This window comes from Bacillus sp. Marseille-Q1617, assembly GCF_903645295.1.
GTDB lineage: Bacteria > Bacillota > Bacilli > Bacillales > Bacillaceae_B > Rossellomorea.
Genome location: NZ_CAHJXM010000003.1, coordinates 518,728 through 634,070, shown reverse-complemented (window position 1 = coordinate 634,070; position 115,343 = coordinate 518,728). Strand labels below are relative to the sequence as shown.

The following is a 115,343-nucleotide window of genomic DNA, read 5'->3' as shown; positions in this document are numbered from 1 at the left end:
TGGGCGTCACCAATCTGCCTTCAGGGGATGCAATGTCATTTACATGATCCAATTTATATATTCGCTGATTCATCCCGATTTCGTAATGGCAGCCTTTAAGCCCGCACCAGACTTCGGTCAATTTTTGTGCGGCAGCCTTTTCGCAAACAAATCCCGGCACGGTAATTCCTTCCTCACTAAGAAGTTTATTCAATTCTTCTGCAACGGTGCGGTAATCTTTCTCATCCACTTCAAGAACTGTCACCAAATGATGCGGAGGTGTCATAATGAATACACCCTTCACCTGGGATCCCTCCCCCTCTATGCTTATAAGAAGAGGGTTTTTATATTTGTTACCCGTTTTGATACTATTCAACAGTCCAAGTGGCAGATTATTTTCTGCTTCCTTCTTTAAAAGAAACGGATATATACGGCTGTAAAAACCATTTATATCTTTATATTTTGTCAGCTTCCAACTCATTTTCCTCACCCCTTCTTTAGAATTCTATCTTCTTCTATCATTTTCCTTTAAATAAAAGAAGAGAGATTCCTCTAATGGACTTATGGAATCTCTCTTCAAACACTCTAATTTAATAATTTTTGTTTTGTCATCAACGAAACTGTTATATACATGAAAAAGGATATGAGTATCGGGAATACGACGGTGTGCATATCCAGGTAGTTTGGGAGGAAGCTGTGAAATAAGATATATGAAATCAATCCCGACAGCATGGAGGCCAGCGCTCCATAGGCATTTCCAGTCTTCCAGTATAGACCGAGCACAATCGGCCAGATAAACACCGCTTCCAAGCCTCCAAAGGAAAATAGATTCAGCCAGATGATTAACTCTGGTGGACTTAAAGCCATAAGGAATACAGCAATCCCGGTGATGGATGTCACAAGGAAGCTCATTTTTTTCACTTTTTTTTCCCCTGCATCTTTATTTATGAAATTCATATAAAGATCTTTGACGATGGCAGAAGAAACAATCAACAAAAGGGAATCGACTGTAGACATGATGGCAGCCATCGGGGCGGCAAGTACGATGCCTGCAAGCCACGGAGGGAGTACTTCCAAGGCAAGCAGCGGCATGACTTTATCGGCAACCTCCACTCCGGGCATCACCGCACGTGCAAGAACCCCGATTAAATGCATTCCGAGCATAATCGAACCGACTACAATCGTACCGATGATCAGGGCCCTGTGCATGGAGCGTGAATTTTTATAACTCATGGCCCTGACAGCAACTTGAGGAAGACCGATAACCCCAACCCCTACGAGGATCCAAAAGGATGAAATATACCTGGCACTCAACTCTCCATTTGCACCATTCGGGCTTAAGAGATTGGGATTTTCCGCTTTTAGATCCATCATGATATTTTCCATGCCGCCTCCTGCTATGATCGTTGCAATCAGTAAGATGATCGTACCTCCAAGCATTACGACCCCTTGTATCGCATCGGTGACGGCCACAGCCCTGAATCCTCCGATGATGACATAAACAAGCACTGAAACGGCAAATAGAAATAATGCGCTCTTATAGGACAGACCTGTTAGCGATTCTATTAATCTAGCTCCCCCGACCCACTGCGCAATCATCGCGGAAAAAAGGAAGATCATGATGCTTAGAGCGGAAAGAATCGTTATGTAATGATTTCGATATCGGCCCTGCAAGTAATCGACCAACGTCACAGCATTGTATTTACGTGACATGATCGCAAACTTTTTACCGAGTACAAGAAGGACGAAGTAGCCGGTTACGACTTGAGACATTGCAAGAAGCACCCATGATAAACCATATGAATACGCTGCACCGGGACCGCCGATGAAACTGCTTGCACTTCCATATGTAGCAATCATGGTCATAGCCAGAATGAAACCGCCAAGCTGCCTGCTGCCCAGGAAGTAATCCTGTACGAAAGAATCTGCTTTGCCGATCTTCCTTGAGGAATAGACCCCAACAATAAAAATGATGATCAAAAATACAATCATGGGAATCAATGCCATACTATTCATGATAATCCCCCTCATCTCCATCAAAAGGGATATCTGTAAGCATATATCTTACAACCAATACCACTAACATAACCATCAGCAGGAAACCTGCAATACAGCTATAAAAGAACCACGCTGGCATCCCCAGGATCCAGTCATATTCTGTAACAGGACCCCCGCCAAGTCCGAACGCAAAGCCGTACCACCATAAAAAATTTATCACAACAAGCCCAATTCCGATTAAAGCTTCGCGATGAGCGATATGAAACCGTTTATCTTCTTTTTCATTCACTCTCTTATCACTCCTTTATCATTCCGATGTGAACATTCTTTTACAATTTACGACAGGTGACAGTGAATTGCAATAACTTCCCTCTTTTCAGAAGAAAAAAAGAAAATCCCGGAGCTTTGCACTCCGGGATTGTCTTTACGATTTATTAAAGGGGGGTAATCATGAACCATTCTCGAATATAAAAAGAAAGAGGGGGAAACTCTTGTGTTTTCATTGAGAATGATTTTCAATATCATTGTAATTCCTCTCTCTGGTTTTGTCAACAATAAAAGATAACTTTTTACGTTTCATTCGTTTCATGGCTCCTAAGCCTTGACATTTTTTGATTCTTTCTTCTGCCGGCCAGCATTTTAAACATCAGGTAATTCAATGAAAAAACGAATAACGCAGCAATTTCCAAGTTGAAAATATAAACGATCCCATCACCGAACCATAATAAAGGAGTGTTTCCTTCAGGCGGCCCGGACAAAAAGAAATAGTTAGACCCGATTAATTTATTCAAGATGTAAATGGGCACCGCTAAACAATTCAACAGGCCAAAGCCATAAAGTATGGATCTCTTCCGAAGCGGATAATGGTCAAAATAAAATAAATACAGGACCATAAGTGGAATTGCCATGTGATGAATGAAATATTTTATATATCGAAAATGGGGAAAGGAATAAGGATTGTCAGGAGTGATCAGTGCCAAAATGGGAGGAATAAAACCTATATAGAGAAAAAGGTAAAACAACCTGCTGTTACGTTTGAAATACAAATATATGCCTATAAATGTACTGATGCTGCAAAGTTGCAGGGGCAGCGCTGTCTGGATCGCCCATAGCCCATGGTATGCCATCCAAATCTGATAGCTGGTTTCGGAAATACATAAAGTACCCGCAAGTATGGTCCCCAGCCATTTAAAGTCTGTATATCTCGAGAAGCACCATAAGATTCCTGAAGCAAACAGCACAAACAATAATAAGGTCAAAAGATGTTCGCCTGAAAACAATTGAAAGTACATCATCTTTTCGGGTGAGAACATAATGATCCACTCCCTTGTCTTTGCGAATTTTGACTGGATCCCAGCAAAAAAATAAAGTCTTCATCAAAGGAAATATTTGGTGCTAATATGATTGAATTGTGGTAAAATTCTAAATTGAAATCAAAATAGATAGAGAAAGATTGAGGGGGATTTTGGTGAAAGAAAAACTAAAGTCATTCGGTGTGCCTTTGATGATCATCTTACTGCTTTTGGGTGCACTGTTTATCCACCAATTATTGGAGGTCAAGAAACAGCCTCAACCGGAATGGAGCCGTTCGGTTCCGTTGGGATTCACATCTGAAGAACGTCCTCAGGCATTCTTCAACAACGGCAGCCTTTTCTTAACAGATGAAGGAAAAGTGCGGCAGCTTGCATTTGATGATCAGTTCAATATCACTCAGGATTCTGTCCAGAATACGAAAATAACGCGGGGCCACCCTTTCTGGACTGACGGTTCTGTCTTTATTCAAATGAAATCAGGACAATTGGTAGCAACTGAAGACAACAAGGATGTCGTCATTTCAGAGAATGCTGCCGGCTTGAGTACAGCGAGCAATAAAATCTATTACTGGGTGGACAATGAGCTGTTCACATTGAATCCAGCCGATTTATCCAGCAAGAGCCTCCAAGTGTTTTCTAAAAATATAATGGATGTTTATCAAGGAAATAACGGCAGTGCGATTGTTCAGGAACAACTTAATAATAATACAGCTGTTCTACATTATATGGATGAAAATGAGAAAATAGTAGGTGAACCTTTTGCAACGGTCAACATCTCAACGAATCAACATATTGACGGCCTTACCTATGGAGTAGAAAACAATACTCTGACAGTCCTTTATAATGAGGAAATGAGAGCTCAAGGTGTTTTAAGCTATAAAATCATGAAACTGGAATCCTCATTGGACGAAATCGGAAAAGGCGCACTCAAACCTGAAAGCCTTAAGTTTCTTAATACAGATTCAGGTGAGATGCTGCAGGGGCCGCGTTCTGCAAAATTAGTGATGATTGATGGAAAGAATTCCATCCTCTTCACGTCTGAAGGCCATAAAGTCAGTGACCATAACGCAGTGAGCGTATATTTGGCCCCTTTAGAAGATGCATCGAGGTTACAGGCTGAACCGCTGGGAACGACCAAACACTATTCCTATCTTCCGTTTCAGTTGACTCAAAAAAGTATCGCCTGGCTTGACTATGATGGAGATATGTATGAACTGTTTGGTGCGTCGCAGGACCGTGAAGTCATCTCAGCAAGTGTTGAACTCAACCAGCGAAACGTAAAAGAAGCTGTCAATAACAGTATAATGATGATATTCAGCAGTGTGATCACCATCCTGACATCCTTCTATTGGGTGCTCCCTTCATTATTCCTGCTGATCCTTCTTTATATGTTAAAACCGAACATCTTTGAAAAAGAAGGCATTAATTGGGTTGAATATGCTTCGATACTTATTTTCCTGGTCATGCCCCTTACTTTCATGAATAAAGCCTTGAATGGATACTTTTATTTTGCAGCTCCCGAATACCTTACATTTACAGGAAGCGGGTATGTAGGTATCATAGTCATCACCTTGCTGTCCGCTCTGATCTGGAAGATTGGCAGAAATCCGGATTGGGGTACATTTGGCGGAGTATTTTATTTTATGGGCGTATACATCCTTCTTTACGTCACTTCCTTCGGCCCATATATCTTTAACCTATTTTAAAAGGTAAGCATTCAGTATACCGATAAGAAACAAAGACCTGAAACGGGATTCCCCGTTTCAGGTCTTTTCATTCATCAACATATTTCCAATCACTTCGTTTGTAGAAATAGATATAAACGGCTATGCAGAGAGTCAGCCAGCCTCCTCCGGCTGAAAATCCCCCAACGATATCACTCGGATAATGAACCCCTAAATATACCCTGCTGATTCCGATAAAAAGAATCAGCACTGATAAGGCAAGTACGCTCAGCCACTTAAATACAGCCCTGTCCAGTGCACGATATAACATAAACGCCACAGCGCCGTAAAAAATGAAGGAACCCATCGAGTGACCGCTTGGAAAGCTGTACCCCCCCTGCTCGATGAGGGCTTCAATATCAGGCCTGTCCCGTTTGAATATCCATTTTAACAGCCAATTAAAACCCGCTCCCAGGCTGACTGTCAATGTCAAAAATAAAGCGAGAGGATACTTTTTCATGAATACCAATACAATGACGAGTCCAATTGTACTGATACTCAGCCACTTCACTCCACCCATAAACGTAATGGAAGTCATCAATGTAGTCAGTTTGGGAGAAATGAACCCGTGAACCACATTGAAAACTCCATTATCAAATCCCGCAATCTCATTCTCTTTCCACTCTTCCAGAATGGAAACAAAGCCCCATGTAAAGAACCCTAGACAGATTAAAGAAATAATGAAGAATACAGCCTTTTTTAAATGTCTTTCCTCCAATGTGGATCTCCTTCCCTTTCATTTGGATTATTGCGCTTTTTTCTTTGTTGTTGCCTTCTTTTTTGGCGCTTTCTTTTTTGTGGTTTTTTTCTTATCCGGCTTTTCTGCTTTTTCTGGCTTGGTCGAATCAATTGAAGCTTGAAGGGCTGCCATTAAGTCCGTTACATTTTCTTTCGGATCCTTTTCTTTTGCAGTAACGATCTTTTCACCTGTTTGCTTGGATTCAATCAACTGACTCAGCCGCTCACGGTATTCATCATGATAATTCTCCGGCTGAAATTCTGATGTCAGTTGTTCAATGAGCATTGTAGCCGTCTCCAGTTCTTTTTCTGAGATTTCATCGCTCTCAGGTACATTTGGTACATCTTTAGAAGTCCTTACTTCGTCAGGGTAATGAATCGTCTCCATCACTAACGTGTTCTCATAAACCCTTACGACTGATAATTGTTCTTTTGATCTCATCGTAATTTTTGCGATGCCTACTTTACCAGAAGACACTAAGGCTTTTCGCAGAAGTGAATAAGCTTTTTTCCCTCCGTCATTCGGTGAAACAAAGTAGCTTCTGTCATAGAAAATGGGATCGATTTCGTCGATTTTAATAAAATCTAAAATTTCGACCGTTTTTTCTGCATTTGCTTCTTTAATTTGAGCCAGCTCATCTTCTTCCAATACCACAAATTTCCCTTTCGTTACCTCATAACCCTTAACGATGTCATTGTGATCAATTTCTTTATCACAGACCGGGCAGACTTTTTCATATTTGATCGGCGTGTGACATTCCTTATGAAGAGATCGAAGCTTAATATCACGATCTTCGGTGGCTGAGTGCAGCTTGATTGGAATATTTACCAATCCGAAACTTATGGAACCTTTCCATATGGTATGCATTACAATACCCTCCTTTTTGTATACTAAATCCTGTTAACTTTATCTTTTAATTACTTATTAAGCTTCATTCACATAAACAATTGGAAATAATCGCAGGTGATCGAGGCTACACTATACAAAAATAGTCAAGGTGATGTATATGAAACCGATGCTGCCCACTCTTACAGAGGAAATCCCCAAACAAGGAAAATGGAATTATGAAGTTAAATATGATGGGTTCAGGGGAATTTTAAAGATTGATACCATTGAAGGAATATCATTGACCAGCAGGAACAACAAAGATCTCTTAACTCATTTCCCTGAGATTAAAGAATATGCAGCGGAATTATTGGAGGCCGCTTCTCCACCTTCCCTCCCACTTGTGCTGGATGGTGAAATTGTCCTTCTGCGTTCATCATACAGCAGTGAATTTTTCGAACTTCAAATCAGGGGAAGGATGAAGAACAAACAAAAAATCAAAGAAACATCATCTGCAAGACCTGTAAAGTTTTTGGCTTTCGACCTTATACAAAGCGGGAATGAGCTCTGGAGCAGCCAATCATATACTAAGCGCAAAAAGGAATTAGAGGATATATGCTCCACCCTTGATCTACCATTGAAACCTGACCCGGCCAACCCCGCCGTCATTCAAATGATTCCTTTCTTTACCGATTGGAATAAGGTATGGAGTGGTGTGACAAGTGAAGAAGGTGAGGGTGTAGTCGCCAAGCTTTCAGAAAGTAAGTGGGAAGAAGGTAAACGGAGTTCCTCGTGGCTTAAAATAAAGAATTGGAAAAAATGCCTGTGTTTTGTCACGTCAGTCGATGTAAATAACGATTATTTTCATATCGGCGTTTTTGATGAAGAAAAGATTAAAAAAATCGGTTTATTTCATTTTGGCATTTCTCCAAGTGAAAAAAGAACACTAAAAGAAATCATAAAAGAAAATCATTCCCGGAAAGAAGGCAGTCATTATTATATTGAACCGGCAATTTGTGTGGAGGTATTATACTTAAATTGGTATGAAGAGCAATTAAGGGAACCGCATTTTCATGAGTTCAAGTTCGCTTCCCGTCCTGAAGAATGTACGCTGGAACAATTCCTCCAAAATGAAGCCAGTATACCTCAAAGCGTGGAAATCACACATCCTGACAAACCTCTATGGGAAGAACCACGACTTACAAAGTTGGATTATATCAGGTACCTTCGCAGGATATCAGTTTCCATGCTGCCTTTTCTCCACAATCGTCCATTGACCTGTATTCGATATCCCCATGGGATGTTTGGAGAGTCCTTTTATCAGAAGAACGTTCCCGATTATGCGCCCGATTATATTGAAACACATGTACAAGACGGGATCGAATACATTGTTTGCAATGAACTGGAGAGTCTGATGTGGCTTGGAAATCAACTCGCATTGGAATTTCACATACCTTTTCAGAAAACGGAACAGCGTGACGTCAATGAAATCGTATTTGATTTGGATCCCCCAAGCCGGGAACAATTTCCTTTGGCGGTCAAGGCAGCCCTCATCATGAAGGAGTTGTTCGAAGGTTTGAAATTAAAGAGCTTCGTGAAAACATCAGGAAACAAAGGGCTCCAGATCTATATCCCTATTCCAGCCGGATACTCATGGAAGGACACAGGTATATTCACTGAATTCATCGCTCATTACCTTGTATCCAATTATCCCGATGATTTCACGATTGAACGGATGAAAAAAAATAGAAAGGGGCGTCTGTATGTAGATTACATCCAGCACGCTGAAGGGAAAACGATTATTGCACCCTATTCTTTAAGAGGGAACGACAAAGCTCTTGTTGCTGCCCCGCTGTGGTGGAATGAAGTAAACGAAGAATTAACCCCGGAGCAGTTTACGATGGAAGAAGTTTTGAGCCGTTTTTCAAAACTGGGATGTCCATTTAGTCAATTTGAACGGGTAAAGGAGAATCAGCCTTTTCATGAAGTAATCGAATTTCTCAAAGGAAACTCCAAAAAATGAGCCTGAACGATGTCGTCCAGGCTCGTTCCTTTATGCATTTGTAAATACCTGACTGTCCACAACCTTTTTGGCATGATTTTGAAGGAGACCATAGGCAGATTCTTCATTGAAGTCCGTATGGGATGTCACTTCGAATTCCTCAGGATTGGTCAAAGATAAATCCAATTCAGCCTCGAACATATAGGTGGCATTTCCGATTAATTCCATAAAGTACTCACCGTTTTCTTTACGGTTCACCACTACTCGAACCTTACCGCCATTATTATACACATCAATTTTATCACCAAATCCATTCTGGCCAAGCAGACATGTGACCAGACTTGATGCTGACATGGCAGTACCGCATGCATTAGTGAATCCGACCCCCCGTTCAAATGTACGGACATAGATGGAGCCTTTCTCCAAGGTGTGCACAAAACTTACATTCACCCCGTCCGGGAAGAGATTATTCGGTCCATTGACCGTTTCTGAAATCATTTTCTGTTCATTGGAAATGATTGTGTCTGCATCCACAATACTGATTAAATGCGGATTCGGAACAGCTAATACCGTAAAGTGTAAACGATCCGATATTTCAGGAATCTTTTGATCTATTACTTGGGAAAAATTCATATTCATCGGTACTTTATCAAGATCAAAATACACTGGAGAGATTTCCACGTTATAAGTCGGGATATCGTCATAGATAGCAGGTGCTGCAGCGACTCTTAAATCAGCTTTCATCGTTTCAATGACAATCTCTTCTTTATCCAATAATTCACAAACATACCGACCGACACATCTGAGACCATTTCCACACATGGAAGCTTCAGAACCATCTGCATTAAAAACCCTCATTACAGCATCACAGCGCATGCTATCCAGGACAAACAGTATACCATCCGCTCCTAAACCTTTTTGTCTGTCGCATAACGATATGGCAAGGTTTTGTCTTGCTTCTTCTGTAAAACTATAGCGATTTGAAATTTCATCGATCAGTAAAAAGTCATTTCCAGAACCGTGGCATTTAATAAGATTCAGTTTCATCATGAAGACCTCCGTAACTTACAATCTATCAGACTATTATTTATTTTTTGGGTATGATAAACACTGCTGGTGATTTCATCAGAATCTGTTTAGGAATCAATGAGTCACCTTCTAATAAAATCTAATTTTAACTTAAGCTTGCCATAAACCATTTCATTTGGCAATGTGCTATAACCACTCTTTATCAGTTTACTACATTGAATCCAAGATGTGTTCTATGACCCTGTTTTTTACTGAAAATAATTGCGAAAACAGTTACACTTTACTTGTACTGTTTTGGATTGGGAGAATGAGTGAGGTGGGGATACGATGGATGAATTACTATTTCGGTTTCAAGTGAAAGAAGTGAGCGATGCGGGGGATGAATACAACTCACGCGATGTACTTGTCTTTTGCAGGATAATGGACCAGAATAAAGACCTTCTGCAAGAAGGCCTGTTCAGAGTTCGATTTAATTCGGTTGGCATTTATCCTTACCCTGCAGATATTGCAAAACAAGTCACCTCAAGGAAAGTACAACGGCTTTTACTGATGGAATTGAAACGTTATATCAAACCGCAAAGGAAATTCTTAAAACCCGGTTCCTATAAACCGGTATGGTAACCAATCAATGGGTAAGTTCCTGTGTAAGCAGCTCTTCTGCCCATTGACAGGCTTGCTGGTAACTTTCGGATATATCCTGCTCAGTCAGATTTAATGAACTCATTTTCTTGTCGAGATCGACCCAATCAGCCTTTTCGATTGAAATGACCAATTCGAGCATATCCTTCAATTCATTTGATTTACCGATCAATGCATCACAAATTTCATCATTCAACGGTAAATCTTCGAGTATCTGCATCATCGGAACCGATAGGATGGTATCCATCAGGGAAAACATACCGGCCAGAAAATAACTGGATGTATTAACGGGGCCTTTTACTTTCTTCGCTGCAAGCTCACACATTTTGGCTCTCGTCAGACATAAAGTAATCACTTCATTTTCCAATTTTCTCCTGTGTGCTACCTGCTCCCTTACAGCCAGCACGTATATCCACCTTTTGATCTCCATTAATCCGAGTAACACGATTGCTTGCCGGATAGAATGAATTTTATGTTTAGGACGGTATGCCGGTGAATTAATGAGCTTTAAGAGTTTGTAAGAAAGAGATAGATCCTGCTCGATCAAACCACTGATCACATCAATGCTGGGCTCTGACATTTCGAGGCTTTGAATGATCGAATAGTAGGAATGAAAATAGACCGGTACATCGTGGGACGCGATAATCTTCGGCTTACTAAAGAAGTATCCTTGGAAATAATGGTACCCCTTCTGTCTTGCCTCCTTGTACTGCAGCTCGGTCTCGACCTTTTCAGCGATCATCTTATATCCCAATAGATTGGATAATACCTCTATATTTCTTCTCATTTCCTCAGTCGTGGCCTGGAAATCAACTTTAATAAAATCGGCTGTCCTCATAAGCTCTTTACTGAATGGATTCGATTCATTGAAGATAAAATCATCCAAAGCAATCTTATACCCGAGTTTCTTCAATTCAAGGCAGATTTCCACCACACCCCTGCTCGGCTCAACAGACTCAAGAATTTCCACCACGATTTCCCTTGGATTAAAATAAGTAGGGACCCGTAATTTCAGTAGATTTTCAGTGAAGTTTATGAAACAAGGTTTCCCCGAAGATAATGAATCGATTCCTATATTTAGAAAACTATTAATGATGACATCCGCTGTCGCTGTGTCTCCATCTATATCAGGAAACATATTCAGTTGACTTTGTCTGTAAAGAAGCTCGTAGGCTGCCTTTTCCTCATTCACATCAAAAATCGGCTGCCTCGCCACAAATACTTCCATGTTTTCCACCCCTGCCCTCGTCCTGCACGTAACCAATATATGTATTAAAAGTGGTTATTTCGATTTATTTTTCCTTAATATTATCAAGAAATATGTGGAAAGTCTACAAAATATGTATATTAATGGATGTTTTAACAGCATTTTGTCACACGTCAGAATATTCGTGGAACAGTTAGCAGATACTTGGCGATAAAATGCAAAAAAGAGACGACAGCCATGTCGCCTCCTTACTCAGTATTTACATCAATGTATTGAATGAACAAAGAAGTTCATTAAGAATAATCCGGCAATAATGTAAAGCGGTATGGATACTTCTCTTGCTTTACCTGTAGCCATTTTCAAGATCGGATACATGATGAACCCGATTGCTATACCATCTGCAATGCTATAGGTAAACGGAATCATCGCAATGATGAAGATGGCCGGAAATGCTTCCGTCAGATCTCTAAGATCCATATGACGGATATTTTGTATCATCAATCCTCCAATAATGATGAGGATCGGGGCGATCGCATGATCCGGAATCCATTTTAAATACGGAATGAATAAGACAGATCCAAGGAATAATACCCCGGTTGTAAGCGAGGTCAGGCCAGTTCTTCCCCCGGCTGTCATCGCTGCTGCACTTTCAACCGTCGATACAGTTGGACTCGTTCCAAAGAAACCCGAGGTAAATGCGGAAAAAGCATTTGCTTGAAAGGCTTTTGGATACTTTTGAGGCTGTCCGATCATGTCTACATGGCCGTGTATCAGTCCGATGTTCTCAAATACCAGTACCATCGTTACGGAAAACACAGCAATCCAAAAGGGTATTTCCAAAACGGCATCAAATGAAATCTGTCCAAATACCTGACCGTATTCACTCAAGTGAAACGTACTGCCGGAAATAGAAGGTTCAATGCCAAAGATAAACCCTAACATTGTTCCAAATGCGATACTCCATAAAAATTGACCTTTTACGTTGCGAATAAAAAGGAAAATCGTTACCAAAAAGGTGAGCACGGTAGCGAGCACCTTAAGTTCCCCAAAGTCTCCGATCGTAATGAGAGCTGAGTCCCCGCGTTGGATCAGACCGCCCTTTTCAAGACCGATGAACATTAAAAACATACCGAGGCCTACTGTAATCGCCTCTTTCAATGTCTTCGGGATGGCTTCCGATAATACTTTAGAAAGCTTAGTAAACGCAATGATCATGAAGAGTATCCCCGAAACAACTACGACAGCTAAAGCTTCCTGCCACGTCAAACCTGAAGATTTAACCAGAGTGAATGTAAACATCGCATTGATGCCCATCCCCGGAACCAGAAGAATTGGTGCATTCGCCCAAAAGGCCATCACCAAACATCCGACAAAGGAAGCCAGTATGGTTGCCATGACTGCCCCTTCGAATGGAATTCCAGCTTCAGAAAGAATGAGTGCATTTACTGCGATAATGTACACAATCGTAAAATAACCTATCGCTCCGGCCATTATCTCTTGCTTGAACGAGGTATCATGATCCTTTAACTGAAAAATACCTTTACGTTCCTTCATATAATCTTCCTATAAAACTGCCCTCTCCCTACCCGCTCAATCCCCAAAAAGGATGAGCCACAAAATATTATTTTAGCAAAAAGGTGAGGATTTGCCAATAAGAATTATAGAAAGTTTAGTTCGGTTGTTTTTCTCAGATATGAACAGAATGCGTCATACCTCTCAGATTATATTTTTCATCCAAGAATTGAGGGGGAGACGGGCTATGCAGTGTATGGGAAGAGCATTAAATAATATCAGGCTGGGGAGTATCTCCGTCGAGAATCGGCATTTATGAATAAAAGCGAGCTTCTTTTCTTTAAATATGTATATTGTAGAGCTGCTTTATGAAATAGTACCCGCCTGGTGGCAGGTAACAAGAGGGTTAAGCCGCGGTTTGACTGAGAGACAAACGATTTATGATCCTGTTTCAGTGTTTATGATCCTATTTAGAAATTTACGATCTTTTAAGAATGATTCTAATCAAGCACCTCTCCAACATGTAATTCGTTCTGAATTCACCTTGCTCATTTAGAGCGTATGTCACTCTTTTCAAGTCATGCAAAATCTCCGATCAGAATTGCCAGACCACATAGCCTGCTCCTAACTCCCTATTATTAAAAAGCCGGCCCCAATACGGAACCGGCTTTTGGTCACCATTGATTATTTTTCTATTTCCCGCACAAGATTAGCCATTTCAATAGCTGAGACGGCCGCTTCCCATCCTTTGTTTCCTGCTTTCGTGCCTGCACGCTCGATTGCCTGCTCAATCGTATCCGTTGTAAGGACACCGAAGATCACTGGAATGTCTTCCTGCAAAGCAAGACCGGCCACTCCTTTAGCTACCTCGCCACTTACATATTCAAAGTGTGCAGTGGCGCCGCGGATAACCGTTCCAAGAGTGATGACGGCATCATATTTTCCTGAACGAGCAAGCTTTTTAGCAATCATCGGGATTTCAAATGCTCCAGGTACCCAAGTAACCGAGATGTCACTTTCCTCGATTCCATGTCTCTTTAGTGCATCTTCAGCTCCACCAAGCAGCTTAGATGTGATGAATTCATTAAAACGCGATACGACGATCGCTACTTTCAACCCAGTTCCAACTAAATTACCTTCATAAATTGTTTTCATGATTCATTCCTCCATTTGATCGATTATTATAATGTGTGCATCCGGTACTAGAACTTCAATAAATGACCCAGTTTCGAATGCTTAGTCTTTAAATACTTTTCATTTTCAAGCTTTGACGGAACTTGAATGGCTACCCGGTCCACTATTTCCAACCCATACCCATTGATACCGGCAACTTTGCGGGGGTTATTGGTCAATAGCCTTATACGCTGGATGTTCAGATCCCTCAAAATTTGAGCGCCAATGCCATACTCACGCAGGTCTGCTCCGAACCCAAGTTTATGATTTGCTTCGACTGTATCAAGACCTTCTTCTTGAAGCTTGTAAGCCTTCAACTTATTGATCAAGCCTATTCCTCTTCCCTCTTGCCTCATATATAAGAGGACGCCTTGCCCCGCTTCTTCTATCTGTGTCAGTGCAGTGGCAAGCTGAGGACCGCAGTCACACCGGTTCGAACCGAAGACATCCCCGGTCAGGCATTCCGAATGGACCCTGACCAAGACTTCCTCATTTTCTTTCCATTCCCCTTTGACCAGGGCGATATGTTCTTTGCCGGTCAGGTTCTCCGTGTAGGCAACAGCTTTGAACTGGCCAAATTCAGTTGGTAATTCAATCTCAACTTCCCTGGTGACCAGTTTATCTTTTTTCCTGCGATAACGGATCAGATCTTCAATCGTGATGATTTTTAAATCCCACTTCTCAGCCATCTTCATTAACTCAGGACCCCTGGCCATCGTCCCGTCTTCATTCATGATTTCACAAATGACTCCGGCCTGCTCTCCACCTGCAAGGGCAGCGAGATCCACCGCCGCTTCTGTGTGACCTGCCCGTTTTAGTACACCGCCATTTTTAGCAACAAGCGGGAATACATGTCCAGGACGTTTGAAATCTTCCGGAAGGGACGAAGGATTCAGAAGCTCCCGGATGGTTGCCGACCTTTCGAATGCACTGATCCCTGTTGTGGATGAACGATGGTCGATACTGATTGTAAATGCCGTTCCATGTGGATCTGTATTTTCGTCAGTCATCGGTGATAGTTTTAATCGATTGGTTAACTCCTCAGTAATCGGGGCACAAATCAAACCTCTTCCTTCTTTTGCCATAAAATTTATGACTTCCGGCGTGGCATTTTCAGCAAGGGCTACAAAGTCACCTTCATTTTCACGATTTTCATCATCGACTACGATGACAACCTTGCCTTCTTTAAGATCCTCTATTGCTTCTTCGATTGTATGAAACACCTTCCATTCCTCCTCCATTAATCAGCGAAACCATGTTGATTCAAAAATTCATAGCTGATATTACTTGAACTGCTTTTCTTTCGCTGTGCCTGTTCGTAAAATCGATGGAAATACTTAGCCATGACATCACATTCCAGATTGACCATGTCTCCAGTCTTCTTATGGCCGAGAATCGTATCTCCCCTTGTTTGCGGAATGAGTGAAACGGTGATGGAGTCATCACTTAGTCCAAATACTGTCAACGAGGTGCCATCAATCGCTACTGAACCCTTCATAATAAAGAAAGGTGAAAGTTCTTTAGGAATTGAGATTTCAACATAAACAGCATTTTCGACTTGTTCGAGCCTCTTAATCGTCCCGATTCCATCTACATGACCGTTAACAAAGTGGCCACCAAAACGGCCGCCTGCAGCCATAGCCCTTTCCAGGTTTACATGGGAACCGGCCGATAAGGATCTAAGGGTTGTAGCTTCGAATGTTTCAGGCATGACATCCACTTGAAAACGGCTTTCTGTAAAGGAAGTAACCGTCAGGCATACACCGTTCACACTGATGCTGTCTCCGATATGGACATCTTTGAGAACCTTTTTAGCAGTAATGGTGAGGATCATCGATGATGCTGACTTTTTGATTTTGTTGATTTTTCCTATTTCCTCTATTATACCGGTAAACAAATCATCAACCTTCTTTCATCTCGGAGTAGTCTTTAGGGACTGCTGTAATTTTGATATCTTCCCCAACGGAATCGACGGAGATAATTTTCATTTCCAGACCTTCTGAAATGGCAGAAGCTCCGGTTTTGCCAAAGCTTGTAAAAGCACCACTGCCGCCTATGAGCTTTGGAGCCATATACATGATGAGTTCCTGGAAAGCTCTTTCTTTCAGAAAGGAACCGTGTACAGCTGATCCCCCCTCGACATACAGTGACTGAATGGATCTGCTTCCAAGCTCTCTTAATAAATGGTGAAGATCAATTCTGTCCAAGGGAATTGAAATAAGGTCACAGCCTGCTTCTAGATATGGAATTTTATCCTCTTCCTTAACGGACTCATTTGTGATAATGATGGTTTTACTTTCATGATCTTTTACAACATTGGATGTTAATGGTGTTCTTAAATGATTATCTAAAATAATTCGAATGGGGTTTTTTCCACCTTGGGGCAAACGGGTGGTAAGGTGCGGGTTGTCGCGGATAATGGTGTTGACTCCAACTAATATCGCGTCATGCCGGTGACGATCATAGTGGACATCGAGTCTTGATTTTTCAGAAGTGATCCATTTACTGTCTCCTGAAGGAGCTGCCGTTTTACCGTCTAAAGTAATGGCTGTTTTCAATGTTACATACGGTGTCTTATGCTTTATGAAATGAAAGAAATGTTTATTGAGTTCCAGCGCTTCAGATTGACACTCACCTACATGTACTTGTATTCCTGCGTCACGCAGTTGTTCTATCCCTTTACCGGATACCAGTGGATTGGGATCTGTACTTGCAATGAATACCCTCTTTATCCCACTTGAGATAATGAGTTGTGAACAGGGTGGTGTCTTTCCATAGTGTGAACAGGGTTCAAGAGTGACATAGATATCTGCACCCTCCGCTTTCTCGCCTGCTGCTCTGATTGCATGAACTTCTGCATGTCCTTCTCCAGCATTTAAATGAGCGCCCAGACCTACTACTGCTCCATCCCTTACAACCACAGCACCTACTGCCGGGTTTGGGGATGTTTGACCCTGTGTGGCCTTGGCCATATTCAGTGCCAGTTCCATATAATCTGAGTGTTTCAACGCTTCGCCCTCCTCTCTTTATCAAAAATAAAACCCCAAGTAAATTAACTTGGGGAGATTGGCATGACAAATAAACGTATCAAATGAACATTTTCAGAAAACTCATTATAATTAAGAGTCTTTTAGCCATTGATCATAAAATACTGCCGTTCCTTCTCCCATCCAGACTTTCACTGTCGGCTTTGGAGTTTCACCAAATCCACCGTCTGACCTTAATCAAACGGGTCACGGACTGAGAGCTTGCTGCTCATCACCGCCGGTAGGGAATTCCACCCTGCCCCGAAGGAAACCTTATTCGATTATTATTATTCTATCATAGTTTTAGTCAAGAGTTCACGCAAAATACTCTTTCATTTAAAATTCAAATCATTTGGACCAAACCACTCCACTAAAGGACGCTTTTAATCAAGAGATTCTTTGGTTCCGTATCTAAATTCAACAGCAAACTTTTCAAATAGAAAAGAGAATGCCTCCTTCCAGAAGCATTCCCCTCCTTCATATAACCTTTCTGCATTCATCCGCGCATCGAAAGCATGCCTCTGCACAATCCTTGCAATGCCTATGATCGTGTGAATTACACTCTTTTCCACATGCATCGCATATGTCAGCACACAGGGAAAGGATCCCGGGCACAAACTTGCTGCTTTTCTGAATGGCATTTATCGCATAGGAACAAATATCCGCACATTCCCGGTCAAGCTCGATGCACTGCATCATACGCTGCTCCTCTTTTAAGGAAGCATGGTAGCAGATATTGCATGCCTCCAAACATTTTTCTAAAGCATTCAAGCATTCCTTATACGTTGCGTTCATGTCCTCACCTCCAGTACCCTCTTAGGGTTCCCCATCCCTCAAAAAGGATGACTAGGTTGTAAGAAAATAATCAGAATCGACAAGCCATAAAAAAATGAGCAGCCAGTCATCACTCTCCGAATAGGCTTCAAAAAAAGTAATATGGCTGTGATGGCTATCGAACAGGTTTTGAAAGCTTTGTGGAAGGAAGCCTTTTTGTAACGAAATCCGATTTACTCCCTTATAATTCAACACCCAGCGTTTATTTCCCTTATAAAGAAGGACCGTTTCACCTTTTTCTTCATTTGTCCATTCTATGGCAGTCGTGCTCTGGTACTTCAATTTATATTCAGATTTTGTATCTTCATGTGCAATGATAACCCGGCTGCTCCACTTACATAGTGTGAGCGGCATTTTGTCCTTTCGATGAAAGACATAATGTTTAGGATTATTGATTAATGAAGTCCTTTGTATCGAATAGCCGGCCCAGCCATTCGTTTTCAAGTAAAAAAAGCCTTCTTTAGCCTTGACGCCTATCAATGAATGACTTGAAACTGGAATGTGTTCATAAAATAATCGAGTTGCTTTCCTGATTTCTTTTTTGATGCTATGGCTTAGATAGAGATTGGACACCGCAGGTATAAATAATAAAAGTGGGAAGTAATAGAGTGTTTTCACCACAAGCAGCATCCCGACCCCCATCAGGAGATACATGATACCGTGATAAAGCAAAGTATGTTGTTCGTTTCTATAGATCTGATATAGGTTCATGAAATGCTCGTCCTTTCCACGAATCATTATCATATCTATGTTTGGAAGCGAAAAAAAAGACCCTTTACGAAAGGATCTGTGGGAAAACTGAATAAAAAATCAATCAACATCCGAAACCAGTGGCAATTGGGTCTGCACCTGCCCATTCCATGATTTCATTATGCTTGCTCCTCGCATCTTCGTACCCCTGTTTATAAAGATCATCAAGCTTTTCAGGATTCTTTTCAATCCGGCCTACTTTTAAAGGCCGCTGAGGCTGGATGATGAGTACACTTCCTTCTTTCTCTCTTTCCTCGAGCTCTTTCACCGTTTGGTTATAAACAAGATATCGGCGCATCAGGGTTTTGTGCAATTCTGGGTAGTGAGGGTATTTTCTTTTGATAAAGTATGAAAAACGGGATGGCTTCTTGAAATAGCCCCTGTTTCTGGTCAGGACTACAACATTCTTCTTTAACCCGTCATCTTCCGCTTTTTCAATCGGTATCGGGTCGCTTATCCCTCCATCAAGGAGGTGCTTTGTCCCATATTCCACGACCGGTGCAAAGAATGGAAGGGAGCTCGACGCCCTAATAATCGTCAATATATCTTCTCCATAGTCTTTTCTTGAAAAGTAGCGGGGCTGCCCGCTGTGACAATCGGTTGTCCCTATGACAAATTCGGTTTCGCTTGATTGGAAAGCTTTATAATCATAGGGAACCAGCTTATTCGGGATTTCGTCAAAAACATAATCCATACCGAATAACTCCCCGGTCTTCCAATAATTTCTCCAACTCAAATATCTGGGATCCCGGATGAAATCGATATTCACTTTTTTATTTCTCCCGGCCTGCCTCGAAATATAAGATGCGGCATTACAGGCACCTGCCGAAACCCCAACTGCATAAGGGAAGTGTATATCGTTTTCAAGAAAATATTCAAGGACCCCGGCTGTATATATGCCTCTCATCCCTCCGCCTTCAAGGACAAGTCCCGTACGATCCATCTTCATGAGTACTGCCTCCTGACCACTGTTGTATCAACATTGATTTTACTTCTTTTGGATAGAGTTTTTTATCGTAAAGCGCGTTAAGATCAATCCAGCAAGGAAGGTAGACTCCTTCACCTGACCTATATTCTTCCCCTGTCCCCTTGCCCATTGTACCGCTATATTTTCCCGCAAAATAATATCTATGTGTACCATTTTGCTCAAATTGCATTCCCAATTTAAGCTTCTCTACCACGATGCCAATTTCCTCTTTTGCTTCACGTACAGCAGCCTCTTCAAAAGACTCACCTTTTTCCACTCCACCGCCGGGAATGACATAATACACATTCTCACCTTTTATCCTTTGGATGACTGCTACCATATTGTTTTCTATTATGAGAATCCCTGCTCGATTCCGCATCTGGCAATCTCCTTTTGCTCTTATTTTCGTTTCATAAATTAACGTGATTCCAATGCCCGACTTGAATTTCTTATATCTATTACAATTCGACATTTACCTCCCCGAACCCTGTCACCATTGTAGAAAACAAACGTTAAAATAATAAAAAGCTGATGATTTCCAATCAGCTTTTTTGGTTACTTACGTAAGTTCTTTTTTCTTGAATAGATAAGGTGTAATGATCAGTAGAATCAAACATGTCAGAGCAGTGAACAATATAGCGAAGATAAGGTCGCTGCTCCATCCCTCTCCTCTTAAAATTCCTGAAATATAAGAGGAAAGCTGTGAGGGAGCCCACTTCAACTTCTCTGGCAATGACCCGGATACAAAACTCAGGACAATCGAGAAAGCGATCGTAGAAAAAGCAGCCACTCCGGAAACTTTAACAAGCGAGCTAAAAAAAAGCAGCAGAGTCAATAGGAATGTTAGCCACATTCCATAGACGGCCAGTGACGAGAAGAAGACGGCAGCAGGTATATTTTCAAATAATAAATTTATATAATACCAGCTTGAAAGCATTCCCAGGATATATGAAGTCCATATTAGAAGGAGAGCCGCTCCCCATTTTGAGTAGATATAGGCGGTATATGATACCGGTTTGACAAGTACCATCGCTGCGGTCCCGCTTTTCCTCTCCCCTGAAATGATTCCCATGAAGCCAAGGACGATCACCAGGGCCCCTAACAAATTGAACTGGCTGATCGTGGACATAAGCACTCCTTCTGATGACGGAGTAGGGATATCTATGACCGCGCCTTCCGGTAAATCACCTACAGTATTCAAGATATCGGGTAAATAATAGGCTGTTAGAGGTTCCGTTAACCCAAATAATATAAAGACAACCGGCATCCAGAGCCACTTGTAATTACGTGCGGACTCCATCATCTCTTTCTTAAATAATACCCACGCTATTTTCATTTACCTCATCACCTTCATAAAAAGATCCTCTAAACTTTGTTCACTGCTTTCCATTTTCGTAACCGGCCAGTCTCCCTCTGATATAAGTTTGAACAACCGGCTTCGATCCCTTTTTAACTCTTCTACTTCAAAGATCAGTGACCCATTTTCCTCTTTCAACTGTTTTATCCATGTTTTTTCCTGGAGCACTTCTTTAATGCGTGCCGGAATCCCTTCGAAATAAAGTTTTAATGAGGAAGTGTGATGCCTCGCCTTGATCTCAATCAATGAACCTTGTTCGATGATTTCTCCATTATAGAGGAAAAGGACATCATCACAGACCTGTTCTGCATCATTCAAGATGTGTGTTGAAAAAAGAATCGTCGTTTTTTCCTTTAATGTGTCCAGAAGATTGAGCACCTCTCTGCGCCCGAATGGATCAAGTGCAGAAACAGGCTCATCCAAGATGACGAGCTTAGGCTTATGGATCAAAGCCTGGGCAATCCCAAGTCTCTGCTTCATCCCGCCCGAATATTGATGGATTCTCCTGTTTTTCCCTTCAGATAAGTTGACTAGCTCGATTAATTCTTCCGTGCGCTTTTTTGATTGATTTCTTGATAAACCGGTAATCTCACCCGAAAAAATTAAATATTCCATCCCCGTCATCCATTCAAAAAACGAAGGATATTGAGGGAGATATCCAATAATCGAACGAATGTCACCGGAATGTCCAGGTGTATTGATACTGCCGTTTGTCGGGGTAATCAAACCAGCGAGCATGTTCAATGTAGTCGTTTTACCAGCTCCGTTCGGTCCGATCAGAGCTGTACACTTTCCTTTTTTCAAATGAAAAGAAATCTCTTTGACCGCATGCTTTTCTTTATATCTCTTTTCAAGGGAAGTAACTTCCAAGACATTCATCCATTTTGTCTCCTTCCGAAAATAAAATAAATGATGGGACCAATTACATTGACCAATAATACAACCAATAACCAAACCCACTTAGGTCCATTTGTTTGTTTAATCCTAATCAGGTCGATGACAGCAGCCAGCATGAGAATCAATTGAATGAGGATCAGTGGAGCGATCAGCCCCCAGTTAATCGTTTGTAAAACTTCTTGTAATTCCTGCATGTTGTTTCCTCCTTTGAGATTCTATAAATAAGACGCAGGGGTTGAAAAATCGTTCAATATTTTTTATGTGAATTTATGTTTCAATACAAAAGCCTGCTGGTCATTAAAACAGCAGGCTTTCTTAAATTATTCATATAGTTTGTTCATATTGGCGACTTCTTCTTTGACTGTACTCAATAAGGAAGCGGGTGATATCACTTTTGCTTTAGATCCAAAATTCAGTATCCAGTTGACCAATCCACTGCTGATTCGTGCTTTGGTGGATAAGATGAAATAATCACCGTCATGTATTTTAATATCTACATTCTTACCAAATTTATCGATGATGACGTTGATCAATTGATTATGGAATTTGACTTTGATCCACTCTTCATCACCGGCAAACATGTGGAAAGTGGACTGGACGTATTTAGAGACATCAAATGATTCATATGGAAAGGATTCATTAAGAATGGTTACATTTCGAAGACGGTCCACCCGGTAATGACGGATCTCACCAGCCTCGTAATAGTAGGCAATTAGATAATAGAAATCATTCGCCCATGTCAGCGCGTAAGGTTTTACTTTGTACAGGCTGCCATCATGGCTGAGGTTGAAATTCTTATCGATGTCATATCGACCATATTGAAACGCTATGATCCTTCGTTCAGATATCGCCTGATGCAGGTCGTGAATCGCTAATCTGATAAAAGGGCTTTCGCTTTTTATTGATGAATCTACCTGAATTTCATTCTGAAGTTTTTTACCCTGATGGGTGCTGGTCAGCTTTCTGATTTTCCCGATCAGCTGCCTGGTTTCTTGTTTTGTAATGAATTTCGCTGAAACAACGGCGTCGACCAACATACGGAGTTCATACAATTCAAATAGGCGGTACTGATGGCTGTAAAACTTCGGAAGCCCATCCTTTTCCTGATTGATTGTGACGTCAAATGAATGATTGATCAAATGATTGATATCATCCTTTAAAGAATTTTTATTCAGTTTTACGTCGGGTCCGTAAATCTGTTTGAAACGAGTTATGATATCATCCAAACTCAGTTCATGATCTTCATCTGTTTCTTGAGTGAAGATGGTCATTAATCTAAGCAGCCGTTCTTTATTATCAATCCTCGTCATTTTTGTTTCTCCTCCATCATGGCATCTCTCAGTTTATGTATTTGAGAAGTTATTTTTATATAAACTATCAAGTTTACGAGACGATTGTCAATAGAATTCCAGATAAATGAGTAAGAGCTCATAGTTTTGATAAACCATGAGCTCCTCTTATTACAACGTTTTAGTAATGCACTTTTCATCTGGATTGTGGTTCCGTGTGAACGCAGACCGTTCCTTTGCGCTGCAGGCACTTGCTTTCCGCGGGGAGGAAGTCAAGCCTCCTCGACGTTCCGTCTGCGGGGTCTTGACTTTTCCTCTAATTCCCGTCGGAGTCAAGTGCCTTCCGCTCCAATCCACTCAGTGTGGTTAAAGAGTGTGATTGCAATATGATTGATTTGAAAAACTGCCTGTTGATTCATTTTAGACTTCTATATCTGAGTCTGAAGTTATGCCCCACTTTATTCATTATAGGTTAACTTTCTCAACTGCATTTACTGACTTACACACTATCAATTATAAACCCAGTTAACAATATAAATCACAACTTTACAAGCTTATTTGAAAAAGTGAATAACTGTCGGGATGCGATAATGTTCTCCCTCGTATGCTTTGACGGCAGCGATTATTGTAAAGATCAAAGCCAGGAGACCTACGATCGGAGCTATGATGAATCCGATTAGTACGATCATGAGGATGGAACTGACGATTCCATAAATGGTATATGAAATCAAAAAGTTAAGATATTCCTTACCGTGATAATCCACAAATTCCGATTCATCTTTTTTCAGAAGCCAGATGATGATTGGTCCGATAAAAGCGGTAAAAAAGCTTAATACATAAATAAGTGCAGCCATGAATTTTTCATCTTTCGTCGGCATATTTTTCCCCCTCTCACAACTTTAAATAAAACACCTCCCCTATTCATACGTTTTTCAGCCTTTAAAGTTTCATCTTCCCTAAAAATTTATTCCTACCGGTGAACTTTTTCATGAAATGCAGCGAGGATGAATATACGTTAAGTGAGGAGGTTTGTCCGCCGTAATCTATATGAAAGGTTCGATGCACAAAATGGATAAATTTGAAGCTTTTATTCTCGGAATCATTCAGGGGTTAACCGAGTTTCTTCCCATTTCAAGTACAGGTCACTTATTCCTTGGAAGGTTTGCCTTCGGGCTTCAAGAAGCGGGTTTATTTCTTGATACTATGCTTCATGTCGGTACACTCGTTGCCGTGCTTGTTTTTTACCAAAAAGAACTTCTCCACATGATTAAACATCCCTTCAGTAAACTTTCATGGATACTCGTAATCGGTACGATTCCTGCTGTTATCATTGGATTGCTATTTGAGGATTTTTTTGATTCGATTTCCAAAACAGGATCCACAATAGGCTGGGAGTTCCTGGCTACCGGATTGATTATGTTCATGGCGGATGGTGTGAAAAATGGACACAAGAAATTGGAAGATATCAATTATACAGATGCCCTTGTTATCGGAAGCTTTCAGGCTGCCGCTATTTTCCCGGCACTCTCGCGTTCAGGCCTGACCATCGCTGCAGGTCTTTTCAGAAAACTCGATAGAGAAACAGCGGCCTATTTCTCCTTTCTTCTCTCAACACCGGCCATTCTTGGAGGAATTGTCTTTCAAGGAAAAGAAATGATCAGCGGGCACGTAGAAGCGATTTCTTTTTCCAGTATGGCAGTCGGGACTGTTACCGCAGCTGTTTTTGGATACGTTGCGATTGTTTCGATGGTTAATTTCTTAAAAAAACACTCGTTGAAACTATTTTCTTATTATGTGTGGGCTCTGGGGATCTTGATCCTCATCCTTCAATATTCAGGCGCTATGTAGGAGGATACAAATGAATCACGAATGGTTAGTCACGATATTGACAGTATTAACGGATTGGGGTTATGTAGGAATTGCCCTCGCATTGATGATCGAGGTCATTCCAAGCGAACTTGTGTTAAGCTATGCAGGTTTCATGGTCAGTTCCGGGGAGCTTTCCTTTATCGGGGCTTTTCTCGGAGGAGTAATCGGGGGAACTGCCGCTCAGCTCTTTCTATATTGGCTTGGATATTATGGAGGAAGGCCGTTTTTCAAGAAATATGGTAAATATTTATTCATCTCGGAAAAGCATATCGAATCAGCGGAATCATGGTTTGAGAGGTATGGCACGATTGTTGTTTTCACAGCAAGATTCATACCGGTCGTACGCCATGCCATCAGTATTCCAGCCGGAATCAGCCGAATGTCTTTGACTGCCTTCACCCTCTATACGTTTGCCGCCATGCTCCCATGGACGCTTCTATTCATGGTCATCGGGATGGAGCTTGGAACCCATTGGGAACATATTGAGGTCATCGGGGTCAGGTACATAAAGCCATTAAGCATCATTGCAATCTCTGCCACTTGTTTGTTTCTGATGTTTTCTTATTTTCGAAATAAAAAGAAAGCTTGACTTCTTTTTTTCAAAAAAAATGATTAAAATAGGAGTAATAAACTTACGAGTAAAATGAGAGGTTTTACTATGAATTCGATACTTTTAACAAATGCAGCCATCTATCCTGTCACCTCGTCACCTATAGCAAATGGTTCCCTTTTCATTTCAGAAGGAAAAATCAAACAAATTTACAACCACAAGGTCGAGGCCCCGCCTAATATACAAGTGATTGATTGCCGTGGGAAGTATCTTTTTCCAGGGTTCATCGATTCCCACACCCACTTGGGATTATACGATGAGGGTACGGGCTGGGCCGGGAATGATGCGAATGAAACGATTGAGCCGATGACTCCTCATATCCGTGCGTTCGACGGTGTTTATCCACTGGATCCCGGTTTTACTGATGCACTTAAATATGGGGTGACTGCAGTGAATGTGATGCCGGGCAGTGCCAATGTGATCGGCGGGACCACATCTGTCATCAAGACCCACGGCTCCTCCATACGCTCCATGCTGATCAAGGAAACGTCAGGATTGAAACTGGCATTAGGGGAAAACCCCAAGCGCATTCACAGCAATGGCAATAATGACTCGATTACAAGGATGGGAATCATGGGTATGCTGCGCGAAGCATTTTTCTCAGCCAAGTATTGTGATCAGCCTGAAGAATTGAGGGTAGCCCCTCTGGTTTCCGCTTTAAAAAGGGAGATTCCGGTAAGGATACATGCTCATCGTGCAGATGATATCCTTTCAGCCATACGCTTTGCAGAAGAGTTCAACCTGGATCTGCGGATAGAGCACTGTACAGAAGGTCATCTTATTGCCAATGAACTTAAAGGCAAGAAATTAAAGGTCTCCGTCGGTCCGACATTTACGCGCCGCTCAAAAGTAGAGTTGAAAAACAAAAGCTGGATCACCTATCAAAGATTGACCGAAGCCGGCGTGGAAGTTTCGATCACGACCGATCATCCATACACTCCGATCCAGTATCTGAACATGTGTGCAGCGATTGCCGTCCGTGAAGGTCTTGATGAACAGAAAGCATTGGAAGGAATTACGATTCTGCCTGCTAGAAATCTTGGAGTGGAGGCTCGGATCGGTTCTCTCGAAGCAGGGAAAGATGCGGACTTGGTCGTTTGGAGCCACCATCCTTTCCATTTTATGGCCAAGCCTGTTTTAACGTTTGTAAATGGGGAAATCGCCTATCAAAATTTGTAGATATTTGCTAAAAAATTTTAGCGAAATTAATCTTTTTTCCTATTCCCTTTTTTAAAAATTTCATATATGATACAGAAGGATATATATTTCCGATTACATTGTTCTTAAGCGCGATCTATTTATAAATAGAGCGATTGTAATGGAGGGAAGGCAAAAGGTGCGCCACCAGTTTCTTGACTGGTCTTAGTGGGTTCGATTCCCACCCCGAAATTTTTTAGTTAACTTTTAAAAATTTCGAGGGTGGATTCGTACGCATGAAGACTGCCCTCAAGGAGGGTCTACTATGATCAAGAAACGTGATTTACATGAGTGTCATACTCTTTATGACCTGATGGTGCACCCGGATGTCTTCCCTTTTGTGCGTCAAAAAGCAAACTCGTACGAGGAGTTTCTTTTCCTAACAAAGCAAACGATCGAAGCAGAAGAAAGAGGAGAGCTGATCTCCCGTACCATCATTGATGAATGGGGTAACGCCATAGGTACCATCAATTTATTCGATATCCAGGAAAATGCAGGCTTTCTCGGTACCTGGATCGGTAAACCTTTTCATGGCAAAGGGTATAATAAGCCGGCTAAAGACGCATTTTTTCATGAACTTTTTTATGAACTGGGCATGGAAACCATTTTCATGCGGATACGTAAAATCAATACCCGCTCCCTGAAGGCAGCACAAAAATTACCATACGTCGTATGTGCTAATGAAACACGAAAAGCGCTTTATGAACAATTAAATGCTATAGAAGAAGTATATGACCTTTATGAGATACCCAAAGATTTATATACACTTTATTTGTATCAGACTGCAGAGGAACAGGAAGAGCAGGCTATGGAAGCTTAAAACGGTTCAAAATAAGATAAGCCTATCAATCGATTGTCATTTTCGGCAGTCGATTTTTTTATTCATGAATATTGATAATGGTAATGGGTTCAGAGAACCTGAATAATAAAAAATACCGGTTTCTATGAGCTCACTTCACATAGAAACCGGGTTTTTCATTATTTCTTCTTATTCAATTTTTCAAAGTAAAGATTTCTTACCACAAAGGTTTTGTAGTTTTCAAGCTTGCGCTTTTCTACAGGATGATAATTGAATCCCATTTTTTTCAGTTCTTGAATATACCATCCTTTTGAATATTGATAAGCCATCCGATCCTCTCCCCTTCACCGGTTTCTACACTATATGCGGCGAAGGGGATATTCAGTTATTATTTTGACATGGCTGCAAGCTCTTGATACATATCCTGTATCGTATACGCCTTTTGACCATTTCTCATGTTTGAAAGAATCGTCTCCCCGCTTCCTTTCAGCTCATTCACCTTATTCATGAAGCTTTCCTTCGTTAGTTCTTCTTCTTCCAGTTTTATTGCGTACCCATGCTTTACAAAAGAGTCGGCATTCAATATTTGATCCCCCCTGCTTGCTTCTCTTGATAGCGGGATGAGAAGCATAGGCTTCTTCAATGCCAGAAATTCAAAAATGGAGTTTGACCCTGCACGTGAAATGACATAATTGGTCATGGCCAGAAAATGCGGGAGATCCGCTTTGATAAATTCATATTGCCTGTATCCTTTTTGCGTAAATTGATCCTCTATATTTCCTTTACCACAAATATGGATGATTTGAAATTGTGCTAGTAGATCATCAAGGTTCTCTCTTACAGCTTCATTGATCTTTCTTGCCCCGAGACTGCCTCCCATGATCATAAGGACAGGCTTCTCTTCATAAAAACCTGACAGTCTCTTTCCTTCTGAAGCATCACCTTTGAATAATTCCTCACGAATAATCGCCCCGGCACATAGTGATTTCTCCTTGGGAAGCGCCTTTACGGTTTCAGGAAAAGTAGTGAATATTTTGGTAGCGAACGGAACTGCCAATTTGTTGGCTAATCCGGGTGTGACATCCGATTCATGGATCGCAACAGGTACTTTCGCCATTTTCGCCGCCATCACGACAGGGACGGAAACAAATCCGCCTTTGGAAAATATGATATCCGGTTTTGTCTTCCGGATAACGGATAAAGCGTCGAACACACCTTTCATCACCCTGAAAGGATCGGTGAAATTCTTCCAGGAGAAATAACGTCTTAACTTACCGCTGGATATGCTTTCGTAAGGGATGTGAGGGAATTGATCTGTGATGATTTCTTTTTCAATTCCATTTTCAGAGCCTATGTAGGTCACTCTCCAGCCTTCTTTTTCAAAATGAGGAATCAATGCTGTGTTCACTGTAACGTGACCGGCTGATCCGCCGCCCGTAAACAATATATTATGTTTGTTCATGTATATGTACTCCTATCTCGTCTTTTGTCGGTTTCATTTTTAACTATCAATATACACTTTATCAAAAATGCTCCCATGTTAGAACAATGAATTGTTCTTTCCTTTAATTCCCCAATATAAAGTCATTACACTTGGAAATTTCACGTTACTACCTCTCTGCTATTTGTGGTACAGTATGGTAGTGTATTGAATGATACTTCGGTCATTCATTTTATTTTAATCTGAAACAAACGTAAATAAGGAGTCCGACCTATGAAACAGACATATAACATGAAAGGAAAGCTGGGACAGCTTTCCTATATATTAATCCCTATTCTGGTTACTCAGCTTGGGATGTTTGCCATGAATTTCTTCGATACGATCATGTCAGGCCAATTTTCTCCGACTGACTTAGCCGGCGTCGCCATTGGATCTTCACTTTGGGTACCAGTCTTTACTGGACTGAGTGGTATTCTGCTTGCCGTAACCCCGATTGTCGCTCAATTAATCGGCGGGGGAAAAAAGAAGGAAGTGCCCCATACTGTTTTTCAAGGTGTGTATGCGGCCATCTTTTTATCCATCATCGTCATCTTTATTGGAGTGATCGTACTCGATCCCATTCTTAACGGCATGAACCTTGAAGAAAACGTGCACCGGGTGGCGAAAGAATATTTGATTGCATTGTCTATAGGGATGATCCCCTTATTTATCTATAATGTTTTAAGATCATTCATCGATGCTTTGGGTTTAACGAGAGTAACCATGTTCATCACCTTATTATCCCTCCCTATAAACGTGATATTAAATTATGTTTTTATTTTTGGGAAACTGGGTGTTCCTGCATTCGGCGGTGTCGGGGCGGGCTACGCTTCAGCCATTACTTATTGGGTCATCACGATCATTGCATTCTGGGTAATCCACACAAAAAGTCCTTTTCAGGAATTCTTTATCTTTAAGACACTGCAGAAGCCCCATTTCAGTAAATGGAAAGAAATCTTTAAAATCGGTGTACCCATCGGTTTATCGATATTTTTTGAAGTGAGTATCTTTTCTGCTGTTACGCTCTTGATGAGTGAATACAAAACTGCGGTCATTGCCGCCCATCAGGCAGCGCTCAATTTCGCATCATTTTTATATATGATCCCTCTGAGCATCTCAATGGCACTTACGATTGTCGTTGGGTTTGAAGTAGGTGCCAAAAGACTTAAAGATGCCAAAATTTACAGTTGGATGGGTGTTGTCATCGCTCTTATACTGGCTGTATTATACGGTGTGGTTTTATACGTTTTCCGCACTGAAATTTCCTATTTATATACGGATGATCCTTACGTTCTTGAACTGATTGGACATTTCCTGTTATACGCTGTATTCTTCCAGCTTTCTGATGCCATTCAGGCACCTGTGCAGGGAGCTCTCCGCGGATATAAAGATGTGAATATCACCTTTATCATGGCGCTGATTTCTTATTGGATAATCGGACTTCCGCTGGGTTATCTATTAGCCAATTTTACAGATTTCGGTCCCTATGGCTACTGGCTCGGGCTAACTTCTGGTTTGACGGCTGGTGCTCTGACCCTTTCAGGAAGATTGCTTCTTATTCAAAAGAGATTCAGAAAAGACTATTTGAAAGAAATGAACACATAATAAAAGAGATTCGCTCTTACCTGAGCGAATCTCTTTTGTCATTTGTGAAATATTTTCCCCAGGACATCTTTTCCTCCTGTCACCGGGATGACCGTTCCTGTAATAAAATCAGATTCGTCCCTGCAGAGAAACTCTATCACCCTTGCCAAATCTTCTCCTGTCCCTGGGCGGCCGACAGGAGTAGAAGGATCCCTTTTGGTTTTTGCATGTTTAATATCATCTTCTTTCCATTGACCCACTATATCACCGGGACAAACCATGTTGGCCGTGATTCCATTCATGGCTTCTTCGATTGAAATAGTTTTTGTGAATGAGGCAAGCCCGGCCTTTGCAGCGGCAAAAGCCGAACGGTATATCCAGCCCGGGGAGGTTTCCACACGGTCATAACCAAACGTGATGATTCGGCCCCAATTCCTTTCCCTCATTTTAGGAATCATTAATCGGGTTAAATAAAAAACACTGTTTAGATTCCCATTTACTATGTAATTCCATTCTTCAGGCGAATATTCATCAAATGTTTTTCTTTCTTTGACATAAGGTCCGGCATTATGGATCAAAATATCAATTCCGTCACATTTTTCATTTATTTCTCCCGCGACCCTTTCACAATCAGCAGGAATCGACACATCGCCCTTGATTGCAAATACTTCATTCCGGTATGTATCACGCAACTGCTGAACGAAGTCACTTGCATGGGCTTCATCATTTCTATAGTTAATGAATACTTTATATCCGTTCTTTGAAAATTGAATCGCTGTGCGACTGCCAATTCCTTTAGCGCCGCCAGTGATCAGAACTGACTTTTCTTTGTTCACCAAAATCCACTCCACAAAATCTTTATAATACCATACTAAGAATCATTTCAATGAAATGCAAATATAAGCTGCCTGTATATTTAAGCTCATTAAAAACGGTTAATACCCCGCTATTGATTTCCGTGCAATACTTTGCTTTCCGCGGGTAGCCCCTGAGCCTCCCCGTCGCGTCCGCTCCTGCGGGGTCTCCCATTAGCTACTCTTCCCGCAGGAGTCTTCGTCTTGCACTCCAAACAATAGCTAGAACAAGTAAAAAGGAAACACGCTTTACAAGATCATCTTAAAATCCAGACATATTTGTATTCTAATTAAGGTATATTGAGATATTTTTCATTTTTTCTTAGACAGAACACTTCTGCCTAAGCCTCTTATTCTGTGGCTGATTCTAAATGTTTTCCTCTTCATAAGAAAAAACAGCCCCGGATATGGGGCTGCTCAGATCAATCATATCTTATTTTGAAATGAATTGCTGTGTCCAATAGTGGCCATTTTCAACATATCCCACACCGATGTGAGTGTAGTTTGAACTTAAGATGTTTTTACGGTGACCGTCACTGTTCATCCAAGCTTGTACAACTTCTTCCGGAGTAGGCTGACCCATTGCAATGTTTTCACCTGCTGAAGAATATTCTACGCCGAATTGCTTCATCATATCAAATGGAGAGCCGTATGTCGGGCTGTCGTGAGAAAAGTAATTATTTTGTTGCATGTCTTGTGATTTTGCTTTTGCAACTTTACTTAACTCAGCATCTACTTTAAGAGCCGGCAATCCTTGTTTAGCACGCTCTTGGTTTGTAAGTTCAACAACTTTTTGCTCATATTGGCTTAGTTCACCAGTTTCAGCTGCAGGCTCTGCTTGCTGCTTTTGTTCTTGTGCTTGCGGCTGTGCCTGTTGTTCTTGAGGCTGTGCTGGAGCAGGCGCTTCTGCTTCAGGAGCCTTTTGTTCAGGTGCAGGTGCCTCCGCTTTTGGTGCTTGTTGTTCAGGTGCTGGAGCTGGAGCCTCGGCTTTTGGTGCTTCCTGTGGTTGAGGTGCTTGGCCTTTCAAGCAATCTTGAATATTGAAATTCTGACCATTCGCGCCATATTTTGATAGAATATCTTGGATATATTTATTTAAATCTTCTTGATTACCATTTAATTGAAGAGTTTGAACCTTTGTTTTTACTTGCTCTGGACTTGCAGCGTCAGCACTACCTGCTGCTAGTGGAGATGCTAATAATGTTAATGCTGTTGCTGCTGATAACATTTTCTTCTTATTCATAGAGATGAATTCCTCCTTAGTGAATGTGTTGTTTTCTTGCTGCACATTCATCATAACACCCTTTTTTTGTTACATTTACGGGAGGAAATGGTAACCGGCTTGAAATTGTTCATTTTTGAAAATCAATTTATCCAGCAAGCTTGTAATCTATGAAAAATAAAGGGTTTGCTTAATTTACTTACATTTCCGTCAAAAGAATATTTTGACTCATGGAACTAAAATTTACCGCAAATAGAATATTGACACCCTTATAAAACAGGTCTTTTTGTAACGGATATTACAAATCGATGTCATAAATGAGGGTATTTTATCCCATGGAATAGCTTTCTTTGCAAGGTTCGTCTCTTATCACACTTATATAACCCACAACGTCGAACCCTAAACCTTTTAATTGTCTGACTCCCACATTGCACTCGATAGAAGAACTGCCAATCACGACAATCGGTCCTTTGGGGATTTCATGGGAATAACGTTTTAAGTATCCACATGGGATCGCTATTGCTTGATCGCAGTTTGATTTAAATGAATCCTGATAATCCCGAACATCTACGATAATGTGAGAGCGATCCACTTCCTTTTCGCTCAATCTTTTCACACGAACCGGTGCATAGCGATAGTACATCATATATATAAGTACACTAATAGTTATTAACGTAATAAACAGCATACCGTATCATTCCTTTTCAATAATCTATGTTGAATTATATACCTTTATGGGTATAAAGAAAAGGAAAACGTTTTGAAACAAAATAATCTGAATTTAGTGTATTAGATGAACATTCCCTACTTCTTTTCCTTTAGATATTCAAGCAGCTCTACATGTAATTGAAGCAATTCAATCTTTGTATCAGAAGATAAACCGGACTCAATAATTCGCTTGGAGGCAAGTATATACTTGTCGTGGATAGGCTTCCTTGCACGCGGATGGCTGTTTTCGTCTAGCAGCTCCCGCTTAATGGTTTCCTTTAGGATCTCTTCTGCAGACTTATTTTCTGAAAACAACATCCGATTTTTCCATATTGTTTGATATTCTTCGAGCAAAGATTGATATGTATTTGTACACATCATGATCCTCCTTTACATATTTATTATTCAGCTGAGCATACTAGTAAAAAACAAAGAAAGGTGATGGTTATGACTACACCCTATCGTTGTCCAAATTGCCGAACGAATCGAACCAGATTCAATATCATTCAACAAGTTTCGCAAAGTGTGAAATTGGACCCTCAGTCAGGACAAGTCGTCCAGCAGTATGAGGAAGGGAATCTTGATCCTTTTCACCTTGCCTATAATGGTCCGGAACTGAAGGTGCAATGTGCTGCATGTGGACTTGTAGAAGATGAAATGACCTTTAAGAAATTTGGGGAAAGTAATAGTTAAGGTGAAAGGGTTAACCGTATAAAGGTTAGCCCTTTTTTTCTGACAGGGTGATGATAGATCATAAGGCTAAAATCAAATAAATTAAGCTCCGTGACAGATAGACAATTCCAATCGCCAGACCCCATCCAAACATCATGCCTGTTGTCAGGCGCAAAGGATTATTACTCACACGCCACCTCTTCATTTGTGTGTATCCATCAATCAGCATCGGAATCATCAAAAGTCCCCCGACTGCTAAGGTCAAAACAGAAAATAAATAAAACCAGTTTACAATGATGCCGATAAAAATCCCTGTCACGATGCCCATACAGCGGAAACACACAGGAAATTGATGATTGCGAACGACCAAAGAGCGCTCGGGGATCCGGTGACAAGGCATGAAAGAAAGGGTAATGAGCGATTTCATAAAATCCTCCTAAGGAGTACAATCAGGACCACAATCAAACGAATCACAATCCAGGGATTTCTTTCCTGCCCCGGAAGAAGGAAGACAATCAGGCATGTAGAATGGCCAATCCCAACAGTCATTCGTTGATTTTGATTTCTTTCCTTTTTTTCTTTGATAATAGTATACCGTTAAAGCAAATAATAATATGCTGATGATAAGCAGCGATAAAAAGATATATAATTGAAATGTAGTCTCATAGAAAAATAAACCGGATATTCCGGCCAAAAACAAAACCAGTTCCAAACTAAACAGCAGAAATACCATACTCCCACCCCGCGTCTTTATGAATGATCGATTTCTTCAAGTGATCGTATAATATTTGTTTTATGTAATCCTTCACCAATTATGACAAAGTTAGTCTTATATTTCATATCTGCCTGCATGAATAAAGGCATTCCATAAGAATATTGAAACATCATAGGATATTTTTTCCCTTTGAGCGGGATGTACCCTTTCATTCTGTAAATCGTGTCCGGCTGACGTTTAACCCATTCTTCGAATTCTTCACCATCAACCTCGCCTTTAAATGTATATACGACTGCCTGTAGTGAAAGGTGCTGCCCTATTGAGGCTTTGTCAAATTCCCCTATTTCTTTTATTGTTGTCAATGCAAGAATATCAGCCATCGATACTTTGGCGTAATTCGTCAGAAAGACTTTGGCATTAGGGTTCAACTGCTGTAATTCATAGATGAACTTCCCCTGCTCCATTTCGGTCAGCAGATCTATTTTATTTGCGATGATAAATTGAGCATGCCGAATCTGCTCTCTCATCAGGTGCAATACAGACGGACTGAATTGGGACCGGTTCTTCCACTGCTTGCCGTCCACGACTGTAAGGATTCCTTTGAAATCAAATTTATCCGCAAACAAGGGAGAAAGGATCGAATCTACTACCTCTACAGGATGTGCCGCGCCTGTGGTTTCAATGATGAGAACATCAAATTGTTCGTTGACTAATAACCCTTGTAATTGCGCCTCCAGCTTATCTGAGATTGTACAGCAGATACAGCCGTCCAGCAGCTCCCTCATTGCTGTGTCTTCATCCACTGCATCACTGTCGATCGATACACTGCCAAGTTCATTCATTAAAACAGCTGGCTTTTTATATTCCTCCTTTAATGCTTGAAGGAATTGTTTCAATAATGTCGTTTTTCCACTTCCAAGAAAGCCGGATAATATAAAGACTTCTTTTTTCATCTGAATTCCTATCCTCTCTATACTGCAATCTACATCTCTACATTCTATATAAAACCGTAAGCAAATACAATGACCTATCAAACCTTGATTGATTGTTCTAAGGGTGTACCTGAAAGTTATATAATAGAAGAAAGCTGTAGTTTGTTGCTTTTCAACATCCCCATCTCGAACTCAAGAATGAACGAAAACTGATATAAATGTTCCAACACCCTGAATATAACGGAATGGATGGAAAAACAGCGCCGGAGAAAACAAGAGAACCAGCTTGGAATACACTACTTCTTTTAGAAGGGCGGGGATTTTCTTTGTTTTATGAAAAAATTGTACCGTTAAAGCTGCGTGATTTTTTAAAGAATCCTTCCCATGACACGTTAAAAGATCTGCTACTTCATAATACAGGTGAAACTGACTACGTCGATTTCAAATCAGATTGGATCGAAGTTTCCAAGCTTGCCAAGCACGTATTGGCCATTTCCAATTCAGGCGGAGGCTGTATTATAATCGGGGTTATGCAATATGATGATGGGGCCATTGAATTGAAAGGATTATCTGAAGAAGAATTTTTGGATAAAGCTGATGTAGATAATAAACTTCAGCATCTGCTTCCTAAATATTTACGATATAGGACAGAGGATTTTCTCTTTACTGAGAACATTCATCCCCTTTTAAGCATGAAACGATTTCAGGTGCTGATTATAGACTATGATCCCAGGTATGTTCCCTATACTTCTATCGTGACAAGAGGAGAGCTTCGATACGGCGCCATCTATGTCCGCCAAGGGACCAAAACCATCGAAGCAACGAATGATAAACTGGTGGATGTCATTCTGAGGAAAGTACAATCCGGTGGATCAGACAGTGACGAACGTACTCTCCAGGAACACCTGGAACACCTGAAAATCCTTCAATATGAGTATGATCATACCCAAGATGATAAATATAAGAAATATTTACATCAGTTGATCGTAAGAAAAATGAAACGCATTGAAAACTACCTTGAACTCGACTCCTCGGATTTTTTTCCTTCGTGAAGATATGAAGGGCTGAATTACATTAGTGAATAAACTCATTTAATGCATGAAGATTTGCATGTTCATCCATTTCCAACACTTCTCCTGCCCAAGGTTTTGATACGTTTTTGTAACTTCCTTCAACAGGGATACGGATGGTTTCAACAGTCTCTATTGGATGAAACATGAATGATAGTCCGTGTTTCATTACCTGATCAATCGAGAAGGTTGTTTCAACGTTCTTAAAGCTTTCACGTAGTAATTCGACTGCTGTTGAGATGCCTTTTCCAGATTTTATTTGAGCCATGATATTTTTTTGAGCAAGATCCATGATTTCCTGCTGCCTGTCCACCCGTCCGAAATCACTTGATATGTCTCCCCTGAAGCGGACGTATTGCAAGATTTCTTCTCCCTTAAGCAATTGTTTGCCGGGTTCTTTAGCCCACTTCCAATGATTGATCATTCCTTCAGAAATCGTAACCCGGACACCTTCCGGGAAAATGATTCCCATCATATTGATAAAATCTTGAAAATTAAGGTTTACGGTGTGATTTATCTCAAGATCGAAATTTTGCTGCAGCGTTTTCTTTACCAATTCATTACCGCCCCATGAATAGGCATGATTTATTTTACTTTTTCCATATCCGGGTATTTCTACATATGTGTCCCTCATGATGGAAATGAGTTTGATTGTTGTATGATTGGGGATATATTGAGCAATCATCAACACATCCGCTCTTTCGGCTTCCTTCTTTCGTTGATCCGAACCAACCACGAGCACATTGATGGGTTTTTCATTCCCTTTATTACTGAAAGGAAAGATCGAGTCTGGTCTTTCTTGATTTCCCTCTGAACTCTACACACTAGTCTTTTCTTGCATTTCAGTTATTTCTGAAGGTGGAGAGGGTTCATTCATCACTACATATACGGTGAATGTTAACACCAATATCAGCGGTATTGCCGTCCATTTTCTAAACACCATTATCACCTCAAACTTTATTATCATTGTTGGTCATATGGGATTCTTCTATACAAGTAAGTAAGAGGGAAATCAAAAAGATCTCAGGGGAATATCCCTGAGATCTTTTGATAATTTCAAGTATTATTTTAGTACCTCAACTGCTTTTTTAAATTGAGGATCGTTTTCTTTTAATTTCTGACGAAGCTGATCCATTAATTTTACCGTTGTCTCGCCTTTTAGTACACCTGTCGCTTCGAGTTTATTCTTATCCTGAAATTCCTCTACAGCCTTTTTCGTTTTTTCATCGAAATAGCCGTCAACATTTCCTGGGTTCAGTTCCAAGGCATTCAACATCTGTTCAGCCGCTTTTACCGAATCAGACATATCACTTTCTTTTAGTTCTTTATCCGGATTGATGAAAGGGAGCTGAGCGTAGTCAGGCATCTTCACTTCATAGTCAGGGGTGATTCCCTTTTCATGAATCCAATTGCCCTTTGGAGTAAGCCATTTGGCAGTAGTGAATTTCATATTGGAGCCGTCCTCAAAATCTTCTGCAGTTTGAACGGTTCCTTTACCAAAGGTTTTCGTTCCGACCAATGGGATATCGTTGGATTCACTTACGGCAGCAGCTAAGATTTCTGAAGCACTGGCACTGCCTTCATCCACCAGAATAGCAGTTGGTACATTTACTTTTTGTCCGCCTTCAGACACATACTTCTCAACTTCCCCATTATGATCTTCAACCTGGAAGAGTACTTCGCCTTCAGGTACAAATAGGTTGGAGATCTGGATCGCTTGTTCCAGCAGGCCTCCCGGGTTTTGTCTCAGATCCAGTAGGAGCTTTTTCATGCCCTTATCCTGCATTTCATTTAAAGCCTTGACCAATTCTTTATACGTGTTTTCGGAGAAGCTTGTAATCTGTATTTCAGCGACCCCATTGTCCTTCATTTCAGCATAAACCGTTTCAATCGGAATCTCATCTCTTGTGATGGTGACATCCATTGACTTCTCTTGGCCCGGGCGCTGAATCGTCAGGGTCACCTTCGTCCCTTTTTCACCCCGGATTAAAAGGACTGCATCCGTTACCGACATACCCTGAATACTTTCCCCGTCCACTTTCAGGATTGTATCGTTAGGCTGTAAGCCTGCTTTTTCAGCAGGTGACCCTTTGATAGGGGAAACTATCGAGATATATCCATCTTTTTCTTGAATTTCTGCACCGATTCCTTCAAATGATGAAGAAATACTTTCCTGAAATTTTTTGGCTTCATCCTCATTCATATAATCGGAGTAAGGATCCCCGACGCTTTCGAGCATGCCGTTGATTGCTCCATTGACCAATTTTTCCTGCTCCAGGTCCTTATAATATTTTTCATTTAATTTATCGTAAGCCTCATACAGCTTATTGAACTCAGATCGTTCGGTGACGCCGACATTGACTGCTTTCTCATCCCCAAATGCCAATGCAAAGGTTGTAATCCCAGCGGTAGCGAATACAAGAAAAAAGAGGAGCATCACAAATTTGAATTTTTTTATTTTTAGATAGCTTGTTTGATTTTCTTCTTGGGTTGCTGACTGTTCTGTTGATTTATCCTGTTCCAAGGCTTCCACCACTTTCATTGCTATGTATCTAAAGAATTTCGTTAAGGATATCATGAATATCCATTCTGGACAATCAGATAACTTCTTTATTCTATCAGCTTTTACTGCTTAGCGAAAGAATTATCCATCACTATCCTTATGATGTGTCAAAATCGTCGTAAAAAACCCTACAGTACTTATGGCGAACAACGAATATAAAAATGATTCGAGTCCTATAACCGACCAGCCTATCAGCAAGACCAGGCTGTCGATCACGAAAATCAATTTGCCTGCATTAAAACCGAAGCTCTTACTGATCAGCTGGGCCAATAAATCTGTACCGCCTGTCGCTGAATCAGCCCTTAGCATCAGACCGATCCCCACACCGACAAATGCACCGCCCACAAGCGCGCTGAATAAAGGAGGAAGAATGTAAAAATCATACCACTGATAAAAAAAATCAATCATAAATGAAGAAAGCCACAACCCATGTATACTGTTATAAAAAAGGGGCCGATCTTTGAAAAAGACAATCACATACAGCGGGATGCTCAACAGGATGATTGTAAGACCAGGCTTGAACCCGAACCAATAATGAAAAATCAACCCGATCCCGATCATGCCTCCGTCAAGAAAATGATAGGGCACAAAAAACAGATTGATTCCAATACCTATCAGGATACTTCCTATAACCAGAATAAAGAATCCTTTGAACATTATTATTCCCCCAATAAAAACATTTGGACAGCCTCTCTTATTAGGTTTATGAGGGAAGGTGATAAAAAAGTAATTATTTTTAATTCCTCAGCAATCAGTAAGTTTACATAATCAAATTATACGTAACTATATTTAGTGAATGCTTCTCTATATCGGGTCTTATTATCTTCCTGTTTTGTAAAGCTGCAAATAAACCGCTTCCCGAAAGCTCTCAAATGGGCATCTTAATGAAAAGGGCAGGAAGCTTATGATTTGCTTCCTGCCGTCTATCTCATTAGATTTTTTTCACATTTTGAAAATATTCTTCCAAGGTCCAGTCATTCTCGTGAATGACCTTGGCAGCTTCAAGTCCAACGTATCTGAAATGCCAAGGCTCATATTGATACTTGGTTATATCCACTTTATCCTTGGGATATCTGAGGATAAAACCATATTTATAAGCATTTTCCGCCAGCCATTTTCCTTCTTTCGTTTGTCCGAATTCAATATTCACTTGAAAGTCATTACTCTTACTGGAAATGTCCATTGCCAGCCCTGACTGATGCTCGCTTTGTCCAGGAGGCGCTACGGCCATGACGGCTTTTTCTTTACCAAACTGCTCGATTTCACGGTTCAACAGCATTTCTTGATATTCGTATGAACGATAACCTGAAATAGCAGTGAGAAAGATTTGCTGAGACTCTGCTGCTGCAAACATCTGCTCCAATGCCCTTGCAGCTTCTTCACGGATATAGGCTTTTTCCAGTTCCTGATTTCCGAATACAAAAGGAACCTTCGGACGTACTAAATCTTCCGGTTTATACTCTCCAAGCGCAAATTCTTTGTTCACCAGCGCCAGAGTATTGGCAGGATTCTGAATCACCCGCTTGCCGTCCACTACCTTGACATTATTGAAGAATTTCGACTCCAATTGCAGTTCAGGCGGAACCGATTCTTCTGTCGGAACTTGTTGATCGGCGCCTTCATCTGGTGTGTCCGCCGGGGATTCCGTGATACCTTGACTGTTGTTTTCTTCCGTGTTCTCTGTTTCTTCCGTTTGTTTTTTACCTAATAAGTTCTCGGACCATTCTTGTGCTTGCTGACACCCTGCTAAAATAACAAAGGAGCCGGCAATAACCAGGATGACCTTTTTCATACTTTCACCTAGTTTCTCTATATTGTTTCATCCTTCATATTAACATGAATCCTTTAACATGTAATCAGTATTATACTGATGTAATCAGGTTTGACACATAATAAAACTGCTTACTTTTCAGTAAGCAGTTATTGTAAGCGTTATCTTAATAAGCTATTCTTTTATGGCTGCTTCGAGAGCCACTTCTATCATCTCATTGAAAGTCGTTTGACGCTCTTCTGCAGAAGTCTCTTCACCGGTAAGAATATGGTCGCTGACTGTCAATACAGAAAGTGCATTGCGTCCATATTTAGAAGCCAATGTGTAAAGGGCCGAGGTTTCCATTTCAATTGCAAGGATCCCGTATTGAGCCCATTTTTCATGTTCAGCATTGTCGTTATAGAACATATCCGCTGTAAATACATTTCCTACTTTCAAGCTAAGGCCTTTTTCCACCCCGCTGTCATAAGCACGTTTCAAAAGATCAAAGTTTGCTGTAGGCGCATAATCGATTCCATTAAAAGTCAAACGGTTCATCTGCGAATCAGTCGAGGAAGTCATTGCCAGGATGACGTCGCGTACTTTCACATCCTTCTGGATTGCTCCACACGTACCAACGCGGATCAAGTTCTGAACATTGTAGCTCTGCATCAATTCGTTAATGTAAATGGAAATGGATGGAACACCCATGCCAGTCCCCTGCACACTGATTCTTTTGCCTTTATATGTTCCCGTGTATCCAAACATATTACGAACTTCGTTATAACATACAGGGTTCTCCAAAAATGTTTCTGCTATATATTTTGCTCGTAACGGATCTCCAGGAAGTAACACCGTTTCTGCAATTTCATTTTCTTTTGCATTAATATGTACACTCATCTTGCTATTCCTCCTAATAAAGACGTTGAAGTACTATTGTAATCCTTTTTATAAGCATATGCAACGAAACGCAAGTCCACGGATAGGAAGTCATGAACTGGTAAGACTATAGATAGAAGGAGGTATGGTCATGACGAAGGAAAAAATGAGTAAAAAACTTCAGCAGGCTGTTCAGCATGCAAATGAAACAAACCCTTCTACACGCTCCAGAACTCAACCTAACTCTTCAAGAACCGAAAGGCTAAAATCTTAATCGACGAGGAGGGATCCTTTTTGGGCAAAAAGCATAGAAACAGAATCAATTCACCAAAGAAAAACAATCATATTCCTAAAGAAGCATTAGAGGCAGAACACAATGCCCATGCTAAAGAAGACTCGACAGTAAATAGGAAGAACGGGCCCGGTCACAACATCTGATCAAATAAAAAGGAAAGATTCCCTGCTTTAGGAGTCTTTCCTTTTTTAGATTTTAGTGAAGGAGGATGCGATTCACCCTTTTCCATCCATTCGGCTGCAACCGGTAGTAAAAGTGACCCTTTCTGCCTTCGTCGATAAAGATGATATCGCGGGTGGCGATATACCTGCCTTGATAGTCATCGGGCATGAGATCGGGAACATTGAAAATCCTGAATGTTTCGTAAAGTGCCTCTTCATGATTATTCGCTTCTATTGAGATTCGATACACCTTCTGGTAGCCCTTCTCTTGACCGTATTTTGGAGTTTGAAAGACGGTAATATCATATTTGGACCTCAGCATCTTGGGACGTTTGATTTTTTCAAGTAAAAGCATGAGCACCCCTCCGAATAAGTTGTACTCAAAGTATTATACAAAGGCTCTGTCGAATCCTTCATCAAAAAATAGGAACCTTTGTCGAAACCGATTAAACGAATCTGTCGATAGTCTCCTTCAACTTAGAAGGCAGGTGAGGCAGATCCGATGAGCGTATGGTCATTTTCACCATGGATTCATCCATTTCCAGTGCTTCAGCAAGGAAACCGCCCAGCCCTCTTGCTCTTCGATCCACTTCAACCAAAACGTCGGCCTGTTCCTCCGATTGATTAATGAACATCAATTCGATTTCATCCAATGAACGTTGATATTGTCCATTCACAGGAACGAATTCAAACTCCTGGATGAAAGGGTAGCGTCCCCTGTAACGGCGCGGAGCCTGTTCGCACTCTACTTTACGTATCCTGAACCCCAAGTCCTGGACAGATTGAAGAATTGCATTAATCAAGTTGTTCGGAAGAATTTCAATATAATCTTTATCTTTTGGATCTACTGCGTTTTTAATATCCAGTCCTGTTGCGACCCAAACACGTGTATTGCCATACGTAATCGGCGTTTCAAAAGGCAAGGTGAATGAAAATGGGAACTCTTTCTTTTCATTCTCACCGATTGTGAATGGTTCTGAAATTTGAACCTTTTGAATAGGGGCATAATCTGTATACTTCTTATCATCCGACTCACGAATATAAGTAGTGTAAAGAGTCAGATAGATAGAATCAATCGTCTGGGATGTACTTCCCCCTGTGATTTCCACTACACCCTTTGCAGTTTCACCAGCTTGATAGCTTGATTTCTCCAATTTCGTATCGACAGTTGCTGCACCAATTCCAAACGATGCAAACACTTTATTAAAAAATGACATGTCCATTCCTCCGGTTTCAACTATTTTTTTCATACCTTATTTCCATCAATTCCTCACGTGCTTCTTCAGCATTTTCATAAGGCTGCTGTATCCTGAGCAGCTTTTGAATCAGCACTGAGGTTTCGGGCCTGATGTCCAATTCTTCCTCCCAGCTTTTTTCCTTTCGTTCAGTTGGTTCATAAGAAGAATAAAGCAGGAATAACAGAAAATGTCCCAGGGCATATAAATCACTTCTTGCTGTCTTCTCCCTCATATAATCTTTATGATACAGGGGCTCTTTTTCAGACTCCGCCTCTATCTTGCAGGCAAGTCCAAAATCGATAATATTTATTACCCCGTTATCCCACAATATATTCGGAATCCGCAAATCCCTGTGTACATATCCTTTTCGATGGATATCGATGATCAAATTCACTAATTTGATGCCTATTTCTAAAGATTCTTCTTCTGAATAGCTTTTTCCTTCTGCAAAAATTAAATCTTCAAACGTTTTGCCGCGCATCTTCTCCATTATGAAATATGGAGTCCTTTTATGGCAGCCGCTGGCATATACTTCCGGGAATTGGGGATGCTGCAGTTTTCTTAAGATCATGGTTTCGTTATCCATGTACCGTATGTGGTCTGAAAACAGCTTTTTATAAGGACGGATTCTTTTGAGCACCGCTTCTTTTCCTGTTTTCTTATACCTAACCTTATAGGCGGATCCGTAGCTTCCTTTCCCTATACACTCAATGATTTGATGCTTCTGGATTTCCCTGCCCTTCTTCCATTCTATTTCAAAGCTGTCAATCATCCTTCTAAACAAGGTTCGTATCATACCAGAAGCCTAGCTGCTGAAAAAACTTGAAAATAAACTTTTACTCTTGTATTTTTTCTTGTAATGGTGATGACCGTAATGTTTATGTTTTTTGTGCTTACCCCATGAATGACTTGAGCTGTAGTACCGGGGTTTTGAATGAGAACCTAACAGACTTTTCAATATTTTCTTTAGCATACCTGCTACCTCCATACTTAACTTTCTATATCAGCACTACCTCTATATACGGTTAGAGGGCTCCCTTGGTTTCAAAAATGTGATTGAAACAAAAAGGTCCGTCCCTCAGCATTTTTGAAAGTGCTGAGGGACGGACCTTAGATTTTATTTATACGTCCTCTTCCCATTCCTCGTCGATGATGCACTTGGCAATCAGATACTCGAAGGTTATATCTGCCAGTTCTTCCAGTTCATCTTCAGATGGTACATAGCCTCTTTGCACAAGTTCTTTCATGAAGAATTCGGCAATTTCTTCAGTGTCGATAAAGACTTCTATCTCCCGCATTTGATCGCCCCCTTTGATTCTCAATTTATGATGCCGGCAGCTTAGTTATGCCAGCAGAAAAAAAGTTTTCATAAGAGATTTAGGACAAGCATACACTTTACCATTAAGATTTAGAGGAGCGATTGTATGTTGACGTTTATTAAAAAAGGCCAATCCACTTTGAGAGAATTAGAAAACGGAGAAGGGAAAATTGCAGCCTGCATGCAATGGGTACTTCGTACAATATTGATTTCCTTCTTATTGATAAGTGTTCCGCTGTTTTTATATATTATGTGGATTATTCCTTCTCTTTAACGGCAGAGTGTGAATTTGCATGATTTTTTAATTGTTCGAGAACATGCTCCATCTTCTTTTTGTATGTGTTATCATGAAAGAAAAGATAAAGAGCTTTATAGTCATTATAGTAATCGAGCAGCTGGTCTACCCAGCTTATTTTATGTGAGGGTGACGTAAGGAGTTTTGTCTTTGCATCTTTTTTTTGTGGAAACACAAAGCCGTATTTTTTTATAAACGCCTCTGCCTGCTCTTCATCGGCTACTAGAGTGATTTCATCTTCATCTGCCTCCAGCCATTCCCCGTCAGTGATCCTCATTAATTCGTATATTACATCTTCCCATGCGTCGTCTTTATAACGCCAGATTTCTGTTCTGAATCCGACCACTTTAAATAAATCTTCTTCATACCCTTTGACAATGACCAGATCACCAAATAGAAATTTATATTCGATATCGATTTGTTCTTGTTCAAAAATATATCCGTCATACGATTCGAGCAGTTCAAGTGCCTTTTCTTTAAATAATCCTTCACTTTCGTTTACTTCATAAAGGAATTCCCCATCCAGCTTTTTTATATTTGTAATTTTCCCAACTGTCCCGTAGATGGTTACGACCACTGTTTCCCCTACCCTGAATCTAGGCTCTTTTCGATTCTTCATTCTCCCCTCACCCTTAATCGCCTTTTTTATATAATATGCAAAAAACGCTATAACGGGATACAAGAATTCGGTTTCTCCGCTCTGCTTTGAAATCTACACTCTTACCTAAATCTGTCAGAACTGAATTATTTAAAAAAATGGCTCTGTAACACCGCTGATGATTTCCGTGCAAGACTTCGCTTTCCGCGGGTGACCCGTGAGCCTCCTCGTCGCTACGCTGCTGTGGGGTCTCACTTGGCCAGCTGCAGGGCTTAGATAAGCCAAACCGACCAAGAAGGCAAAGAGCGCCTTCCAGGTCGATTCGTCTTATGCCACCCACCTCTGAGCAAAGCCCTTCCGCTTTTCTAATTGGCCACTTCTCCCGCAGGAGTCTTCGTCTTGCACTCCAATCAACAGCTGGAACAGGTTAACACTATAGTAAGCTTTAACAGAGTCAAAAATTAAAAAAGACTGACTTCAGTTGAATGCTTTACTTCAGTCAGTCTTTTATGCTTACTCTTTTTCTTCTATTAGATACTGATCCCACGCCCGATCGAAGATAGACATGCTGTCTAAGTAAGAACCGTTCATTTCAAGGTATGAACTGATCTCATCGTACTTTTCGGATTGTTTTGGGAAGCTGTGGTCATCGTAAGCTGCGTTAGCAAACTGGGTTATATCATCTTTGGCTATCGGCTGCCTGTATTTCATTAAATAATGATAAAATGATTTTCTCATCCAATCACCTATCCTTTACGAACTGTCTTTTATAAAGGATAGCGGATGAAGGTGAATCCGTAAAGGTTACAAAATTCAAAAGCGAAAATAATTCTTCTTCAGGAACCTCGGAATCTTGAGGAGTTCTTCATAGGTGATCACATTTGAAAGCTTTTTGGTTTCGATTAACATCAATTGATCTTCAATTTCATTGATCACGTGTTCCTCCTGATATTCCATTCCACATGCACTGCATTTGATATCGGGAACATCTGATATTGTAATGGCCCTCGTACCGTCCGGCAGCTCCCAATACACATTTCCTTTCCCTTCTGTTACATCTGCTTCACCGCACCATTCGCATTTCAGGTTATTTTCCATCGATTGATTCTTCCTTTTTACCATTGTTCATCTTAGCAAGCATCGCTTTATGTTTCTTCTCTTTAAGCTGGTCCCGTTTGTCCCTGAAGTCCTTCAATGAATTATGTGCAGGATCTTCTTCATATTTCTTTCTCCGTTCCAATCTCTTTAATCCACTCGGAGTCAAAGAAGCGTGAGTATCATTCATCAGCCCGGCAATCCCGATCGTTGTATCTTTAATGTCTTCGTCATGATAAACCTCTTTAAAATAGTCATCCGCTCTCCCAGGTACATATTCTTGGGGTTCAGGGTATGTCGATATCACTCCTTCAAAGTTGCGGACCACCACTTTGGAGGCACTTTGTGAGATAAGGTAATTCGGTTGAAGAGAGATTTTCCCTCCTCCGCCGGGAGCATCCAGCACGAATGTCGGCACTGCATAGCCTGAAGTATGACCTCTTAAGCCTTCCATGATCTCGAGACCCTTGGACACGGGTGCCCTGAAATGTCCGATCCCTTCTGATAAATCACATTGATAAATATAGTAAGGACGCACTCGTATCTTGACAAGGTCATGCATCAATTTCTTCATGATCGGGGTGCTGTCGTTGATCCCGGCCAGGATGACTGCCTGGTTACCTACCGGCACTCCTGCATCTGCCAGCATTTCACAGGCTTTTTTGGACTCTTCTGTTATTTCGATCGACGTATTGAAATGTGTATTCAACCAAACAGGATGATATTTCTTAAGGATGCTGCAAAGGTTTTCTGTGATTCGCTGCGGAAACACTACAGGTGCTCTTGTACCGATCCTGATGATCTCCACATGGGGGATGTCTCTCAGATTCTTTAAAATATACTCCAGTATCTGATCGTTGATCAATAATCCATCGCCGCCTGATAATAATACATCCCTGACAGCCGGCGTCTCACGAACATACTGAATCGCTGCATCCAACTGTTTTTTGGGAACGCCCATGCCGATTTGACCGGAGAAACGTCTTCTTGTACAGTAACGGCAGTACATGGAACATTGATTGGTGACTAGAAACAGTACTCGATCAGGATATCTGTGGGTCAAACCAGGTACAGGGGAATCTTCATCCTCATGTAATGGATCTTCCAAGTCATATTTGGTTTTGTGGATTTCTTTCCCGATCGGCACCGATTGCATTCTGATGGGACACCTTGGATCATCTTCATTCATTAGCCATGCATAATAAGGTGTAATATTCAAAGGGATTGTCTTTGTTGAAATCCTTACCCCTTCTTCCTCTTCAGGGGTAAGATTCACCACTTTTTTCAAGTCATCAAGTGTCCTTATCGTATTGGTCAGCTGCCATAGCCAGTTATTCCATTGTTCATCGGTGACATCTTTCCACAGCTCAATGTCTTTCCAGTGTCTCTTTGGTTTATATAGATTCATTTTCAATTCTTCCACCATCTTTCTTAAAGTTTCACCCTAAGATCTGTATGATGACCGGCCGTTTCCAACAGCCTAGGTTTTTTGCATTATTCCGGTTTACTGGCCCAGATCCTTTTCCCATATATTCATATCTTCCAATTTATCGTAGATGTAACAATTGTTAGCTAGCCTTCCTCTATACTGATATCCCAGTTGATGAAATACAGCGTTCATCCCATAAGACAGGGCCCGTGCGATGGTGTAGGAACAAAATATCCCTTGTGACAATAATTCATCCTCCAGCTTGGAAATCAGGTTCTTCATAAAACCCCCTTTCCTATATTGGGGAAGGGTAGCGCAGTCAGTGATTTCAGCATTTTTATACTGAAAATCTATTTCTGCAGATGCAGCACTGATCACCTGGCCGTTTTCTTTGATGCAAACAAAGATTGTCCCTTTATTCATTGCTTCCCTTATATATCGGGGGTCGTGCAAAGGTACGGGATAAAGTTGAAACACCTCTTTGTATAAATGGGCTAATTTTTCTGCATCACTTGTCTCCGCTAACAGGATGGATTGTTCTATGTCCTTTTTATGTGGATGCTTTCTCAGCTCTTGTACTGCAGCAAGAATGTCATCTTCTTCACTCCAATATTTGCTTGTACGGCGCTCATCCTTTATAAATTTTGACATGAAATGGACACTGTCCCCATTAAAATAACGATTGACCACACCTTCGTGGACAAATCCCAATTCTAATAGAGTTTTGAATTGGTATTCCCTTGCTTTGATGATAAGTTTTTCACACTGAGCAGATTCAACCTCATTTTTCAACCGGGTTAATAGGGATGATAGATTTCCGCGAATATCATCCACTCGAACCCTTTTGTTTACTCCATCCATGAAAATGGAAGCAGCAAGTTTAGGTTGTTTAATCGCTTCATACTTCTGCATAGCAAGCACCCTTTTTTATCAACATATGAATTGGAATAGGAGGTTATGAAACAAACATCCCTAAAAAAAGAACAACCAATCTTTGAACATGGCTGTTCCAGCTTTCCTGATTTATTTTTTCTAATATTTGGTAATAAAGTCTCGGGTTATCCTTCGCTGTTGCACCAATCGATGATAAATAAAATAAGAATTTCCGCAGTCTGAAAAACTCTTTCCAATTCAATATATTCATTGGCGTCATGAGCAACCTCCGTGGTTCCCGGACCAAACACAATCACAGGGATGCCTCCCCCTTGAGAAAGAATTCCGCCGTCTGTTCCCCAGGGAGAAGCCTCAATGACTGGTGCAGTAGTCATCACCTTTTTGAACGATTTCTCCAAATGATTCATAATGGGATGTTGGGGTGATAAGTCACTCGGCTGCCACCTGCCTCCAAACCACTCGATTTCCACTGGATGATCCTTAAACCAGGGATCATCTTCACCCAGTCTGGAAAGACATTGTACAAATTCCTTTTCAACCCGCTCCATCGCCTCCCATGGAGCAACCCCCACTCTCCCCTCGATGACCGCTAAATCCGGTACAGAAGACGGCCATTTTCCGCTTTCGATTTTTCCTATATTGATGGGTAAAGGAATTGGCACTTTATCATATAGGGGATCATCTACCCTCTTGTTTCTCTCTTGCTCCAGATCTTTCAGGGCTGCAATCACACAGTAGCCTTTGTCAATCGCATTAATGCCCTCATATCTGGTACCCCCATGTGCCGCTTTTCCTTTAACCGTAAGCCTGAACCACATAGATCCTTGCTGCTTTGGGAAAATCTTCATATTTGTGGGCTCGGGTATTATGGCCCCATCCGCTTTATAACCTCTGAGCAATGCTGACAGAGTACCGGTGCCACCACTCTCTTCTTCTATTACACTCTGAAAGACGATGTCCCCTTTCAAAGGGATCTCCAAGTCTTGTATCACTTCCATCGCCAAAATAAGTGCTGCTGTTCCTCCTTTCATATCCGTTGAGCCCCTGCCATACAATTTCCCTTCGGTCACAGTACCGCTGTAAGGATCGTACTTCCAGTCATTTCTGTTCCCTTCAGGAACGACGTCGATATGTCCATTTAAAATCAGGCTCTTCCCCCCGCCGGTCCCCTTCAATATGGCTGCCAGGTTTGGATTCCCTTTAAAGTCCGAGCGGTCACAGCGATAGAATGGATGCTCTTTCATTTCTTGTTCTTGAACTTCCCATATATCAAGCTCTAACCCCATCTCCCTGCATTTCTCGATGATAACCGCCTGAGCCTTGAATTCATTCCCTCTCGTGCTATCTTCCTGAACCATTTTTTGCAGCAGTTCCACCGCGCTTTTTCTTTTTTCATCTAACTTCCTTTTGATGAGACGATGGACATCATTCAACTCAGACCCTCTCCTCTCCACCCCTTATTCCGAATAAATCATTTGGGGGCTTGTCATAAAATCAGCTTCTGTGGAATCTCTTATTTCTTCCAATGTGTACGGATGGAAAATTTCAATCAAGGTTAATCTGCCATGATCAATCGAGAACACTCCGCGTTCTGTGATGATCATGGAAACACATTGCTTTGCCGTCAATGGCAATGTGCACTCTTTGACTAATTTACTGCGATGATGTTTATCCAGGTGGGTCATCAACACGATTACTTTCTTCGCTTTGGAAGCTAACTCTGTTGCTCCTCCCATACCTGGAATTTTTTTACCAGGGATGATCCAATTTGCCAGGTCCCCCTTTTCACTTACTTGTAAGGAACCAAGAATCGTCAAATCGATTTTCCCCCTTCGGATCATCGCGAAAGCCGCTGCGCTGTCTGTATAACTTCCCCCGGCGTTTAGGGAAACAGGGAACCCTCCGGCATTGCACAGATTTTCATCCTCCATACCCTTAGAAGGTGCGTGCCCTATACCTACAATTCCATTTTCAGAATGAAAAATGACCCCATACCCTGTTGGGAGGTGGTTGGGCACTAGTGAAGGGATGCCTATCCCAAGATTGACGATCATCCCTTCCTTGACTTCCCGGGCAGCCCGCTTTGCCAATTTATTCTTTATTCCCATATCCATTTCCAGTCGACTCCTTTAGAAAGAACAATATGATCAACAAATACTCCGGAGGTCACCACCTCTTCTGGATCCAGCTCTCCAGTCTCAACGATTTCCTCAGCTTCCACTATGGTGATATCAGAAGCCATGGCCACCAAGGGATTTGTATTTCTTGCACTTTTGTCATATACAAGATTTCCAAAAGGATCAGCTTTTTTGGCGAACACGATTCCTACTTGAGAGGTCAATGCGGATTCAAACATATACGGGTTTCCTTCAACCTCAATTATTTTCTTCCCTTTATTTAAGTAAGGATCATCTATCCCTATCTCAGTTATGATTCCTTTCAACCCAACACCGCCAGCCCTGATCCGTTCAGCAAGAATTCCCTGGGGAGAAAACTCCACTTCAAGCTTCCCTTCACTCATTAAGCTTCCGGCAATCGGGTTCGAACCGATATGAGAGGCTATCACTTTTTTCACTCTGTTATCCGCAACCAGCTGACCGATCCCTATATGGGGAAAACCAGTATCGTTGCCGATGATCGTCAAATCTTTTATCCTCCACTCCAGGATGCTATTAATGATGGTCGGCGGCGAACCGACTCCTCCAAACCCGCCAAACATTAAAGTCATGTTATCCTGGAACAGATGCTCGATCGTCTCATAGCTGCATATTTTATTTAGATGTCCACACATTTTAATCCTCCTTCCAACTCTTTTCGATTATTTGAAAGGTGGAACGCATCCTTTTATATACTTCCTCAAGCTCCCTCTTCGAACTGTTTAATGGGGGAGCGATAATGATAGCTGAACCGCTTCTGCCATCGATCCCTGCTGCCGCAGGGTAGAGAAGGATTCCGTTTTCAACACCAGCCGACACCACAGCAGAAGTAAATGATCCCCCCGGTTTCCTGGTAGTGACTGCGAATTCAATCCCTAGTAATAGGCCCCTGCCCCTTATTTCTCCCACAAATGGAAATTCATTTTTCAATTTATCCAATAAATTTTTTAAGTAAGTGCTTTTACTATCCACACCATCAATGATTTTTTCTGACTCGATGAGTTTCAGGACCGCCAGTGCTGCAGCGGAAGAAAGAGGATTGCCGCTATACGTATGGCCGCTCATGATGATTCTTGTCCCATTTAAGATTGGATCCATTACATTGTCGGATATCAGTGTCGCCGCTATGGGGGCATACCCCGCACTCAATCCTTTGCCAACTGCCACGATATCCGCTTCGACCCCCCATTGTTCAAGAGCTAAAAACGTGCCGGTTCTTCCGCAGCCGGTCATGACTTCATCTGAAATAAATAGAATATCATTTTGTTCGCAGATTTCTTTAACTCGTGAATAATATTCCTTAGGAGGTGTGATAGCCCCCCCTGCCGCTCCGACAATCGGTTCTGAAATGAACGCGGCGATATTGTCTGCACCAATTCTGGTTATCATGATCTCAAGCTGTTCTGCACAAGCCAGGCCGCACGAAGGATAAGTCTTGCCAAACGGACATTCCGAGCAATATGGGGGTTCGATCACCGGCCAATCCCCGATTATTGAATCGAAGCGTTCTCTGCGGATGGGATGACCGGAAGCCGATAAAGCCCCAAACGTGATTCCGTGGTAACTTAGCCACCTTGACAGAATTCTTCTTTTGGAAGGTCTGCCTTTTTCCTGCCAATGCTGCAGGGCGATCTTTATCGCTGTTTCGACTGCTTCAGAACCGCTGTTCACAAAGAAACTCCAGGGATACCCTGTTCGCTCATGAAGAAACGCAGCAAGGTCTTCAGCCGGCTGATTGCTGAATTGTGAACGGTAGACAAACGCCACTTTGCTTCCTTGGTCCACAATCGATTGAATAATTTCCTCCATGCCATGTCCCAAATTTGCAGTGACAGCTCCGGAACACGCGTCTACATATTCCCGCCCTGACTTATCATACAAATAAACACCCTTCCCATAATCAATCATTGGGTAATGGTCACCAATCAAAGGTTTGATTAAATGTGAATGAGGCATATTCTCCCTCCTGAAGACTCAATGTCAAGCTCCCTTTTTCATTCATCCATAGATTCACAAATGAAGGATCCTTACTTACATTTATATGTTTAGATACAGGAATCTTTCTTTGTAATTCAAAAAAACTGTGCAACTGCTCGACTGTTTAGCTTTTGCCAACCAACTATTACCAAAGACCTATTATTCATCCTGGGTTGTATTGAGGATGATTTTATTAATGTTTGCCTTTAGGTAAATAAGTTTGTATTCACTAAATAGGCTAACCTAAAAAAATGCTTTCATATCAAGTTAAAATCACATGGGAGTTTATATCAAACCGTAAAAATACGAACAAAAATAAATAATATTGTTTACTCGTTCGAATAAAGTTAAATTTGATAAAATTCTTAAAAATTCGACATAAAGTCTCTAAATAGACTAGATTAATCAGGATAATATGGGTAAAATAATGGTAAGTTCATCCTTTGATGCTACTTTTTTCACGTCCAGGAGGGGGATGCAGTGATAAAGAAAAAATTAAAATCACCAATCAATTTGCCAAAAGGAAAGAATAAGAAATCCAGCAGGGAAAAGAAAAAGAATGATCGTGGAATGCTTACATATTTTCGTACCATCCGTGGAAAAGTAGTTCTTTCATTCGGATTGCTGACCATTGTCCTATTAATTCTCGCCTCTACTTCTTACTACAATATGATGAAGCTAGAAAGTGAAATTAATACATTGATAGAATACGATATGCAGGTGGATACAAAGGTAAAGGACTTATCTAAAGTATTGAATGACATTGAAATCGGTGAACAGGGATTTGTCATCACCGGTGCAACAGGATTTTTAGCCCCGTACGGTAATGGAAAGAATCAGGTTGAAAACCACTTTAAAGACTTAGAAAGTCTGTTGAAAGATGACCGGGAGCAGCTTGATAAACTGGAGAAAATTGAAAAGCAGTATGAATACTGGATCCAGTTTGTAGACAGGGTAATAGAGACGAGGAAGAATGACGGGCTCGAAAAAGCAGCTGCGTTAGTTGAATCCGGGACCGGAAAGAAATATCTCGATGGAATCCGTTCCTATGTCGATATGATTGTAGTCGATCAGCAAAAAGATCTTAACAAGAGGATAGATTCATTGAATCAACAAGTCACACTGTCTAAGATTGCGACCATCAGTTTATCAGCATTCGCTGTATTATTGGCTGTATTCTTTGGGTTTGTGCTCTCAAAGAATATTAAAACCAATGTAAAGAAAATCAGCCGCTCAATCTTGGAAATCGCCAATGCCGGCGGAGACCTGACGAAACGGATCAATGTAAAATCGAAGGATGAACTCGCTGGACTCGCTTCAGATACCAACCAGCTCATCGAAGGAATTTCTGTATTGGTCAGACAGGTTTCAGAAATGGCGGAAAATGTTTCTGCGAGCTCTCAGCAGCTTCTGGCTTCTGCCGAAGAAACTTCAAGGACCATCACTTCCATAGCAGAGACATCAAGTGAAATTGCAGCTGGGACTGACCAGACAACAATGAAAATGTCAACTTCGTTCGAAAGAATGAACAGCTTGGAAGAAGCTGCCCGTTTTCTGTTCGATCAGGCTGAATTAGTGAAGCAGACGGCAAATGATATGAGGGATGTAGCCGAAAAAGGCGGCAAGTCGGTTCACGCCTCTTCTGCTAAGATGATGAATATAGAAGAGACTATGGCAAACACAACACAAACAGTTGAAGCTCTTGGAAAACGCTCATCACAAATCACCACGATTATCGGCACGATCACTGATATTGCAGAACAAACAAATCTCCTTGCACTGAATGCGGCTATCGAGGCCGCACGTGCCGGGGAACACGGCCGCGGCTTTGCAGTTGTTGCGGATGAAGTCAGAAAACTGGCCGAACAATCACAGCATGCTGCCAAAGGTGTAACTGAAATCGTCCACAGTATTCAGGAAGAAGTCGATGAAATTATTAAACAAAACTCCGAGGGAGTGAAGGAAGTCATTTCAGGGGTCGAAATCACCAATGAAACAAACGCTTCCCTTGAAGATATTTTAAGTCAGACAAATAAAACGACGATCGTTGTCAATGAGATGGTGGACCATATTCAATCCACACTCACGCTTAGTCAGGAAGTAGCCGATGCATTCGCGCAAGTAAATGAAATCGCTGCTGCTACTGCTGCCAATACAGAATCCACTGCAGCAGCATCTGAACAAGGTTCCGCTGCCATGCAGGAAGTCACGGCAAGTGCTTCAGAATTATCACAGCAGGCGGAGAAATTAAAGGAACTTATTTCAAGCTTCAAGATCTAAACTATACAATATAAAAGGTGCCAAAGCATTCAGCTTTGGCACCTTTTTCACCATTTAAATTTATTTACAGTAACATACAGCTCCGATGATGATTAACAAGATAAACAATACAACAATCAATGCAAAGCTATTATAGGCTCCAGCAACAGGATAACCATACCCTGGATAACATTGAGTATGGGTTGGTTCTACAGCACCTTTATACATACAAATCTCTCCTCATTTTTTATTTACAATTCAATGTATGTCAAGAGCCCGGCCACTGTTTGTGCATTTGCCTAATTTGCCCAGAAAAGAATTCTTTTCACAATAAATGCTTTTTACTATACTTAGATTATATGTGTTGAAATTGTTCATGAAGAGGAGAAATAAGAGATGAAGTGGCTTATTAAATCATTATTAAATGGCATATTGACAATCGTCCCGATTGCGTTGGTCATGTATGTTATTTATAAATTGTTTGTCTTTCTGGATGGACTGCTTGGAAATGTATTGAAGCCTTTTTTTAATGAAAATTACATTCCTGGTGTAGGCCTGCTTGCTACCATCATCCTTCTGACCCTGCTGGGCTGGTTATCAACTAAGTTCATTGCAGGCGCCATCATCAGCCTGGTTGATAGGCTGCTTAATAAGATCCCATTTGTTAAGACCATTTATTCAGTCATCAAAGATACCATACATTCTTTCATCGGAGAAAAGAAGTCTTTTTCAAAGGTCGCTCTGGTTACAATGCCTGGCACCAATATGAAGTGCCTTGGGTTCATTACAACCGAGCACCTTGGCGACCTCCATAATGATCTTGTCGGGCATGTTGCCGTATATGTCCCTCAAACCTTCCAGGTAGCTGGAGTAACTTTCCTTATCCCTAAAGAAGAGATCGAGATCCTGGATATAAAATCAGAGGAAGCGATGAAATTCATCTTATCGGGAGGAATGGCATCAAAAAAAGAATAGATATGTAAAAAGGTGAGTCCGGACCGCTTGAAAGCGGTGCAGACTCACCTTTTTATGACTATTGTGCTGAAATTTCTAATACATCCTCTTGGCCTGCCGTTACCGATACAGCATCTTTCTTTACCAACTCACCCATATTGTCTCCATTAGTCAGAATGATGGGAGTCATTGTACTTTTTGCTTTTTCTTTTACCAAATCGAGATCAAACGTAATGAGGGCATCCCCTTTACTTACTTTTGAACCTTCCGAAACGTGTGCTTCGAAGCCTTCCCCATTCATGGAAACTGTTTCAAGTCCGATATGAATTAAAATTTCTGCCCCGTTCTTTGCTTTAATCCCCACAGCATGCTTTGTAGGGAAAAGCTGCATGATTTCCCCATCTACAGGAGAAACCACTCTTCCTTCAGTCGGATCGATTGCAATGCCGTCGCCCATCATTTTTTGAGAAAATACCGGGTCGGGGACTTCCTCCAACGTTTTGACTGTTCCTGTCAATGGTGCTGCTGCAAATACCGTTTTGGGAGCTTCTTCTTTTTTACCAAATAGCTTTTTCAACATAAAATCTTCACCTTCCTATATAAAAATATATACACATATGTACAACTGAATAAACATGCGGTATTTATTTTAGCACATATGTGAAAGTCCTCACAACACTAACAATATATTAAAATAATTTTTTGTATTTACCGTATCCTTCTTCTTCAAGCTTTTCAAAAGGGATGAACCGAAGGGCAGCAGAGTTGATACAATAGCGGAGGTTGGTTGGGCCAGGTCCATCATCGAAGACATGCCCTAAGTGTGAATCACCCTGCTTGCTCCTCACTTCTGTTCGGACCATGAAATGACTGCGGTCCTCTTTTTCTTCAATTTCCACTTCATCAATTGGCTTGGTGAAGCTGGGCCAGCCGCACCCTGCATCATACTTGTCCTTCGAGCTGAATAAAGCTTCGCCTGAAATGATATCAACATATATGCCGTCATTAAATTCATTCCAATATTCGTTTCTAAATGGAGGTTCTGTCCCATTATTCTGAGTCACTTCGTATTGGATAGGTGATAGTTTTTTCTTTAATCCTTCTTTATCCTTCATTCTTCTCCCCCCCAATTTTCTTCTATGAAAGCTGCCCTGCCTGAACCGCGGCTATAGCGGTCATAGTGTACTGGATTCTTCTTATAATAATCCTGATGATATTCTTCAGCCGGATAAAATTCGTTTGCAGGCAGGATGGCTGTGACAATCGGGTTATGGAATTTACCGGATTTTTCGAGCCTCTTTTTTGATTCCTCTGCCAGAACCCGCTGATCTTCATTGTGATAGAAGATGGCTGTCTTATAAGAATGCCCCCTGTCAAAAAACTGGCCGCCTGGATCTGTTGGATCAATCTGCTGCCAATACACTTCAAGTAATTTTTCGTAAGGAAACACTTCATGATCGAATACGATCTGAACCGCTTCGTAATGCCCCGTGGTTTCGGAACATACTTCCCTGTATGTGGGGTTTGGTGTGCTGCCCCCTGTATATCCGGAAGTGACACTCTCAATACCGGGTTGTTCATCAAAGGGTTTCACCATACACCAAAAACACCCTCCCGCAAATGTAGCTTTCTGATACTTGTGCTCATCCGACATTCTCATCAACCTTTCTTAGAGATAGTTAGACTTTTCCCTTTGTAAGAGATTTTAACTCATAATAATAAAAAATAAAAAGATTGCAGTTCGAATATAAAAAGATTGATCCAGAAGGGTCAAGGATCAATCTTTTTACTATCATTTCAGCTTCCGCTGCTTTCCAATGTTTTTCCATTTTTTTCGTTCCAAGGATTCAAGTCTTTTGTTCCCTCTTCTTTCGGTATATGCGATTTCCCTTTGGAGCTTCTGGTATTGACTTAATCGGTTTTGGTCCAGTTCACCGCTGTGGATCGCTTCTTTGATTCTGCAGCCCGGCTCCCCCTCATGTGTGCAATCGTTGAACCTGCATGACCCAGCCAGTTCTTCAATATCATTGAATTGAGTTGACAATCCCTCATTCCCCTGCCAAATCTGGATTTCTCTCATTCCTGGTGTGTCAATGATGGAAGCACCATTTTCCAGGAGAAATAATTCTCTATGGGTCGTCGTATGTCTTCCCTTATCATCGGTTTCCCTGATTTCTTTCGTTTTCTGCACAGCGGCATCAATGAGAAGATTCGTTAGTGTTGACTTTCCTACACCTGATGAACCGACCAGAGCCACTGTTTTTCCCAACCCTAAAAATGGATGTAATTGTTCGATTCCTTCTTTCATAATAGAGCTGATGGTGAGTACTTTTACTCCATATAATTTGCTTTCCACTTCGCTCTTTTTTTCATCAGCATTCATGCATGTGTCAGCTTTCGTTAGTACCACCACAGGATTCGCTCCGCTTTCCCAGCAAAGCAGTAAATAGCGTTCGATCCGTCCTATGTTCAACTCATCATTCAAAGAGGAAAGAATGAATATTGTATCGATATTAGCTGCGATAATCTGTTCCTCGGCTTCCTGTCCTGCTTTCTTCCTTGAAAACTTACTGATTCTGGGTAATACCTTTTCAATGATGCTTCCATCTTCATTAAGCTGTACCCAGTCTCCTACAGCGGGGAGATCCTCCCGCCTTACTGCCTCAAACCGGAACCTTCCGGAAATTTTACACAGTAATTCTTCGGTTTGAGTCATGACCCTGTAGGCACCCTTTTGCTCGGTCACGACCCTTCCAAGCTTTTTAACTTCCATGTTTTCTTCAGTTAAAGATTCCATCATGTTAGTAAATAGTTGCGTTCTGATTGTATTCAATTCAAATCCTCCCTAAAATAAAAAAATCCATTTGCGCTCTGCACGCCAACGGATTTTGGTTTTAGGGTATGCGAAGACCTCTAAACTATTTCCCGAATAAAGCGGAATGCTGACATGCAGAGACTATTTTTGATTTATGCACCTGTTCGTTAATTATTTTCATAAGTCTTTTCATATCACATCACCCGCTTTCATATAAGTTAATAACATTATCTCTTATAGAATTCAACAATTCAAGAAAAATTTTCTATTATTCAGAAGAATTTTTAAAAATAGGTATTTTCACCAATCCACCTCATCTGCATAATCTATTGTGGTGAGAAAGATTAAAGGGGAGAACGTATCATGAGCAAACAACAGGACTATTTAAATAAAGCGGCTTTATATGACATATTGGCTGGATATTATAAATACAGCAACCCTTCCATGCATATCCATTACTATAAAAAACACCTTAAGTATATGAACTTTGCCCTCAAGGAACAGCAGAGAGAGATGAATCTTTCCAGTCAGCCTTCCTATGTAAGGGTACTGCACGCTGTACCTGATGCCCCAAGTGTAGATATTTATATTAATGCAAATCGGGTATTAAGAGATGTCGCCTTCAAAGATATCAGTGATTACCTGACACTGCCGGCAGGTAAGTATCATATTGATATATATCCTGCAGGAAACGGCGTCACCACCCTGATCAGCAAAAAGGTGAAGGTCGAACCAGGAAAAGTTTACACATTTGCGGCAACAGGCACTTCAAATAAATTGCAGTTGCTGCCATTCCTCGATGAACCATCTGTTCCAAGCGGGGAAACAAAGATAAAATTCATCCACCTTTCACCTGACGCTCCAGCAGTCGATATAGGTGTTAAAGGAGGAGACACGGTATTCGCTGACATTTCATACAAACAGGCCTCCGAGTATTTGAATCTGATGCCAATGACGGTTAACCTTGAAGCCAGAATTGCAGGCACAAAAGAAAAGGTACTCGATATACGAAATGTAAAACTGGATGCAAATCAGGTCTATACCATCGTTGCTCTGGGATTAACTGAGGGTGAACCGGAACTCGAAGCCCTGCTATTGAAAGGATAAAAATAAAAGGATGACCGAATCGGTCATCCTTTTATTATCCCAGCTCCTTAGCCGTCCTCGCTTTTCTTATTTTCCAGCTCCGGCGGCTAGCCCCTCGAGGTCACAAGCTAAATGGGCCAAGAAGGCAAAATACACCTTCTCGACCCATTCATCTTATGCTTGTCGTGGCTGAACGAGCCGCCTACGCTTTTCTTATTGAGCCTGATCGACAGGTACTAATAAACGGAACATAATATTATCTTCCTCTAAATCAAATTCCTTCGCTCTCACCTTAATATCACTTTTCAATTTCATATCCTGAAGTGAAACATAAATCAATTCATCATTCGGCTGTATCTTGACCCATTCAGGGAAATTATACGAATCCCTGATGACTTTCAATACATATGATACCGGCAGGTTAAGAGTACCGACTGATATCGATTTTTGCTTTAGAAGGATATCCCCGTTTTCTAAAGCTTTCGGTTCAAACTTCAGTTCGAAATCAATGTCTGAAGTGAATACTGGTACAGATCCGTGTAATTCGACATCATCCCTTAACTTAACATCATATTCAACCGGACCTTTAAGTCCTTCTTCCTCGATATAATGCTCGATGATAAGGTTCAGGTCATCTTTATTTGAGCGTACGTCAAATCCAACTTCCTTATTATTGTTTGCTTTATTTTCAGGCAGTTCATCGTCCTTAGCAGGAGCAAAAACCATTAATAGAATAATGATAAATCCTGCAAGCAAGGCTCCTAATAAGGCAAAAAAAGCTACCTTCCACTTATTCTTCATGACGGCTTCTCCTCTTCTAACTAAATATGGTTAATTGGTCAGTCTTGCAATTGTTTCCCCTTGTGAAAGACTCATAAACATCCGGTCTGCGATTAGCTTATACCCTTCATCATTTGGGTGGAAATAATCTTCGTACAACAGGGTATCTCCACTGTCGATGAATAAATCATCAATTTTAATAAACAGCGTTTTATCATAACTGCTTAATACTTGCTCACTGGCGCTGTTCCAATTAAGGATGATCTGATTGACTTCGTCGATTTCTGAGAACCATGTATTGAATGGATTGTATAGTCCGACAAGCACGATCCCTGCATCTGGATTATAGCTTTTGATCGTACTCAAGATGTCATCAAGTCTCTGTTGATATAAGCGTTTTTCTTCCTGAAAGACATCTAAACTCAAGTGCGAGAGGTTTTCCCTGAAGATCTTCATAACATCGTTTCCACCGATTGTGATCATAACCATATCAGATTCTTCAATCGATTTTTTCACTTTGGCATCTTTTAATCGTTTCAGAAGTTGATCCGTTCGATTACCTCTGACCCCATAATTATGGAATTGAGCGTTATTTATTCCATCCAAGGACTCAAGATGATTCTCCAGGTAAGGTACATAACCACCGGTTTTTGTACTATCCCCTACACCTTGAGTAAGGGAGTCTCCGATTGAAACGATTTTTAGATTTTTCGGTATGAAGTTTTCTGTCGGATTATCTTTATCCCATAAGGAAACTTCCCTCGTTACATGTTCTGCAGCTTCTTCCATTGAACAGCCAGATAAGAGAAGAACAAAAGCAAGCATGAAGTATCCTATTCTTTTCATCAGCTTCACCTCGCTAAAACTATAATTTTATTATATCACGACAGCATATTCGTAAAACCTTTGTTAATAATACATAAACTAATTGTAAACTGCAGATCTTAACACTTTCACAACATCTTTAGGCAGACAGCTGTCCATTTCTTACTTTAGTATATGTAAATAAATGAATATTTGAATCCATATTAAGGAGAATCAAGTAATGTAAAATAAAAAGTTTAAAAACGGCGAAGGGCCAGCCCCCGCCGTTTTATATTAGTCTGTATAGTACATAAATCCAATCGCCCCGATTCCAGTATGGGTACTGATGATAGGGGTAGTCTGTAATATTTCATAATCGTCATATCCGGTTTTTTCTTTTATCTTATTTTTGAGATTTTGAGCAAGCTTCAAACCGTCAATTTCAACCAGCCCGACACCGCGAATCGTCTTACCTTTAACGTCCTCTACGAATTGGGATGATAAATATTTGACCACCTGGGAATGGCTCCGCACCTTTGCCACAGGGGTGTACTCCCCTCCTGCCAAAGAAGCAATCGGCTTGATGTTGAGCAGGGAGCCGATCATTGCCCTCCCCTTGCCGATTCTTCCTCCTTTCACCAGGTTTTCAAGAGTATCCACAACTACGAACAAGTTCGTATTTTTACGGATATCCTCAATGGAATGTAAAATTTCCTCAAGGGATTTTTCCTTCTTAGCAAGCTTGGCGGCTTCGATCACCTGAAAAGCGAGTGCTCTTGAAATGAACCTTGAGTCTACGACGGTTACCTGTGATGAAGACATTTCTGCTGCTGATTGTGCCGAGCGCACTGTTCCGCTCATGTTACCGGTCATGTGGATCGAAAGAATAATCGACCCATCTTTTCCTAGCTCATCATACAATTCAAGAAAAGTTCCTACTGGAGGCTGCGAACTTTTTGGTAATTCCTCAGATGTTTTCATTTTCTCCAAAAAACTTGAAGGGGTTAGATCAATTCTATCTAAATATGTTTCTCCATCAATTGTAACGGACAGAGGAACAACATGTATGTCCAGGTCGCTTATTTCCTTCTCTGTTAGATCTACTGTCGAATCTGTCACTATTTTAATTTTGGTCAACTTTGCCACATCCTTCTACCATATCCCTTGTATTATAACGTTAAAGAGTCAGGATTAAAATAGATTTTATCAATTGAAGCCGTTAATCATTCAGTATATGTATACCCGATTTCCACAAAGAAAAAAAGGACTTTCTAAAGAACGTGCCTGCTCTAGAATGTCCTTGCAACTTCAAGCATTATTTTTTAATTCTTCAGAGTGATAAATTTGTTCATAGTCCGACCATTTCATTGTTTTCTTTAGGTACTCTCTGAAACTGTATACTGATTTCCTGGATGGTTGTTCCAGGATCCTTGTAATGAAAGCATGCAGCTTCAGGTTTACTCTAAAATAGAGCGGGCTGTCTTCCTTTAGCACAGGGACTTCTAAGATTTTGACTTTCCTTCCATACTTTGATTTGAACTCAATGGTTTTTGTCAGCAAAGTATCAATCCTCATTTATACCCGTTTATATCCCTATTATACCTCATTTGAGACGCGTAAAATGTCTAATCTTGCAAAAAATATTTTATTTTTTCACTAAGGTTGTAGAAGATTTTGATGTACAGTCAAATAAGCTTCATTTTCTGAATTTAAGCTGGGTTGATACATTCTTGCACATCATTATTGGGTGAATTCACCAGTTTGGAAACCTGGTAGCTCTTCATTTCTTCCTCAGGAAATGGGATAAGGATCTTTGACGCTTCCTCGAAAGAATAGCTGTCGGTGTTGAGCCATTTTTCTATTGCGTCATCATCCTTCAGTATGACAGGCATTCGGTTATGGACTGGGGTTACAAGGTCATTGGCCTCTGTCGTGAGGATCGTGGAAGTTACCTCTCCATCCCTGCTTCTGTCCCATAGAGCAGCAAAGACAAATGGTTCTTCACTTTTGAGCTGAAAGCGAACGGGGACTTTTCCATCATCCTCTTGCTTCCATTCATAAAATCCATCTGAAAAAATGACCATCCTTCTTTTATGAACCAATGAGCGAAAACTTGGTTTTTCCAATAATGTTTCACTTCTTGCGTTGATAAGCGGCTTCCATTTTTCCGTATTTGCCCAGCCTGGCACGAGGCCCCACAAGGTTTCCCCCGCTTTTCTTTTACCATTGTTCGATATGAGGGAAAACACTTTTTGGGAAGGAGCAATATTATATCTGGGAGAAGCTTCTTCATTGTATTCATCAATTAAGAATTGACTAATCAATTCCTCCAGGGGAGTTGTAAGCGAAAATCTTCCGCACATAGGAACACCTCCAAATCATTTTACTTTATCTTAGAATTGTTTTTATGTTGAGAGGGCTGTTGATGAAAATCATTCCGCTTGTATTTTGTGATTCTTAAAAAGAGGGTAACCTAAAACCCTGACAAAAACAAGAAACGCCCTGCAAAATGGTTGCAGAATCTGGTAAAGAAGATTACGATAAAAACACCAATAAATTTACGGTTCGAATGAAAGGGTGCGTATTCTTGACATATGATTTTGATTATTCCAATTGGAAAGAAGAAATTGCCAATGCCATCACTCATGGGATCGGTTTTATATTAAGCATCCCCGCTCTGGTCATGCTGATCATCTTCTCCATTGACAGGGGATCACCGTGGCATATCGTCAGCTTTTCCATATTTGGGGCATCGATGATCCTTCTCTATTTATTTTCAACTTTGCTGCACAGCTTTAAACCGTCTAAGGTCAAGAACCTGTTCGCCATCCTTGATCACTCAGCGATCTATATTTTGATTGCAGGGACCTATACCCCTTTTATGCTTGTAAGTGTAAGGGGGGCTCTAGGCTGGACCCTTTTTGGAATTGTATGGGGGCTGGCTGTTGTCGGCATTGTATTTAAGTGCTATTTTGTACAGCGGTTCCAGGTGGTCTCAACTCTTTTCTACTTAATCATGGGCTGGCTCGTCATCATCGCGATCAAACCGCTTTATTTCAGTCTGACAGGCGCAGGGTTCTCGCTTTTATTAGCCGGCGGTATCATGTATTCGATCGGAGCCATCTTTTATGTGTGGAACAAACTTCCCTACAATCATGCGATTTGGCATTTATTTGTTCTGGCTGGGAGCGGATGTATGTATTTCTGCATATTGTTATACGTATAACCTCAAAAAAAGGTACCGTAGATGGACGGTACCTTTTTGATTGCAACTTTCATTTATTTACGATCATACGTTAAGAAATAATAATCGTAAGGATTTTTATCATCCGTAGGACCCTTTTCCTTGCTTATCAATTCCCATTCATCTTGGTTAAATGAAGGGAAAAATGTATCTCCCCCGAATTCTTCCTCGATCAGTGTTATATAAAGTCTGTCTGCAATCGGGAACACTTCCTTGAAAATCTCCGCTCCCCCAATCACAAACATTTCCTCAGTTGTACTGCTTTGAATTTCAGAAATCTTTTCCACTGAGTGGATGATCGTACAATCTTTTGCTCTGTATTGCCTGTCTCTTGTGACTATAACATTTTCCCTTCCTGGCAGGGCTCTCCCAATTGATTCGAATGTTTTTCTTCCCATTACAATCGGATTACCCATGGTGACTCGTTTAAAGAATGCTAAGTCAGCAGGCAGATGCCAAGGTAGTTCATTGTTTTTTCCAATCGCTGATTTTGAATCCATTGCCACGATAAAAGAGATCATACACTGCTCGTCCCCTTTCATTCATAATCCTGAATCGATTCCGGGCCATTAACGGAATGCCGTTTTCGTCATTATACCGCAACCGGTGCTTTGATGGACGGGTGAGGGTCGTAGCCTTCCAATTCTATATCTTTCATTTCAAAATCAAAAACCGATTCCACTTCGCTGTTCAACTTCAGTTTAGGGAAAGTTTTTGGTTCACGGTCCAGCTGGGTTGTAACTTGTTCAATATGATTGGTATAAATATGTGCATCGCCTATAGTGTGGATGAAATCGCCCGTTTCAAGCCCGCATTCGTGCGCAATTAAATGCGTCAAGAGGGCATAACTTGCTATATTGAAAGGAATTCCAAGGAAAATATCACCGCTGCGCTGGTATAACTGACAGCTCAACTTTCCATCCGCAACATAAAATTGAAATAAAGTGTGACAAGGCGGCAATCCCATCATAGGAACAAATTCAGGAGACCAGCTCGATAAAATCAATCGTCTGGAATCAGGGTTCCCTTTTATCTGTTCAATCAGTTCTTTTAACTGATCGATCGTCCCCCCCGCAGTCGTTTCCCATTCTCTCCATTGTTTGCCGTAAACAGGACCCAATTCCCCATATTTTTCGGCAAAGCTATCATCATTGAGGATACGCTCTTTAAAATACTCCATTTCTTCTTGATACTGCTTGTTGAATTCATCATCCTGCTGGCTTCTTAGTCCGAAGTCTTTCATGTCAGGTCCTGAGTACTCTTCGCTTTCCACCCAGTTTTTAAACGCCCATTCATTCCATATATTATTATTGTGCTGAAGTAAATAACGAATATTGGTATCACCTTTTATGAACCACAATAATTCACTTGCCACAAGCCTGAAAGGTACCCGTTTCGTTGTCAGCAGAGGAAACCCTTTGGTTAAGTCAAATCTCATTTGATAGCCGAATACCGAAAGGGTGCCTGTCCCGGTCCGATCCTCTTTCTTGAAGCCGTTATCCAGTACATGGCGGCACATATTCAGATATGCATATTCTCCGTGTTTCATCTATATCGCTCCTTCGCTGCTGTTATGTATCTCCTCTATTTTAAGACAATCAATCTTCAATAGCCAATTAAAAAAAGTAAGGACTTTTGGAAAAAACTTAAAACAACCATATAAAACGAACAATTTATGTGTCAGTTCGTATACCGCTAATGATTTCCGTGCAAGACTTCGCTTTCCGCGGGTAGCCCGTAAGCCTCCTCGGCAAGCCTGCGGGGTCTCACATAAGCTACTCTTCCCGCAGGAGTCTTCGTCTTGCACTCCAATCAACCGCTGGAAAAAGCTAAATCTAATTATACATTTGAACAAAAAATCCGAACTAATTAGCCTACTGGAATGCAAATTAATTCGGATTTTCACTTATATCAAAACACTTTTGCCACAGACTCTTTAGATTGTATATACATTGGGCATAGACACTCAGTTCAATGACTTAAAGTATTGATAAGTAGAAGGTGCTTTCCGTTTCAATAGATTCCTAGAGTCTGATTTGAAGTAGTACATGGCAAATGTTTCTGCGAAGTATTCCTCTTGATAATCAATGAAGTATGATTGCCCTGGGAATAAAAGGGCAGCTTCTTTTTTCCAAGCCTGCATGAATGCCATTTCCGAGTAGGGATCATTGATTATATACCTGTCGATGCTGTGGGCAAGTTCATGTAATTCCAAGTTAACGGAATCATGCCCCATCCCCCTCTCACTATGGCCGATTTTCACTAAGACCAGCTTGGATCCCCCGATTCCAGGTACATCATCCCATGTTGTACTTTTATTAGTGTACCCTCTGGGCTTCACACCTTTCAAGTGACTGGTAGAAGAAAAATCAGTTAGTTTTTTATCAAATAAACGGATTTTTATTTCTTGATTTTCGACCGCACTAAGTAAATGTGATGGAATATGATCAAGCCTTCGGATGATGCCTCTTGCTTCGCTTTGGTCAAAGTCACTCTCCGGGAGCAGGACAATATTCTCCAACTGTTCATCTGAATTTAATTGCATACTGGATTTAATAGAAGAATGTTTTAATAGAATTCCGCTGTAGCTTGCCTGTGTTTGCTTCCAGATGATGAAAGAAGCAATGATAAGGAAGAGGAATATGGCTGCACGTTTCATGTCAAAGAACCTCCGTAACGAAAAGTGCCTGTATAACTACTATTCTACCATAATATTATTTTCCTTTTTAGGATAGATTCCTTCCAATTCACATTGAATATGAAGACAGACTCGTTCCGAAATAAAAAAACAAGCACAAAGAAAATATGTGCTTGTTCTATGTATGGTTTATGACACGCTCATCCACTGAGGAGGAGTGTTTTTATCCCAGTAAATGCTTCCAAGGTCATGATGAGTCTGGAAATCATCGTGGATTGTATGATAATGAAAATTGAAGTAATACCCATCTTTAGGCGGATGATCTTTTCTGACGTGAAATCGGATTACATCTTTCCCAGACCTTTTATCGTAGATATGAAAGATCTTCTCCGTTTTTGCATATTGTGGAACTTCTGATATAACAAGGGAGGATAAATCTTCTTCATATTGTAAAGCGGTCTGTTCGATTGCATGTTCCATCTTCGGCAGAATAACGCTTCTGAATTCATCTTCAATCGCCGGTTTAATCTTGGTACCAAATTTCACATATGAATTTTTCTCTGCCTGCTCCTTCATTTGTTCCAAAAATTCTTCTCTTGATAAGACCGTTTCTTCCTGATGTATTTCCTCTTCTGCGCTTTCAACGGAAGAAGGTTTACCGTTGCTTTTGGCGAGTGCATGTCCTTCCTCATTTAAGAACGCTTGTGAGGGAGAAACCAGTCCGAATGTAAGGATCGATATAAGAACAAAAAAAGACTTTTTGAGCCAAATTGCCATAGATAACGTCCTTTCCTATGTATTGCTTCTATTATTATACTATTTATTACGAACAAAAAGTGAAAAAGGTTTCATTTTTTTGTAGGATATAAAAATATTTATGTGGTAGTATATTAATGAGGATATTTCGTAAGGAGGATAACTAAAATGGATACTGGAATTATGATTAATATCGGTTACTTACTTCTATTAGGTTATTTTGTAGTACTAGGATTTACTGACTAATGTAAAAAAGGCAGACAGGCATTGTTGATGGCCTGTCTTTTTTGTTGTTCCATAAAAGCATATTTCAACTTATTAACACTGATTGTTCCATTCCGCTGCAGGCATAAGATTCCCCGGGGAGGAAGTCGAGCCTCCTCGGCATTCCGCCTGCGGGATAGAAAGCGGAGGCCGTTCGTACAGCCCCGACAAGCATAAGATGGATGGGCCGGGAAGACGCTCTTTGCCTTCTTGGACCATTTAGCTTATGACCTCGAGGGGCTAACCGCCGGAGCTGGACAAAAGAAAAGCGGAGGCGGCTCGTTCAGAGGCGACAAGCATAAGACGGGGCAGCCATAAAGGCGTTCTTTGCCTTTCTGGATGGCATGGCTTATGTCTCGTGCCTCAAGCCGCCGGAGCTGGACAAGTCTCCTTTTCCTCTATACCCCTCCCAGTCAAATGCCTTCCGCCCCAATCCACTCTTTAGTACAAACGGAAAAAACTATCCGTAATATAACGGGTTGTGTTTTGGAGTACAAAATTGCAATCTACACCGCAAAATGTGGTAGAAATTGCAGATGCATTTACAGCTAATCTTACCCGACAAAGTGAACAGAAGTGGGACCCCTCGAGCCAGATGAAAGAATCAGTAACACTGGATCATTAAATAAGGGGAGAAATTTCCCTTAATGAAGAAATGGAACTGAAAACAGTTAAAATAAAGGAAAAATTTACTTCTATTTACTTGAAAAATATTAAAATTAGGGATCTGTGCAAGATTAGAGGGAAAATTTCCCCTTATTTAACCTATCCAAGCGAGCTTCAGCAGATTAACGGGAAAATTTCCCCCTATTTATATATCTTTAGTTACTCTATAAAGGCTAAGGTGTCCTATGCATCCAAAAATCCCCAACCCGTTCTTTAGTTTAATAGGGATTTATCTAATTTTCACATCTTTCAACTTTGGAGACTAAACTAACACATTAGCCAGATTATAAAAAACATTGTAATTGAAGCGTTACAGAAAGTTCTGTAACGCTTCAATTTTAGTGCAGTTCCGGTAACAAGTTAATATGCAAATTAGAACCCGAATTCCTTAAAACGTTTGTTATATGCAATAAAAAAAGGGTTGCAAAGTCATGACGATTTGCTTCCCTTTATCCAATGTTTTTTTATAGTCTGAACCTTAAAAAAGAACCCGTTATCCGTAATAAGTTTTTTATAATATTCATCTTATAAAACCTTTTAGCTTAACAAGTGAAAAACTCATTCACAAATCAATGACTCCAAAATGAAATTTGGCAGAAGGTCTTTTTATCACTTCAAATCCGTGTTCGTTAAAAAGTGGTGATTGATAGTGATTTTTCATGACGATTTTTTTTCTGGCTACTCGTTTGGCTTCTTCGATGGATTCTTTTGTAAGCGGGGTATAGGAAGCCCAGTTTCTGATTGGATTTATGCCTGTTGAATCTGTCAGTCCTTCTTCAAACATCGGATCGAAATAGACTATATCCACTGACTTATCACTACATTCCTTTAACCTGTCTTCATAACTTCCCTGCCATACTTCCACTCTTTTCATCGCTTCGTTTAACTCTGCAAGGGGTGACGTCCAATTCTTCAAGCCTGCTGAAATGATAGAAGCAATATACTTATTTGCTTCTATTCCTTTCACTCTACCTTCAGGGCCGACTATATGACTGGCGATAATGCTGTCTGAAGCAAGTCCAAGTGTACAATCCAGGAAACTCATCCCCTCTTTCAGCCCAGCTGCTTCCACCATGGGATCCGTTTCCCCGCGCATTAATCTTTTTATGCGGAATGAGGCTGAATTAGGATGAAAGAAAAAAGGTTCTTCGCCTTTCTGCTTATGAAGCTCTCGGCGCTCTTTGCCGACCATGACACAATCCTGCCCTTGTTTTTCCATATGATAAATGAGTGATTTCTTTCCTCGTTCGATATAGGGAATGTCCAGTTCAATAGCGATTTGCAAGGCCTCATCGATGACATTCTTGTTTGCTCTCCCGCATGTCGTTACAAACATCATGGTTGTCTCCTTTATTGATTCTGCATTATTTTAACCATAATACCATAGAAACAGGGAACCCCATCGAGAGTTCCCTGTGATGATTTATTGTTGTTTTAACAATGATCGTTGAAAGCAGAAGTCAAGTTTGAAATGATATCTGAAATGTCGTGATCCTCTATTTCTTCTCTTGGAATGAAATGTACCACTTTATTTCCTTTTAATAATGCCATTGAAGGTGATGAAGGCTCATACCCTTCAAAATATTCTCTCATTTTCATAGTGGCATCCTTATCCTGGCCTGCAAATACAGTCACAAGGTGGTCGGGAGTCTTATCATTATTCAGAATGGATTGAGTAGCAGCCGGTCTGGCAAGTCCCGCTGCACAGCCGCAGACAGAATTAACGACGACTAAAGTAGTTCCTTCAGCACTTTCCATATACTGATCCACTTCTTCCCCGGTGGTCAGTTCCTTAAAACCTGCTTGGGCAAGCTCTTGTCTCATAGGTTTCACCAATTGTCTCATATACTCTTCATAAGCCATTGACATCTTACATTCCCCCTATAGAAATTTTTTCGTGTCCTGTTAATCCTTTAAACGCGCTTCTGTCATTTGTTTCCAGACGGAGCCTTTTGCTTCTTCTCCGCCTTCTATGCGCTCGATGGCCATTTTCACTTGTAATTTAACCTCGAATTCCGGATCGTTTTCTGCAGTTTTCAAGCCTGGAAGGGCCGATTCATCGCCTTCCTCGTATAGGAACATGGCAGCGCGCCATCTCACCAATTTACTCTTATCTTCCAGCGCTTTCACCATTTGAGGTATGGCCTTCTTGAATCCGAGATCGGATAAACAATCACCAGCTGTACGGCGTACAGATGCCGATTTATCATCAAGTCCTCTATATAACAGGGGCAATACCCGCTCGTCTTCGATCATGCCCAGATATACCACAGCCAGACGGCGGATCGACACTTTTTCATCCTGGAGCGCTAATTCAAGAAGCGGCAGGTCATCCAAAGTCGGGTCATCCATTGCTTCAAGCTTCTGATATCTGGTTTGCCAGTCTGGTGCACGTAAATCCTCCAACGTGATTTTTTGTTTTTCCCGACGGACAGGCTGCGCTTGAGTACGGTTTTCAGTTGCTTGTTGAGCCAAGCTTTCGAGCCTTGAATCCGGATAGGCGGCGGTTAATTCTTCCACAACATCCTTCCCGATATCATCCAGGTCACCGTATCTCACTCCATAGTCTTTCCACTTACGGAGAAGTACAACATTGTCTCCATCCTGCTGGGCAGATGCTAATGCTTTCATAAATGGATCTGGTAATGAAAAACGCTTCTCTTCTTCGCCATCTGTCACTTTCACCTGCATCGGAATCCCTTTAAACATCTGTACAGAGACATTCACTTCACCGAAATGCTCTTCCATCCGGGATTCATTCCCTTCTTGCTCCGTTTCTTCTCCAAATGCTTTTCTGACCTGGGGAAGAAGCTCCTGCCAATCAAACTTCGCATTCCGTTCAACAGCAAGGAAGTCTGCAACATGATAAACCCCTTTAATTCCTTCAATAAGAAGAATATCTTTGATGATCGATGGTGCACCATCAGTCTGATCTTTTTTATAATTATTACTTTTCCCCGCTTCAAGCTCCCTATCTAAGAGAACCTTCATCGTATTCGGGCTGGGGGTAGGTTCAATCGATACAATTCTCACAGTTAATCCCCTTTCTGCCAACACTTGTTTTTTTCATCTTAACACAGTTGGCATTCAGTAAAAAAACAAAGCGGCTTAATCTGCAAATTCTGAGAGATAGCTCCATCTTTCGATCAGAAGTTCGAGCTGTTCGTTTAATTGCTGACTTTCATTCATTAGTTCTTGCGCCCGTTCAAAATTGCTTCCGACCGTTTGGAGTTCTTCCTGGACATTTTCCAGTTTTTCTTCGAGGTCAGAGATTTTGCCTTCAATCTCATCCCATTCACGCTTCTCCATATAGGATAACCTTTTTTTCTCTTTTTCAGGCTGTGATGCAGGCTGTTTTGATACTGTATCCTGTTTCTTCTCTTCTGCCTGCTTACGCGTTTCTAATTCAGCATCCTCCAAGTACTCAGTATACTCTCCGAAATAGAATCCAAAATCGCCTTCACCGTTAAAAATGAGCAATTGATTAGCGGTTTTGTCCAGGAAATACCGGTCATGGGAAACAGTCACTACGACTCCTGAAAAATCATTAATATAATCTTCAAGGACCGTGAGGGTTTCAGTATCCAGGTCGTTGGTGGGTTCATCAAGCAGAAGCACATTCGGTTTTCCCATTAATAACTTCAGAAGAAACAGCCTTCTCTTCTCTCCGCCAGAGAGCTTGCGTATCAGCGTGCCATGGGTACTCATCGGAAAAAGAAACCGCTCCAGCATTGAAGTGACGGATATACGTTCCCCCTTTTCTGTCGTGATGAATTCACCGGCCTCCCGGATATATTCGATCATCCGCATACTTTCATCCAATTCCTCATGACCTTGGGTGTAGTATGCGATTTTGACGGTTTGACCGGTGATCAGTTCCCCTGAATTCAGTTCTTCGATCCCCGAGAGAATGTTAAGGAATGTCGACTTTCCACTGCCATTTTTCCCGACTATCCCAATACGGTCACCCGGCTTGATTAAGTAATTGAAGTCTTGCAGGATCACCTGGCCATCGTAACATTTCGAAGCATCTTTTAATTCAAATACCTGCTTCCCCAGTCGATTGCCACCTATTGCAATATCCACTTGAGCGTTACCCGGGCCTGACGTCATATTCCCCTCCAGGTTTTCAAATCGCTGAATCCTTGCTTTCTGCTTGGTGGTCCGTGCTTTTGCTCCTCTCCTCATCCACTCAAGTTCACGACGATAGAGGTTTTTCTGTTTCTCGGAAATCTGACGTTCGTTTTCCTCCCTTGCCGCTTTCGCTTCAATAAACGAAGCATAGTTCCCTCTATAAGAGAAAAGCCTGCCACCGTCCAACTCAAATGTACGATTTGTAACGCGATCCAGGAAATACCGGTCATGTGTCACCAATAATACTGCACCATTATACTTAGCCAAGAAATCTTCCAGCCATTTTATCGATTGATAATCCAGATGGTTTGTAGGTTCATCGAGTATGAGAAGGTCTGGAGTTTCAATGAGCACACCGGCAAGTGCCACCCTCTTCTTTTGCCCTCCCGATAACTCATTCATTTTTTTGGAGAAATCATATATACCCAATTTTGTAAGAATTGCTTTAGCATTTGCATTGGCTTCCCAAGCATTGTCAATATCCATCTGTTTCTGCGCCTCAAATAATTTCTCCTGCACCGTAACGCTTTCAGGGTCCTGTTCCATTTCAAGCAGGGCCGTTTCATATTCACGCATGGCTCTGATCATTTTTGCCTCTCCGCGAAAAACCTGCCCAATAACACTCAAATCACCATCAATTACCGGCTCCTGCTGCAGATAGGCAATATGATAATCTCCAGGAGTAATGATCTCACCTGAATCATAGTCTTCAATCCCAGCGATCAACTTTAATAGGCTTGACTTCCCCGTGCCGTTTACACCGATCAGACCGACTCTCTCCTTTTCATTTATAGAAAATGAGATACTGTCGAATAACGTTTTCTCTCCGTATGATTTTGACAGATTCTCTGCTGTTAACATTCTCATTCTTGACCATTCCATTCTCTGTTGAATTGCTTCAGGAATCCAAGCATATATACATGCCGTTCTTCTGCAAGGATCTTCCCTGTTTCCGTGCACATCAAGTCTTTCAATTTCAATAATTTCTCATGAAAATGATGGATGCTTGAACTTTTTCCGGTTCTGTATTCACTCAGGGTCATGTCAGACCGTACCGCAATATCAGGGTCATACAATGATTGCCCCTTTTTACCGCCATATGCGAACGTTCTCGCAATTCCGATTGCCCCCATTGCATCCAGCCTGTCAGCGTCCCTGACAATCATTGCTTTAATAGAGGATAACGTCTCCTCGTTTCCGCCTTTATAAGAAATGGAGAAGATGATATCATATAATTCTTTCTTTTCATCTTCATGAAGTGAAAGCAAGGATACGAATCGTTCGAGCTTTCTTTTCCCTTCTTCCTTGGACGAATTAAGCTTTTCATCTGGAACATCATGCAATAAAGCAGCTAACTCAATGATATATGTATCTGTCACATTTTCTTTCTCTGCAATCAACAGGGCATTATTTCTTACTCGCTCAAGGTGAAACCAGTCATGTCCTGTTGCCTCTTCTTTAAATTCTTTCTTCAACGCATTGATCAGTTCTTCTATTTCGACCCGGTCCACTTCATCATCACCTTCCCTACCCATTGTATCAAAAAATGGAGCTGAATGATTGGATCTGTTATGCAGGTCTGCCAGACTATATGAAACAGCTGGAACCAGCTAAACTACAATACCCACTGTAAAAACATTAAAGAGATGATATATAAGATTGACTCTTATACATCATCTCTTCACACTTATGCTTGCCCGATATCCTCTGACCAGCTGATTCCAATAGTGTTTGCCCCTGCGTGTACATCGATGACGGCTCCAAGCGGATATGCTCCGAATTCAATATCCGGGTAGCTCTTTTTTAATTCTTCCATCCATTCGGCAGCCTCCTCGTGATTCAATCCATGTAAGATTGAAACTTTCTTTATTTTCTTTGTCTTTAATGATTCACTCAGCTGTTTACTCATCTTACTCAAGCCTTTATTTATACTTCTAACTTTGTCATACACTTCTAGTTTTCCATCAACTATAGATAGGATTGGTTTGATATTTAATACACTTCCAAGAAAGAAAGAAAGACCGTTCATTCTTCCGCTCTTGTGCAGCTGTTCGAGACTTCCTACCATGACATATACTTCCCTGGTTTTGATCTTTTCCTCTATGGATTTTGTCATTTCTTCAATCGACTTCCCTTTTTCATGAAGGGTTTGACCATATTCAATTAGTTCTGTCAAAGGATACGTCAGCGTCTTGGAATCAATGCAGGTAATAGAAGGAAATGTATCACTTAGCAATTCTGCCGCCTGATATGCCGAAGACATGGTGCCGCTGAAGTGAGAAGAGACGTGGATTGAAAAAATATGATCATATCTGCCTGCAAGCTCTTCATACAATTCCTTGAACGTTCCGATGGAAGGCTGTGACGTTTTCACTTCCACTTTTTCTTCCTTCAACTTTTCAAAGAGGTCTTGCGGAGATAAATCTATTCCATCCTTATACTCCTTTTCCCCAAATAATATATTCATAGGCACTACAAACACATTTTTTTCCTTACATGCTGATAGATCCTCGATATATGCAGTACTATCAGTTACCCATGCGATTCTCATCGATACCGCCCCCTTATTTATATTTCTATTACTGTGAAGAATTTGTTTAGTCCAATACATTCAATGTTTCCACGGAAAAAGAAACCATTTGAAGAATATCATCTACCATCTCTTCTGTAATGACCCTATTAAATCGTAGGACTCCCTGTACCTTTGGGGGTTGAAGGGAGGAGTGCACCTCAATCCACTCCCAGCTCTTATCCGGCCCCCATGCAGTCTCAAGCCCTTCCCGGTTCTCATTCATCCTTTCAGATCCCTTGTATTTCAATTCAATGACTGCCCCTGCCTGATTCTTTGCGGCCAGCCCGTTTCTTTCCGCTAAAAAATGACCCATGTCGGCTCTTAATTCAAGTGAAATTGAACTTGACCGGTGAGGCAGGGAATAGCCGATGATGTATGTTCGTTCATAATGGGCAAAGTCAAATAAATCCTTCCGATCGAGTATGGAAATATCCCCCGATAGATCCAAGTCATACACAGCTCCCTCTACAACTACTTTTAAGTTGTCAAAGGCTGTAGGGTCAAACATCTTTAGCTCCTCCTTCCTTCATTCAGGTATGGTCTATCAGAATAAACCAGTGGCGTGTCCATTTGCATCGACATCCATATTGAGTGCAGCCGGATGTTTTGGCAGCCCCGGCATCGTCATCACTTCCCCTGTCAATGCCACAATGAACCCTGCCCCTATCTTTGGTTTCAATTCCCTGATCGTAATGGTGAAATCCTTTGGTCTTCCCAGCCTGACCGGATCATCTGACAAAGAGTATTGAGTTTTCGCCATGCAAATGGGAAGACTTCCCCATCCATTTTTTTCATATTCATCCAGCTGCTTTTTGGCTTTTACTGTAAAATCCACTCCACTTGCCCCGTATACCTTTTCGGCAATGCATTCAATCTTCTTTTGAAGTGAATCAGACAAATCATATAGAGGGGTGAATTTCTTATCACTATTTTCCATGACCGACAGTACCTTTTGAGCTAAATCCAGTCCGCCTCTGCCGCCTTTTGCCCATACGTCAGCTAATGAGACCGGGACCCCTTCCTCTTCACACCAGGAAATCAGCAAGTTTATCTCCCTTTCGGTATCTGATACAAATCGGTTGATCGCCACCACATACGATACGTTAAATGCATCGAGGGTTTCCATATGCTTTTTTAAATTCGCAAGTCCCTGTTTCAGAGCTTCCTCATTTTCAATCTGCAGATCTTCCTTTCTTTGTCCTCCGTGCATTTTCAATGCACGGATCGTTGCCACCAGAACGACTGCATCAGGAGCAATACTCGCAGCTCGCGACTTGATATTCAGGAATTTTTCCGCTCCAAGATCTGCTCCGAATCCTGATTCGGTCACTACATAATCAGCAAGTTTCAAGGCTGTTTTAGTCGCGATGATGCTGTTGCATCCGTGAGCAATATTTGCAAATGGACCCCCATGGATCAGTGCAGGTGTATGTTCGATTGTTTGCACCAGATTGGGTTTCAGGGCATCCTTAAGTAATAATGTCAATGCTCCTTCCACCTTAAGGTCCTTCACGGTGACCGGCTGTCTATTAAAGTCATAAGCCACTACAATCTGACCCAGCCTGCTTTTTAATTCGCCAAGATCATTGGATAAACATAAAACGGCCATGATTTCAGATGCAACGGTGATATCAAAGCCATCTTCTCTCGGTACACCCTGGACGGGTCCTCCAAGGCCGATCACGATGTTCCTTAACGCCCTGTCATTCATATCCAGGGCCCGTTTCCAAACGATCCTTCTCGGATCGATATGTAATTCATTCCCTTGATGGATATGGTTATCAATCATTGCCGCAAGTGCATTATTAGCCGTCGTAATGCTATGGATGTCCCCCGTGAAGTGAAGGTTAATTTCATCCATTGGAAGGACTTGTGAGAATCCTCCTCCCGTGGCTCCGCCTTTCATTCCCATGACTGGTCCCAAAGAAGGTTCCCTCATGGCAATCATCGCATGTTTATTCAACTGATTCAGTGCATCGGCAAGTCCTACCGTCACAGTTGATTTCCCTTCGCCAGCAGGAGTTGGGTTAATGGAGGTTACCAATATTAACTTTCCATCATCCAGTTTATTCAGGTTATGTATCGCTTCATATGATATTTTCCCTTTATATTTTCCATACAGCTCAATATCCTCTTCAGAAAGTCCGATTCTATGAGCAATTTCAGAGATGAGCAGGAGAGTTGACTCCTGTGCGATTTCCATATCTGTTTTCAATTTCCCGGTTGTCAATGTCATCGTATCCACCTTTTTATTTAAGTCATTACAGTCACTTATACTTATTTTATACGAAAAGAAATCATCCACTCTTCAATGATTCAAGTATTTCTCAAGAAAGTCTGAACATAAATAGAGTCATGAAAGTCAACGCTTGTTTTAGTTCATTTGAAAGTGATGCTGCCAAACTTCCATTTACACCTTTTTTATATATCCATTCTTCATCAATCTTTTTCCAGCCTTTTTCTTCGGACAATCTTTCTAATTCCCATGGCATCATTGTGTTACAGATTGCATTTTCACCATGCAGACGAGGAAAGGCATTCTCTCTAGGATGCGCCGTCGGACCAAGCAGGCCAATACAGATGAATCCATTTTTGGCAGTGACTCTTTCAAGTTCATTCAATGCCTGTAACGGAGATTCTGTCCATTCAATTGAATTGATGGCCATCACTGCATCAAACGCATTATCTTTAAAGGGGGGACGGACAAGATCCCCCTGAACAAATTGTAAATGTTCCTTTTCAAGCTGATTTGCTATTTCGACCATTTTTTCAGAAAAATCCATACCGGTCACTTTAAATCCGTTCTGATGAAGCAGATATGAGCCATAACCATCGCCGCATCCAAGGTCGCCCACTTTTTTGCCTTCATTAACATTTTTCAGAAAAAATGGGATGATTGCTTTTCTGCTGCCGGTTGACCACATTTCGGCGCTTCTTGAATGCCAATTATCTGCATTTATATCCCATCGTGATTTGGCATTTTCATGCCATTCTGATTTACTCATCATTACACCCCTGTATATTTATTCTCTTACTTTATTTCTTATTATAAAGGAAAAACCCTTCTTTTTTACCTATATTATATTTTAAAAAAGGAATCCCTTTTTCTTATGAAATTTGGCATATTTGTCCATACTATTACCGAAAGCCATTGAAGAGGGGGGCAGAAAATGGAGGAAATCACGAAAGTTCAACGTAATTATCATGGGGATATCATCAGTTTTCAAACATCAGCCGGAAGGATCATATCTTATCGAAAAGCTGTGCTGGAAGCTTCAGAGGGACTATTGGATGGTGTTGATCTTCGGGAAAACGAATGGGGAGAATATGAAATCTACTCATCTGATGCATCCAAACAAGGATTCGATGATTACCCGACCATTTTTTGATGCATTGCAGATTGTTATAAGTAATTTTTAATTGAATCAAAAAAGGCTGCACCATTTGGGCAGCCTTTTTTTCATTCACTACGTCCTTGAACATCCCTTAACTCTTCCAGCCTCTTTTCTTCTTCTTCAAAAAACTGTACCAGGTCACCGATCCTGTCGATGGAATCCCAGCTCAGGTGATGTTCAATTCCTTCAACGTCTTCATATATATGTTCTTCCTTTACACCGATCACTCGAAGGAACTGCTCAAGGAGATCATGTCTGTAAACTAAGCGTTTTCCTATTTTATTTCCTTTTGGAGTCAGTACGAGCCCACGATATTTTTCATATACCAGGTAGTCATCTTTATCTAATTTCTGCACCATTTTCGTCACTGAAGAGGGATGAACGGTCAAAGCTTCAGCTATATCAGATACTCTTGCATACCCTTTATTTTCAATTAACAAATAAATCTGTTCTAAATAGTCTTCCATGCTTGGTGTAGGCATTCTGCACCCTCCAAATTCCCATAAATATCAATAAAAGTTTACTATAAGAACAGAATGAATACAACCCGAAGCACTTATTTCACTCTTCAGACAACCTTCTATGATTGAGGAATTTAGATACTAATCCATACTTTGGTGAAAGCATCCATACGATCAGGAATACAATGCCGGCAGCTACTGCCATTGAACCTGAAATGGAAACGTCTAATAGCTTTGCTCCATAATATCCCGCTACACTGTCAAAGATTCCAATAACACCGCTCAAGAGAAGCATTACCTTATATCTGTCTGTTAATAAATATGCTGTAGCCCCTGGTGCAATCAACATGGCAACCACCAGAATCGCTCCCACACTGTCAAAAGCAGAAACGGTCGTAACCGAGACCAGCCCCATCAGGATATAATGTATGGCTAACACCGGAATACCAATGGCGGCAGCCATATTGGGGTCGAAAGATGTTAACTTAAATTCCTTGAATAATAGCAAAATAACTGCAGTATCAATAATTAGAATCGATCCCAGCATCACAACAGATTTTGGTATTGCCCCAAGGAAAGGCAAGGATATGGTGTTCCAAGGGACAAAAGCAATCTCCCCCATCAATGCATGCTCCACATCCAGGTGTACATTTTTAGCAAACAAGGAAATGAGGATGACCCCCAGGGCAAACAGAGAAGTAAATACAACTCCTATGGCAGCATCTTCCTGAATACCGCTCGAATTCAATAGCTGAACGATAAAAGTCGTCAATAGTCCAGCCGCAGCTGCCCCGATCAGCATATTGAAACCATTCATGCTTTGACTTACGATGAAAGCCATGACCAGTCCAAGAAGTACTGTATGGCTGATAGCATCAGCAAGCATCGACATCTTCCTCAGTATTAAGAAACAGCCGATTACACCGCATGATAAGCCTACCAGGCTGCCTGTTAGAAGAATCCATAGTTCATAGCTCATAACCCTGCCCTCCTCTGTCAGCATTCACTTTTATGTTTAAGAAAGGATTTTGACTGTAGATCTCTGACATTTTCGATTGGAGCTTCTTTAATTGGTCCTTTGATAAAACTTCTTCTTCCTGCTCTTCAATCCAGTTAATGTCAAGTGATCCCAGTTCACTGGGGTACATTTCTTTCAGTTCAACAATCTCATCTACAAACCTGAATTGTTCCGCTTTCATAGCACCCCAGTCCGTAATGGAAACTGCACCATCGGTCTTTACGATATAACCGTTTTTCACAAGGTGCTTCATGACACGAGTATATCTGAACATTGAAATATTCGTTTCTTCGTAAAGGGATTTTTCGTAAATCCTTTCTTTTCTCATTGCATAGACTTTCTTCAATACGAAGCGAATTGCTAAGCGTTCATCATTCCTGGCTCTCCTCAGGATAATGGAAATCAACCCTCTCTTAGGTGAAAACAGCAAGGAAAAGATGAAAATGACAGTTGCGGTCAATACGATGAATGGTCCTGTCGATAACCCTTTGCCCATAGTACTGATCAATGTTCCCGCTGCTCCTGATAATCCGCCGACTATGCCAGAAATGAAGACCATCGTACGAAGTGAATCAGTCCAGTATCTGGCTGAAATAGCCGGTGTAATCAGCATGGCAGCCATTAATATGACACCTACAGCCTGAATGCCGATTACCACGGTAATCACTAAAAGGGAGACGAATAAGAAATTCAGGAATCCTACAGGAAGTCCGATTCCCCTTGCAAATTGAGGGTCAAATGTACTTACTTTGAACTCTTTAAATAACAGAGTTGTGATGACAATTAATACTGCTGCTGTCAGACCCATCAGTTGAACATCCCTGCCTACGAGGGAAGCAGCCTGGCCAAAGATGAAATCATCCAAGCCGCTTTGGTTCCCGGTAGGCATTTGGGCTACCTTCGTCAGCATGACGATACCCAATCCGAAAAATACAGACAACACCAGACAGATCGCGGTGTCTTCCTTGATTCTGGTCGTATTGGTAATCAATTGTATGGTATAAGCTGCCAGCAATCCGGTTGAGGCTGCACCAATCAGTAATACGAAGAAGTTCTTTTCACCAATGAACATAAAAGCGAAACATATACCGGGCAGTGCAGCATGGGCTACGGCATCCCCTATCAAACTCTGCTTTCTTAATAGCGCAAAACTTCCTAATACCCCGCTTGCGATCCCCAGCAATAATGTACTCAGTAATACCCATTGTGTGTTTCCATCATGTAAAAGGGATTGCCATAAATGATTCACATTAGTCACCTCTTTTTATGGTTGAATCAGCATTTTATCCTTTTCCAGGAAGGATAGTTTCCCGCCGTAGGTCAGTTGTAAATTATCGACATTGAACACATTCACAGTTGGTCCGTATGCGATTGTCTTTCTGTTGAGAAGGAGGGTCCAGTCAAAGTACTCCGTAACGGTCTGAAGGTCATGGTGAACAACCAGCACAGTCTTCCCCTGCTCCTTCAACTCATTCAGTAAAGAAATGATGGCTTTCTCTGTTGCAGCATCCACCCCTACAAAAGGTTCATCCATAAAATAAACCTCTGCTTCCTGAGCCAGCGCGCGTGCCAGAAATACTCTTTGCTGCTGGCCGCCTGAAAGCTGGCTGATCTGCCTTGATGCAAATTGAGTCATCCCTACTTTATCCAAGCATTCCATGGCATAGGCAACATCTTTTTTTGAAGGTCTTCTAAACCAGCCTACATGCCCATATCTGCCCATCAATACAACATCAAGTGCATTTGTAGGAAAATCCCAGTCTACTGATCCCCTCTGCGGGACATACCCAACCATTTTACTCTTCGGTGAATACGATTTATCAAATATTTTGATGTCTCCGGATGAACGGGGGATCAATCCTAAAATAGCTTTGATCAAGGTGGATTTTCCTGCCCCGTTCGGACCGACGATTCCGATCAGCTTCCCTTTTGGTACTGAAAATTCCACATCCACCAGCACTGGTTTTCTATGATACGCAACGGTCAATCCTTTTATTTCAACTGAATTCATCTTTGATCCTCCTTACATTACTTTAATGCGTCCACAATCGTATCAACATTATGCCGGTACATTCCGATATACGTACCTTCCTCTGTCCCTTCTTTCCCCATGGCATCCGAGAATAATTCCCCGCCGATACTCACTTCATGTCCTTTATCGTTTGCACCTGCTATTACCGCATTGATCGATTTTTCCGAGATGCTTGATTCCACAAATACTGCTTTGATATTTCTATCCACAAGTGTATTTACAAGCGATTGTACATCTGCCAGACCATATTCTGCATCTGTACTTAAACCTTGCAATCCCATGACTTGCAAATCATACTTTGCACCAAAATAGTTGAATGCATCGTGAGCTGTAACCAGAACTCTTTGCTCTTCTGGAATGGTGGACATTTCTTTTTCAGCATATGCTCTGAGCTCATCTAATTCCGCAAAGTACCTTTCAGTATTTTTAATATAGTCCTCTTTGTTTTCAGGATCTTTCTCGATCAATCCGTCACGTACTTGCTCCAATGCTATCTTCCATAAATCAATATCAAACCAGACATGCGGGTCCATCGCTGTATTGTTTGCTGCATCTTTTCTCAGCTTATCCTTAGGGATGCTGTCTGCTATCGCGTATGTGGGTTTTTCCTTATTCATTTTTTCAAATATTTCAAGCATCTTCCCTTCTAAATGAAGACCGCTGTAAAAAATGATATCTGCCTCTTGAAGCTTCCCGATATCAGATTGCTTCGCTTTATATAAGTGAGGGTCGACACCAGGTCCCATTAAACTGTGAACTTCTACGTGGTCTCCTCCAATATTCTTTACAGCGTCCCCGATTTGGCCGATTGTTGTAGTAACCACAATTTTATCGTTCGATTGTTTACCAGCTGTCGTTCCGCATCCAGCAAGGATCAGTCCTCCCATTAGAATAAGGATCATTCCGATAAGCACCATCAATCTTTTGTTCATGTTCAATCTCCTCTCTCATTGTTCATCTCGATTATTTATTTCGCTACCTCTAACCTATTCAGGAAGTTTATATATGTTCACCTTTTTTTACATAAGCAACTTATTTTTAATTAAGTTATAAATTTTCGCTAGTGCAATAAAAGTTTCCTTAGTGCAAATTTTATTTCCTTATTCAATTTCTGTCAACCGATATGAAGAAAATTTTTTGAATTATTCACTATTCTTAAACGTTGGAATGCTTATTTTCTTTGACACAAAATAATTTTTTAAAAATTTACGCAAAATAAATTTTGGGGATGTTGACTCTAAAATCCTCATATTGTATAGTAAAGACATCACTGAAGTGGTTTGATTTTTAGTGCTTAGGCAGTGGGAGTCAACATTTCATGATAAATATTTTCCAGAAGCACAACAGTGCTTGATCGATTTAGGAGGATTAGAAGAATATGCAAAATGGTAAAGTAAAATGGTTCAACAACGAAAAAGGATTCGGCTTTATTGAAGTAGAAGGCGGAGACGATGTATTCGTACATTTCTCAGCAATTCAAGGTGAAGGTTTCAAATCTTTAGAAGAAGGTCAAGAAGTTTCTTTCGAAATTGTTGAAGGTAACCGCGGACCTCAAGCTGCTAACGTAGTTAAATTATAATCAAACCCATATATGAATAAAAAAGCGGACGATGTTAATCGTCCGCTTTTTCTTTTCTTCCCTGATGTTAATGATTCATCACTTTAATTTATCGCCGTAAAACTTAATTTGTTCCCCCACTGTACATTGTTCGATACAAAAACGATGGGCACGGGCTTTGCCGAATTCTTTTCGAAAATATGCTTTAAGCAAGCAGTCGCTGCAATAGGTGTCGATTAGCTCATCCACTTTATCAACTACTTGTCTGCGTTCCATTTCATCACTCCTAAACTTCTTCCATCTTTCGTTTTGTTTGTATTTATAGAATATATTATAAAGGGTTAAATTATTCTAGCCTTTTGTGACTGTGCACTTCTGTACCCAATAGAGCCTGGTTAGCGAGCTTATCCGCTTCCTTGTTATCATTCCGGCCTAAAATATCTGTTGTTATATTCAACTTCAGCTTATCGATGAGAGCTTCTATTCGGTCAAGCCACCTATTTAAACCTTCATCAAAGCACGGCCATTCCCCTTCAAGCTGCTTCAATACCACTTGCGAATCTCCTTTGATGGTACAAGGGGCATGTTTCACACCAATCTCTTCAAGTAGTAGAAGGGCATTATGCAAAGCGGCATACTCCGCTTCGTTATTATTCTCCAGCTCTTCAAGTTTTTCATTTTTACGGATCCTGAAACGCTCATCCCCTTTGTCATAATAAACGACCATCCCGATACCGGAGATTGCATTAGCTTTATCAAATCCGCCATCGAAGTAGACGACGATATTTTCAGGTTCTTTATCTAATTCCTGATTCAACTTGATAAATTCTTTCCTGGTCCAGGAATTTTCCATTTCATCGATGATCTCAAGGTCGATGACCCTTCCCGTTTTCATTAAATCATCAACGTGAATCGACGTTTCCTTCCTTGAAAACCATGTAGATTCAAACCAAATATCGCTGCTGGTTTTACTTGCATACTTGAACTTAAGCTTCATTTTCAACGTGATCACTCTCTCTTTCATCCGGAGTCGTTATTGTTCAACGTTTCTTTTATTTGTATAATGGAGATTATTGTTCTTACGAGGGGGTTTCTCATGTTTAATATTTGGTTTGGTCTCTTGTTTGTCCTCGTCACATTTACACTGTTACTCATTATGTATAGAATGTTCGGACGGACGGGACTATTCGTATGGATAGGCATCTCAACTATCCTGGCCAACCTTCAAGTAGTAAAAACCATTGAGATATTTGGTTTAACCGCTACATTAGGCAACGCCATGTACGGATCGACTTTCCTGGTCACAGATATATTAAATGAGCGTTACGGAAAAAAAGAAGCACAAAAAGCGGTTTGGTTGGGCTTCTTCACTTTGATCATTATGACTATTATTATGCAGCTGGTCCTGGTTTTTCAACCACATCCAGAAGATTTTGCCCAGGAAGCATTATCGACCATTTTCGGTTTGATTCCGAGGATAGCGCTGGGGAGTCTGGCTGCTTATTTGGTAAGTCAATTTGCAGATGTATATATTTTTTCATATTTAAAGAAAAAGTTCCCGACAGACGCGCAGTTCTGGATACGCAACAATGGAAGCACCATGATCAGTCAGCTTCTGGATACCCTTGTATTCACCAGCATTGCTTTCCTGGGTACGTATCCTTTTGATATCTGGCTGGAAATATTCATCACAACATATTTATTAAAATGGCTGATTTCTTTATTGGATACACCCTTTGGATATCTAGCTAAACGATTCCCTAAAGATATAAATTAAAACATTCATAAGGAGAGGTGGCATTGATGCTTGAAGTAAATATAGATGGGGCCAGTGCAGGCAATCCCGGCCCAAGCGGGGCTGGAATCGTTCTCAAACAACACGGGGTGCTGAAACATTTTTCTATACCGCTGGGTGAAATGGACAATCATCTAGCTGAATTCACTGCATGTAAGAAGGCGTTGGAAATCTGCATCGAACATAACGCAGAAACGGTTTGGATACGCAGTGACTCACAAGCTCTTGTGCAAGCCGTCGAAAAAGAGTTTGTAAAGAGTTCCGCTTATAAATCTGTTTTAAAGGAAATATTGGATCTTTCGGAGAAACTCCCCCTGTTTTTCATTAAATGGGTGCCGAGTAAAGAAAACAAAATGGCCGATGAGCTTGCCAGGAAAGCTATTCATTTAAATTAAATGTTTTTTTAGAGTATCATGCATTTCATGTAAAAAGGAGGCCTGATCGGCACTCCTTTTTTTTGATTCTGTTTAACAACGGCTGCCCATTCCGTGCAAGACTGCAAAATAAAATAAAGTTATAAAGCAGCCTTTTGTCAGGCAAGTCCTTGATGGACCATCCAGCGTAACGCTTCTTTCCTTGAGCTGATTTTCTGGGAATGAAGACGCTCTAATATAGACATATAAAAGCTTGAGTCAAACTGCTTTTGAGCTTTTAATGTAATCTCGATTGCGCTATTGACCAATTCATCAGATGCATCTGTATATTTTTTTCCGAAATAAATAAATCCAATTGCATCTTCCTGAAACTTAAATCCCCTGTTTTCCAAATCAATGAGAAAATCTTCAGTTGTTTTTTTCACTTTTCTCCTCACCCTACATACAGCGTTGTCTTCTTTCTCTTACAAAAAATCTTTTTCTTTGCCTATCTTTTTTTGATATCAAAAAACCTAAAGTCCCCATTATCAATCCAAGAAGTGCTCCCCCTACCACCTCTTGAGGCTGATGTCCCAGCATTTCTTTAAGGCGTTTAGGTTTCTTTTCTTCAAATTCGACCGATTCTTTCTCATGTGCTTTTCTGACAAGCTCATCCAGACTATTCACTTTAAGAGTCAATTCACCAGTCTGCCTCCTTATCCCCTGCGCATCATACATGACGATTAAGCCGAAGACAAAGGAAAGAGCAAAATCAATTGTTTTGACTCCTTTTTTCAATGCAATAAAAGTGGTTAAAGAAGCAACTCCGGCACTGTGTGAGCTGGGCATTCCCCCTGTCTGGAAAAACAGTTCAGGTTTCCATTCCTTCTTTTTTATATAATGAAGCGGAATCTTGAAGCCCTGAGCCAAAAAGATACTCAATAACGCTGTCAGTATACCTTTATTCACACCTATACACCTCCCTTATCAATAGTCTGTCCTAAAATTCCTTTTTACATGGGATATTTTATGGAACAACACGCAAAATAAATGATGTATGTATCTTTTTACAGGAGGCGATTAAATGAGCAAAAATAATAATAAAAATAAAGGTAAAATAGCAGGCAGTGTCAATCCACAGGGTCATGCCGCGGATACAGAATTTGCGCAGGAACCTAAGAGCAAGTTGGAGAATGCAGCCAAAAAGCTGAATACAAAATAGTCCACTGTCCCTTTTCCATTTAAACAAAGAGCCAGGCCGCAACCTGACTCTTTGTTTATTTAACTGGATGCTGTTAAAGTCTCTGCGCTTAAGAGGAACCTTCTTAACACCTTTAATTCCAGTTCTTCGATATACGATATAGAAGTATGCGATACATGACTCCACGCGGCGTTTTCGATCGAAAGAGAAAGCGGGACCTCACAATGGATCTCGGCTAATTTTCTTGAGACATTCAGCATATCCAGATCTGTTTCGATTTTCTTTCGCTGAGAAGATGTTAATTTATCAAGGTTTTCTAAGATTCCCTTAATATCATTGTATTCCTGTATCAGCTTAACAGCTGTTTTCTCTCCTATTCCCTTCACTCCTGGATAACCGTCGCTGGAATCACCCATCAATGCTTTCACATCAATAAACTGGGTTGGCGTAATTCCGCGTTCTTCTATGAACAGGTCTTTAGTGTATATCTGATAATTTCCAAACCCTTTTTTCAATAACATGATCTCAATGTTTTCATCAAGGAGTTGAAGCAAATCCTGATCACCGCTGAGGACCGTTACCTTACGTTCCCTGTGATGTGCCTTTGCCAGAGTACCGATACAGTCATCAGCTTCAAAACCCGGCACACCCACATTCACCAAATTAAATCCTTCCGCCACTTCTTTAGCGAGATCAAATTGGGGAATAAGCTCAACCGGAGGAGCATTACGATTGGATTTATAATCGGTATAAACCTCATTCCGGAACGTCTGACTTCCCATATCCCAGCAAACCAGTATATGGGACGGATTGACATGATCGACCGCCATCAGGAGGTGCTTCATGAAACCTTGTACACCGTTGGTCGGCAGCCCTTTGGAATTCATCATAAATTGACCTGTTACAGCTGTAGCAAAAAATGAACGGAATAATAGTGCCATCCCATCTATCAGTAATATGTGTTCTTCTTTTCTCATTTCATCCACTCCTGCCTGTTACAAATTAGTCCGACTTATACTTACTTCAGTAAAAAGCAATCCTTTAAAAGTATAACATATTTTCTTTCTCTCCCAATTGGAAAAGAAAACAAGCCTGTAAGTTCACAGGCTTGTTCCGTCATTGCTGCTTGTCCACTTTATGATGTTCATATGATACCCAGTCGCTGTAGCTTCCGGCGTACAATTTCACATCATGGAATCCCGCTTCCAAGAGTGCGATGATGTTAGGTGTCGCAGTCACGCCTGAGCCGCAATACACAATGATGGGACTATTTCTGTCAAGGTTTGCAAATCGCTGATTCTGTACATCTGTATCCCGGAAGAATCCTTTGTGTATACACTGCGTCCAAGGAGCATTGATTGCTTTTGGGATATGTCCTGGAATCCGATCGATCGGCTCCTCCAGACCCAGAAAGCGTTCTTCACTGCGGGAATCGAGTAAAACCGCCTGGCTCTCTCCTTCTGATATGCGTTCCACTTCCCCTAAAGATGCGAGCATGTCTTCATTGAATGATGGGGTATAACTCTTTTCACCATATTCAGGAATAGATGCTTGAGTTTCGAATCCCCTTTCCTTCCAGGCTTTAAATCCACCGTTCAAGACAAACACATTCTCATGTCCCAAATATCGAAACAGCCACCAGCATCTGCTGGCAAAAGCACCTTCACCCTGATCGTAGGCGATGATAGCGGATTGATTGTCGATGCCTGCATTTTCAACTTTTCTGAGGAGGTTTTTCATATTGGGAAGGGGATGGCGGCCTCCGTGTTCTTTTACATGCCCGGATAAATCCTTTTCAAGGTCAAAATATACCGCGCCTGGAATATGCTCCTTCAAGTAAGATGTCTTACCGGCTGAAGGATCACCCAAAGAAAAACTGCAGTCGATCACTCTCACATTTCGATCGTTCAGATGCTTCTTTAACCAGTCCACACTTTTAATAAAACGCATTAAGATATCCCCCTCTTTTTCATCAAATCCTTTACCGTTTCCTTTGGATCCCAGCACGAAAATTGATACGAAGTTTTAGTTTCATAACCCAGGCGGGAACAAAAATAAGTGGTCTTTGAATTGTGACTGGATTTATCGGCCCGGATGTGGATGCAGGTGGCACAGCAGTGAAATGGATTGTCCGTCATCACGTTCACCCTCTCCTAAGGTATTAGATTGTTTCCTCTTCAAGCCATTTAAGTTCGCTGCGAAGTTTATCAATATCCTGCACGTTACTCAGCGCTTCGATGTTCGAATCGATTTGTTCAAAAGCTTGTGCTATTGCTTCTTCTTTTAATTTCATGAATTTCAGTTTAAGATTTTCTCCATTCCAGTCTTCCAACCTTTGTTTTTCATGTATTAAATATTCATCAGCAGGGTCATGGAGTTTCTTTTCCAGCTCCTCCTGAATTTCTTTTTTTCCACCCTTTTCAAGAAATTGTTTAGGATTCTTGAAAGTGGAAAAAGCGTCTTTAAATCGATCGAGATTGATATCCTTAAATGCCTGTTCAAACTCGATTGCTTCTTCAAATTTATAATCAGGCGAAGAAAGCATAATCTCTTCCTCCTTTTCTTGTATGGCTGCTTCCAATTCATCCCACAAGATCTGCAGCTGCTTTCCGATAAATTGCTGTATCCTCAAAGAAGTCGCTCTCAGTTCCTGGGATAAATCAAATCCGACACTTGTAATATATTCTTTCAATCCGCTTTGCAGCGCCTTGACAGCGTTCGGCTCATTCATAAATAGTCCTGAATGGAAAGCCTCTTTATAAAAATCAGAGAGCCTGAAGAAAACTCGTTGTTTCAAGTAATAGATCAACTCATCCAGTTCCTGTTGCACTTCAGCTTCCATGTTGTCTGATGTTCTTGCATCCAGTAATTCCTTCACTGCGGATTTCGCTTGCTTCAGCTCATGGATGCGGTGTTGTTTACTCCAATGGTCACTTGAAGCGGCTTCAATATAATTCTTGAACCGTTTGATGCCTTTCTCCCATTCATTTATGGCAGAATCCACACTCATGCTGACGAGTTCATGCCGTATGAAGGAATCGAATTCTTGTTTGAAGTTTTCCATGCCAGTTGATGGTTCCTCCTGTTTTTCCAGGGCCAGTAAGGACGAAACCCCGAAAATCCTCGGGAAGCGAATCCCATAGTGAATCAACTGACTTTGAACATATTCTATGACTTCATTCTTTTCTTCATCATTTTTGGCGAGATCGATGGCATTAACGATAAAAAACATTTTATCGAGTTCAAATGTATCTTTTACCCTTCCTAACTGAATGAGGAACTCACGATCTGCCTTTGCAAAAGCATGATTATAATAAGTTACAAAAAGAATGGCATCAGCATTTTTAATATACTCGAAGGCTACCCCTGTATGCCGGGCATTGATCGAATCGGCTCCTGGCGTATCAACCAATGTAATTCCTTTTCTCGTAACATCACAGTCATAGTACAAATCGATCGATTCAACAAAGCAGGATTTGGTTTCATCGGCAACATATCCCCGATAATCATCTAAGCTGACGGTGAGTTTTTCACCTAAGCAAAGTTTGAATTCATCAAACCCTTTATAGAATGCCGCTAAAAAAGTAAGATGTATTTTCTCTTTCGCATCCCCTTCCGCCTCGTCGAGAAGCTTCGGAATGATCTCCAACGCTTCTTCTACATTGGAAATACTTCTTTCAAAATAGGACAAGGAATGGGAAATGTCCTGAAATAACTGTTCTTCAGATTTAATTTGGACATCTGCTGTTTCATGATGATGCAGTTCTGTTACAGGCTTTATCCGGTTAATTGATGCGGTTGTAGGATTTGGGCTGACAGGCAATACCTTTTTTCCAAGAAGAGCATTGGCGAATGAAGACTTTCCTGCACTGAAAGCCCCGAATAACGCAATCGTGAATGTTTGATGGGCGAGCCTTTCCCTTTTACCATCCAATATCTGGGCTATTTTAGTGAATCCATGCAGGTTTTTAAACACGTGTGTCATTCTCTCGAGTCTGTCTATGGCACTTTCAACGGAAACCTGTGAATCATTATTCTCTCTTCCCCCGGGTGGTAATATCTCTTTTTCAACCAAGGTTACAAAGTCGGAAACTGTGTCGGCAGCCTGCATTTCGGATGCTTCAATGTACTGTTGATCCTTCTCATTCCACTGCTTTACCCATTTTTGAATCTTGTCTTCTTTCGTATTTGACTCTGCTGATTGACCGAGTTTCTCCATTTGCTGAAGCTTTTCTTCCTCCAGGAGCTTCCATTTATGCACATATACTGTTTTCTGACGAACAGCCTGCAGACTATCCAGAAGTTGTGTCTGTTTGCTTTCGGAAGAATTTTTAAGATGTTTTAAATTGCTTTCTAGTAATTCATTCGACTGCCTTCTGGCATTTTTCTTTAAATCTTCTGAAAGATTATCACAATACTGCAGTACGTAATCACCCGTTACCCTGGCTCCAGGCTTTATCAATCCAGTTAAATAATCCTCATCCACTTGCAGGGATAAATTTTCCCAGCCTTCCAGGAGAGCCGGAGAAGCTGCGTTGTTTTTCTTTAATAATGCTTTTCCCAGCGACTTCAGATGCCAATCGAGCTGAGTTTCGATTCTGCTGTTCACTTCTTGTTTGAAGATTTTTGCTCTTCGCATCTTTTCTTCTTCTGTCTTTTGCTTTGAAAACAGGAATCCGACTTTAAAGTCAGCCTGCTGGCTTTCTAGAAACTCCTTTGCAAGGTCTCTTGTCTCAAATGGCATTAAATAAGCATTCTTTAGGATGTTACTCCTTTCATCCTCAAAATCCTGCCGTAACTCGCTGCTGTCGTTTTCATTTAGTTCGTCAAGAATTTTTTCTTCTTCGAAAAGCAGACTGTCTTTATTTCTCCACTCTTCTTCTGATAGATGTTCTCGGCCTTCTTCCATGACATGCTGCTGCTGTTGTTCATACCAGCTTTTATGCTCATGTATGAGCTGAGACATAGCTGACCGGGCGGACGCTTCGATCAATGCCTCCTTTTCTGTCACCTGCTTCTTTATGAGTTCACGAAGGTCTTCAGCTTGATTATTCTCATCCTCCAAATCTTTGAGGCTTGTATAGAAAACCCCGTCCGGTACTACTCCCCAGGAAGCGAAGGATTCCCTCACACCTTCTTTGAAGTTCTCAAATGATAATTCCTCATCATGGTGCTTATCAATTTGATTCACCACAAGATACAACTTCACTCCATGACGCTTCAATTCTTTGGTGAATTGAAAGTTCACTTGCGATTGAACGTGATTATAATCCATTACATAGAAAACCGCATCCGCCAAATGGATAGCTGATTCCGTTGAAATCCTATGAGCGTCGTCCGTACTATCGACCCCTGGTGTATCCAGTACGGAAACCCCTTCAGGCAACGCCGTTTTACTTCTGCCTATTTCTACTGAGTAAACATCTTCCCCGTTCCTGCAGAATTCTTTAATCACCGTATATTCAAATGGTGCCTTGAAGTAAACCGGCTTTCCTGTATGATAATGAATTTTGGCATAATCCTCCCTGGACTGATGCACTTTTACCAGGTTCGCACTGGTAGGTATAGGGCTTGAGGGAAGAATTTCTTCTCCCATCAAGTAATTGATCATAGTCGATTTCCCTGCAGAAAAATGCCCGCAAAAAGCCAATATAAACTCTTTCCTGTATATTTTTTCTGCCAGTCTTTCTACTTTTCGGGAACGTTCTTCATCCCCCTTGTCTCGAAAAATGTCATCGTATCCTGCCAGCTGGTGAAGGATTGTATGTAAATAGGTGCTTTGTTGTTCAGTGCGGCTCATGTCTAAGATCCTTTCTGTTCCAAAAAATGATAACGCTTTTATTTTATCTTATTTAATGGGAATTCTCTATGGTTTGATATTATCTTTGAAAATCATCACTTTATCATATTCATTTTCTTGGAATTGGAGAGTAGGTTAAATACCGCTTTTGATTTCCGTGCAAGACTGCGCTTTCCGCGGGCGGCTGTTAGCTTCCTCGACTTAAATGCCTGCGGGGTCCTACCCAGATCGCTTTTGACACGATAATGAAACGGGCAAAAAAAAAGCCTCCTTCGATGAAAGGAGACTATCTTGTTGATTCTGTTGGTATAAGATTGGATGATACAAAAGATTGGGCACTGGTTTTAGTAGAAGCAATTTTCTGAACCGGCTGTCGGTCCTTCATAACATTCGACAAGACGTACTTCATTATAAAGCCATATGTAACCACAGTCAGCAAAATCAGAAACCAAACCATTTCATTCCCCACCTTTAATTCACTATATTTGGACGTGCAATTGAGAATAATTTTCATGTTCAATTACATCGTATCAAAAACGATAATCATTTTCAATAAATAATTTCATTTTTCTTTCTTTAGTGTTCCGATCCAGCCCGGCGTCTCACGTTCATAATCCGTTTCACTCCTCAGTGCCTGTTCTTCCACCGGTATTCTGGTGAATAGAATCAATTGGTTGAGCAGCGCAAAAATGATCAGCGTCCAATAGGCATTAAATAGTAGTGGGATAACGGCTAACTCCAAAGTAACGATGAGATAATTAGGGTGCCTGAAGAGTTTATAGGGCCCTGTCGACACTACTTCGGTATTTGGCAGGACGATAATCTTAGTATTCCAGTACTTGCCGAGGGAGGATATGACCCATATCCTCCCGGCTTGAGTGAGAATAAATCCAGCAAGCAGGTACTTCCACAGAGGATGAAGGCCCGAATGAAAAACCCCTCCTTCTATTAATAACGAAACAAAAAAAGCAAAGTGAATCATTACCATCGTACGATAATGACCTTGACCAAACTCCTTGGCTCCCCTGCTTTTCATCCACCTTTCATTTTTCCGTGCAATCACCAATTCGACTGCGCGCTGAATGACCAGTATGGTAAAGAAAAGAAGAAAGAATGTCATCATTCCCACCTCATCAATACTAATTCAGAGCTGAACCCCGGTCCTAAAGCCGTTCCAAGGCCAATATCACCTTTTTGGCACTGCTCATTCAGGAATTTCTTAAGCACGTAAAAAATAGTCACCGAGGACATATTGCCGAATTCCCTCAGCACCTTCATTGAGTGTTCTGTCATGTTGTCGTCGAATCCCAAGGCCTCCTGATACGCCTCAATCACTTTCTTACCACCTGGATGTGCCACGAAATGGTTAATATCTTCCATTCTTATTCCCTTTGAATGGATAAATTCTTCCACATTGGGCCTAAGCCAATTTTTCACAAGGGTGGGGATGTCTTTGGAGAAAACAACATAAAGACCTTCATTTTTAATATTCCAGCCCATCACATCCAGAGAGTCCCTTAAAGTCGTGGATTGTGTAGCAAATATCGAGGGAATCGGGCTGCTTATATCTTTGATCGTTTGGCTGTCATCCCCACATACAAGGGTACATGCCACCCCGTCAGCAAATAATGAAGTCCCGACTAAATTACTCTTGGAACGGTCACCGTGCTGAAATGTCAATGAACATAACTCGATTGAGAGGATTAATACATTTGATTGTGGAAACGCCAGGCAGTATTCATACGCACGGGATAACCCTGCAGCCCCTCCGGCACATCCCAGACCCCATATTGGGATCCGCTTGACATGGGAAGGGAACGGCAGGACATTCATGATCCTCGCTTCAATGCTCGGTGTCGAGAGGCCTGTAGTGCAAATAGTAAATATCGCTTCAATCTCTTCAAACTTAACATGATTGTTCTTCAAACATTGTTCGATCGCCCTGCTTCCCATTTCTACAGCATGATGGATGAACAGATCGTTTTTTTCCTGAAAAGAATGTGAAGTAGAAAACCACTCAAGATCATTCACAAAATATCTGCTCTCTATTTCTCCATTTTCAAATATGGGAAGCAGACGATCTATATCCTTAAAACTTTCCGAAAACAGATTCCGTGCAAATTCTGCTGCATCAGATTGTGTGATTTTATACGGCGGAATTTCTGTTTCCACAGCTAGTATTTTAGGCATTCCAATCATTCTCCTTATCAATTTTCCATGTAAGGATAGCTTTACCAAAATGTGAAAGAACATGTATGATTTTACTACACCCACTGTGATCGTGGCATGGCTTATATCTCGATCCTCCAGCCGCCGAAGCTTCTCATAATAAAAAGCGGACAATTTCATTGCCCGCTTTTTTACACATATTTCTGATCAAAAGCCTTGAATCGTCATGCCCCCATCGACAAACAACGTCTGGCCGGTTACATAGCTGCCCGCTTCCGATGATAAGAACACTGCCGGACCTACCAACTCCTCCAGTTCCCCTATTCTTTTTAATGGAGTGACTGATAATATGTCGTCTACATACTCCTGATTCCCCAGGAGCTCTGTAGTCAGAGGGGTTTTAAAATACCAGGGCCCTATGCTGTTGACATTTATATTGTACTTTCCCCATTCAAAAGCTAAAACCTTTGTCATCTGGATCATCGCGGCTTTTGTCGCTGCATAAACAACCCCTGTCCTTAACGCCACATGGCCGGCAACAGAAGCGATATTGATGATTTTCCCATTCCCGTGCTCTTTCATGTGATTTCCGATTTCCTGACTCATCATGAACGCTGATTTCAAATTGGTGTCCATGATTTTCTTCCATTCTTCATCTGTCACTTCAAATGCATTCGATCTAATGTTCATTCCTGCGTTATTTATTAATATATCGATTGTCAAACCTTGTTCGATTATGTATTGTACAGCCCGTTGAATTTCCTCTCTGGATGTTACATCGGTGGGCAGGATATAAGCACGCCTCCCCAATTCATGTATGCTGGCGGCCGTTTCTTCCAAGTCCGCTCTCGTACGGGATAATAAGACGACGTCCGCCCCTGCTTCTGCCAGTCCAATACTTAAAGCCCGTCCTATACCGCGGCCCGCCCCGGTGATGACAGCCGTTTTATCTTTTAGAGAAAAAGAAGGTAAATACATTCCACACACTCCTGTCATTTTAAAAATCTTCTATATTTTATCATAATTCCTTCAAATAACCTTCAAATATCCTTAGAAACTATTCCTTTTTGCCCGGTTGAGTTTGAACTTGAATATGAATCTTTGATTCAGCCAGTTGACCGCAGAAAGAACATCTTCTTTTCTCATTGTATATTTGACAGCACTTTACACAGTAATATTTCTCCACATTTTCTGCCTCCTGACAACCTTTTAACTACAGTTTATGCAGCACTTTATTTGTGGGAACGGGAGATTTCTCCTCTTTTTCTGAGCAAAGCTCTCCCGCTTTTCTATACTGTGACGAACTTCACATTTATTTCACAATTACCCGCATTAAGTGTGACATTTATCACAGATGGACCTCTGCTCTAGGAATTATGATTAGGTTAATCCAGAATATCACCTGAAAAGGTGAAAGGAGTGAGCATTATGGCAAATCCTGAATTGAACAAAAAAACTCAAACCAAGGTGGAAGATTCGTCTTCCCTGAAAGGGACTTTCACTTCCGTATTACTGCTTGGAGGGTTCCTGGTCATTTCGTGGGTTGGGGTATTTTTACTATTCATTAATCGTTTTTAAGGAAGAAGGAGTGATTGAACATGCACATGCATCGTTATGAAAAATGGTGGTTGACTCTCGGAACCGGCTCTCTTATTATCTTTTTAATTATTTTAGGGATCAGTGCTTTTCATCAAGGTCATCAGCCTCCGAGTGCGAAGGCTTACATTAACCCCGAACAGGTAGATAAGATTGCACCTTTCGATCAGCCCGGACTCAAAAAAGTGGAAGGCAAGGAATGGGATTACGAACTCGTGCTTGTGGCTTCCACCTTCTTATATAATCCAGGCGAAGTCGAAGTGCCTAAAGGATCCACGTTGAAAATTATCGCTACAACCAAAGACGTAATTCATGGATTTGAAGTAGCAGGCACGAATATAAATATGATGCTGGAACCAGGCTACATCAGTGAATATACAACAACATTGGATAAGACCGGCGAATTTTTAGTGGTATGCAATGAATACTGCGGTGTCGGTCATCATACGATGAAATCCATGATTAAGGTGGTGGACTGAAATGTCTGAACGTTTTATCAAAATCGACCGAAAAGATGGAAAGTTGGCAATGGCTCATATTTATGTAGGGTTCATCGCCTTGGCGCTTGGAGGACTGGCAGGATTACTTCAAGTAATGGTTCGTTCAGGAAGTTTTACTTTACCTGCAGGAATCGGCTATTATCAAGTACTTACCGTTCATGGGGTATTACTTGGACTTGTATTGACTACATTCTTTATTTTAGGCTTTCAACATGCAGCCATTTCCAGAACATCAGGGACTTATTCACCTACTTCAAGGTTATTCGGCTGGCTCGGCTTCTGGGTAATGCTGCTTGGGACTGTGATGGCAGCAGTCATGATACTGCTGAACGAAGCGACTGTACTCTATACATTTTATGCACCGCTTAAGGCGCATTGGATCTTCTATCTCGGATTGACCTTCGTAGTGGTCGGCAGCTGGTTAGGCGGAGCAGGTATGATCATGAAATATGTACAATGGCGAAAGCAGCATCCCGGTGAGTCCAGTCCGCTCCTTACATTCATGGCCATAATCAATATGGTATTGTGGATCGTTGCTACTTTAGGAGTCGCAGGCACGGTTTTATTCCAGCTTCTCCCATGGTCACTCGGTCTGGTTGAAAGAGTTGACGTCCTTATCAGCAGGACTTTATTCTGGTATTTCGGCCACCCGCTTGTTTACTTCTGGTTATTGCCGGCCTATATGGCATGGTATGTCATCATCCCTAAGATCATCGGAGGAAAGATTTTCTCTGATTCACTTGCAAGATTATCATTTGTATTGTTCCTATTATTCTCGATCCCTGTCGGCTTTCACCACCAGCTGGTAGAACCGGGTATCGATGCTTTTTGGAAGTTTTTACAAGTAGTTCTTACATTTATGGTTGTTATACCTTCCTTGATGACTGCTTTCTCTTTGTTTGCAACCTTTGAGATGTATGGTCGTTCAAAAGGTGGTTCCGGACTATTTGGATGGTTCAAGAAGCTTCCTTGGGGCGACGCCAGATTTACAGTGCCTTTTATAGGAATGGTGGCTTTTATTCCTGCAGGGGCTGGTGGTCTGATCAATGCTTCCAATCAAATGAACCAGGTCGTCCACAATACCATTTGGGTTACCGGCCATTTCCACTTAACACTGGCAACTTCAGTGGTGTTGACATTCTTTGGAATTTCTTATTGGCTTGTCCCTCACTTGACAGGCCGCGTCTTGACAAAAGCAATGAATAAAATGGCCATCGTGCAGGCCATCGTATGGTCAGTGGGAATGGGTATCATGTCCGGTGCTATGCATGCAGTCGGTTTATTAGGCGCTCCAAGACGTTCTTCCTTCTCTACTTATGGAGATGCACCACAGGCGCTTGATTGGATTCCTTATCAGGTTGCACAGGCAATCGGTGGTACGATACTCTTTATCGGGATCATTCTCGTCTTATACATCTTCATTAACCTGGCATTCTTTGCACCGAAAGGAGAAGAGGAATTCCCGATTGGTGAAGTAGCAGAGGGCGCGGAAAAAACACCGATGGTTCTTGAGAATTGGAAAATTTGGCTCACAGTCCTCGCCGCTCTCATCCTTGTAGCTTATACAGTACCATTCATGGATATGTTCCAGAATGGCCCTCCGCCTTCAAAAGGGTTCAGGGTATGGTAGAAAAATAAATAAGACCGCTTCTTCATCTAATGGAGAAGCGGTCTTTCTATTATTAAAGTGAATATACTTTCGAATATTTGTCGATTAAATAATCTGCCAGATGGGAAGCGTTCAACCCTTCCCCGGTCACCTCTTTCAAGATCTCAAGCGGCTTCTTCATCTTGCCCCATTTATGCACATGGTCAGTCAACCATTCTTTAATAAGGGTAAGATCGCCTTTTTCCAGTAAATCTTCAAAATCCGGAATGTCTTTTTGCATTGCTTTTCTAAACTGGGCAGCATACATATATCCGAGTGCATAAGAAGGGAAGTACCCAAAGCTTCCGCCTGCCCAATGAACATCTTGAAGGACGCCTTCACCGTCATGGGATGGTTTGGTCCCAAGATATTCTTCATATTTTTGATTCCAGATTCGAGGGAGATCTTTCACCTCTATTTCATTGTTGAATAAACCTTTTTCAATCTCATAGCGAATGATGATATGCAAAGCATAGGTTAATTCATCTGCTTCGATCCTGATCAATGACGGTTTTGACTCATTGATGGCTTTATAGAATTCATCAATATCCACTGAATCGAACTGCCCGTCAGCGTATTGTTTAAGCAGATCATAATTTTGTTTCCAAAAAGAATAATTTCTTCCTACAAAGTTTTCATAAAATAATGACTGGGATTCGTGTATCCCCATTGACGTTCCTGAGCATAAAGGAGTGCCGGTCAAGTCTTGCGAGATGTTCTGTTCATATAGGGCGTGTCCCCCTTCATGAATCGTCCCGAACACAGCCGTTCTCCAATCACTTTCATCGTACTTGGTTGTTACCCTTACATCCCCCGGGTTTAATCCGATCGCAAATGGATGAACGGTTTCATCCAGCCTTCCCGAGTTGAAATCATATCCCATCTGCCCCAGTATCTTCATACTGAATTCCTTTTGTTTATCCTTAGGGAAATGTTCGAAAAGAAAATCAGTATGAGGTTTATTTTCAGATTCTGAAATCTTATGTACTAACGGTACGATTTTGTCTCTCAATTCGCCGAATACCCTGTCCAGAACTTCAACCGTGACACCCGGTTCATACATATCAAGAAGCGTATCATATTTATTGTTATCATATCCCCAATAATCAATGAATCGCTTCGTATAGGAGACGAGTTTTTCCAAATAAGGCTGAAACATTTCAAAATCACTTTTGGACTTTGCTTCTTCCCAGACACTTTCTGCTTTTGATTGCAGCACAACGTATTCCCTGTATTCAGAAGCCGGTATCTTTTTGTTACGGTCATATTCCTTTTGACATTCTTCAAGCAATTTTTGTGTCCGTTCATCAAGCTCATCTTTCTCAGGTGAAAGTTTGGCAAGGTAAGCTGCCATTTCATTGGAAGTGGACATGGCGAATAACTCGGATGAAAGCATTCCGATAACTTCTGAGCGCTGTTCCACTCCATTTTTCGGAGCACCTGTCCTTAAATCCCAAAACATCAATCCAAGCGCTTCATTATACGCAGTCATTTTTTTAGCATAGTCTACAAAACTGTCTCTCATTTCTACTAATTCTTCTCTCATCTTTAAGCCCCCTTATCAAACATCTTTATTATTTTATCATATTTTTCTGACAAATACTTCAATAATGGATCACAAAAAAGAGCCGCCTTTTCAGACGACTCCTTTCAGCTCAGACCTTCATTGTATCCACTTGGACAGGAAGAATTGATTTTAAATGTTCACTGTATGCAGATTCTTGTTCATTTAATAATATGTGTACCTGGCCATGATCTTCATTTGTTCGGATCAACCGTCCGATGCCCTGTCTCATACGAAGCAGCATATAAGGGATATCAACTTCCTTGATTGAATCCTCCGCATGCTTTCGTTTTGCATCAAATACAGGGTCCTTTGGAGGGAAAGGAAGTGATACGATCACTACCTGAGTAAGGGATTCCCCAGGAATATCAAGCCCTTCCCATAAATGATAAGAGCATAATACTGACGAATGATCATTCTGAAATTCCTCAACTGTATGACTGATTTCTTTATCCCCTTCAAAAATGACTTTCCATTCTTGATCGGAATTGTTCTGTTTGAATTTCCTGAACTCATTCATTTCTTCTTTTGAAGAAAATAATAATAGAGACTTCCCTTTATTTTGCTTCAATTGTTCCCAAGCATATTGGAATTTCGCCTCATACCCTGAAAAGTTCTCAGGTACAAACACTTTCATCATTTCGTCGTAATCGTATGGGGACTCCACTGAGAATTTCTCGAACTTCTCAATTCCAAGTGATTGTGCTACGTATGAAAAATCCCGGTTATAGGATAACGTAGCAGATGAAAAGATGAACGGAATATTTTGGGAAAATACTTTTGTTCGAAGGATTTCTTCCACCAGTCTCGGCATGACGACGAAAGTATGCTCGTCCTTGGATGCCTCGAGCCAGTATATCCCTTTTTTATCTTCGAGGAATAGTTTTAACGAATACTGAATCTGCTCTAAGTATTCCTCCACTACCTTCAATAAATAGTCATCCATTACATACATTTCTGATTCGAACACAAGTTCATTCAAAAGGTTTTCAATGCTGTCTGTCAGTAACCTTCCCTGTTCCAATACCGCGGAAGAACGATTGATGTACTGACGAATCGTCCCGCTTTCAGACCTCGCTTCTTTCTCTAATAACTCAAACCACTTTTCATTCGCGAGCATAATATCTTCTATCTGATAAAGTGTCGTTTCCCTCATGTCAGAGGCCGATAATCTTTCGAGAAGTCCTTCCAATGTTTCCATTCTCATGCGGTAAGTCATCGCCTTCTGGGAGGCAAACTCCAATAAATGCCCTTCATCAAAGACGACCGAACTCGCTTCCGGTAAAAGCGGCAGCTGTCCTTCCCTTTTACGGGAGTCCTTCGTCCAAATATGTTCCATGTAAAAGTCATGGGAGCATACGATCAGGTCAGCAGAGTTCCGATAATGTTCCCGGTGGAGAGTCTGACCGCAGCGGTGACGGTAAACGCAGGACATGCAATCCTGCAGCGAGTCCCAGCCGATTTCAGTCCACTCATCATCCGGCAAATAAGCATACTCCTTACGATCACCGTAATGGGTGAATCTGTTCATTGAATTGGTTTCATGAACGAAAGCAGGGAGCCCTTTCCAGATTTCATGGAAGCTTTCGTTCATCGGCAGCTTTTCCTCCAGCTTTTTAATACAAAGATATTGTTCTCTTGACTTGGCTAACCTTACATCTATTTCCAATTCAAGTGCCTGCTCAAGCTTTTGAATATCACCGTCTTTTTTGACAAGCTGCTCAATCAGTGTTTCATCTGCACATGCGATGATGGCAGGCTTTCCTGTATATCGGGCATAGGACAATGCATACAATAGATAAACCAGCGTCTTACCTGTTCCGACGCCGGCTTCGGCGAACATCACTTGTTTTTGTTTGTACGCCTGATTTAATTGAAATGCCATAAATACTTGCTCATCCCGAAGATCGAACCCCTTTTCGGGTAAGATATCGTAAAATACATCCCCTACCCAATCTGAAAGAGCTTCGTAAAAAGATTGATCTTTTGATAAATTGAAGGGTAATTTCCTTTTCATTTTGACCTCCTGCATCCCGCTATACTGTTAATCTATTAATTCACAAGAAAATCTCTCTTCCTGAACCAATATTTCCGAACAAAAAAAAGAAACACTCTATACAAAGGGGATATTGCCATTTGTATGGAGTGTCCCTGATTTTTAATCGAATATTCTATTTTGTCTGAGCAGTTCATATTGAAATGCTTTGTTCAAATTGACCTTCGCATTCATCAGGCTTTCATGTATGGATTCAGTACCAGCATCATCAATGGAAATGGATGATAAGGAACCTTCCAATGCCTGATAAATTTTTTGATAATCCGTAAGAGAATGTTCCATCCCCTTTTCACTCCCCTGAAAATGATAGCACTATTATACGCAGGAAGAGATGAATTTATTCTATTTATCGTCTAAATTGTTGCTGTTATGATTCATTCTTATCTTTTCTGGGAGGACGGGGTCCCCAATACTGATAATAATCAGTGCGGATAAACCCATTAAATAGCTTACGCTTCTTTGTAGCAGGTTTACCGTAAAACTGTTCGAAATCTTCATGGGATGTCAGCATATACACAGACCATGTATCCAGCTTTTCGAATGCCTGTCCCATTTCTTTATACATCTTTTCAACCTCTGGGCGGTCACCCAGTCTTTCCCCATATGGAGGATTACCTACGACCACTCCGAACTCAAGGTCCGTAACGAAATCCTTCACTTGCATCTGCTTGAACTTCACCAGGTCCCCCAGTCCGGCCTCGAGTGCATTTTCCTTAGAAACGTTCACCATCCTGTGGTCTATATCAGTCCCGAATATTTCAAGCGGCTGGTCATAATTCGCAAGATCTTCGGCTTCCATACGTGCTTTATCCCAGATATCATCCGAAATGAAGGACCAGTTTTCTGATAAAAATTCCCTATTGAAACCAGGAGCAATATTTTGTCCGATCAAGGCTGCTTCTATGGGGATGGTACCAGAACCGCAGAAAGGATCGAGGAAAGGGCGGTCGGGATTCCAGGTCGTCAATTTGATAAGGGCTGCTGCAAGGGTTTCCTTAAGTGGAGCCTCGCCTTGTCCGATTCTGTAGCCCCTTTTGTGAAGGCCCTGCCCGCTTGTATCCAATGTGATACTGGCTGTGTCTTTATGGAGGGCCACTTCAATTTTATACAGTGGGCCAGTCTCATCCAGCCAAGAGGTACGATTATACGCTTTCCTAACTCTTTCTACTATCGCTTTCTTTACGATCGCTTGACAATCAGGGACGCTGTAAAGTTTTGATTTTACAGACTTCCCTTGTACAGGAAATTCAGCATCTACCGTCAAGTAATTTTCCCAGGGAAGTTTTTTGGTGTTTTCAAACAATTCATCAAAGGAATAAGCCTTGAATTCCCCTACCAGGATCTTGATACGGTCAGCAGTACGAAGCCACAAATTCGCTCGTGCAATAGCGGTTTCGTCACCCTTGAATATGACCTTTCCATTTTCCACTTGGCATTCATATCCCAAGTCCTTCACTTCTCTTGCCACGATTGCCTCAAGTCCCATGGCTGCAGTGGCAATCAATGTATATGTACCCATCTAAAACACCTCGTCCGTCTCTATTCTCTACCTTATTATTATAATCAAATTTATGTTATTAATAGGCCGTTTTCTCAAATAGTATTGTTTCCGTCTTTTTTACTAAAGACCCTTTAAGTAATATCAAAAATAAAAAGGACTGATACCAAAGGTAATGTATTACCTGAATGTATCAGTCACTTGGGTTTGTAGGCAAAAAATAATTGTCTTCTCCAGAAATAGCGCTCTGTAAGCCATGTTTTGTACCTTTGTACTACAAGCGACTTTTCATCTCGTACTCAGGTGGTAATCATCTATCTACAAAGGAAATACCTTTGTCCCTTTCTTCGTTCGTTTCCTCCAAAAGGGTTCCCCTACCAAATTTGGGTTTCTCGCTCGTGGGGTTTACCTCGTTCCACTCCTGCCATTTCTAACAGGACTCCGTCACTGTGGCACTTTCAAGGTAGTCATACCATATCCCGGAGGACTTAGGTATTTTCCCTGCCGTCAACTCAGGAACCTGAGCTGCCCTAGCTTATGAATTGGCTAGGCACGAACACTACGGGCATCTCAGCACCGTGCGAGCATGGACTTTCCTCTACAGCAGTAAGCTGCAGCGATTACCCAAACGCTATTAAGGATCAGCAATTACTAATTATAAAGTAATATCTTATTCATTTCAACTGGAAATAAGTGTCATTAAAGACACGATCATCAATCGTACAGCTTATTTCCAAACACATGTTTTTCAAGATTCGATAATCGTTTAAGAATATCGAAATTGGTTGTACCGGATGCTTGAGGCTGGGCTGCAGGACGCTTGCTGGCACCTTCAACCTGTTTCTTCAAGCGCAGGTTTTCTTGTTGAAGTTCTTCTATTTCCTGATGAAAGGTTTCATAGTCTTTGATAATCAAATCAAGGAATTTGTCTACATCTTCAGGCTTGTAGCCTCTCATTCCGCTTTTGAATTCTTTTTCCAGAATATCTTTAGCTGTTAATTTCACTTTATCTGAGATCATCGCATTCACCTCTATATTTATCTTTTTCATTTTTTCAAATTACCTTCATTTTGTCAAATGATTTTAATGTAAGCATGAATTCTATATTGTAAATACGCTTTTTCATCATTCTATCCGCTAATCATTTCTCCATTGTTCCTCTTCCACTACCCATTGTAAATCATTAAAGGATATTGCCCTGATTTCAAAGTGAGGATTATTCTCCCGGTACTTTCTTGCTTCCTGATAAAAGTATTTTGGAGAACCTTCCTTTTCTTCGTCGTATAAAATCACAAGATATTGACTCTTATTAAGAAATAAAAGATTTCGGTTTTTAAACTGCTGAGGACTTTTATAAGGTTCTTTCGACACGGAATCCACAAAATCTGCCTGGGCAAGAATCATTTCGTAGTATTCTTTGTTGTTTTCGTTCCAGTTTTCCTCCTGGTGGAGAAACGGAGTGAGTACTGCGAGCTTAAGTTCAGGATATTCCTCCTGAAGTTCAAAAACCACTTCAGCCCCCCATAATTCAACACCAAGCTGTCCGCTGATCGTTACCCATTCCAGGTCTTCTTCCAGAAGAGAAATCAGTTCTTTTTTCAATGCCTGTTTTATGTAATGAATGGCTTTATCGTCTTGTTTGAATATTCCCAGCTCAAAGGACTTATAACCTGTTAAGCATGCAACCTTGCTCAAAAAGCAAAACTCCTTTGCTAAGGGCATCTATAGTCTGCCCTATTCTTTACATAACTATTGTAGCACATTTTCATCGAACGTTCTTTTCTATAATATGAACTGCAGCGTTCAGGTTCTATTCGAGAATAAAATTCGCGGTTACGGCATTCGATGCATACCACTTACGCTTAAAGTCAAATAAGAAGGTGACTCCAATAGATTTCCTCCACTTCATCAAGCTTTATTTCACAATGATTGATGAAGAAAGCGTTCTTGAAGAATCTTGAAGTCACCCGGTATTTCATTCCTGAGCTATATCCACTCTAATTAGTAAAGTCCGAAAGGCGGACGTGGACGCGGTCCAAATCCTGGTCCTCCAGGTCCACCAGGGCCAAATCCTGGTCCACCAGCACCGCCAGGACCACCGCCGCAGTTAAACTGCTGGTTTGTCACACTGTCGACTGCTGATTGAGTTTGAGGGAAGTAGTGTTTATGCTGGTATTGGATGTTGTTTACAGTAGTTGTATGCTGAGGGTGGATATGCGGCACCTCATAGGTCGTGAAAGTCTGGTTCACACAATTTTTTGCAGGGTGCATTACTGCCGGAAGCACTTTATTGGGTCTTGGTCTACAAAACATAGTCATGTTCTCCTTTCATCATGTTATTGATACATTAATAGCCTATGAAAGGGGGGGAGAACATGTACTAATTAAAATACCTATTTTTGATTTGGAGAATGGAATCGATTGTTGGAAAGGTCAATCCCTTACTCTCATTACATGAAGCTATATAAAGTTTCAGAGTAATTTGAAAAGATAAACGCCGTTAAACCAATGACGACAAAGAATAATATTAAGATCGCACGGTTCATTTTCATCATCCTATCTAAATATAAATAATTTCCACACAATTATTCATTTTACATCTACTTGTGAAAATTCTCAATATATAAATAAGAAGAATGAACCATAAAATTACGATATTTTACTAGATTCAAGAAAGTGCTTCAAATCATGTTAATTTCTTCCTGACCTCTTTGTACTCACTCGATTGATCCGGGCAAAAAGCTGTTCGAGCGCTTTGTCCTTTTTAGACTGACTCATTTCTATTTTATTTAAAAGCTCTTCTAGTTCGAGGCATTTGTCCATTGCTTTATCATAGTCTTTATGTTTATGTTCATAGATTTTCGCCAATTCTTCAAGAACCACCAACTTAATCTTGAAGGGACAATCATCGCCTATCCCTTCCCATAGGGCTGCTGCCTTATCGAATTCCTTCTCTTTTTTATACCGGAAAGCAAGATGATGTACAGATTCATAATGCTGAATGCCTCTATCATTCACAATATATTCAAAGCGTTCTTTTGCCATTTTTCCATTCCCAGTATATTCAAGCCACCTGCCAGCTTCGAACCTTTCCTGCTCTGTGGAAGAATTCGTCATTTCCAGCAGTTGATAGGTTAGATGGGTGTATAAAGTGATCAATGAAAGGATATCCAGCTCATTATGTTCCATCACCCTTAAAATGCCTTCGGGATCCCTTCTCTCTATGAAATCGAAATAAATCATCGGTGCAAGATACCCGGGTACATCATCCACCCTTTCAACATCGAGGACTTTTCTTTCAACGTTAACCAATTTCACTGACTCCATTTTATGTTTAAAAAGTCTTCTGGATCCATGAAATAAATCAAAATGTCCAAAGGACGGGAGCTTCGGTACATGCTCTTTGATGAGTGTATGTCTGGTTTTGACCTGCGGCCAGTCAAATGCTTTACCGTTATATGTTACAAGCGTATTATAATCAACAGTCTTCAAGAAACTGTGGTAGAGCGGAATTTCGCTTCCAGGTTGCGGAAGGAAATGCTGAGTGACGACCACTTCATCTCCCGCAATCCTGCCATGCCCCAGCAAAAAAATCGTATTTCCGACTCCCCCTCCGAGTCCCGTTGTCTCTGTATCAAAGAAAAACAGGTCCTCGGGCGAAAGTCCCCTGGATGACAATGGATGAGTGCCGTTAAACTCCTGCCACGCTTCAACTGATTTTAACAGATCTTTAAATTTATATTTGCCGTGCTGATGGTGAAGGGGGTATCTTTTTTCCCTTACCAAGCAATAATCATCATCGACAAAGTAAGTCGTGGTACCATGTTCTTTCCAGGTTTCTTTATAGGGGAGGTCTGTGTTCGCAATATCAATCGATTTCACCGTATCCATTTCCTTATCTTGTTCTTCCCTTACAATGTGTTTTTTCATTCTGTTTAGTTTGTTTTTAAGAGACACTTTCTCCCTCCTCCCTTCCACCATGGAATAAAGCAAGCAGTTTTAATGTATCCGCTTTTGCCGTTTTCATGGAATGTTCCGTTCCGATGCATGAAGGACAACCTGTCTGACACGGACAGCTTTCAATCAACTTTCGTGCTTCAGAAAGAACTTGTTCAATTTGCTCATATACTTTTTCACTTAAGCCTATTCCGCCAGGATACCTGTCATAAATAAAGATGGTAGGTTTATCATTATGTGCCGCTTTCACCTGAGGCACGACAAAAATATCGCTGGGGTCGCACATCACATAAAGAGGAATGATGGACTTTAAGCTTTGAGCAGCTCCGATCAACCCTTCTTCCAGACGTTCTTGTGTGAAAGAAGAACTGTCACTTAAAGATATCCAGCTGGAATTGGTATGAAGCTCTTCCTCAGGGAGATGGATCGGGCCAGAGCCGATATTTTCGTGCGTATCAAACTTGATTTTCTTAAAAATCGTGGCCATTGCCTGGACAGTAACATCACCATAAGCGATTTCGCAAGAGCCTGTACTCCGTTCCTTGTCCGTCTCCAGGACACGAAGCTGAACAGCCAAATTGGCATCGGTAAAGTAATCAACATCCACTTCCCGGACGAAAGCTTTCTTTTCTTCCCAGTCCAACATCTCCACTTGATATTGAATTCCCTGATGTAAATAGATGGCTTCATCGTGCAGCAGGGTCATGGCAGAAAACCGATCCATTTCCCCGATGACTTTTACAGCCGCAATATCTGTTTGATCGATGATGATCACATTTTCCTGTGAGGCGGAACGAAGGCTGATATTATGAGCAGGAAACACATCATTCATCCAGTACCATTTATCTCCATTCTTATGAAGAAGCTTCTCTTCTGCCAAGAATTCAAGAATATCCTCCACCTCATGAGAACCGAATTGTTCCCCGTCTTTGAAAGGAAGTTCATAAGCAGCGCATTTGAGATGATCAATCAGGATTATCAAATTATCAGGATTGATCCTTGCCGTTTCGGGTGTTTGATCAAAGAAGTAGTCAGGGTGATCGATGATGAATTGATCCAGTGGACTGGAACTTGCCACCATGATCACAAGTGATTCACCATGTCTCCTGCCGGCTCTCCCTGCCTGCTGCCATGCACTTGCAATAGTTCCCGGGTAACCCGTCATGATACAAACCTGCAGCTGGCCGATATCCACACCCAGTTCAAGTGCATTGGTGCTGACGACCCCGTAAATCTCTCCTGAACGCAGCCCTTTCTCAATTTCACGTCTCTGGGTAGGAAGGTACCCGCCCCTGTAACCGCGGATTGATTTAGCACCTAATTGACCCTTTACCAACTCTTGTAAATATGTGAGGATGATCTCCACTCTTACCCGGCTGCGGGCGAACACGATGGTTTGGATCCTATTCCTTAACAGCTCACCCGCAATCCTCCTCACTTCCAGTGTTGCACTTCTTCTTATGTTCAAGGGTTTATTTACGATTGGCGGATTGTAGAAAACAAAGTGCTTTTTGGCGCTCGGGGCACCATTATTATCAATTAGTTCCATCTTCGATCCTGTAAGTTGTTCTGATAATTCTTTAGGGTTGGCAATGGTTGCCGATGTACAAATGAATACAGGAGACGCACCATAAAACTCGCATATTCTTTTTAGCCTCCTGATAACATTGCTCACATGTGATCCAAATACCCCTCTGTAAATATGAAGTTCATCGATGATCACGTACTTCAGGTTTTCAAATAATGAAACCCATTTAGTATGATGAGGGAGGATAGCGGAGTGCAGCATATCCGGATTGGTGATCACGATGTGTCCAGCTTTTCTGACCTTTTGCCTGATATTAGCGGATGTATCTCCATCGTATGTATAACTGTTGATGGAAGCACCAGCCTCAGAGATTATTTCATTCAGCTCACTTTTCTGGTCCTGTGCAAGAGCTTTCGTCGGAAAGATATACAGAGCCCTGGCATTTGGATCCTTCATGATCGTTTGGAGGACTGGGAGGTTATAGCACAATGTTTTACCGGAAGCAGTAGGTGTCACAGCCGTAAAGCTCTTTCCTTTCACTGCATGCTGGAATGCATCGTGCTGATGGCTGTACAGCTTTTCGATTCCTCTTCCTCTCAGAGCTTTTTTTATCCGTTTGTCGATCTCTTCCGGAATATCTGTGTACGCTGCAGGTTTTTCATCTATTGTATGCCAATGTATAATTTGTTTATTGAATTGTTCGTCTTTCTTGAATTGCTCGATTAATTCCTGAAGGTTATTCTTCCTGAACATCTTCTTCACCTCTATGAACATTTTATCGAATCTATGTTCGAATGTAAAAATAAAAAAATCCGGCGAGTGCTTCGCCGGAAAATCATTTTCATCCGATTTTAAACACCGCAGTTGATTTCCGTGCAAGACTTCGCTTTCCGCGGGTGACCCGTGAGCCTCCTCGGCAAGCCTGCGGGGTCTCACTTCGGCCACTTCTCCCGCAGGAGTCTTCGTCTTGCACTCCAATCAACTGCTGGAACGGATTAAAGATAATCTTTATTTGGAATTAATAAATTCCTTCAGGGTATAAGCAATCTGTTCAGGTTCTTCAAATAATCCCATGTGGCCTGATTGTGTGAGAACTTTGGTATGTGTATGGGACGATTCTTCTTGAAAGACTTTTTCTTTCGGGATGATCTGGTCATGTTCGCCCGCTACAAGCAGTACGGGGATGCTGCTGTTTTTTACTATATCGGAACGATCTGTTCTGTTTCTCATTGCCTTAAGGGTTTCAATGGCTCCGATCGGGCTGGTTTCATATCCAATATCTTTCGTTAACTGGATTTCATCAGTCAGGTCATCCATCTTGTCAGGATTGAACAATTTTGGCGCCAGGTCATTTACAAATGTGTTGATTCCGTCTTCTTTGATTACCTCAATCGATTTTAATCGATTTTCCTTTGCTTCATCACTATCAGCAAGAGTTGTGGAATGAATGAGCCCAAACCCCTTTAATTTCTCTCCATATAATTCCGCAGCGGCAAGCGTCACATATCCCCCTAAAGAATGACCAAATAGATAGACATTATCCAACTGCTTTTGATCCATAAAATAATGAATGTCTTTTGCCAAGTCTTCAATACTGAATGCAGAATCGATTATCCCCGACTGGCCATGGCCCCTAAGGTCGATCGTGATGACCCGGGAGGAATCCAGTAGAGGAACTACTTCCTGCCAATAAGCAGAGCTCCCGCAAAATCCATGAAGAAGTATGACTGTCTCTTCCCCTTCACCGCGATCTTGAAAGGCTAAATCAAATCCTCCTACATGCTGCTTTTCCATAACCTTTTCCCCCTTTGTGCATTTTCCTTATATTTTTCCTCCCCCACACGTTTTTAAACAAAAGTGAGATAGGCACAATTGCATGAAAGCGTTCATACATTATTATGAAAAGATCTGCCGTGAAAGGAGATACCACTATGAACAGTCATTTTTCAAATGACCCATCCAAGAAAAAAGGTTTTGGTGACCTGATGCAGTCAATGAATGAATTCTTTCATGAAAAGCCGATGCGGGGGATGCTTCAGAGTATTGATGATTTTTTTACATCTGCGTCCAATCCTTTCAATTCTTTCCCCGTCGACTTTAAGGAACTTGATGATTATTATCTGATAACCTCCGAACTTCCCGGTGTTAAAAAAGAACAAATAAATTTGGAGGTATTCCCTAACTTTGTCACCATTACCATCACGAATATGGAACTCTATTCAGAGGAAAACGAAAAGAAACAAATAATCAGAAAAAAACAATCGATGAACAGGAGCAGCCGTACTATTCCATTTCCAACCACGGTAAATGAAAAAGATGTAAAAGCTTCCTATAAAGATGGCTTATTACAAATAAAAGTCGAAAAACAATCCGGCAGGAAAATCAGCATTGAGTAATGCTATGAAATCAAGAATCATATTCATCCTCATATCAAAAAGAGCAGCCTGATGCAATCAGCTGCTCTTTTTATTCTGGGTTCACTATATCTTAAACATTCCTCCGAGCCCTTTTACGAGTGAAGAGACTTGATTGACTGCACCCATCATCTGTCCTGCCGTGTTCATCACTTTATTGAAATCAAATGAGCCATCCTGGGATTTGAATGAGTTCATGATCGTTCCCATTCCGGAGTTTGAAGGTTTTGCCATGAAAGATGCTTTCGGGTAAGGATTCGCGTATGCCTGCTGCTGCATTGCCTTCATTTGATAAGGGTTATACTCTTCATGCTGAAGAGGATTTTCAAAATATGGATTCGTATAACCTGCTTGGTTCATTTGGACGTTAGGGCGCACGGGTTCGGTTGAATAATGGGGAGGCGGAGAATAATACTGACCTCCCCCCTGCATTTGATAATTGCCCATCTGACCCATATTATGATTGGCCGGGTACGGAAATGGATAAGGATAATAATTTTGATAGCGCTGACGATATCGATGTGAATTCATACTAAGCCCCCTTACATTATTGCGGTTACTACACAGTATGAAACACTGGGCCATAAGGTGAAAGCACCCCACATTTGTTTTCGACAAAATCTCAAAAAATGTCGGAAGTTACACTATTCTAATAACTTAAAGAAAAGGCTTTCTATGTTAGGATAATGATAAAGGTTGCCTGCCTTACCATTAAATTACTGGGAGGAATGAGTATGAACTTTAGTGAATTGTTAAAGAAGTACGAAAATCAAAAGCAGTACCGGACATCCGATGGGCTGGAGCTTCTTACGCTGACAAAGAAACTATATATTTCAAATGAAATTTCTCTGCAAAACTATAAAGAACTTGTAAGGCAAATCGATTTGAGCTGCGACCGTGCAGTTCCCACATTATAACAAATAAATCATACTGAAGGGCTTCCCGCGGGAAGCCCTTTATTTACTCCGTTAACTCATCAAGTATGTTGTTCAGCACGTAGCGAACAGATTGATGATGACTGATAAAGCGGTTATAACTGGACTCAGGAAAGAAGCAGTGAACCGAAAGCATTTCAATATTATCGTATGTATTCATGACTTGCGGTAAGTGAAGATGTTTTGGACGATCTGTTTTGATCCATTCAAGAGAAAGCTCTCTCCACTTGTCATTCATTTCTTTGACTTTATCTGCAAACGGTTTTACTTCACTATAGAAGTCACCTTTTTCACCGGTTTCCCGTCTTTGTTTATATTCGGTCATCATGTTATCGAGCAACGCCGACAACTCTTCAGTCACATATATTAACTGTTCCATATTAAACCTCCAGGCAGGGTGAGACAAAAATAAAAAGTAGCAAAGCTGCTACTTATAATAGTAAGTTTATGATGTCTTATATGATAATTCAAGCTTTTGAGCAACAAATGAATGTTCCCTTCTAGTTATGAAAGTTTCTGCCCTGCTTTCCACTGTAGATAGTTTCCCCTCAAGTTCTTCAATTTTTTCAGCCAGTTTCGATTCTTCAACTTTTTCCTCCATTGAAATTCGATCATACACACTCTGCTCAAGCTGATTTAAACTTTCTTCAATTTCGGCTAGTTTTAACATTATATCTTGTTTTGGAAGCATGCTTCTTCCTCCCGGCTTTTTTGGATTTACATAGGTATTCTGCTTTAATGAGCCTTTCCCTTCCCTCTTGACAAAACTAGTAGCGATTCGTCAAAGAAAGTGCATTTAGGACAACCGTCCTATTATTTTTCGACAGTTGAATAAAACTAGTCAAAGCTCAAATAATAACAGCGGAGGTGTTCTTATGAAAACTCAAAATAACAAAAACAAAAAACAGCCTGCTGAATCCAATCAGCATCAAACAAAAGCCTCTAAAGGCAACCCTAAACTTGAAGGGGAAAACAGACCTTCGACGTAAGAAGGTTCGAGCCCTTTCAAACGAAGAGAACTGCCGGTCCTAATGGCCGGCAGTTCTTTCTTTATTCACAAACAGCGACTTCAGATGCGCAACCCTCTTCATTTGACCTTGTTTGCGGAAGAACCATTTTGTCATAAGGGGTTCCTTAGGCAGTCCGGGTGTACTATACCATTTCTTCTTCACCCTGGCGGCTCTTGACCAGTCTTCTGACATCTCCCAATGGTGCTCAACTTTGTCATACACACTCGTGAGCGAGGGGGTATTCGTCCTTGCCAGTCCAGGAG

General features: G+C 41.2%; 126 protein-coding genes, 1 other RNA gene, 1 pseudogene and 1 riboswitch (2 of these 129 only partly in view). Of the genes and pseudogenes, 27 read left to right on the top strand and 101 right to left on the bottom strand.

Annotated features, from left to right (window positions below; translation table 11 throughout):
* The 4 genes from HWX64_RS20505 to HWX64_RS20490 all read right to left on the bottom strand — a co-directional run.
* A protein-coding gene (locus HWX64_RS20505) for a GNAT family N-acetyltransferase (RefSeq protein ID WP_175991350.1) crosses the window boundary here: on the bottom strand, positions 1-460 show its 5' portion. It extends 407 nt beyond the left edge of the window; only the first 460 of its 867 coding nucleotides appear in the window; the start codon lies at positions 458-460; the stop codon falls past the left edge of the window.
* A gap of 104 nt (positions 461-564) precedes the next feature.
* Positions 565-1,995, bottom strand: coding sequence for a sodium/pantothenate symporter (gene panF / locus HWX64_RS20500; RefSeq protein WP_175991349.1), 1,431 nt, complete (start codon positions 1,993-1,995; stop codon positions 565-567).
* Positions 1,988-2,266, bottom strand: a complete 279-nt coding sequence (locus HWX64_RS20495; protein ID WP_175991348.1) for a YhdT family protein — start codon at positions 2,264-2,266, stop codon at positions 1,988-1,990. Before HWX64_RS20495 ends, panF begins: the two co-directional genes overlap by 8 nt.
* A gap of 280 nt (positions 2,267-2,546) precedes the next feature.
* Positions 2,547-3,290, bottom strand: a complete 744-nt coding sequence (locus HWX64_RS20490; RefSeq protein ID WP_175991347.1) for a TIGR02206 family membrane protein — start codon at positions 3,288-3,290, stop codon at positions 2,547-2,549.
* Between the two features lie 155 nt (positions 3,291-3,445).
* Between HWX64_RS20490 and HWX64_RS20485 the strand changes: the two genes are divergently transcribed.
* A complete protein-coding gene (locus HWX64_RS20485) occupies positions 3,446-4,996 on the top strand; it encodes a hypothetical protein (protein WP_175991346.1) in 1,551 nt (516 codons plus the stop codon).
* A 9-nt stretch (positions 4,997-5,005) separates the two neighbouring features.
* A pseudogene (locus HWX64_RS22215) lies at positions 5,006-5,107 on the top strand (hypothetical protein); the annotation flags it as partial.
* On the opposite strand, the gene HWX64_RS20480 reads toward HWX64_RS22215, so the two are convergent.
* On the bottom strand, positions 5,064-5,732 hold the full coding sequence (locus HWX64_RS20480; protein ID WP_175991345.1) for a phosphatase PAP2 family protein: 669 nt from the start codon (positions 5,730-5,732) through the stop codon (positions 5,064-5,066). The pseudogene HWX64_RS22215 and the gene HWX64_RS20480 overlap by 44 nt on opposite strands.
* A gap of 27 nt (positions 5,733-5,759) precedes the next feature.
* Positions 5,760-6,620: a Ku protein gene (locus HWX64_RS20475; RefSeq protein ID WP_175991344.1), complete on the bottom strand. Its 861-nt coding sequence runs from the start codon at positions 6,618-6,620 to the stop codon at positions 5,760-5,762.
* Between the two features lie 139 nt (positions 6,621-6,759).
* Between HWX64_RS20475 and HWX64_RS20470 the strand changes: the two genes are divergently transcribed.
* Complete coding sequence (locus HWX64_RS20470; RefSeq protein ID WP_175991343.1) at positions 6,760-8,601, top strand: DNA ligase D; 1,842 nt, start codon at positions 6,760-6,762, stop codon at positions 8,599-8,601.
* 30 nt (positions 8,602-8,631) lie between these two features.
* Here HWX64_RS20470 and dapF read toward each other — a convergent pair whose 3' ends face one another.
* Positions 8,632-9,627 (bottom strand): diaminopimelate epimerase, encoded by a 996-nt coding sequence (gene dapF / locus HWX64_RS20465; RefSeq protein WP_175991628.1) that lies wholly within the window; start codon positions 9,625-9,627, stop codon positions 8,632-8,634.
* Between the two features lie 309 nt (positions 9,628-9,936).
* On the opposite strand from dapF, the gene HWX64_RS20460 reads away from it, so the two are divergent.
* The gene (locus tag HWX64_RS20460) at positions 9,937-10,230 is read left to right on the top strand and encodes a hypothetical protein (RefSeq protein WP_175991342.1); all 294 of its coding nucleotides are present in this window, start codon (positions 9,937-9,939) and stop codon (positions 10,228-10,230) included.
* Positions 10,231-10,234: 4 nt separating this feature from the next.
* On the opposite strand, the gene HWX64_RS20455 is transcribed toward HWX64_RS20460, so the two are convergent.
* The 15 genes from HWX64_RS20455 to HWX64_RS20385 form a co-directional block, all read right to left on the bottom strand.
* Positions 10,235-11,476, bottom strand: coding sequence for an EAL and HDOD domain-containing protein (locus HWX64_RS20455; RefSeq protein ID WP_175991341.1), 1,242 nt, complete (start codon positions 11,474-11,476; stop codon positions 10,235-10,237).
* Between the two features lie 243 nt (positions 11,477-11,719).
* Positions 11,720-13,009 carry an NCS2 family permease gene (locus HWX64_RS20450; RefSeq protein ID WP_175991340.1) on the bottom strand — a complete coding sequence of 430 codons (1,290 nt, stop codon included), beginning with the start codon at positions 13,007-13,009 and terminating at the stop codon, positions 11,720-11,722.
* 642 nt (positions 13,010-13,651) lie between these two features.
* Entirely contained in the window at positions 13,652-14,122 is a 471-nt protein-coding gene (gene ribE, locus HWX64_RS20445) for a 6,7-dimethyl-8-ribityllumazine synthase (protein WP_175991339.1), read from the bottom strand.
* A 47-nt stretch (positions 14,123-14,169) separates the two neighbouring features.
* A complete protein-coding gene (locus HWX64_RS20440; RefSeq protein ID WP_175991338.1) occupies positions 14,170-15,363 on the bottom strand; it encodes a bifunctional 3,4-dihydroxy-2-butanone-4-phosphate synthase/GTP cyclohydrolase II in 1,194 nt (397 codons plus the stop codon).
* A gap of 17 nt (positions 15,364-15,380) precedes the next feature.
* Complete coding sequence (gene ribE / locus HWX64_RS20435) at positions 15,381-16,037, bottom strand: riboflavin synthase (RefSeq protein WP_175991337.1); 657 nt, start codon at positions 16,035-16,037, stop codon at positions 15,381-15,383.
* Positions 16,038-16,041: 4 nt separating this feature from the next.
* Complete coding sequence (ribD, locus tag HWX64_RS20430) at positions 16,042-17,148, bottom strand: bifunctional diaminohydroxyphosphoribosylaminopyrimidine deaminase/5-amino-6-(5-phosphoribosylamino)uracil reductase RibD (RefSeq protein WP_175991336.1); 1,107 nt, start codon at positions 17,146-17,148, stop codon at positions 16,042-16,044.
* Between the two features lie 146 nt (positions 17,149-17,294).
* Positions 17,295-17,439, bottom strand: a riboswitch (FMN riboswitch).
* Positions 17,440-17,643: 204 nt separating this feature from the next.
* The gene (locus HWX64_RS20425; RefSeq protein WP_368495605.1) at positions 17,644-17,862 is read right to left on the bottom strand and encodes a four-helix bundle copper-binding protein; all 219 of its coding nucleotides are present in this window, start codon (positions 17,860-17,862) and stop codon (positions 17,644-17,646) included.
* Positions 17,863-18,012: 150 nt separating this feature from the next.
* A complete protein-coding gene (locus tag HWX64_RS20420; RefSeq protein ID WP_175991334.1) occupies positions 18,013-18,711 on the bottom strand; it encodes a hypothetical protein in 699 nt (232 codons plus the stop codon).
* A gap of 103 nt (positions 18,712-18,814) precedes the next feature.
* Positions 18,815-19,693: a patatin family protein gene (locus HWX64_RS20415; RefSeq protein WP_175991627.1), complete on the bottom strand. Its 879-nt coding sequence runs from the start codon at positions 19,691-19,693 to the stop codon at positions 18,815-18,817.
* Positions 19,668-20,096 carry an NUDIX domain-containing protein gene (locus HWX64_RS20410; RefSeq protein ID WP_175991333.1) on the bottom strand — a complete coding sequence of 143 codons (429 nt, stop codon included), beginning with the start codon at positions 20,094-20,096 and terminating at the stop codon, positions 19,668-19,670. The genes HWX64_RS20415 and HWX64_RS20410 overlap by 26 nt, the downstream gene beginning before the upstream one ends.
* Before the next feature lie 180 nt (positions 20,097-20,276).
* Positions 20,277-21,053 carry an ABC transporter permease subunit gene (locus HWX64_RS20405; RefSeq protein WP_175991332.1) on the bottom strand — a complete coding sequence of 259 codons (777 nt, stop codon included), beginning with the start codon at positions 21,051-21,053 and terminating at the stop codon, positions 20,277-20,279.
* Positions 21,054-21,953 (bottom strand): ABC transporter ATP-binding protein, encoded by a 900-nt coding sequence (locus tag HWX64_RS20400; protein ID WP_175991331.1) that lies wholly within the window; start codon positions 21,951-21,953, stop codon positions 21,054-21,056.
* Positions 21,950-22,165, bottom strand: coding sequence for a PLDc N-terminal domain-containing protein (locus HWX64_RS20395; protein WP_175991330.1), 216 nt, complete (start codon positions 22,163-22,165; stop codon positions 21,950-21,952). The genes HWX64_RS20400 and HWX64_RS20395 overlap by 4 nt, the downstream gene beginning before the upstream one ends.
* A 126-nt stretch (positions 22,166-22,291) precedes the next feature.
* Complete coding sequence (locus HWX64_RS20390) at positions 22,292-23,281, bottom strand: YafY family protein (protein WP_175991329.1); 990 nt, start codon at positions 23,279-23,281, stop codon at positions 22,292-22,294.
* Between the two features lie 533 nt (positions 23,282-23,814).
* Positions 23,815-24,138, bottom strand: coding sequence for a DUF4870 domain-containing protein (locus tag HWX64_RS20385; RefSeq protein ID WP_175991328.1), 324 nt, complete (start codon positions 24,136-24,138; stop codon positions 23,815-23,817).
* A gap of 190 nt (positions 24,139-24,328) precedes the next feature.
* On the opposite strand from HWX64_RS20385, the gene HWX64_RS20380 reads away from it, so the two are divergent.
* The 4 genes from HWX64_RS20380 (at position 24,329) to HWX64_RS20365 (ending at position 27,756) form a co-directional block, all read left to right on the top strand.
* On the top strand, positions 24,329-25,108 hold the full coding sequence (locus tag HWX64_RS20380) for an undecaprenyl-diphosphate phosphatase (RefSeq protein ID WP_175991327.1): 780 nt from the start codon (positions 24,329-24,331) through the stop codon (positions 25,106-25,108).
* Positions 25,109-25,118: 10 nt separating this feature from the next.
* Complete coding sequence (locus tag HWX64_RS20375; protein WP_175991326.1) at positions 25,119-25,718, top strand: DedA family protein; 600 nt, start codon at positions 25,119-25,121, stop codon at positions 25,716-25,718.
* Positions 25,719-25,787: 69 nt separating this feature from the next.
* The gene (locus HWX64_RS20370; protein ID WP_175991325.1) at positions 25,788-26,918 is read left to right on the top strand and encodes an amidohydrolase; all 1,131 of its coding nucleotides are present in this window, start codon (positions 25,788-25,790) and stop codon (positions 26,916-26,918) included.
* Positions 26,919-27,201: 283 nt separating this feature from the next.
* A complete protein-coding gene (locus HWX64_RS20365) occupies positions 27,202-27,756 on the top strand; it encodes a GNAT family N-acetyltransferase (protein WP_175991324.1) in 555 nt (184 codons plus the stop codon).
* A 158-nt stretch (positions 27,757-27,914) separates the two neighbouring features.
* Here the strand turns inward: HWX64_RS20365 and HWX64_RS20360 are convergent, their stop codons facing one another.
* Complete coding sequence (locus HWX64_RS20360) at positions 27,915-28,064, bottom strand: DUF2639 domain-containing protein (protein WP_175991323.1); 150 nt, start codon at positions 28,062-28,064, stop codon at positions 27,915-27,917.
* A gap of 59 nt (positions 28,065-28,123) precedes the next feature.
* A complete protein-coding gene (locus HWX64_RS20355; RefSeq protein WP_175991322.1) occupies positions 28,124-29,197 on the bottom strand; it encodes an undecaprenyldiphospho-muramoylpentapeptide beta-N-acetylglucosaminyltransferase in 1,074 nt (357 codons plus the stop codon).
* 252 nt (positions 29,198-29,449) lie between these two features.
* Between HWX64_RS20355 and HWX64_RS20350 the strand changes: the two genes are divergently transcribed.
* Positions 29,450-30,820: an MATE family efflux transporter gene (locus HWX64_RS20350; protein ID WP_175991321.1), complete on the top strand. Its 1,371-nt coding sequence runs from the start codon at positions 29,450-29,452 to the stop codon at positions 30,818-30,820.
* 38 nt (positions 30,821-30,858) lie between these two features.
* Here the strand turns inward: HWX64_RS20350 and HWX64_RS20345 are convergent, their stop codons facing one another.
* The 4 genes from HWX64_RS20345 to HWX64_RS20330 all read right to left on the bottom strand — a co-directional run bounded on the left by HWX64_RS20345 (position 30,859) and on the right by HWX64_RS20330 (position 33,964).
* A complete protein-coding gene (locus HWX64_RS20345) occupies positions 30,859-31,635 on the bottom strand; it encodes an SDR family oxidoreductase (RefSeq protein ID WP_175991320.1) in 777 nt (258 codons plus the stop codon).
* Positions 31,636-32,086: 451 nt separating this feature from the next.
* Entirely contained in the window at positions 32,087-32,896 is an 810-nt protein-coding gene (locus HWX64_RS20340) for a CAP domain-containing protein (RefSeq protein ID WP_175991319.1), read from the bottom strand.
* A gap of 307 nt (positions 32,897-33,203) precedes the next feature.
* Positions 33,204-33,521, bottom strand: a complete 318-nt coding sequence (locus HWX64_RS20335; protein ID WP_175991318.1) for a hypothetical protein — start codon at positions 33,519-33,521, stop codon at positions 33,204-33,206.
* Positions 33,522-33,679: 158 nt separating this feature from the next.
* A complete protein-coding gene (locus tag HWX64_RS20330; protein ID WP_254871225.1) occupies positions 33,680-33,964 on the bottom strand; it encodes a hypothetical protein in 285 nt (94 codons plus the stop codon).
* Positions 33,965-34,030: 66 nt separating this feature from the next.
* On the opposite strand from HWX64_RS20330, the gene HWX64_RS20325 reads away from it, so the two are divergent.
* A complete protein-coding gene (locus HWX64_RS20325; protein ID WP_175991317.1) occupies positions 34,031-34,276 on the top strand; it encodes a DNA alkylation repair protein in 246 nt (81 codons plus the stop codon).
* Positions 34,277-34,334: 58 nt separating this feature from the next.
* Here HWX64_RS20325 and HWX64_RS20320 read toward each other — a convergent pair whose 3' ends face one another.
* Both HWX64_RS20320 and HWX64_RS20315 read right to left on the bottom strand, forming a co-directional pair.
* Complete coding sequence (locus tag HWX64_RS20320; RefSeq protein WP_217703501.1) at positions 34,335-34,682, bottom strand: DUF2085 domain-containing protein; 348 nt, start codon at positions 34,680-34,682, stop codon at positions 34,335-34,337.
* Between the two features lie 323 nt (positions 34,683-35,005).
* Complete coding sequence (locus HWX64_RS20315) at positions 35,006-35,923, bottom strand: GTP-binding protein (protein WP_175991316.1); 918 nt, start codon at positions 35,921-35,923, stop codon at positions 35,006-35,008.
* Between the two features lie 305 nt (positions 35,924-36,228).
* On the opposite strand from HWX64_RS20315, the gene HWX64_RS20310 reads away from it, so the two are divergent.
* Entirely contained in the window at positions 36,229-36,954 is a 726-nt protein-coding gene (locus tag HWX64_RS20310; protein WP_175991315.1) for a helix-turn-helix domain-containing protein, read from the top strand.
* A gap of 22 nt (positions 36,955-36,976) precedes the next feature.
* On the opposite strand, the gene HWX64_RS20305 is transcribed toward HWX64_RS20310, so the two are convergent.
* The 5 genes from HWX64_RS20305 to deoD all read right to left on the bottom strand — a co-directional run bounded on the left by HWX64_RS20305 (position 36,977) and on the right by deoD (position 42,185).
* Positions 36,977-37,660, bottom strand: a complete 684-nt coding sequence (locus tag HWX64_RS20305) for an LCP family protein (protein WP_175991314.1) — start codon at positions 37,658-37,660, stop codon at positions 36,977-36,979.
* Positions 37,661-38,035: 375 nt separating this feature from the next.
* Positions 38,036-39,550 carry a S41 family peptidase gene (locus HWX64_RS20300; RefSeq protein ID WP_254871224.1) on the bottom strand — a complete coding sequence of 505 codons (1,515 nt, stop codon included), beginning with the start codon at positions 39,548-39,550 and terminating at the stop codon, positions 38,036-38,038.
* Positions 39,551-39,616: 66 nt separating this feature from the next.
* Positions 39,617-40,192: a YitT family protein gene (locus HWX64_RS20295; RefSeq protein WP_175991313.1), complete on the bottom strand. Its 576-nt coding sequence runs from the start codon at positions 40,190-40,192 to the stop codon at positions 39,617-39,619.
* Positions 40,193-40,466: 274 nt separating this feature from the next.
* The gene (locus HWX64_RS20290; protein WP_175991312.1) at positions 40,467-41,327 is read right to left on the bottom strand and encodes a D-alanyl-D-alanine carboxypeptidase family protein; all 861 of its coding nucleotides are present in this window, start codon (positions 41,325-41,327) and stop codon (positions 40,467-40,469) included.
* A gap of 153 nt (positions 41,328-41,480) precedes the next feature.
* Positions 41,481-42,185 (bottom strand): purine-nucleoside phosphorylase, encoded by a 705-nt coding sequence (gene deoD, locus HWX64_RS20285; RefSeq protein ID WP_175991311.1) that lies wholly within the window; start codon positions 42,183-42,185, stop codon positions 41,481-41,483.
* 130 nt (positions 42,186-42,315) lie between these two features.
* Between deoD and HWX64_RS22145 the strand changes: the two genes are divergently transcribed.
* Both HWX64_RS22145 and HWX64_RS20280 read left to right on the top strand, forming a co-directional pair.
* The gene (locus HWX64_RS22145) at positions 42,316-42,438 is read left to right on the top strand and encodes a hypothetical protein (protein WP_303049510.1); all 123 of its coding nucleotides are present in this window, start codon (positions 42,316-42,318) and stop codon (positions 42,436-42,438) included.
* A gap of 20 nt (positions 42,439-42,458) precedes the next feature.
* Positions 42,459-42,602, top strand: a complete 144-nt coding sequence (locus HWX64_RS20280) for a hypothetical protein (RefSeq protein WP_175991310.1) — start codon at positions 42,459-42,461, stop codon at positions 42,600-42,602.
* Positions 42,603-42,654: 52 nt separating this feature from the next.
* Here the strand turns inward: HWX64_RS20280 and HWX64_RS20275 are convergent, their stop codons facing one another.
* The 13 genes from HWX64_RS20275 to HWX64_RS20215 all read right to left on the bottom strand — a co-directional run bounded on the left by HWX64_RS20275 (position 42,655) and on the right by HWX64_RS20215 (position 53,599).
* A complete protein-coding gene (locus tag HWX64_RS20275; RefSeq protein ID WP_175991309.1) occupies positions 42,655-42,975 on the bottom strand; it encodes a YodL domain-containing protein in 321 nt (106 codons plus the stop codon).
* A 91-nt stretch (positions 42,976-43,066) separates the two neighbouring features.
* The gene (locus HWX64_RS20270) at positions 43,067-43,837 is read right to left on the bottom strand and encodes a sporulation protein (protein ID WP_175991308.1); all 771 of its coding nucleotides are present in this window, start codon (positions 43,835-43,837) and stop codon (positions 43,067-43,069) included.
* A gap of 16 nt (positions 43,838-43,853) precedes the next feature.
* Entirely contained in the window at positions 43,854-44,630 is a 777-nt protein-coding gene (locus HWX64_RS20265) for a protein kinase domain-containing protein (protein WP_175991307.1), read from the bottom strand.
* A 349-nt stretch (positions 44,631-44,979) separates the two neighbouring features.
* Complete coding sequence (locus tag HWX64_RS20260) at positions 44,980-45,156, bottom strand: YozD family protein (protein WP_175991306.1); 177 nt, start codon at positions 45,154-45,156, stop codon at positions 44,980-44,982.
* A gap of 277 nt (positions 45,157-45,433) precedes the next feature.
* Complete coding sequence (locus HWX64_RS20255; protein WP_175991305.1) at positions 45,434-46,090, bottom strand: hypothetical protein; 657 nt, start codon at positions 46,088-46,090, stop codon at positions 45,434-45,436.
* Between the two features lie 492 nt (positions 46,091-46,582).
* Positions 46,583-46,807, bottom strand: coding sequence for a YozE family protein (locus HWX64_RS20250; RefSeq protein ID WP_175991304.1), 225 nt, complete (start codon positions 46,805-46,807; stop codon positions 46,583-46,585).
* Positions 46,808-46,882: 75 nt separating this feature from the next.
* Complete coding sequence (locus HWX64_RS20245; RefSeq protein WP_254871253.1) at positions 46,883-47,155, bottom strand: YokU family protein; 273 nt, start codon at positions 47,153-47,155, stop codon at positions 46,883-46,885.
* A gap of 1 nt (position 47,156) precedes the next feature.
* Positions 47,157-48,578 (bottom strand): lysine 2,3-aminomutase, encoded by a 1,422-nt coding sequence (gene ablA / locus HWX64_RS20240; RefSeq protein WP_175991302.1) that lies wholly within the window; start codon positions 48,576-48,578, stop codon positions 47,157-47,159.
* Between the two features lie 90 nt (positions 48,579-48,668).
* Entirely contained in the window at positions 48,669-49,505 is an 837-nt protein-coding gene (gene ablB, locus HWX64_RS20235) for a putative beta-lysine N-acetyltransferase (RefSeq protein ID WP_175991301.1), read from the bottom strand.
* A gap of 146 nt (positions 49,506-49,651) precedes the next feature.
* The gene (locus tag HWX64_RS20230) at positions 49,652-50,920 is read right to left on the bottom strand and encodes a peptidase (protein ID WP_175991300.1); all 1,269 of its coding nucleotides are present in this window, start codon (positions 50,918-50,920) and stop codon (positions 49,652-49,654) included.
* A gap of 24 nt (positions 50,921-50,944) precedes the next feature.
* A complete protein-coding gene (locus HWX64_RS20225; RefSeq protein ID WP_175991623.1) occupies positions 50,945-51,607 on the bottom strand; it encodes a 3-oxoacid CoA-transferase subunit B in 663 nt (220 codons plus the stop codon).
* On the bottom strand, positions 51,586-52,278 hold the full coding sequence (locus HWX64_RS20220) for a 3-oxoacid CoA-transferase subunit A (protein WP_175991299.1): 693 nt from the start codon (positions 52,276-52,278) through the stop codon (positions 51,586-51,588). Before HWX64_RS20220 ends, HWX64_RS20225 begins: the two co-directional genes overlap by 22 nt.
* Before the next feature lies 1 nt (position 52,279).
* Positions 52,280-53,599, bottom strand: a complete 1,320-nt coding sequence (locus HWX64_RS20215) for an aspartate aminotransferase family protein (protein ID WP_175991298.1) — start codon at positions 53,597-53,599, stop codon at positions 52,280-52,282.
* Positions 53,600-54,100: 501 nt separating this feature from the next.
* Between HWX64_RS20215 and HWX64_RS20210 the strand changes: the two genes are divergently transcribed.
* Positions 54,101-55,900, top strand: a complete 1,800-nt coding sequence (locus HWX64_RS20210) for a methyl-accepting chemotaxis protein (protein WP_254871223.1) — start codon at positions 54,101-54,103, stop codon at positions 55,898-55,900.
* A gap of 60 nt (positions 55,901-55,960) precedes the next feature.
* On the opposite strand, the gene HWX64_RS20205 is transcribed toward HWX64_RS20210, so the two are convergent.
* The gene (locus HWX64_RS20205) at positions 55,961-56,107 is read right to left on the bottom strand and encodes a YjcZ family sporulation protein (protein ID WP_175991297.1); all 147 of its coding nucleotides are present in this window, start codon (positions 56,105-56,107) and stop codon (positions 55,961-55,963) included.
* A 168-nt stretch (positions 56,108-56,275) separates the two neighbouring features.
* On the opposite strand from HWX64_RS20205, the gene HWX64_RS20200 reads away from it, so the two are divergent.
* Entirely contained in the window at positions 56,276-56,854 is a 579-nt protein-coding gene (locus HWX64_RS20200; protein ID WP_175991296.1) for a DUF502 domain-containing protein, read from the top strand.
* A gap of 58 nt (positions 56,855-56,912) precedes the next feature.
* Here HWX64_RS20200 and HWX64_RS20195 read toward each other — a convergent pair whose 3' ends face one another.
* The 4 genes from HWX64_RS20195 to rsgA all read right to left on the bottom strand — a co-directional run bounded on the left by HWX64_RS20195 (position 56,913) and on the right by rsgA (position 59,633).
* The gene (locus HWX64_RS20195) at positions 56,913-57,413 is read right to left on the bottom strand and encodes a PTS glucose transporter subunit IIA (RefSeq protein ID WP_175991295.1); all 501 of its coding nucleotides are present in this window, start codon (positions 57,411-57,413) and stop codon (positions 56,913-56,915) included.
* 109 nt (positions 57,414-57,522) lie between these two features.
* On the bottom strand, positions 57,523-57,948 hold the full coding sequence (gene msrB / locus HWX64_RS20190; RefSeq protein WP_175991294.1) for a peptide-methionine (R)-S-oxide reductase MsrB: 426 nt from the start codon (positions 57,946-57,948) through the stop codon (positions 57,523-57,525).
* On the bottom strand, positions 57,945-58,430 hold the full coding sequence (gene msrA / locus HWX64_RS20185) for a peptide-methionine (S)-S-oxide reductase MsrA (RefSeq protein ID WP_254871222.1): 486 nt from the start codon (positions 58,428-58,430) through the stop codon (positions 57,945-57,947). Before msrA ends, msrB begins: the two co-directional genes overlap by 4 nt.
* Before the next feature lie 195 nt (positions 58,431-58,625).
* Positions 58,626-59,633: a ribosome small subunit-dependent GTPase A gene (gene rsgA / locus HWX64_RS20180; protein WP_175991621.1), complete on the bottom strand. Its 1,008-nt coding sequence runs from the start codon at positions 59,631-59,633 to the stop codon at positions 58,626-58,628.
* 378 nt (positions 59,634-60,011) lie between these two features.
* On the opposite strand from rsgA, the gene HWX64_RS20175 reads away from it, so the two are divergent.
* Positions 60,012-60,755: a DUF4397 domain-containing protein gene (locus HWX64_RS20175; protein WP_175991292.1), complete on the top strand. Its 744-nt coding sequence runs from the start codon at positions 60,012-60,014 to the stop codon at positions 60,753-60,755.
* A 192-nt stretch (positions 60,756-60,947) separates the two neighbouring features.
* Here HWX64_RS20175 and HWX64_RS20170 read toward each other — a convergent pair whose 3' ends face one another.
* The 5 genes from HWX64_RS20170 to HWX64_RS20150 all read right to left on the bottom strand — a co-directional run bounded on the left by HWX64_RS20170 (position 60,948) and on the right by HWX64_RS20150 (position 64,681).
* Positions 60,948-61,535 carry a YpmS family protein gene (locus HWX64_RS20170; RefSeq protein WP_175991291.1) on the bottom strand — a complete coding sequence of 196 codons (588 nt, stop codon included), beginning with the start codon at positions 61,533-61,535 and terminating at the stop codon, positions 60,948-60,950.
* 30 nt (positions 61,536-61,565) lie between these two features.
* Positions 61,566-62,360, bottom strand: a complete 795-nt coding sequence (locus tag HWX64_RS20165) for an SGNH/GDSL hydrolase family protein (protein ID WP_175991290.1) — start codon at positions 62,358-62,360, stop codon at positions 61,566-61,568.
* A 252-nt stretch (positions 62,361-62,612) separates the two neighbouring features.
* Positions 62,613-63,455: a DegV family protein gene (locus HWX64_RS20160; protein ID WP_175991289.1), complete on the bottom strand. Its 843-nt coding sequence runs from the start codon at positions 63,453-63,455 to the stop codon at positions 62,613-62,615.
* 171 nt (positions 63,456-63,626) lie between these two features.
* Complete coding sequence (locus HWX64_RS20155) at positions 63,627-63,878, bottom strand: DUF2535 family protein (RefSeq protein WP_175991288.1); 252 nt, start codon at positions 63,876-63,878, stop codon at positions 63,627-63,629.
* 149 nt (positions 63,879-64,027) lie between these two features.
* Positions 64,028-64,681, bottom strand: coding sequence for an SOS response-associated peptidase (locus tag HWX64_RS20150; protein WP_175991287.1), 654 nt, complete (start codon positions 64,679-64,681; stop codon positions 64,028-64,030).
* Positions 64,682-64,905: 224 nt separating this feature from the next.
* On the opposite strand from HWX64_RS20150, the gene HWX64_RS20145 reads away from it, so the two are divergent.
* Positions 64,906-65,544 carry a hemolysin III family protein gene (locus HWX64_RS20145; protein WP_254871221.1) on the top strand — a complete coding sequence of 213 codons (639 nt, stop codon included), beginning with the start codon at positions 64,906-64,908 and terminating at the stop codon, positions 65,542-65,544.
* Between the two features lie 53 nt (positions 65,545-65,597).
* Here the strand turns inward: HWX64_RS20145 and HWX64_RS20140 are convergent, their stop codons facing one another.
* From HWX64_RS20140 to HWX64_RS20080, 13 genes are all read right to left on the bottom strand, one after another.
* Entirely contained in the window at positions 65,598-66,083 is a 486-nt protein-coding gene (locus HWX64_RS20140) for a dihydrofolate reductase (protein ID WP_175991286.1), read from the bottom strand.
* A 71-nt stretch (positions 66,084-66,154) separates the two neighbouring features.
* The gene (locus tag HWX64_RS20135; protein WP_175991285.1) at positions 66,155-67,111 is read right to left on the bottom strand and encodes a thymidylate synthase; all 957 of its coding nucleotides are present in this window, start codon (positions 67,109-67,111) and stop codon (positions 66,155-66,157) included.
* A gap of 417 nt (positions 67,112-67,528) precedes the next feature.
* The gene (locus HWX64_RS20130) at positions 67,529-68,221 is read right to left on the bottom strand and encodes an anthrax toxin lethal factor-related metalloendopeptidase (protein WP_175991284.1); all 693 of its coding nucleotides are present in this window, start codon (positions 68,219-68,221) and stop codon (positions 67,529-67,531) included.
* A gap of 168 nt (positions 68,222-68,389) precedes the next feature.
* The gene (locus tag HWX64_RS20125) at positions 68,390-68,977 is read right to left on the bottom strand and encodes a YpjP family protein (protein WP_175991283.1); all 588 of its coding nucleotides are present in this window, start codon (positions 68,975-68,977) and stop codon (positions 68,390-68,392) included.
* Positions 68,978-70,448: 1,471 nt separating this feature from the next.
* A complete protein-coding gene (locus HWX64_RS20120; protein ID WP_175991619.1) occupies positions 70,449-71,222 on the bottom strand; it encodes a class I SAM-dependent methyltransferase in 774 nt (257 codons plus the stop codon).
* A 98-nt stretch (positions 71,223-71,320) separates the two neighbouring features.
* Positions 71,321-71,755, bottom strand: coding sequence for a BrxA/BrxB family bacilliredoxin (locus tag HWX64_RS20115; RefSeq protein ID WP_175991282.1), 435 nt, complete (start codon positions 71,753-71,755; stop codon positions 71,321-71,323).
* A 36-nt stretch (positions 71,756-71,791) separates the two neighbouring features.
* Positions 71,792-72,919 carry a conserved virulence factor C family protein gene (locus tag HWX64_RS20110; RefSeq protein ID WP_175991281.1) on the bottom strand — a complete coding sequence of 376 codons (1,128 nt, stop codon included), beginning with the start codon at positions 72,917-72,919 and terminating at the stop codon, positions 71,792-71,794.
* Positions 72,920-72,994: 75 nt separating this feature from the next.
* On the bottom strand, positions 72,995-74,887 hold the full coding sequence (locus HWX64_RS20105; RefSeq protein ID WP_175991280.1) for an ABC-F family ATP-binding cassette domain-containing protein: 1,893 nt from the start codon (positions 74,885-74,887) through the stop codon (positions 72,995-72,997).
* Positions 74,884-75,531 carry an HD domain-containing protein gene (locus tag HWX64_RS20100; protein WP_254871220.1) on the bottom strand — a complete coding sequence of 216 codons (648 nt, stop codon included), beginning with the start codon at positions 75,529-75,531 and terminating at the stop codon, positions 74,884-74,886. Before HWX64_RS20100 ends, HWX64_RS20105 begins: the two co-directional genes overlap by 4 nt.
* A 176-nt stretch (positions 75,532-75,707) precedes the next feature.
* The gene (locus HWX64_RS20095) at positions 75,708-76,571 is read right to left on the bottom strand and encodes a DegV family protein (RefSeq protein ID WP_175991278.1); all 864 of its coding nucleotides are present in this window, start codon (positions 76,569-76,571) and stop codon (positions 75,708-75,710) included.
* Positions 76,572-76,617: 46 nt separating this feature from the next.
* Complete coding sequence (locus HWX64_RS20090; RefSeq protein WP_175991277.1) at positions 76,618-77,100, bottom strand: hypothetical protein; 483 nt, start codon at positions 77,098-77,100, stop codon at positions 76,618-76,620.
* A gap of 36 nt (positions 77,101-77,136) precedes the next feature.
* Positions 77,137-78,828, bottom strand: coding sequence for a formate--tetrahydrofolate ligase (locus tag HWX64_RS20085; RefSeq protein WP_175991276.1), 1,692 nt, complete (start codon positions 78,826-78,828; stop codon positions 77,137-77,139).
* A 91-nt stretch (positions 78,829-78,919) separates the two neighbouring features.
* A complete protein-coding gene (locus HWX64_RS20080) occupies positions 78,920-79,597 on the bottom strand; it encodes a class I SAM-dependent methyltransferase (protein WP_175991275.1) in 678 nt (225 codons plus the stop codon).
* A gap of 165 nt (positions 79,598-79,762) precedes the next feature.
* Here HWX64_RS20080 and HWX64_RS20075 point away from each other — a divergent pair, with 165 nt between their 5' ends.
* Positions 79,763-79,981: a DUF3892 domain-containing protein gene (locus HWX64_RS20075; protein ID WP_175991274.1), complete on the top strand. Its 219-nt coding sequence runs from the start codon at positions 79,763-79,765 to the stop codon at positions 79,979-79,981.
* Positions 79,982-80,052: 71 nt separating this feature from the next.
* Here the strand turns inward: HWX64_RS20075 and mntR are convergent, their stop codons facing one another.
* From mntR to HWX64_RS20050, 5 genes are all read right to left on the bottom strand, one after another.
* Positions 80,053-80,469: a transcriptional regulator MntR gene (gene mntR / locus HWX64_RS20070; protein WP_175991273.1), complete on the bottom strand. Its 417-nt coding sequence runs from the start codon at positions 80,467-80,469 to the stop codon at positions 80,053-80,055.
* Positions 80,470-80,548: 79 nt separating this feature from the next.
* Positions 80,549-81,427, bottom strand: coding sequence for a metal ABC transporter permease (locus HWX64_RS20065; protein ID WP_175991272.1), 879 nt, complete (start codon positions 81,425-81,427; stop codon positions 80,549-80,551).
* Complete coding sequence (locus HWX64_RS20060) at positions 81,417-82,715, bottom strand: metal ABC transporter permease (RefSeq protein WP_175991271.1); 1,299 nt, start codon at positions 82,713-82,715, stop codon at positions 81,417-81,419. The genes HWX64_RS20065 and HWX64_RS20060 overlap by 11 nt, the downstream gene beginning before the upstream one ends.
* 15 nt (positions 82,716-82,730) lie before the next feature.
* Positions 82,731-83,477 carry a metal ABC transporter ATP-binding protein gene (locus tag HWX64_RS20055; RefSeq protein ID WP_175991270.1) on the bottom strand — a complete coding sequence of 249 codons (747 nt, stop codon included), beginning with the start codon at positions 83,475-83,477 and terminating at the stop codon, positions 82,731-82,733.
* 17 nt (positions 83,478-83,494) lie between these two features.
* Complete coding sequence (locus tag HWX64_RS20050; RefSeq protein ID WP_303049509.1) at positions 83,495-84,430, bottom strand: metal ABC transporter solute-binding protein, Zn/Mn family; 936 nt, start codon at positions 84,428-84,430, stop codon at positions 83,495-83,497.
* Positions 84,431-84,876: 446 nt separating this feature from the next.
* Here HWX64_RS20050 and cspD point away from each other — a divergent pair, with 446 nt between their 5' ends.
* Positions 84,877-85,077, top strand: a complete 201-nt coding sequence (gene cspD / locus HWX64_RS20045) for a cold-shock protein CspD (RefSeq protein WP_007084796.1) — start codon at positions 84,877-84,879, stop codon at positions 85,075-85,077.
* Positions 85,078-85,155: 78 nt separating this feature from the next.
* Here cspD and HWX64_RS20040 read toward each other — a convergent pair whose 3' ends face one another.
* Complete coding sequence (locus tag HWX64_RS20040) at positions 85,156-85,332, bottom strand: zinc-finger domain-containing protein (RefSeq protein WP_175991269.1); 177 nt, start codon at positions 85,330-85,332, stop codon at positions 85,156-85,158.
* A gap of 70 nt (positions 85,333-85,402) precedes the next feature.
* Positions 85,403-86,053, bottom strand: a complete 651-nt coding sequence (locus HWX64_RS20035) for a reverse transcriptase-like protein (protein ID WP_254871252.1) — start codon at positions 86,051-86,053, stop codon at positions 85,403-85,405.
* A 99-nt stretch (positions 86,054-86,152) separates the two neighbouring features.
* Between HWX64_RS20035 and HWX64_RS20030 the strand changes: the two genes are divergently transcribed.
* Positions 86,153-86,833 (top strand): queuosine precursor transporter, encoded by a 681-nt coding sequence (locus tag HWX64_RS20030; protein WP_175991267.1) that lies wholly within the window; start codon positions 86,153-86,155, stop codon positions 86,831-86,833.
* 26 nt (positions 86,834-86,859) lie between these two features.
* Entirely contained in the window at positions 86,860-87,246 is a 387-nt protein-coding gene (locus HWX64_RS20025; protein ID WP_175991617.1) for a reverse transcriptase-like protein, read from the top strand.
* 137 nt (positions 87,247-87,383) lie between these two features.
* On the opposite strand, the gene HWX64_RS20020 is transcribed toward HWX64_RS20025, so the two are convergent.
* Both HWX64_RS20020 and HWX64_RS20015 read right to left on the bottom strand, forming a co-directional pair.
* Positions 87,384-87,650, bottom strand: a complete 267-nt coding sequence (locus tag HWX64_RS20020; protein WP_175991266.1) for a DUF6123 family protein — start codon at positions 87,648-87,650, stop codon at positions 87,384-87,386.
* A 13-nt stretch (positions 87,651-87,663) separates the two neighbouring features.
* The gene (locus HWX64_RS20015) at positions 87,664-88,173 is read right to left on the bottom strand and encodes a divergent PAP2 family protein (protein WP_175991265.1); all 510 of its coding nucleotides are present in this window, start codon (positions 88,171-88,173) and stop codon (positions 87,664-87,666) included.
* Positions 88,174-88,288: 115 nt separating this feature from the next.
* On the opposite strand from HWX64_RS20015, the gene sspL reads away from it, so the two are divergent.
* Entirely contained in the window at positions 88,289-88,426 is a 138-nt protein-coding gene (sspL, locus tag HWX64_RS20010; RefSeq protein WP_175991264.1) for a small, acid-soluble spore protein L, read from the top strand.
* A 59-nt stretch (positions 88,427-88,485) separates the two neighbouring features.
* Here the strand turns inward: sspL and HWX64_RS20005 are convergent, their stop codons facing one another.
* The 6 genes from HWX64_RS20005 to HWX64_RS19980 all read right to left on the bottom strand — a co-directional run bounded on the left by HWX64_RS20005 (position 88,486) and on the right by HWX64_RS19980 (position 97,352).
* Positions 88,486-89,382 carry a 5'-3' exonuclease H3TH domain-containing protein gene (locus tag HWX64_RS20005; protein ID WP_175991263.1) on the bottom strand — a complete coding sequence of 299 codons (897 nt, stop codon included), beginning with the start codon at positions 89,380-89,382 and terminating at the stop codon, positions 88,486-88,488.
* A gap of 139 nt (positions 89,383-89,521) precedes the next feature.
* The gene (locus HWX64_RS20000) at positions 89,522-90,355 is read right to left on the bottom strand and encodes a sulfurtransferase (RefSeq protein WP_175991262.1); all 834 of its coding nucleotides are present in this window, start codon (positions 90,353-90,355) and stop codon (positions 89,522-89,524) included.
* A gap of 211 nt (positions 90,356-90,566) precedes the next feature.
* Positions 90,567-94,205, bottom strand: coding sequence for a dynamin family protein (locus tag HWX64_RS19995; protein WP_175991261.1), 3,639 nt, complete (start codon positions 94,203-94,205; stop codon positions 90,567-90,569).
* Positions 94,206-94,767: 562 nt separating this feature from the next.
* Positions 94,768-95,325: an isoprenylcysteine carboxyl methyltransferase family protein gene (locus HWX64_RS19990; RefSeq protein WP_175991616.1), complete on the bottom strand. Its 558-nt coding sequence runs from the start codon at positions 95,323-95,325 to the stop codon at positions 94,768-94,770.
* The gene (locus tag HWX64_RS19985) at positions 95,325-96,395 is read right to left on the bottom strand and encodes a type III polyketide synthase (RefSeq protein WP_175991260.1); all 1,071 of its coding nucleotides are present in this window, start codon (positions 96,393-96,395) and stop codon (positions 95,325-95,327) included. Before HWX64_RS19985 ends, HWX64_RS19990 begins: the two co-directional genes overlap by 1 nt.
* A 186-nt stretch (positions 96,396-96,581) precedes the next feature.
* Positions 96,582-97,352, bottom strand: a complete 771-nt coding sequence (locus HWX64_RS19980) for an SDR family NAD(P)-dependent oxidoreductase (protein WP_175991259.1) — start codon at positions 97,350-97,352, stop codon at positions 96,582-96,584.
* 450 nt (positions 97,353-97,802) lie between these two features.
* Here HWX64_RS19980 and HWX64_RS19975 point away from each other — a divergent pair, with 450 nt between their 5' ends.
* The 3 genes from HWX64_RS19975 to HWX64_RS19965 are packed head-to-tail and all read left to right on the top strand — an operon-like array spanning position 97,803 to position 100,100.
* A complete protein-coding gene (locus HWX64_RS19975) occupies positions 97,803-97,952 on the top strand; it encodes a cytochrome c oxidase subunit 2A (RefSeq protein WP_175991258.1) in 150 nt (49 codons plus the stop codon).
* Positions 97,953-97,972: 20 nt separating this feature from the next.
* Entirely contained in the window at positions 97,973-98,449 is a 477-nt protein-coding gene (locus HWX64_RS19970) for a cytochrome c oxidase subunit II (RefSeq protein WP_175991257.1), read from the top strand.
* Position 98,450: 1 nt separating this feature from the next.
* The gene (locus HWX64_RS19965) at positions 98,451-100,100 is read left to right on the top strand and encodes a b(o/a)3-type cytochrome-c oxidase subunit 1 (protein ID WP_175991256.1); all 1,650 of its coding nucleotides are present in this window, start codon (positions 98,451-98,453) and stop codon (positions 100,098-100,100) included.
* Between the two features lie 52 nt (positions 100,101-100,152).
* On the opposite strand, the gene HWX64_RS19960 is transcribed toward HWX64_RS19965, so the two are convergent.
* The 11 genes from HWX64_RS19960 to HWX64_RS19910 all read right to left on the bottom strand — a co-directional run bounded on the left by HWX64_RS19960 (position 100,153) and on the right by HWX64_RS19910 (position 112,515).
* A complete protein-coding gene (locus HWX64_RS19960; RefSeq protein ID WP_175991255.1) occupies positions 100,153-101,664 on the bottom strand; it encodes a carboxypeptidase M32 in 1,512 nt (503 codons plus the stop codon).
* Positions 101,665-101,773: 109 nt separating this feature from the next.
* Positions 101,774-103,699, bottom strand: a complete 1,926-nt coding sequence (locus HWX64_RS19955) for an ATP-dependent DNA helicase (protein ID WP_175991254.1) — start codon at positions 103,697-103,699, stop codon at positions 101,774-101,776.
* Positions 103,700-103,840: 141 nt separating this feature from the next.
* Positions 103,841-104,020, bottom strand: a complete 180-nt coding sequence (locus tag HWX64_RS19950; RefSeq protein ID WP_175991253.1) for a hypothetical protein — start codon at positions 104,018-104,020, stop codon at positions 103,841-103,843.
* Positions 104,021-104,105: 85 nt separating this feature from the next.
* Positions 104,106-105,257, bottom strand: a complete 1,152-nt coding sequence (locus tag HWX64_RS19945; RefSeq protein WP_175991252.1) for a class I SAM-dependent RNA methyltransferase — start codon at positions 105,255-105,257, stop codon at positions 104,106-104,108.
* 224 nt (positions 105,258-105,481) lie between these two features.
* Positions 105,482-105,868, bottom strand: an RNA gene (gene rnpB, locus HWX64_RS19940) — RNase P RNA component class B.
* Between the two features lie 82 nt (positions 105,869-105,950).
* A complete protein-coding gene (gene gpsB / locus HWX64_RS19935) occupies positions 105,951-106,256 on the bottom strand; it encodes a cell division regulator GpsB (RefSeq protein ID WP_175991615.1) in 306 nt (101 codons plus the stop codon).
* A 117-nt stretch (positions 106,257-106,373) separates the two neighbouring features.
* Positions 106,374-106,931 carry a DUF1273 domain-containing protein gene (locus HWX64_RS19930; RefSeq protein WP_175991251.1) on the bottom strand — a complete coding sequence of 186 codons (558 nt, stop codon included), beginning with the start codon at positions 106,929-106,931 and terminating at the stop codon, positions 106,374-106,376.
* Between the two features lie 306 nt (positions 106,932-107,237).
* Positions 107,238-107,549, bottom strand: a complete 312-nt coding sequence (locus HWX64_RS19925) for a CotD family spore coat protein (protein ID WP_175991250.1) — start codon at positions 107,547-107,549, stop codon at positions 107,238-107,240.
* 378 nt (positions 107,550-107,927) lie between these two features.
* Positions 107,928-109,193, bottom strand: coding sequence for a ribonuclease H-like domain-containing protein (locus HWX64_RS19920; protein WP_175991249.1), 1,266 nt, complete (start codon positions 109,191-109,193; stop codon positions 107,928-107,930).
* A complete protein-coding gene (locus HWX64_RS19915; RefSeq protein ID WP_175991614.1) occupies positions 109,183-111,474 on the bottom strand; it encodes a DEAD/DEAH box helicase in 2,292 nt (763 codons plus the stop codon). Before HWX64_RS19915 ends, HWX64_RS19920 begins: the two co-directional genes overlap by 11 nt.
* A gap of 255 nt (positions 111,475-111,729) precedes the next feature.
* Positions 111,730-112,515, bottom strand: a complete 786-nt coding sequence (locus HWX64_RS19910) for an alpha/beta fold hydrolase (protein ID WP_175991248.1) — start codon at positions 112,513-112,515, stop codon at positions 111,730-111,732.
* A gap of 137 nt (positions 112,516-112,652) precedes the next feature.
* Between HWX64_RS19910 and HWX64_RS19905 the strand changes: the two genes are divergently transcribed.
* Positions 112,653-113,117, top strand: a complete 465-nt coding sequence (locus HWX64_RS19905) for an Hsp20/alpha crystallin family protein (protein ID WP_175991247.1) — start codon at positions 112,653-112,655, stop codon at positions 113,115-113,117.
* An 84-nt stretch (positions 113,118-113,201) separates the two neighbouring features.
* On the opposite strand, the gene HWX64_RS19900 is transcribed toward HWX64_RS19905, so the two are convergent.
* A complete protein-coding gene (locus tag HWX64_RS19900; RefSeq protein ID WP_254871217.1) occupies positions 113,202-113,666 on the bottom strand; it encodes a YppG family protein in 465 nt (154 codons plus the stop codon).
* Between the two features lie 203 nt (positions 113,667-113,869).
* On the opposite strand from HWX64_RS19900, the gene yppF reads away from it, so the two are divergent.
* Positions 113,870-114,052, top strand: coding sequence for a YppF family protein (yppF, locus tag HWX64_RS19895; protein ID WP_175991246.1), 183 nt, complete (start codon positions 113,870-113,872; stop codon positions 114,050-114,052).
* A gap of 43 nt (positions 114,053-114,095) precedes the next feature.
* On the opposite strand, the gene HWX64_RS19890 is transcribed toward yppF, so the two are convergent.
* From HWX64_RS19890 to HWX64_RS19880, 3 genes are all read right to left on the bottom strand, one after another.
* The gene (locus tag HWX64_RS19890; RefSeq protein WP_175991245.1) at positions 114,096-114,449 is read right to left on the bottom strand and encodes a YppE family protein; all 354 of its coding nucleotides are present in this window, start codon (positions 114,447-114,449) and stop codon (positions 114,096-114,098) included.
* A 66-nt stretch (positions 114,450-114,515) separates the two neighbouring features.
* Complete coding sequence (locus HWX64_RS19885; protein ID WP_175991244.1) at positions 114,516-114,761, bottom strand: hypothetical protein; 246 nt, start codon at positions 114,759-114,761, stop codon at positions 114,516-114,518.
* Positions 114,762-115,098: 337 nt separating this feature from the next.
* Positions 115,099-115,343, bottom strand: the end of a protein-coding gene (locus HWX64_RS19880) for a DUF2515 family protein (RefSeq protein ID WP_175991243.1). The gene runs 778 nt beyond the window's last position; only the last 245 of its 1,023 coding nucleotides appear in the window; its start codon lies beyond the right edge, outside the window; the stop codon is at positions 115,099-115,101.

Bases quoted from the DNA above. Each gene is read 5' to 3' on its own strand.
- panF (WP_175991349.1), bottom strand. From the start codon at position 1,995: ATGAATAGTATGGCATTGATTCCCATGATTGTATTTTTGATCATCATT.
- HWX64_RS20490 (WP_175991347.1), bottom strand. From the start codon at position 3,290: ATGTTCTCACCCGAAAAGATGATGTACTTTCAATTGTTTTCAGGCGAA.
- HWX64_RS20475 (WP_175991344.1), bottom strand. From the start codon at position 6,620: ATGCATACCATATGGAAAGGTTCCATAAGTTTCGGATTGGTAAATATT.
- HWX64_RS20470 (WP_175991343.1), top strand. From the start codon at position 6,760: ATGAAACCGATGCTGCCCACTCTTACAGAGGAAATCCCCAAACAAGGA.
- dapF (WP_175991628.1), bottom strand. From the start codon at position 9,627: ATGAAACTGAATCTTATTAAATGCCACGGTTCTGGAAATGACTTTTTA.
- HWX64_RS20460 (WP_175991342.1), top strand. From the start codon at position 9,937: ATGGATGAATTACTATTTCGGTTTCAAGTGAAAGAAGTGAGCGATGCG.
- HWX64_RS20455 (WP_175991341.1), bottom strand. From the start codon at position 11,476: ATGGAAGTATTTGTGGCGAGGCAGCCGATTTTTGATGTGAATGAGGAA.
- HWX64_RS20450 (WP_175991340.1), bottom strand. From the start codon at position 13,009: ATGAAGGAACGTAAAGGTATTTTTCAGTTAAAGGATCATGATACCTCG.
- ribE (WP_175991339.1), bottom strand. From the start codon at position 14,122: ATGAAAACAATTTATGAAGGTAATTTAGTTGGAACTGGGTTGAAAGTA.
- HWX64_RS20425 (WP_368495605.1), bottom strand. From the start codon at position 17,862: ATGCAGTGCATCGAGCTTGACCGGGAATGTGCGGATATTTGTTCCTAT.
- HWX64_RS20420 (WP_175991334.1), bottom strand. From the start codon at position 18,711: ATGAACCTATATCAGATCTATAGAAACGAACAACATACTTTGCTTTAT.
- HWX64_RS20415 (WP_175991627.1), bottom strand. From the start codon at position 19,693: ATGGATCGTACGGGACTTGTCCTTGAAGGCGGAGGGATGAGAGGCATA.
- HWX64_RS20410 (WP_175991333.1), bottom strand. From the start codon at position 20,096: ATGCGGAATCGAGCAGGGATTCTCATAATAGAAAACAATATGGTAGCA.
- HWX64_RS20405 (WP_175991332.1), bottom strand. From the start codon at position 21,053: ATGAAAATAGCGTGGGTATTATTTAAGAAAGAGATGATGGAGTCCGCA.
- HWX64_RS20400 (WP_175991331.1), bottom strand. From the start codon at position 21,953: ATGAATGTCTTGGAAGTTACTTCCCTTGAAAAGAGATATAAAGAAAAG.
- HWX64_RS20395 (WP_175991330.1), bottom strand. From the start codon at position 22,165: ATGCAGGAATTACAAGAAGTTTTACAAACGATTAACTGGGGGCTGATC.
- HWX64_RS20390 (WP_175991329.1), bottom strand. From the start codon at position 23,281: ATGACGAGGATTGATAATAAAGAACGGCTGCTTAGATTAATGACCATC.
- HWX64_RS20385 (WP_175991328.1), bottom strand. From the start codon at position 24,138: ATGCCGACGAAAGATGAAAAATTCATGGCTGCACTTATTTATGTATTA.
- HWX64_RS20380 (WP_175991327.1), top strand. From the start codon at position 24,329: ATGGATAAATTTGAAGCTTTTATTCTCGGAATCATTCAGGGGTTAACC.
- HWX64_RS20375 (WP_175991326.1), top strand. From the start codon at position 25,119: ATGAATCACGAATGGTTAGTCACGATATTGACAGTATTAACGGATTGG.
- HWX64_RS20370 (WP_175991325.1), top strand. From the start codon at position 25,788: ATGAATTCGATACTTTTAACAAATGCAGCCATCTATCCTGTCACCTCG.
- HWX64_RS20365 (WP_175991324.1), top strand. From the start codon at position 27,202: ATGATCAAGAAACGTGATTTACATGAGTGTCATACTCTTTATGACCTG.
- HWX64_RS20360 (WP_175991323.1), bottom strand. From the start codon at position 28,064: ATGGCTTATCAATATTCAAAAGGATGGTATATTCAAGAACTGAAAAAA.
- HWX64_RS20355 (WP_175991322.1), bottom strand. From the start codon at position 29,197: ATGAACAAACATAATATATTGTTTACGGGCGGCGGATCAGCCGGTCAC.
- HWX64_RS20350 (WP_175991321.1), top strand. From the start codon at position 29,450: ATGAAACAGACATATAACATGAAAGGAAAGCTGGGACAGCTTTCCTAT.
- HWX64_RS20340 (WP_175991319.1), bottom strand. From the start codon at position 32,896: ATGAATAAGAAGAAAATGTTATCAGCAGCAACAGCATTAACATTATTA.
- HWX64_RS20335 (WP_175991318.1), bottom strand. From the start codon at position 33,521: ATGATGTACTATCGCTATGCACCGGTTCGTGTGAAAAGATTGAGCGAA.
- HWX64_RS20330 (WP_254871225.1), bottom strand. From the start codon at position 33,964: ATGATGTGTACAAATACATATCAATCTTTGCTCGAAGAATATCAAACA.
- HWX64_RS20325 (WP_175991317.1), top strand. From the start codon at position 34,031: ATGACTACACCCTATCGTTGTCCAAATTGCCGAACGAATCGAACCAGA.
- HWX64_RS20320 (WP_217703501.1), bottom strand. From the start codon at position 34,682: ATGAAATCGCTCATTACCCTTTCTTTCATGCCTTGTCACCGGATCCCC.
- HWX64_RS20315 (WP_175991316.1), bottom strand. From the start codon at position 35,923: ATGAAAAAAGAAGTCTTTATATTATCCGGCTTTCTTGGAAGTGGAAAA.
- HWX64_RS20300 (WP_254871224.1), bottom strand. From the start codon at position 39,550: ATGATATCCTTAACGAAATTCTTTAGATACATAGCAATGAAAGTGGTG.
- HWX64_RS20295 (WP_175991313.1), bottom strand. From the start codon at position 40,192: ATGTTCAAAGGATTCTTTATTCTGGTTATAGGAAGTATCCTGATAGGT.
- HWX64_RS20290 (WP_175991312.1), bottom strand. From the start codon at position 41,327: ATGAAAAAGGTCATCCTGGTTATTGCCGGCTCCTTTGTTATTTTAGCA.
- deoD (WP_175991311.1), bottom strand. From the start codon at position 42,185: ATGAGTGTACATATTAATGCAAAAGAAAATGAAATTGCAGAAACGGTG.
- HWX64_RS22145 (WP_303049510.1), top strand. From the start codon at position 42,316: ATGACGAAGGAAAAAATGAGTAAAAAACTTCAGCAGGCTGTTCAGCAT.
- HWX64_RS20275 (WP_175991309.1), bottom strand. From the start codon at position 42,975: ATGCTTTTACTTGAAAAAATCAAACGTCCCAAGATGCTGAGGTCCAAA.
- HWX64_RS20270 (WP_175991308.1), bottom strand. From the start codon at position 43,837: ATGTCATTTTTTAATAAAGTGTTTGCATCGTTTGGAATTGGTGCAGCA.
- HWX64_RS20265 (WP_175991307.1), bottom strand. From the start codon at position 44,630: ATGATTGACAGCTTTGAAATAGAATGGAAGAAGGGCAGGGAAATCCAG.
- HWX64_RS20260 (WP_175991306.1), bottom strand. From the start codon at position 45,156: ATGCGGGAGATAGAAGTCTTTATCGACACTGAAGAAATTGCCGAATTC.
- HWX64_RS20255 (WP_175991305.1), bottom strand. From the start codon at position 46,090: ATGAAGAATCGAAAAGAGCCTAGATTCAGGGTAGGGGAAACAGTGGTC.
- HWX64_RS20250 (WP_175991304.1), bottom strand. From the start codon at position 46,807: ATGAGAAAATCATTTTATCATTATTTAATGAAATACAGGCAGCCGATA.
- ablB (WP_175991301.1), bottom strand. From the start codon at position 49,505: ATGCAGAAGTATGAAGCGATTAAACAACCTAAACTTGCTGCTTCCATT.
- HWX64_RS20220 (WP_175991299.1), bottom strand. From the start codon at position 52,278: ATGTGTGGACATCTAAATAAAATATGCAGCTATGAGACGATCGAGCAT.
- HWX64_RS20215 (WP_175991298.1), bottom strand. From the start codon at position 53,599: ATGCCTCATTCACATTTAATCAAACCTTTGATTGGTGACCATTACCCA.
- HWX64_RS20205 (WP_175991297.1), bottom strand. From the start codon at position 56,107: ATGTATAAAGGTGCTGTAGAACCAACCCATACTCAATGTTATCCAGGG.
- HWX64_RS20200 (WP_175991296.1), top strand. From the start codon at position 56,276: ATGAAGTGGCTTATTAAATCATTATTAAATGGCATATTGACAATCGTC.
- HWX64_RS20195 (WP_175991295.1), bottom strand. From the start codon at position 57,413: ATGTTGAAAAAGCTATTTGGTAAAAAAGAAGAAGCTCCCAAAACGGTA.
- msrB (WP_175991294.1), bottom strand. From the start codon at position 57,948: ATGAAGGATAAAGAAGGATTAAAGAAAAAACTATCACCTATCCAATAC.
- msrA (WP_254871222.1), bottom strand. From the start codon at position 58,430: ATGGTGAAACCCTTTGATGAACAACCCGGTATTGAGAGTGTCACTTCC.
- rsgA (WP_175991621.1), bottom strand. From the start codon at position 59,633: ATGATGGAATCTTTAACTGAAGAAAACATGGAAGTTAAAAAGCTTGGA.
- HWX64_RS20175 (WP_175991292.1), top strand. From the start codon at position 60,012: ATGAGCAAACAACAGGACTATTTAAATAAAGCGGCTTTATATGACATA.
- HWX64_RS20170 (WP_175991291.1), bottom strand. From the start codon at position 61,535: ATGAAGAATAAGTGGAAGGTAGCTTTTTTTGCCTTATTAGGAGCCTTG.
- HWX64_RS20165 (WP_175991290.1), bottom strand. From the start codon at position 62,360: ATGAAAAGAATAGGATACTTCATGCTTGCTTTTGTTCTTCTCTTATCT.
- HWX64_RS20150 (WP_175991287.1), bottom strand. From the start codon at position 64,681: ATGTGCGGAAGATTTTCGCTTACAACTCCCCTGGAGGAATTGATTAGT.
- HWX64_RS20140 (WP_175991286.1), bottom strand. From the start codon at position 66,083: ATGATCTCTTTTATCGTGGCAATGGATTCAAAATCAGCGATTGGAAAA.
- HWX64_RS20135 (WP_175991285.1), bottom strand. From the start codon at position 67,111: ATGAAACACGGAGAATATGCATATCTGAATATGTGCCGCCATGTACTG.
- HWX64_RS20130 (WP_175991284.1), bottom strand. From the start codon at position 68,221: ATGAAACGTGCAGCCATATTCCTCTTCCTTATCATTGCTTCTTTCATC.
- HWX64_RS20125 (WP_175991283.1), bottom strand. From the start codon at position 68,977: ATGGCAATTTGGCTCAAAAAGTCTTTTTTTGTTCTTATATCGATCCTT.
- HWX64_RS20120 (WP_175991619.1), bottom strand. From the start codon at position 71,222: ATGTTTGTAACGACATGCGGGAGAGCAAACAAGAATGTCATCGATGAG.
- HWX64_RS20115 (WP_175991282.1), bottom strand. From the start codon at position 71,755: ATGTCAATGGCTTATGAAGAGTATATGAGACAATTGGTGAAACCTATG.
- HWX64_RS20105 (WP_175991280.1), bottom strand. From the start codon at position 74,887: ATGAGAATGTTAACAGCAGAGAATCTGTCAAAATCATACGGAGAGAAA.
- HWX64_RS20095 (WP_175991278.1), bottom strand. From the start codon at position 76,571: ATGAGAATCGCATGGGTAACTGATAGTACTGCATATATCGAGGATCTA.
- HWX64_RS20090 (WP_175991277.1), bottom strand. From the start codon at position 77,100: ATGTTTGACCCTACAGCCTTTGACAACTTAAAAGTAGTTGTAGAGGGA.
- HWX64_RS20085 (WP_175991276.1), bottom strand. From the start codon at position 78,828: ATGACATTGACAACCGGGAAATTGAAAACAGATATGGAAATCGCACAG.
- HWX64_RS20080 (WP_175991275.1), bottom strand. From the start codon at position 79,597: ATGAGTAAATCAGAATGGCATGAAAATGCCAAATCACGATGGGATATA.
- HWX64_RS20075 (WP_175991274.1), top strand. From the start codon at position 79,763: ATGGAGGAAATCACGAAAGTTCAACGTAATTATCATGGGGATATCATC.
- mntR (WP_175991273.1), bottom strand. From the start codon at position 80,469: ATGCCTACACCAAGCATGGAAGACTATTTAGAACAGATTTATTTGTTA.
- HWX64_RS20065 (WP_175991272.1), bottom strand. From the start codon at position 81,427: ATGAGCTATGAACTATGGATTCTTCTAACAGGCAGCCTGGTAGGCTTA.
- HWX64_RS20055 (WP_175991270.1), bottom strand. From the start codon at position 83,477: ATGAATTCAGTTGAAATAAAAGGATTGACCGTTGCGTATCATAGAAAA.
- HWX64_RS20050 (WP_303049509.1), bottom strand. From the start codon at position 84,430: ATGAACAAAAGATTGATGGTGCTTATCGGAATGATCCTTATTCTAATG.
- cspD (WP_007084796.1), top strand. From the start codon at position 84,877: ATGCAAAATGGTAAAGTAAAATGGTTCAACAACGAAAAAGGATTCGGC.
- HWX64_RS20040 (WP_175991269.1), bottom strand. From the start codon at position 85,332: ATGGAACGCAGACAAGTAGTTGATAAAGTGGATGAGCTAATCGACACC.
- HWX64_RS20035 (WP_254871252.1), bottom strand. From the start codon at position 86,053: ATGAAGCTTAAGTTCAAGTATGCAAGTAAAACCAGCAGCGATATTTGG.
- HWX64_RS20030 (WP_175991267.1), top strand. From the start codon at position 86,153: ATGTTTAATATTTGGTTTGGTCTCTTGTTTGTCCTCGTCACATTTACA.
- HWX64_RS20025 (WP_175991617.1), top strand. From the start codon at position 86,860: ATGCTTGAAGTAAATATAGATGGGGCCAGTGCAGGCAATCCCGGCCCA.
- sspL (WP_175991264.1), top strand. From the start codon at position 88,289: ATGAGCAAAAATAATAATAAAAATAAAGGTAAAATAGCAGGCAGTGTC.
- HWX64_RS20005 (WP_175991263.1), bottom strand. From the start codon at position 89,382: ATGAGAAAAGAAGAACACATATTACTGATAGATGGGATGGCACTATTA.
- HWX64_RS20000 (WP_175991262.1), bottom strand. From the start codon at position 90,355: ATGCGTTTTATTAAAAGTGTGGACTGGTTAAAGAAGCATCTGAACGAT.
- HWX64_RS19995 (WP_175991261.1), bottom strand. From the start codon at position 94,205: ATGAGCCGCACTGAACAACAAAGCACCTATTTACATACAATCCTTCAC.
- HWX64_RS19990 (WP_175991616.1), bottom strand. From the start codon at position 95,325: ATGACATTCTTTCTTCTTTTCTTTACCATACTGGTCATTCAGCGCGCA.
- HWX64_RS19985 (WP_175991260.1), bottom strand. From the start codon at position 96,395: ATGCCTAAAATACTAGCTGTGGAAACAGAAATTCCGCCGTATAAAATC.
- HWX64_RS19980 (WP_175991259.1), bottom strand. From the start codon at position 97,352: ATGTATTTACCTTCTTTTTCTCTAAAAGATAAAACGGCTGTCATCACC.
- HWX64_RS19975 (WP_175991258.1), top strand. From the start codon at position 97,803: ATGGCAAATCCTGAATTGAACAAAAAAACTCAAACCAAGGTGGAAGAT.
- HWX64_RS19970 (WP_175991257.1), top strand. From the start codon at position 97,973: ATGCACATGCATCGTTATGAAAAATGGTGGTTGACTCTCGGAACCGGC.
- HWX64_RS19965 (WP_175991256.1), top strand. From the start codon at position 98,451: ATGTCTGAACGTTTTATCAAAATCGACCGAAAAGATGGAAAGTTGGCA.
- HWX64_RS19960 (WP_175991255.1), bottom strand. From the start codon at position 101,664: ATGAGAGAAGAATTAGTAGAAATGAGAGACAGTTTTGTAGACTATGCT.
- HWX64_RS19955 (WP_175991254.1), bottom strand. From the start codon at position 103,699: ATGAAAAGGAAATTACCCTTCAATTTATCAAAAGATCAATCTTTTTAC.
- HWX64_RS19950 (WP_175991253.1), bottom strand. From the start codon at position 104,020: ATGGAACATTCTCTTACGGATTATCAAAAAATTTATCAGGCATTGGAA.
- HWX64_RS19945 (WP_175991252.1), bottom strand. From the start codon at position 105,257: ATGGGTACATATACATTGATTGCCACTGCAGCCATGGGACTTGAGGCA.
- gpsB (WP_175991615.1), bottom strand. From the start codon at position 106,256: ATGATCTCAGATAAAGTGAAATTAACAGCTAAAGATATTCTGGAAAAA.
- HWX64_RS19925 (WP_175991250.1), bottom strand. From the start codon at position 107,549: ATGTTTTGTAGACCAAGACCCAATAAAGTGCTTCCGGCAGTAATGCAC.
- HWX64_RS19915 (WP_175991614.1), bottom strand. From the start codon at position 111,474: ATGTTCAGGAAGAATAACCTTCAGGAATTAATCGAGCAATTCAAGAAA.
- HWX64_RS19910 (WP_175991248.1), bottom strand. From the start codon at position 112,515: ATGGAAAAGCAGCATGTAGGAGGATTTGATTTAGCCTTTCAAGATCGC.
- HWX64_RS19905 (WP_175991247.1), top strand. From the start codon at position 112,653: ATGAACAGTCATTTTTCAAATGACCCATCCAAGAAAAAAGGTTTTGGT.
- HWX64_RS19900 (WP_254871217.1), bottom strand. From the start codon at position 113,666: ATGAATTCACATCGATATCGTCAGCGCTATCAAAATTATTATCCTTAT.
- yppF (WP_175991246.1), top strand. From the start codon at position 113,870: ATGAACTTTAGTGAATTGTTAAAGAAGTACGAAAATCAAAAGCAGTAC.
- HWX64_RS19890 (WP_175991245.1), bottom strand. From the start codon at position 114,449: ATGGAACAGTTAATATATGTGACTGAAGAGTTGTCGGCGTTGCTCGAT.
- HWX64_RS19885 (WP_175991244.1), bottom strand. From the start codon at position 114,761: ATGCTTCCAAAACAAGATATAATGTTAAAACTAGCCGAAATTGAAGAA.